The following is a 113,889-nucleotide window of genomic DNA, read 5'->3' as shown; positions in this document are numbered from 1 at the left end:
GACCCGGCAGCGCCGACGGCACCACCGGCCCGACCAGCGGGTCCGGCACCGGCCCGACCGGCGGCACCGGACCGACGGACGGCACGGGCACCAGCGGCGACGGGACCCCCGGCAGCGCACTGCCCGGTGGAGGCCCGAGCAGCCACGCCGGCGGCCCCGACTGGACGGGTCCCGCCGGTGACTGGACCGTCGCGACCGGGTACGACCACGCCGTCCCCACCATCCAGTCCGCGTTCTCGTGGCGCACCCTCGCCATCGCCGGCGGGGTCGCCGCCGCGTTCCTCGTGCTCGTCGCCGGCCCGGGGCGGGTCCTCGCCGGTGCCCTGCACGGACGGATCCCGTTCGGTGCCGCCCGCTTCACCGGCCGGAACCGCACCCGCTCGGAACGCCGCCGCGGTGACGACGCCGTGGCGAGCTGGGTCACCGTCACGATCGGGATCGCCGTCGCCGGTCTGCTCGCCCTCCTCGGCACCGGCATCGCCCTCGAGGCCCGCTACGTCCGTCTCGCGATCGGCGTCGTCGCGGGCGTCGCGGTGCTCAGCGCCGGCGTCGTCCTCGCCACCCGCTGGACCGCGGGCGAGGACCGCCACACCGTCACCTACCGGCTCTCCCCCGGCCTGCTCCTCGCCGCGGTCCTGGCGAGCGGGCTGACCCGTGCCGCCGACCTCTCCCCCGCCCTCGTCGTCGGGGTCCTGCTGGTGCCGGTGGCCCGGACCGACCTCGACACCGCCGCCCTGCACCTCGGCCGGAGCGTCGCCGCCTGCGCGCGGAGCGCCACCTGGCGATCGGTCGCGCTGCTCGTCCTCGCGGTCGTCGGATGGGTCCTGCACAGCGTCACCCCGTCCGTCGGCTTCGCCGGATCGCTCGTCTCCGAGTTCGCCAGCACCCTCTGCGTCGGTGGCCTCGGCTCGCTGGTCGTCACGCTGCTGCCCCTCCGCGGGACGGCGGGCGCCGCACTCGCCTCGGTTTCCAGGCCCCGGTACGCGGCCCTCGCGGCGGTGGGTGTCGGTCTCGCCGCCGCGGTCTACTCCGGTGCGGCCGGCACGCACGTCCCGGTCGCCGCGATGGCGACCGGTGTCGGCGTGGTCCTGGTCGCGGCAGCTGCTGCCTGGGCATGGCTCCGGTTCGACGGGGCCGCCGTCCGGTCCTGACCCGGGTCCGGCGCGGGCGGTGGACCGGGCGGTCCGACCAGCCGGGAGGCTCGACGCGGCCCCGCCACGGGCCTCCCGTCCGTCGTCGGCACCGTCACCGATCCGTGTCCGGCGACCGGAGCGTGGCGGAGTGCGACGGACCGCCGTCGGCCGAGGCCCGGCCCGGCCCGGCCGTCAGTGCGTCCGCGCGCCGATGCGTCAGTGCGTCGGGGCCGAGCGGGCGAAGAGGCCGGGCAGGAGGCCGCCGATCTTCGTGCCGACGCAGAGGCTGATGAACGTCGCGAGCGGCGTCGCGAGGGCCCCGGCATCGAAGGTCGAGAGCGCGACGAGCCCGACCGTGCCCGGGACGAGCAGCAGGAACGCCGGACGGAAGGACACCGTCGCCGGGATGACGGGCACGATCCGCTCCAGTACGCGCGTGGCGACGAAGAGCAGTGCGGCGGCCAGCCCGGTCGCGACGACGCTGCCGCTGAACGGGGTCAGCCACGAGACGACCGCGTAGGCGGTGACCATCACGACGACCGAGGCCGCGGTGAGCCGCCAGCCCGAGCCGAAGACCAGGCTGATGCCGGTCGCCAGGACCACGACGGCGACCCACGAGGCCCACAGTGGTGGCACCGCCTCCCACCCGGCGCGGTCCGTGCCGATGCCGGCGACCTCTCCGACCAGGGCCGCCGAGGTCGGGTCGACGTGCAGACCCGTGACGGCACTGCCGGCCGCGATGCCCGCCGCCATGAAGCCGAGCATGATGAGGCCCTGCATCAGCCGGGCCGAACCGGTGACGATGTCCGCCGCGGTGAGCTCGAGCAACGCGTTGGTGATGAGCGCTCCCGGCACGAACACCGCGACCGGGGCGCAGACGGCGTAGAGGGGGACGTGGTCGAACCCGGTGCTCGCGGCCACGAGCCCGACGACCGCGGTCGCACAGAACGCCGCGAGGAACGGGACGACGGCGATGGCCTCCCGGAAGCGCCGGAGCAGCAGACCGATCACACCGACGAGGGCGCCGACCGCCAGCGCGACCAGGACCGCCCACCACGGGCAGCGGAACACGACCGCCAGGCCGGCCGACGTCAGCGCGTTGCCGAGCACCCAGGGCAGCGGCGCCGGCGGACGGGTGCCCTGCCGGATGCTGCGGACCCGTGCGGGGATCTCGGCCAGGGCGATCGCGCCCCGTTCGAGTCCGAGGACCAGGCGGTTCGCCCGGGCGGACTGCCGGAACGACAGCTCGATGCCCTCGGCGTTCACGATGGTGGCGGCACCGGTGGCCGCCTCGCTGACGATCACCAGCGCCGGCAGGACGCCGATCGCCAGGCCGTCGACCCCGGCGGCGTCGCGGGTCTTCTCGAGGGCCGAGCGGACGTCGGTGACCGAGCTGCCGGCGTCCAGCAGCAGGGCGCCGAGCGTGCCGAGGAGCATGCCGATCGGGACGGTCTCGCCGTCGATGACCTCGACGTGGGCCTCGGGGCGCCGGAGGGCGTCCCGGAGGTTCGTCAGCGCGCTCCCGATCCCGACCACAGGGTCAGCGTAACGAGTCCGGCAGCCCGTCCGGTTCGGGTGCCCGTCGGGTGCCCGCCCGGTTCTCGTACCCCCGGTGGGACTCGAACCCACAACTCAGCGATTTTAAGTCGCGTGCCTCTACCGATTGGGCCACGGGGGCGCACGACCGCTGCCGGTCGGGCCCGATCAGCCTACCGACGCGGGAGCGGGCGGCCACCCATGGGGTGACCGCCCGCTCCCGGACGTGCTCGAGCTCTCCGCTCGGCCTGCTTACTCGGTCTTCGCCGACTCACCGGCGCCGACGGGCGCGGCTTCCTTCGAGACGTCCTCGGCGGGCGTCGCGTACGCGGGACCCGCTGCGTCGGCAGGCTGGCCGGCGGCCGGGGACTCCGCTTCCGGAGCGGCCTCGACGGCCGGCTTCGGGCGGGAGGCCCAGGCCTCGAACGCGGCACGCGGGGTCTCGCGGTCGTCGAGGGACGCGATGTCGCGGCCCAGGAAGAAGTTGCCGACCCAGTCGCCGACGACGCGGATCTTGCGCTCCCACGACGGCATGGCCAGACCGTGGTAGCCGCGGTGGGCACCCCAGGCGAGGAAGCCCTTCATGGCGAACTTGCCGGACTGGAACACACCGATGCCGAGACCGAGGCCCGCGACGGCGCCGAGGTTCTCGTGCTTGTAGTCGACCGTCGCTTCGCCGCGGATGGTGGCGACGAGGTTCTTGGCGAGCTGCTTGGCCTGACGGACCGCGTGCTGGGCGTTCGGGACGCACATGCCGCCGACGCCGCCGCCGGTGAGGTCCGGGACGGCTGCGACGTCGCCGCAGGCCCAGGCGTCGGTGATGACGGTGTCCTCGTCGACGATGCGGAGGTCGGGCTGCACGGTGATGCGGCCGCGGGGCTCGAGCGGGAAGTCGGTGCCCTTGACCATCGGGTTCGCCATGACACCGGCGGTCCAGATGATCAGGTCGGACTCGATGACCTCGATCGACTCGTCCTTGGCCTTGAGCTGGCAGACGCCGCCCACGGCCGAGGCCAGCTGCGTCTCGAGGTGCACCGTGGCACCGCGCTCGGCGAGGTTCTTGAGCACCCAGTGCGAGGTCTCGAGCGAGACCTCGGGCATGATGCGGCCCATCGCCTCGACCAGGTGGAAGTGCGTGTCCTCGAAGGCGATCTGCGGGTAGCTGCTGAGCAGGTCGGACACGAAGGAGCGGAGCTCGGCGAACACCTCGATACCGGCGAAGCCACCACCGACGACGACGACCGTGAGCAGACGCTGCCGCTCGGGGCTGGCCGGCATGTTGGCGGCCTTGGCGAAGTTGGTGAGGATCTTGTCGCGGATCGCGGCGGCCTCTTCGATGGTCTTCAGGCCGATGGCCTCGTCCGCGACGCCCGGGATCGGGAACGTGCGGGACACGGCGCCGGCCGTCATGACGATCTGGTCGTAGGACTCTTCCCACGGCTCGCCGAGCTCGGGGGTGATCGTCGCGGTGCGGTTCGCGTGGTCGACCTTGGTGACCTTCGCGGTGACGACGCGCGTCGACTTGAGGTGACGGCGGTGCGAGACCACGGCGTGACGCGGCTCGATGGAGCCGGCGGCAACCTCGGGCAGGAACGGCTGGTACGTCATGTACGGCAGCGGGTCCACCATGACGACGTCGGCTTCGCCCTTGCGAAGGTGCTTCTCGAGCTTCCAGGCGGTGTAGAAGCCGGCGTAACCGCCGCCGACGACGAGGATCTTGGGCACGGTTCGTGTTCTCCTTGGGGTGGGGTGAGCTGCTGGGAGGCTGGTCAGTTCTCGCCGCCACCCGCCCCGACTCCGGCGTCTGCATCCTCATCATATGCCCGGCATTCACACCGGGAGGGCGACCAGTCCGCGCGCTCCAGCGCGAGGTCGCCGATGGGGTTGACGCCGGGGCCGGCGGCGAGGGCGTGACCGACGAGCGCGTGCAGGCACTTGACGCGGGTGGGCATGCCGCCCGCGCTGATGCCCACGATCTCCTCGACGTGCTCGATCGACTCGCGGTCGTCGAGGTACGCCTGGTGTGCGCGGCGGTACTGCTCAGAGGTGTCGGGGTCCTCGAGGAGGGCGGCCAGTTCGGGCATGACCTGGTTCGCCTCGAGGGTGCTCACCGCCGCGGTGGCAGCGGGGTGGCACAGGTAGTACAGCGTCGGGAACGGGGTGCCGTTGCCCAGGCGGGGCTTCGTGGACACGACCGTCGGGTTGCCGCAGACGCAGCGCGCCGCGATGCCGATGACGTCACGAGCGGGACGTCCGAGCTGGGCGGACACCACCCGGACGTCGTGGGCGGTCGGCGGGTCGAACGGAGGGGTCGTCACGGGGACGTGAGCCTACCGGAATCCGGGCTTCTGCCCTACTTCGATGACGGGCCGCTGTCGGTGCTGTCCGTGCTGCCGCTGCGCTCGAGTTCGCTGCGGGTCTCGTCGGACAGGCCGGCCTGCAGGACCGAGGACAGCATCGACTGCACCCAGTCCACCTTCGGGGTCTGCACGCTCGAGCTGACCGGGGTGCCGGAGTCGGTGGTCGGAGCCGGCGTCGCCGTGGTGCCCTTCTCGGCACCCATCACGAGGTAGCTCTCCTCGCCGGGGTACACGTAGAGCAGCCGGTCGCGGGCCTGCGCCTCGATGTAGGCGGGGTCGTCCCAGCGCGCCAGGTCGTGCTTCTTCTGCGCCACGTCGGCCTTCTGCGCCGCCACCTGTCGCTGCATGCCGGTGATCTGCTCCTGCTGCTGCACCAGGGTGCGGAGCGAGGGCGCCAGGACCACGACGAAGAGCACGATGATGGCGAGCATCAGCAGGCTGAAGCCGGAGAAGTGCAGCGAGCGGTACCAGGGCTGCTCGGCGGCGGCTCCCTCGGGCATCGCCACGGGGACGCGGCGGACACGGGGCTTCTGGCTGGGCACGTCTCGACGATAACGCGGCGCCGGGGTTCCGCCACCTGCGGCACGCGCGTGTGCCGGACCCTCTCAGGGACGGCAGCCGGTCTGGAGGCGCGCCACGGGCCTCCCGGCTGGCTCGCCTCACCGAAACACCGCGAAGTCCGCGAGACGCCGCGAAGTTCGCAAGACACCGCCGGGATCCGCGGCGTCTCACCCAGAGCGCGGCGCCATCCGCAGACGGGGGCGTCTCGGCCGGGAGGCCCGCCGCGCCTCCCCGGGTACGCCTCGGCCCGTGGACATGGCAGAACGCCGCCCTCCCCAGCGGGGAGGACGGCGTTCCGGGGGTGCTGGTTACAGCGAGGCCGAGCGCGGGAACGCCGAGCGGCCCGCGTAGACCGCGGCGTCGCCGAGCTCTTCCTCGATGCGGAGGAGCTGGTTGTACTTCGCGACACGGTCCGAGCGGGCCGGCGCACCGGTCTTGATCTGGCCGCCGTCGACCGCGACCGCGATGTCGGCGATGGTGGTGTCCTCGGTCTCACCGGAGCGGTGGGAGAGGATCGCCGTCATGCCGTGGCGCTGGGCGAGCGAGACCGCGTCGAGGGTCTCGGTCAGCGTGCCGATCTGGTTCACCTTGACCAGGATCGAGTTGCCGGCCTTCTCGTCGATGCCGCGCTGCAGGCGCTTCGGGTTCGTGACGTAGAGGTCGTCGCCGACGATCTGCAGCTTCGAGCCGAGCTCGGCGGTCAGGTGGGTCCAGCCCTCCCAGTCGTCCTCGGCCAGCGGGTCCTCGATCGTGGCGAGCGGGTAGTCGCGCGCCAGGTCGACGAAGTACTGGGTGAACTCCTGGCTGGAGAGCTGCTTGCCCTCGAACGCGTACTTGCCGTCGTGGAAGAACTCGGTGCTGGCGACGTCGAGGCCCAGCGCGATGTCCTTGCCCGGGGTGAAGCCGGCCTTCTCGATGGCGGCGAGCAGGAAGTCGAGCGCTGCACGGTTCGAGGCGAGCTCCGGAGCGAAGCCGCCCTCGTCGCCGAGGCCGGTCGCCAGACCCTGCTTCTTCAGCTCACCCTTGAGCGCGTGGTAGGTCTCGACGCCCCAGCGGAGCGCTTCCGAGAAGGACTCGGCGCCGTAGGGCACCAGGAAGAACTCCTGGATGTCGACGTTGGTGTCCGCGTGGGCACCGCCGTTGACGACGTTCATGAGCGGGACCGGCAGCGTGTGCGCGTTCGGGCCACCGAGGTAGCGGAACAGCGGCAGGTCGACCGAGTCGGCCGCGGCACGGGCGACGGCGAGCGAGGCGCCGAGGATCGCGTTCGCGCCGAGGCGGGACTTGTTCTCGGTGCCGTCGAGCTCGATGAGCGCGGCGTCGACGAGGCGCTGGTCGGTGGCGTCGAAGCCCTCGAGCGCCGGGCCGATCTCATCGAGCACGGCTTCGACGGCCTTGAGGACGCCCTTGCCGCCGTAGCGCGAGTCGTCGCCGTCACGCAGTTCGTACGCTTCGAAGGCGCCGGTGGAGGCACCGGAGGGGACGAGCGCGCGCGAGACGACGCCGTCATCCAGGAGGACCTCGACCTCGACCGTCGGGTTGCCTCGGGAATCGAGGACTTCGCGTGCGCCTACGGCATCGATCACTGCCACTGGGTACTCCCTGTCGTTGGGTTGTTGTGGTTCACGGTCGATCCTAGCGACGCCGGTCGTCGCCGACGGCGGCCTGTGGATGACCGGTGGCGTCGCTCAGGCGAGCGGCCGGAACGCGACGCCGTCGAGCGTCGTCGTGTCCGAGTCCACCGTCGCGAACGACCCGAAGCCCTGCTCCACCAGGCCGGCGAGCAGGTTCTTCATGTTCTTCGTGCGCTTCTCGAGGCGCACCCGGTGGTGCGACCCGAGGGCCTCGGTCTTGAGTGCAGCGAGGCGCACCGGGTCGATGTCCTTGTCGTACACGAGCACGACGGCGTCGTCCGCGTCGGCGTCCGGCAGCGTGACCAGGTCGACGAGCCGCTCGAACCCGAGCGAGAACCCGACCGCCGGCACGTCCTGGCCGAGGAAGCGGCCGATCATGCCGTCGTAGCGGCCGCCGCCACCCAGGCTGTAGCCGAAGTCCGGGTGGGCCACCTCGAAGATCGTCCCGGTGTAGTACCCCATGCCGCGCACGAGCGTCGGGTCGAAGCGCAGGTCCACACCCGGCAGCGCGGCCCGCAGGCGCTCGAGGTCCGCGAAGGCTTCGGCGTCCAACCACGTGGCGCCGCGGACGCTGTCCCAGTCGGCGGACTCGAGCGCGCGGATCGTGTCGGCGAGCCCGGCGCCGTCGATCTCCAGCGTCTCGCCGAGCTCCTTCGCGACGCCGTCCGGTCCGATCTTGTCGAGCTTGTCGACCGTGATGAGCGCGCGGTCGGCGGCCGTCTGCTCGGCGATCCCCCACGAGGCGAGGAGCGCGAGCAGGATCCGGCGGTCGTTGATGCGGATCGAGGTGCCGGCGATGCCCAGGGCGTCGAGCGCGGCCGTGGTCGCACGGATCAGTTCGATCTCGGCCAGCTGCCCGGGCTCGCCGAGGATGTCGATGTCGCACTGCACGAACTGGCGGTAGCGGCCCTTCTGCGGTCGCTCGGCACGCCAGACCGGCGCGATCTGCACGGCACGGAAGACGGTGGGCAGCTCGGCGCGGTGGGACGCGTAGAAGCGGGCGAGCGGCACGGTCAGGTCGAACCGGAGGCCGAGGTCGGCGAGCTCCAGCGGAGCCTCGGCCCGGTGCAGGTCGTCCACGCCCAGGCCACGCTTCATGACGGCGAACGCGAGCTTCTCGTTGTCGCCGCCGAGTCCCGAGTGCAGGCGAGCAGCGTCCTCGAGCACGGGGGTCTCGATCTCGTCGAACCCGTGGCGCGCGTAGACGCCCCGGATGACCCCGAGCACGTGCTCGCGCCGCGCCTTGTCGGCCGGGAGGTGGTCTCGCATGCCCCGGGGGGCCGTCACGGTCGTCGCCATGTGGTCGATTCTCGCAGAGCACCGGGGGCGGTTGCAGACCACTGGTGTCCGCTGATATGCTTCATCCAGAACCTCGGCCGGTGGGTGCCTGATCCACGCATCGGTCGTCAGCGAGGGCAAGTGCTGCAAACGCCCACGCGGTTCGAGCGGGATCCCCTGACGACGTTGCTCCCTGGTGGCGTCTTCTCCCGCTCGCGGGCGTCCTCCTTTTTCGGGTTAGGAGGACGCCCGCTCTTCGTCTCTGTGCGCGCGCTCCGGCGCCGAGTCCAGCACCGCTACGGCGCCCTACTCCGCTGCGGGGTCCGGTGCCGTGGTGTCCGGTGCCACCGCCGACTCCTCCTCCGCCTGGCGCGCTGCCGCCTCCAGCAGCGTCACCGCCGCCCGCAGGCTGGCCACCGGGTCGATCCCCTGCTCGTGCACCACCGCCACCTCGGCGAGCATCCCCGCTCCCCAGGCGACGTCGACACGACTGCCGAACGGCTGCTGGACCATCCCGTCCGCGACCGGACCAGCGCTCCCGACGTCCAGCCCGACGTCCACCCCGACCTGCTCCACGACACTGCCGTCCGCGACCGACGCGACCGCTGCGTGCAGGTCCCCACGCTCCTCCAGCCGTTCGAACAGCTTCACCGCACGCTCGAGCGGCGGCATCGCCCGCGGCACGCCGGCGTACACGCTGCTGCGTCCCGCCTTCTCGGCGGCCTTCGCGACACGCCAGACCCGGACGACGTCCTCGACGGTGTGCGCTTCCTCGTCCCCGAACACGTGCGGGTGGCGGCGCTGCATCTTCTCGCGGACACCGTCGGCGACGTCGTCCAGGTCGAACCGCCCCTGGCGCGCGGCGATCCCGGCGTGCAACACCACCTGGTAGAGCACGTCGCCGAGTTCTTCACGCAGTTCGTCGGTGTCGTCGCCGTCGATGGCGTCGACCAGTTCGTAGGTCTCCTCGACGGCGTAGCGGGCGAGGCTCGCATGGGTCTGCTCGCGGTTCCAGACGCATCCGTGCTCGGGGTCGAGCAGGCGGTCCACGACGGCGACGAGTTCGTCAACGGAGGTCATGCCGCCATGCTGCCACCGTCGGCTCCGCGCCGATCGGACCCGTCGGGCGCCGATCGGACAGCGGGTGCAGCCGGTAGGATGGTCGAGGCGTGTCGGGAAGTCTGGTCGACGATCCGTTCCCCGTACCCGAAACGCCCCCGGAGCCGCATGCCCTCCTTCATCCGTTCCCCCCGGTTCAGCGCCATCGCGCTGCTGTCCGCCGCCGTCCTCGGCCTGGTCATCGCGAACACCGCGCTCGGCCCGGGCCTCGAGCGCGGCCTCGACTGGCACACCCCGTGGGGAGCGCTCGGGCTGGACCTGTCGATCGCGCACTGGGTGAGCGACGGACTGCTGGCGGTGTTCTTCCTGCTCGTCGCCGTGGAGCTGAAGCACGAGCTCGTCGCCGGCGAACTCGCGAACCCCAAGACCGCCGTGGTCCCCGCCATCGCAGCGGTCGGTGGTGTGGTCGTCCCGGCGCTGGTCTACCTGCTCGTCACGTCCGGCACCCCGTACACGCACGGCTGGCCAATCCCGACGGCGACGGACATCGCGTTCGCACTCGGGGTCCTGGCGATGTTCGGTCGCGGCCTGCCCTCCACGATCCGGGTGTTCCTGCTGGCGCTGGCCGTCCTCGACGACCTCATCGCGATCGTCATCATCGCGGTGGTCTTCGCGCACGGCACCGACTTCCTGGCGCTCGGCGGTGCCGCGGTCCTGCTCGTGGTCTTCGCCGTCCTCGGCCGACGGCTGCGCCCCGGCAGCCGGGCGCAGCCGTTCCTCATCGTCGCGATGGTCGTCATCGGCCTGGTCACCTGGTGGCTCGTGTACCACTCGGGGGTGCACGCGACGATCGCCGGTGTCGCGCTCGGCCTGGTGCTCCCCCGCCGTCCGGGCGGCACGCTCCACGAGCAGGTCGAGCCGTACTCGAACGCCATCGTCCTGCCGGTCTTCGCCTTCGTCTCCGCCGCGGTCGTCATCCCCGCGGTCGGGATCGCTGAGCTCTCGCCGACGTTCTGGGGCGTCGTCCTCGCGCTGCCGGTCGGCAAGGTCATCGGCATCACCCTGTTCGGCACGATCGCGGGTCGGCTCTTCCGCGGACCCGGCCGGTCGACGCTGTCGTTCGGTTCGGTGATGACCGTCGGAGTGCTCGGCGGCATCGGGTTCACCGTGTCGCTGCTCATGAACGAGCTGGCGTTCGCCGCGAACGAGGAGATCGTCGACGAGGGCGTCCTCGCCGTGCTCGTCGGTTCCGGCATCGCGATGGTCGCCTCCGCCGTGGTCGTGTCGGTCCGCGCCCGCCGCTACCGGCAGCGTCGCGAGCTCTCCGAAGCCGAGGCGACCGAGTAGCGACCGTCTGACGGACGGGAGGCCCGTGGCGGATCCGCCACGGGCCTCCCGTCCGTCAGGTGCGAGCGACGAGCACGTCGGGTCGTCGGTCAGACCGTCGACGCCTCTTCGCGCGCCGGCGCGCCGTAGACGGCGGTGAGGATGCTCTCCACCCAGCCGATGAGCGCGTCGTCGGGCAGGGTCTCGCCGTGCGGCTTCGGCACTGGGATGCTCGCCGCGTCCTGCTGCGGGAACCAGCGCGCCCCCGGGAACATCCGCTTCAGTCGGACCTGCGCCGAATCGGCCAGTTCCTTGCCGGCGACGCGGAGGTTCGACCCCATCACGACGACGTCGGACAGGCCGACCTGCTGCGCCATCCGGCGGAGGCGGGAGACCTCGATGAGGGTGAGGACGGCCTGCGGCGGGGTGCCGTAGCGGTCGGTGAGCTCGTCGAGGACCATGTCGATCGCCTCGGCCTGCGCGGCCGGGGCCGAGGCAGCCGAGAGCTTCTGGTACGCCTCGAGACGCAGCCGCTCGGACTCGACGTAGTCGTCCGGGATGTGCGCGTCGACGGGGATCTCGAGCCGGAGCTCGGTCTGCCCCTCGGCGACGTCACCGCGGAACTGCGACACCGCCTCGCCGATCATGCGGAGGTAGAGGTCGAAGCCGACGCCCGCGATGTGCCCGGACTGCTCACCACCGAGCAGGTTGCCCGCGCCGCGGATCTCGAGGTCCTTCATCGCGACCTGCATGCCGGCGCCCAGCTCGTTGTTGGCGGCGATCGTCTCGAGGCGGTCCTGCGCGGTCTCGGACAGCGGCTTCTCGGCGTCGTACAGGAAGTACGCGTAGCCGCGCTCCCGGCCACGACCGACCCGGCCGCGCAGCTGGTGCAGCTGTGACAGCCCGTACTTGTCGGCCTTGTCGATGATCAGCGTGTTGGCGTTGGCGATGTCCAGGCCCGTCTCGATGATCGTCGTCGACACCAGGACGTCGAACCGGCGCTCCCAGAAGTCGACCATGACCTGCTCGAGCGTGCCCTCCGCCATCTGCCCGTGCGCGACGCCGATGCGGGCGTCCGGCACGATCTCGGCCAGGTGCGACGCGACCGACTGGATGTCCTTGACGCGGTTGTGCACGTAGAACACCTGCCCCTCGCGGAGCATCTCGCGCTTGATCGCCGCGGCGACCTGCAGGTCGGACTGCGGCCCGACGAAGGTGAGGATCGGGTGCCGGTCCTCCGGCGGGGTCGCGAGGGTCGACATCTCACGGATGCCGGTGACCGCCATCTCGAGCGAGCGCGGGATCGGCGTCGCGGACATCGCCAGGACGTCGACGTTGGTCTTGAGCTTCTTCAGCTGGTCCTTGTGCTCGACGCCGAACCGCTGCTCCTCGTCGATGATGACGAGCCCGACGTCCTTGAACTGCACGTTCTGCGACAGGATCCGGTGCGTGCCGATGACGATGTCGACCGTGCCGTCGGCCAGGCCCGCGAGCGTCTCCTTCGACTCCTTCTCGGTCTGGAACCGGCTGAGGGCGCGGAGGTTCACCGGGAACCCGGCGAACCGCTCCTGGAACGTCTCCATGTGCTGACGGACCAGCAGCGTGGTCGGCACGAGGACCGCGACCTGCTTGCCGTCCTGCACGGCCTTGAACGCCGCACGGATCGCGACCTCGGTCTTGCCGTAGCCGACGTCGCCGGACAGCAGCCGGTCCATCGGGATCGGGCTCTCCATGTCGCGCTTGATCTCGTCGATGGTGGTCAGCTGGTCGGCGGTCTCCGCGAACGGGAACGCCTCTTCCAGCTCGCGCTGCCACGGGGTGTCCGGGCCGAACGCGTGCCCCTTCGACGCCATCCGCGCCGAGTACAGCTTCACCAGGTCGACGGCGATGTCGCGGACGGCCTTGCGCGCCTTGGACTTCGCCGCGGACCAGTCCGAGCCGCCCATCTTCGACAGGGTCGGGTTCTCGCCACCGACGTACCGCGACAGCTGGTCGAGCTGGTCGGTCGGCACGAACAGCTTGTCGCCCGGGTAGTTCCGCTTCGACGGCGCGTACTCGAGCACCAGGTACTCACGCTGCTGCTTCACGGCGTTCCGGCCGCCGCTCGAGACCTCGCGACTGACGAGCTCGACGAACTTGCCGATGCCGTGGGTCGCGTGCACGACGACGTCGCCCGGCTTGAGCTGCAGCGGGTCGACGACGTTCTTCCGGCGGCTCGCCAGCTTCTTGACCGTCCGGGCGCCCTGCTGGACGCTCCGGCCGTAGAACTCGGCCTCGCTGAAGAGCGCGATGCGCGGGTCGGCGACGGCGAACCCGTGCTCGACGCTGGCGGTCGTGACGATGGCGACACCCGGTTCGGGAGGCCCGTCCAACGCCCCGGCGCGCGCGGCCACCCCGGCGTCGGCCAGCACCTGCACCGCCCGTTCGACGAGCCCCTGGCCCTGCGCGGTCACCACGACCGCCCATTTGTCGGCGGTGAGCTCCTTGACGTGGGCGACCGCTCCGTCGGCGCTGCCCGCGAAGCTCGGGATCGACTCACCCGGCACACGGATGTACTCCCCCGCCTCGGCCACGGCGTCGGAGTCGGTGATCGGCTCGTCGGCACCGGAGTCGAACGGCGACACCGTCCACCACGTGCGCTGCCCGCGGGTGTTCTTGAGCTGCTGCACCGTCATGAAGTTGCCGGCGTCGAGGTCGATCGGAGCCTGCGCCCCGGCGACCGCGGCGCTCCAGGCGGCCTGCAGGAACTCCTGGTTGGTCTCGGCCAGGCTGTGCGCGCGACCGCTGACCCGCTCGGGCGAGAACACCGCGATCGTCGCGGCCTCGGGCAGGTAGTCGGTGACCGGCACGAGCTTGCGGACCAGTGCGGGTGCGAGGGACTCCATGCCCTCGACCGGGATCCCCTCGGCGACCTTGGCCAGCATCTGGGACAGGTTCGGGAACTCGTGCAGCATCTCTCGCGCCCGCTGCCGGACGTCGTCGCTGAGGAGCAGTTCGCGGGAGGCCGTCAGCTCGACCGAGCCCAGGTCGTCCTCCGTCGAACGCTGGTCGGCGACGGAGAACGCCTTGACGCCGTCGATCTCGTCGCCGAAGAAGTCGACACGGACCGGGTGGTCGGCGGTCGGCGGGAAGACGTCGAGGATGCCACCGCGGACGGCGAACTCGCCACGACGGGTGACCAGGTCGACGCGGGCGTAGGCCAGGTCGACGAGCTGGGAGGCGAGCCGGCTGAGGTCGTTGCCACGGGACCCGGTGTGCAGCACGACCGGCGCGAGTTCGGTCAGGTTGTCCGCGATCGGCTGCAGGGCCGCACGGACACTGGCCACGACGACGGTCGTGCGACGCTCGTCCACCGGGGTGTCCTGCCAGCGCTGCAGCGCACGGAGTGTGGCGATGCGGGTGCCGACCGTCTGCGGGCTCGGGCTGAGGCGCTCGTGCGGCAGGGTCTCCCACGCCGGGAACTCGAGCACGTCGGCGTCCGGGATCGTGCAGCTCAGGGCGTCGCGGACCGCCTCGGCTTCACGACCGGTGGCGGTGATGACGAAGGCGCACTGGGGGCCGGTCCGGGCGGCCAGGAGCGCGGCGAACAGCGGGACGCGGAGCCCGTCGACGACCGAGAAGTCGGCGTCACGAGGAGCGGCACGGAGCGCACGATCGAAGGAGGAGGCGCGCGACAGCGCAGGGATGAGGCCCGAGATCGTCACTCACACGATGGTACCGGCGTCCCCCGACAGCGGTTGCCCCGTGCGCGACGGGCGAACAGGAGGCGCGTGGCGGGGCCGGGACGTGCCTCCCGTCCGGTCCGCGTTCAGGACCTGCGGTCAGGCGGGCGCGTGGAAACGCTGCTGCGCGGCGAGCAGGCCGTCGGTCACGATCGCCTCGACCGCGTCGGCGGCGTCGGCCAGCAGGTTCGGCAGCAGCTTCTTCTCGGCTGCGGCGAAGTCACGCAGCACGTAGTCGGCCGGGTCCTGGCGACCGGGCGGACGGCCGATGCCGACCCGCACCCGGGCGAACTCGTTCGTGTTCGTCGCCTTGATGACGTCACGGATGCCGTTGTGGCCGCCGTGCCCGCCGTTGCCCTTGAGGCGCACGGTGTCGAACGGCAGGTCGAGCTCGTCGTGGACCAGGATCAGGTCCTCCGGCGACGCGGAGTAGAACCCGAGGACGGCCGAGACCGGTCCCCCGGAGGTGTTCATGAACGACCCGGGCTTCGCGAGGACGAGCTTCGGGCCACCCGGCACCAGGCGCCCCTCGGCGACCTGGTTCGGGGTCTTGTGCTTCTTGAACGTGGCACCCATGCGGGCGGCCAGTTCGTCGAGGACCATCTGGCCGACGTTGTGGCGGTTGCCCGAGTAGTCGGGCCCGGGGTTCCCGAGCCCGACCACGACGAACGAACGATCTGCCATCAGCGTCGACCAGATGTCTCTACGGGGTGTTGCTTACTCGGAGTCGACCGGAGCGGAGCCGCCCTCGGCACCGGCTTCGGCGCCCGCCTCGGCGGAGGCCTCGTCAGCGGCCTCGTCGTCAGCGGTGCCACGCGGGGTGACGATCTGCACGACGAGCGCCTCGGGGTCGGTCTCGAGCTCGGCGCCCTCGGGGAGGGTCAGCTCGGAGGCGACGATCTGCTTGCCGTCCTCGAGGCCCTCGACGTCGACGACGACGTGCTCGGGGATGTCCGTCGCCAGCACGAGCAGCGAGACGGTGTTGAGGTCCTGCACGTGGATCGTGCCGGAGAAGGACTCGCCCTCGATGACCACGGGGACGTCGACGGTGACCTTCTCGCCACGACGGAGGACGACGAGGTCGATGTGCTCGATGATCTGGCGCACCGGGTCACGCTGGACGTCCTTGACGAGGGCGAGCTGGGCCGCACCCTCGATGTCGAGGTCGACGACCGCGTTGGCGGTACGGACGAGCAGCATGGTCTCGTGGCCCGGCAGGCTGATGTGCTTCGGCTCGGTGCCGTGGCCGTAGACGACGGCGGGGATCTTGTCGGCAGCGCGGAGCTTGCGCGCCGCACCCTTGCCGAACTTGGTGCGGACTTCCGCCGCGAGCTTGGTGTAGTCAGCCATGATGCCTCCTGGTGTCGGGGACGACGCCGGAGTGCCGGCATCGGGGGTCTGTGGTGTTGCAACTCGAACGCGTGCACGCGTGAGGAACGGTCCCAGAGTCTGGCCGGGTCTCCCACTGCGTCGATCACGGCCGCGCGTACGCGGCCCTCGCCGAAGTCGTGGGAAAGCCTACCAGTACCGGCCCGGGCGTGTCGGACCACGTCGTCCGTCCGGGCACAGACCGGACGGGAGGCTCGTGGCGGCGCCGCCACGAGCCTCCCGTCCGTCAGCGGGTTCAGTCGACGTCGGCCGGCGCCTCCGGCGCGAGGCGCTCGATCGTCCGGTCGAGCCGTCGGTCGACGGCCAGCTGCTGCGGCTCCGCCGCCCCGAGCGCGGCGGCGTCGGTCGCGGTGACGTGCAGGAGCCGGTGCCACTCGGCGTCGTACAGTGCCCGCCGGTAGCCCGAGGACGCCTGGCAGGCGACGTCGCGCTCAGCGACCGCGACCTCGGCGTCCTGGACGGGCGTCGATCCGATGTCCGTGCCGAACTGTCGCCGCACGGACTCCGACGGCATCTCGGCGGGGGACGCTGGCAGGTCCCGCACGCCCGACGGTGCCATGCAGCTGCGCCACCGGGCGGCGGCGGCCACGACGGCGTCGTCCTGCCGAGCGGCCGTCGCCGCGACGTACGTCAGGCGCTTGGCGGTCATCGACGCGGTCTGCGCGGTGCCGTCCTCGTCGTCCAGGCCGAGGGTCCGGTAGCCCTCGTGGAAGCACCGGCTCACCGCCGGCTGCGATGCGTCCGCGAACGCGGCGTTCCGCTCCGGGTCCTGACCCCACTCGCGGATGCCGTCCTCGTTCGCTCCGGCGGCCGAGGGGCCGTGGTAGCCCCGCGTCCGTGCGAGGTCGGCGTCGAGCGGCCTCGTCCACGAGAGCGCCGGCGAGGGGTTGCCCCGCTCGGGCGTCTCATCGGCGTCAGAGGCCGCTTCGAGCCCGGCCGAGGTGGCCCACGGCACCGGGAAGTCGATGCCCGCGTGGCGGAGGCACGGCTGGACGGCGAGGTTCTCCGCGTAGTCCTGCTTGCCGCCGGCCGGCTGGGCCCACCCGTCGAGCGGCATCCTCCACGCGGCCTGGTCCCGCTCGACCGACGGCCTGACCGCGACGTCGGCGGGCTCGGGCAGGCCGTGGACCAAGCCCGCGACGAGGCCGAGGACGACGAGGCCGAGCGTCCCGGTCTTCGCGACCCGTGTGGTGATCTGCATGGTTCCCCCTAGGCGCGGACGAGGCCGCGTTCGTGTGCGGTGATGACGACCTGGATGCGGTTCCGGAGCCCGAGCTTCATGAGCACCGAGCGGACGTGGCTCTTCACGGTGGCCTCGCTGAGGAACACCGACGCCGCGATCTCGGCGTTGGTGAGGCCCTTCGCCACGAGGAGGAAGACCTCGCGTTCGCGGGCGGTGAGGGCGTCGAGCACCGCGTCACGACGGTCCACCCCGACCGGGGTGCCCTGCGCGCGGAGCAGTTCCAGCGCCTCGGCCTCGGTCGGTGCCGGGCGTCCCTCGTGCACGTCGCGGATCGTGGCCGTGACGACCTCGGGCAGCGCGTCCTTCGTCAGGAACGCGGCGGCCCCGGCACGCAGTGCGGCGAGGACGGCGTCGTCCCGACGGATGGTCGTCAGGGCGATCACGCGCGGGCGGTCCCCGTCCCGCTCCCCCAGCCGCGCGAGCGTCTCGATGCCGTTCAGCACCGGCATCCGGAGGTCGAGCAGCAGGACGTCCGGGTGCGCGACGTCGCAGAGCTCGAGGGCGGCGGCACCGTCGCCGGCCGTCCCCACGCAGGTCATGTCGTCCTGGGCGTCGACGAGCATCCGCATGCCGGAGGCGAACAGCCGCTGGTCGTCGACGACCGCGACCCGGATCGCGGTCACCGTGCGACCTCGAGTTCGGCCGCTGCGGTCGGTGCTGTCGGTGCGACCGGTCCACCCGCGGGCACCCACGCGGTCACGACGAACTCGTGCTCCTCGTCCCCGGAGCCGGCGCGGAGCCAGCCACCCGCCAGCCGCGCCCGTTCCTGCATCCCCACGATGCCCGTCCCCACCCCGTCGAGTACGACGAGGGGTGCGGCGCCGCGCGACGACACCACGACGCCGAGGCCCGGTCCGCGCCAGTCGAGGACCACCCGAGCGCTCGCGGTCCGGCCCTGGTGCTTGAGGACGTTCGTCAGGCTCTCCTGGACGATCCGGTGCACTGCGGCGGCCACGCCGGGGAGCAGCTCCGCCGGATCGCCGTGCTGCTCGAACGTGGCGTCCATGCCGAGCTCCCGCATGTCCGCGACGAGCGGTGGGACGTCCGCCAACCCGTACCGGGCGTCGTCGCCCGCGCCCTGGATGCGCTCGACGAGCGCGCGGACGTCCCCGAGCGCCGACCGGCTGACCTCGGCGATGTCGCGGAGTGCGGTTGCCGCGTGCTCGTCCCGCACGGCGATCGCCGCGGCACCCTGCGCCTGGGAGACCACGACCGCGAGCGAGTGCGCCAGCGAGTCGTGCACGTCGCGGGCGATCCGCGCACGCTCCTGCTCGGCGTGCAGCTCGACCGTCGTCACCTGGGTCTCCCGCTCGGCCTCGACCACCCGGACCCTGGCCAGGCCGATGCGCCACGTCGCGCCGATCGCCACCCCGATCGCCCAGCCGATGCCGCTCGCTCCCGCCAGGGACAGCGCGATGAGCACGAGGTTCGTCCGGGTCCCGGCCACGGAGGCGACCCAGTTCGCCCACACGTCCTGGTCGGCGACCGTCGGCACCACCATCGCCCAGGCCGCCGCGGCGCTGGCGACCGCCAGCACGGGGACGGCGAGCCACCGGAGCAGGTCCGAGCGCCCGGCCCCCACGATGCCGACGACGATCACGATCGCCAGGTACTCCGGCCAGGTCGTGTCGGTGGGGCGGTGCAGCAGTCGGAGCGCCTGCAGCAGCGGGACGACGACGATCAGCCCGAGGGCGGTCGAGGGCATCCAGGCAGCCAGACCGATGGCCACCGCGAAGGCGGACACCACGACGACGTGGTCGGCGAGTCCGGCCCTGCCGGCCTCGGCGACGATCCAGAGCACGAGGTAGACGACGCCGGTGGCGGGTGCCAGCAGGTGTCGGAACCGTCGGAGGAAGGTGGTCATGCCGCCGAGCGTATGGGGACGCTCCGGCGGTCAGCGAGCCGTGCGCGCGGTTTTCATCCGAGGTGATGAAGGGGGTGGTCAGCGGCCGAGGGATCGGCGGTGCTCCTGCGCGGCCGCGAGGAGGTCCCGCTCGCGGTCGCTGGCAGTCTCGGCGTCGTCGCGGGAGCGTTCGAGCCGCTCGACCTCGGCGGTGGCACGCTCGAGCTCGCGCGCGAGTCCGGCGCGGCGGTCCTCGGCGGCGCCGAGTTCACGCTCCGCTTCGTCGAGAGCCGCGTCGGCCTCGCGGGACTCCGTCCGCGCCGCGGTCTCGGCCTGGCGGGCGGCGCGGCGCTCGGCGGCGGGGTCGGGCGTCGGCTCCGGTTCGGGATCCGGGGCGCGGTTCTGCTGGTCCTGCTCGGCCGGTTCGTCCTGTTCGTCCTGTTCGGCCTGTTTCTCCGGCCTGGAGGCTCTGGTGGACCTCCGAGCGCGCCGCCCCTCCTCGATGTCGATGGGCGGGGCACCGCTGCCCGACCAGGCGTCGGGGACCGCGTCCGGCACGGCGAGGGCGCCGTCGAGGTCGACGTCCTCGAAGCCGACGCTCTCCAGGGGCTGCACGAGGAGCCCCGAGCGGACGGCGGCTCCGGCGTGCGGGTCGGCCATCGCGGCCTCGATCGTGGAGCGGACCTGCTCGAGGACCGCCGGCGTGGCAGGGTGGCCGGCATCCGTGGCCAGGTCTGCCCCGGCCCGTGCCAGTGCATCCACCACGCTCGTGCGCTGGCGACGGAGCGCGCTGATCTCCTGCGGGTCCGCTTTCGCCTGGGCCTCACGCAGGGACGGGCCGAGGTCGACCGCCTCGTCGAGGGCCTGCTCGTGCGCCAGCAGGTCGACCACCCAGGCGGCCGGAGTCGGTTTCCGGAGCTTCCCGATCGCCGCGGCCGTGTCGCGGTCGTCAGCGCGCATCGCCCGCTGCCGGGCGGTCCGCTCGGCGACGAAGTCCGCCGGCGCGACGAGCAGGAGCTCACGGGCGGCCGCAGCGAGCGTGTCGATGTCCACGCTCGCCGAGGGTACCCGCGAGGCCTCACCAGTCGTGGACGGTGCCGTCGGCCAGGCGGTTGAACGGCAGGTATGCCTGTTCGTACGGGTACTTGCCCGCCTCGTCGACGTCGAGCGACACACCGAGGCCGGGCTCGTCGCCCGGGTGCAGGAAGCCGTCGGTGAACGTGAACGACTGGCGGAACACCTGGTTCGTCCGGGGCCCGTGCTGCATGTACTCCTGGATGCCGAAGTTGTGGATCGCGAGTCCGACGTGCATCTGGGCGGCGAGCCCCACCGGCGAGATGTCGGTCGGCCCGTGGAACCCGGACTTGACCTGGTACAGCGCGGCGTACTCCATCGTCTTCTTCAACGGGGTGACCCCGCCCATGTGCGTCACGGCGCCGCGGACGTAGTCGATCAGCTGGTCGCGGATGATGTCCTTGAAGTCCCAGATGGTGTTGAAGACCTCACCGATCGCGAGCGGCGTCGTGGTGTGCTGGCGGACGAGCTTCAGGGCCTCCTGGTTCTCGGCGGGGGTGCAGTCCTCGAGCCAGAAGAGGTCGTACGGCTCCAGGGACTTGCCGAGCTGCGCGGCCTGCATCGGGGTCATCCGGTGGTGGCCGTCGTGCAGGAGCGGCAGCTCGGGGCCGAACTCGTTGCGGACGGCCTCGAACACGGCGGGCACGTGACGCATGTAGGCGCGGGTGTCCCAGTCCTCCATGGCCGGGAAGGCCCCGCGTTGTGCGGGCTCGAAGTCGTACCGCACCCCCTCGTTGCCGGACGTGGTGGTGTTCGACGCGATGCCGTAGATGGACTGCAGGCCCGGTACACCGGTCTGGACGCGGATCGAACGGTAGCCCTCGGCCTGGTGCGCGCGGATGGAGTCGAACAGCTCGGGCAGCTCCTTGCCCGAGGCGTGGCCGTACGCCATCAGCCCGGTGCGGGAGGCGCCGCCGAGCAGCTGGTAGAGCGGCATGCCGGCGACCTTGGCCTTGATGTCCCAGAGCGCCATGTCGACGGCGGCGATCGCGGCCATCGTCACCGGGCCGCGGCGCCAGTACGACGAGCGGTACAGGAACTGCCAGGCGTCCTCGATGCGGCTTGCGTCGCGCCCGATCAGCAGCGGGACGACGTGCTCGGAGAGGTACGCGGCGGCGGCGAGCTCCCGCCCGTTCAGGGTCGCGTCCCCGAGGCCGGTCACGCCGTCGGCGGTCGTGATCTTCAGCGTGACGAAGTTGCGGTCCGGGCTGGTCACGATGACCTCGGCCCGGTCGATCAGCTGGCGGCGGTCGGCGCTGGCCCACGTGTCGGGTCGACCGGCGGTGGCCTCCCCGCTGCGGTCGTCCGTCGCGCCGGGCACAGGGGCGGCCGGGTTCGTCGTGCCAGCCGGGTCGGTCGGGGCGGGGGTGGCGTCGGTCATGCTGGGACTCCTTCGTCGGAGGGCTGGCGGGCTGCTGCCGCGGCGGTGCGGATGCGGTCGGCCGCGGCGGTGACGGCCGCGACCACGGGGGTGGTGTCCAGGTCGGGTGCGACGACGGCCAGGACGTCGTGCACGTCCGAGCCTGCACCGGGTGCGCCCGGGTCGTCCACCAGGTCCGGCTGCGTGGTCACGTGCAGCCACCACGCCGCGAGGAGGGTCGCCGCGCCGGGGCCGATGCCGGCCGCCGGGTCACGGTCGAGGCGGTGCCGGACGACGTCGACCACGCGCACGGGCAGCTTCTGGGACCCGCCGGAAGCGATCTGCACCAGGGTGTGCCGGATGCGGGGGTTGGCGAAGCGCTCCACCAGGGCAGCTCGTGCTCTCGCGATCTCGGCCATGGGCAGCGGCAGCTCCTGCGCTGCCTCGTCCCAGAGCTGTTCCACGGCGGCCCGGCAGACCGGGTCGGCCATGGCCTGCGCGACGGTCTCGTGCCCGAGGAGCAGTCCGAGGGAGGCGAGCAGGGAGTGCGATCCGTTGAGGAGCCACAGCTTCCGCTGTTCGTACGGGGTGACGTCGTCCACCACGCGGGCGCCGGCGGTCTCCCACGCGGGGCGCTCCCCCGCGAAGGCGTCCTCCACCACCCACTCGGTGAAGGGCTCCGTGACGACGGGCACCCGGTCGCCGTCGAGGGCCCCGGGCAGGCCGGCGAGCGCCGCGACGTCGTCCTCGGTCGTCGCCGGGGTGATCCGGTCGACCATCGAGCTCGGGAACGTCACGGTGGCGTCGATCCAGGCCTGGAGGCCCGGGTCGGTCACGGCGTCGCGCACGGCCTGGCGGAGGACCTCGCCGTTGTGGGTGAGGTTGTCGAGGCTCAGGAGCGTCACCGGGCCGGCGTCCGCGCGCCGGCGGGCGTCGAGTCCGGCCACCAGCCGCACCGGGACGTCGGAGCCCGGGCGGTACCCCTGCTCGGTGACGGTCAGCGTGACCACGGCGGTGTCCGGTGACGCGAGTGCCGCCGTCCACGCGGTGTCGTCGCTGCCCGGGTGCGCGGCGACGACGACGTCGACCACCTCGGCGGTGTCGCCGTCTGCGGTCCGGGTGACGAGCGTGTAGCGACCGTCCTGCGCGGTGAGCGCCTCGGCCATGTCCGGGGAACGCCCGGTGAACGCGGTGATGCCCCAGGGCTGCCCCGTCGCGTGCTGTGTGTACCAGGCGAGGTGGGCGCGAGCGAAGGCACCGACCCCGACGTGGACGATGCCGGGTCGACGGCTCACGCGGTCACCGGGGCCAGGGAGCGCAGGTAGGCCAGGTTGTCGGCCGTCCGTTCGGCCAGGGGTAGGTCAGTGGAGAAGTCCTCGATCGTCACCCAGCCGTCGTACCCGAACGTGCGCAGGTCGTCGAGGTACGCCGACACCGAGGCCTGACCGGAGCGCAGCGGCGCCCACTCGTGCTGCCAGGTGCTGCTGCCGTCGGCCCGGGTGGAGCCGGTGTCGACCCAGCGGGCGTTCTTCACGTGCACGTGCGCCAGGTACGGGCCGAGGAGCTCGAACGCGGCGAGGTGGTCCTCCTGTCCCTCGATGACGAGGTTGCCGAGGTCGTGGATGACCCCGACGTGCTCCGGGTCGAGCCCCTCGACGAGCCGCAGGGCTGCCGAGGCCGAGGGCGTGATGGTCATGTGGTGCAGCTCGACCAGGGCCTTGACGCCGAGGTCCGCCGCGCGGGACACCGCCCACTCGAGGTCTGCGCGGGTGCGGTCGAACAGCTGCGGGTAGGTCTCACCGGTGCGCGCCTTCTCCTGCCGGTAGACGGGCATGCTGATCCGCACCTGCCCGGCGCCGAGCTCGCTCGTCACGCGGAGCATCGTCTCGACGCCGTCGTGGTCCGACGCCTGCTGGTAGCCGCCGATGCCCGAGTACGCGAGCCCGGCGCCGGCAGTGATCCGGGCGATCTCCCCGACCTGGTCGGTGATGCCTGTGTACTGCCACGTCGACCGGTTGCCGGCCCAGAAGGCTCGTTCGGCGGGGACGGTGGTGCCGTCGGCGGGGCGGTCGTCGACGATCCGCCACTCGATGCCGTCCCAGCCCTGGGCGGCGAGCGTCTCCGCGGCCTGCGACGGGGTCCAGTCGGGGGTGGACGCGGTGAACACGGAGAACTTCATCGGGTGGCTCCTCCTGCTGCTGCTGCTGCTGCGACGACCGGGACGACGTCGTCGTACCGGCCGTCGATGACGTCGTCGATGCGCACGGGCTGCCCCAGCGTCGCACTGACGTAGAGACCGCGGACCGTGGCGAGGGACACGAGGGCGTCGTCGACGGTCACGCCCGGGTCGCGACCGGTGCGGATCGCGTCGACGATGTCGTCGTACTGCCGGCCGTGCCCGGCGAGGAAGTGCTCGGCCTCCGGCGGTCCACCGACGACGTGCTCGGTGGGGACGACGTCGGACTTCTGGTCGACGGCGTCGGCGACCGCGGTGGCGTTCGCCGTGGTGGCGGCCGACTGGAGCGTGTCGGCGTCCGGCGCGACGTGGAAGTAGGCGAGTCGGTCGTCGTCGACGACGGCCGATCCCTGCGTGCCGTAGACGGCGTAGCGGGCGGACAGGCCCGGGTACGCGGCCGTGGTGCAGTGGATGACCCCGAGCGCGCCCGTGTCGAAGCGGACGGTGGCGACGGCGGTGTCCTCGACCTCGATCCGGTCGTGGGCGAGCAGCCCGATCTGCGCGGAGATCTCCACCGGACGTCCGAGGCTCCAGACGAGCAGGTCGACGGTGTGCACCCCCTGGTTCATCACCGCGCCGCCGCCGTCGAGCTCCCAGGTGCCGCGCCAGTCGCCGGAGTCGTAGTAGCCCTGCGAGCGGTACCACGCCACGCTCGCGACACCCGAGGTCACCCGGCCGAAGCCGCCCCCGTGTGCGGCTCTCGCGACCGCGACGGACGCCGGGTCGAAGCGGTGCTGGCTGATCACGCTGACGACGAGCCCGCGCTGCCGGGCGGCCGCGGCGAGCGCCGCGATCTGCCGGGCGCGGGGCATCGTGGTGTCGAGCGGCTTCTCGATCACGACGTGCTTGCCCGCGTCGAGCGCCGCCTCGGCCAGCTGGACGTGCATGCCGGACGGGGAACAGATCGCGACGACGTCGATGTCGATCTGGGCGATGGCGTCCTCGATGGTGGCGGTCGTGAGCGGGCGGGGTGCCCCCGAGGCCTCGATCTCGTCGGCGGCGCCGGTGGCCGCGGCCGGGACCGCGTCGACGAGGGCGACGACGACGAGACCGTCGTTCGCGAGGGCGACGCGGGCGTGGTGGCGGCCGATGACGCCCGCGCCGACGACGGCCAGGCGGAGCGGTGCGGTGGGGCTGGTGGTGTCTGCGGTCATCGCAGGGTCACTCCGATCTGGTCGGTGAGGGTGCGGAAGGCCCGGCCGGCGCGGCCGAACGCCGCCGGGCCGGAGAACCCGCCGAGGGCGGTGAAGTCGCTGAGGTGGGGTTCGAGCGAGGCGTACCCGGAGTGCCCGGCGTCGCGCAGCGCGGTGAGCGTGAGCAGGAGCTCGCCGTCGCCCTCGCCGGCGGGGACGACGGACGAGTCGGCGGCGAGGGCGTCCTTCACCTGCAGGTAGTCGACGTAGGGGGCGAGCTGCGCCCAGCCGTCGGTGAAGGGCCGCACGCCGCACTGGACGTAGTTGGCGTTGTCCCACGCGAGCCGGAGCGACGAGGACCCGACGCTCTCGACGAGGTCGAGCACCCGGGAGGGCACGTCGCCGTAGATGTCCTTCTCGTTCTCGTGCAGCAGGGTCACGCCCTCGCGTGACGCCACGTCGGCGAGTGCCCGCATCCGGACGAGGACGTCGTCGCGGACGCTCTCGGGGGTGCGGCCCGCGAAGTAGAACGAGAAGATGCGGATGTTCGTCGTGCCGAGTGCGTGCGCGGCGGCGATCGCGCGCCGGAGCCGGACGAGCTCGTGCTCGACGGGTTCGTCGACCGGGACCTTGCCGATCGGCGACGCGATGGCGGACACGGTCTGGCCGCGCTCGTCGAAGAGGCGGTGCAGCCCGGCGAGCTGCTCGTCGTCGAGGTCGAGGACGTTGACGCCCCAGGCACTGCGGACCTCGATCGCGCGCGCGCCGAGGGCCTGCAGCACCGCGACCTGGACGACGGGGTCGGCGTCGATCTCGTCGCCGAAGCCGGACAGTTCCCAAGTGGGTCGATCGCTGGTGGGCTGGGTCATTGCGTTCCTTTCATGAGGACCAGGGTGACCGGCGGGGCGGACGCGCGCCGGGCCTCCAGTCCGATCTGTGGACGAATCGCTACTTCACACTCCCGGCGGTCAGCCCGCCGACGAGGTAGCGCTGGAAGACCAGGTACAGGGCGACGACCGGCAGCGCGCAGACGATCGAGGCGGCCATCATCTGGCCGTAGATCGGGACCGCGCCGCCCTCCTGGGTGGTGCCGAGCACCTGCAGGACCACGGCGACCGTCCGGGTGTTCGGGGTCGTCATGATCGTGGAGAACAGGACGTCGTTCCAGCCGAGCAGGAAGGCGAAGATCGCGGACACGACGATCCCCGGCCAGGACAGCGGCAGGACGATCTTCATGAGGATCCCCGTCGAGGACGCGCCGTCGATGCGGGCCGCTTCCTCGAGTTCCTTCGGCAGCCCGCGGAGGTACGTGACCATCACCCAGGTGGAGAACGGCAGGGCGAACGTCAGGTAGGTGACGAACAGGCCCCAGCGGGTGCCGATGATCTGCACACCCGTGGCGCTCGCGATGTTGGCGAAGACGACGAACACCGGCAGCAGCAGGAGCGTGCCGGGGATCGACTGCAGTGCGAGCAGCCCGCGGAGGAACGTCAGGCGGCCGAGGAACCGGAATCGGACGAGCACGTAGGCCGTCGACACGGCGAGTGCGGCACTGCAGACGGCGACCGCGCCGGCGGTCAGGATGCTGTTGACGAGTCCCTGTCCGAGGGCGACCGTCGACCAGATGTCGGTGTAGTTGGCGAGGGTGAACTCGGACGGGAAGTACTCGCCGCGGGCGACCGCGACGTCCGAGTTGACCGAGCCGAAGACGATGTAGAGCACCGGGACGGCGATGAACGCGACGATGACGGCGATCACGGTGACGAGCAGCCAGCGCGGCAGCAGCCGGGTGACGTCGGTGTCGTAGGGGCGCTTCGGTCGGCGACCACCGCCCGGGGCCGTGATGCTCTCGGTGAGCGTGGCGGTCGGACGGGTCCTGGTGGTGCTGTACCCGCTCATGCGCGTGCTCCCTCGACGTCGGCGGCGGCCGGGGCGGCCAGCACGGCGCGGTCGGCGCGGCGCTGCTTCCGGTTCGGGCCCGCGTCGTCGCCGGTGTCGAGCTGGACGGCCCGCAGGTAGACGAAGAGCGGGATGGCGACGATCACGAGCGAGCAGATCGCCATCGCAGCGGAGAGACCGAAGCGGAACGACTGGAAGCTCGCGATGTACGTCAGGACGGGCATGACCTCGACGCTCGAGGGCAGCGGGATGCCGAACAGGACGAACGGCAGCGTGAAGTTGTTGATGTTGTGCAGGATCGCGATGATCACCGCCAGGCTCAGCGGACCGCGCAGGTACGGGAACACGACGTCGCGGAGCTTGATCCACCAGGTCGCGCCGTCGAGCGACGCGGCCTCGTGCACCTCCAGGTCCACGGCCTGGAGGCCCGCCAGGCTCAGCAGGTACACGAACGGCCACGACGTCCAGACCATGACACCGGCGAGCGCCCAGTAGGACGCCGAACCGTTCAGCCAGAGCACGTCGGTGTGCAGGACCGAGTTGACGACGCCCTGCGGCTGGAGCATGGTGCGGAAGAACGTGCCGACGACGAACGCCGGGAGCACGTACGGGATCAGGTAGACCGACCGGACGAGTCCGCGACCGCGGAACCGGTTCTGCGTCGAGATGGCGGCGGCGACCCCGATCGGGACGGTGACGGCGGTGACGAGCACCGCGAGCGACACCGAGATCCAGATGGAGTGCAGCAGCGGCGAGTTCGTGACGGCCTCGGTGAAGTTCGCGAAGCCGACGAACGGAGCGCTGAACCACTGCCGGAGCGTGTACTGGTCGAGGTCGAGCATCGCGATGAAGAACCCGACGAGCAGCGGGACCACGATGATCGCGAGCATGAGGAGGCCGCCGGGGAGCAGCATCCAGAGCGGACGCTCCCGCTTGTACAGCGGGGTCGTGCCGTGCGGGCGGACGGGGTGCTGTCCGTCGGGTCGCCGCGTGGTGGGCTTGGTCTGCGTGGTGGTCATCACAGACCTCCGTTCTTCTGCCGGTCGAGCGTGGCCTGGGCGTCCCGCTGCGCGTCCTGCAGACGCCCGCGGAGCTGGTCGTCGGTGACCTCGCCGCGCTTGAGCGACGGGATCGACTGCACGACGACGTCGACGAGCGCGAGCTGGATGTCCGACCAGGCGCCGGTGAAGGCGGTGGGCTTGGACAGGCGGCCGGCGTCGATGATGGGCTTGAGCTGGGGGTTCTCCGCGGCGAGCTGCGCGGCGGCGTCCACGTTGGTGGGCAGGTTGCCGAACAGGTCGTAGTACTCGAGCTGCGCCTTCTTGGTGCTCAGCTGCTTGATGAACTCGAACGACAGGTCTTGCTTGGTGCCGTAGTCGGCGACGACGAAGTTGTCGCCGGACAGGATGCTGGCGGCCTCGATGCCACCAGCCGGGCGTTCGGTCGCGCCGGGCGGCACGGTCGGCAGCAGGGCGAACGCGTACTTGCCGTCGACCTTCGTGTCCTTGAACGAGTTGATGGCGGTGGTGGTCGTCATCGGGAAGAACGCGGCCTTGCCGTCGGTGAACTGCGCGAGGGCCTGCGCGTTGTTCCACCCGATCGCGGCGGGGTCGACCACGCCGTCCTTCGTGACCCAGTCGAAGTACGTCCGGTAGGCGTTCTGCACGGCGTCCGCGTCGAGCTCGGCCTTCGTGCCGTCGACGATGGTGTTTCCGGCGTTCTCGGACATCCCCCAGATGAACTTCCACGGATCGAACCCGTCGGCGTAGGCGATCGCCATGCCGTGCCGGTCACCGGTCGTGGTGGCCTTCGCGTCCGCCGTGAGCTGGTCCCAGGTGGTCGGCATCTCGGTGATGCCGGCCTGGGCGAGCAGGTCCGTGTTGACCGCCATCACGAACGGGCGGCTGGCGAACGGGATACCGATCTGCTTCGACTTGCTCGGCCCCGAGATGCCGAACGACGCCGGGTCGAACTGGTCCTTGCCGCCGATGGCGTCCCACTGCTGCTCGCCCATGCGGACGAAGGCGCCGGTGGCGTAGGCGGTGGGGGTGAAGGTGGTGCCGATCGCGTACACGTCCGGGCCCTGGCCCGAGATGACGCTCGTCTGGATGGCGGTCAGTTCCTCCTGGCCGGAGGAGTACGTCTCCCACTGGATGTCCGCACCGGTGGTGCGCTTGAACTCGGCGGCGGTGTCCCGCTGCCACTGCTTGCGTTGGTCGGGGTAGGTCGTGTCCGCGCCCATCATGACGCGGAGTGTGTTGGGGTCGTCGCCACTGCCGTTGACGATCGCGCATCCCTGCAGGGACAGCGTCGCGAGGGCGACCACGACCACGGAACCGATCAAGGTCCGTGTCTTCATGGGGGTTTCCTCCTCGAAGCCTCCACCCGAGCGGCGCTGCTCGGGGTGTCGCCGGGGCGAGCCGGCTGACGACCACTGTCGCGCGGGTGGCAACAGGCGGCAACCGGTTGCCACTTGTTGCCAGACCGGCCTAGCGTTCGGGACGTGCCGCACAGGACAGGGAGGTTCGCGTGACCGAGACCGACTCGTCCCGCCGCGTCACGATCCGCGACGTCGCCGCCGCCACCGGGGTCGCACCGTCGACGGTGTCCCGTGCCCTGTCGCTCCCCGACCGTGTGAACCCCGCCACGCAGCAGCGCATCCAGCAGGCCGCCCGCGAGCTCGGCTACGTCGCGAACTCGCAGGCGCGTGCGCTGACGTCCGGCCGGACCCGGGCGGTCGCGGTCCTGGTGTCCGACATCACCAACCCCTTCTACTTCGACGTCATCCGGGGCACGCAGCACCAGCTCGCCGCCGCCGGGTGGACGCAGCTGCTCGTCGACACCGAGGAGTCCGCGGACGCCGAGATGGCCGCCCTCAGCGCGGTGTCCACGAAGGCCGACGGCGTCGTGCTCACCGCGTCGCGCCTGTCCGACGCGCAGATCGCGAAGTTCGCCGAGCGCACGCCGCTCGTGGTCGTGAACCGCCGACCGGCCGGGGTGCCGTCCGTGCTCATCGACACCCCCGGCGGTGTCGAGCAGGCCGTGCAGCACCTCGCGTCGCTCGGGCACCGTGACGTCCTGTACGTCGCGGGACCGGACAGCTCGTGGTCGAACGAACGTCGCTGGCGTGCCCTGGTGCGCGTCGCGAAGCGCCTCGACGTCCGCGTCGCCCGCATCGGTCCGCACGCCCCGTTCGTGGACTCGGGTGCCGCCGCGGCCGACGCAGCCGTCAACGCGGGAGCGACGGCGTGCATCGCCTTCAACGACCTCATCGCGATCGGCATGCTCGGCCGGCTCCGGGAGCGCGGCGTCCGCGTGCCCGAGGACATCAGCATCGTCGGCTGCGACGACATCTTCGGCGCCGACTTCTGCAACCCGCCGCTCACCACGATGACGTCACCGATCGAGCGGGCCGGCCGCGTCGCGATCCGGATGCTCCTCGGTCGGCTCGGTGCCGTCCCAGCCGACGAGCTCCCCGGCGAGCACATGAGCGGTGCCGTCGCCCTGCCCACACACCTCACCGTCCGCGAGTCGACCGGCCCCGTGCCGGCCACCCACCACCGTCCGTCCTGAAGGAGCCGACGATGCCCCGTACCGACAACGCCACCCCGCTGGCGCCGCACCCCGACCGCCTGTTCGCCGCCGACCCGGGAGCGCGTGCGGTCGCGCGCACCCTGTACGACGCCGTCGCGCACGCGCCGATCATCTCCCCGCACGGGCACGTCGACGCGGCCCTGATCGCGGACGACCAGCCGTTCGCCGACCCCGCCGCGCTGCTGATCACGCCGGACCACTACGTCCTGCGGCTCCTGCACGCGAACGGTGTCGGACTGGAGGCGCTGGGTCGCGCCGACCTGTCGGGAACCGGCACCGTGCCTCCCGGCCGACAGATCTGGCGGACACTGGCGGAGCACTGGGACGACTTCCTCGGCACCCCCGTCCGGTACTGGTTCGAGACGGAGCTGCACGACGTCTTCGGGCTGACGGAGCAGCCGTCGGCCGCGAACGCGGACGTGCAGTACGACCACATCGCCGCGCTGCTGCAGCAGCCGCAGATGCGGCCGCGCGCACTGTTCGACGCCTTCGGCATCGAGGTCCTCGCCACCACCGACGCCCCGGACGCCGACCTCGCCGCGCACGCGCAGCTCGCCGCCGACCCCACCTTCCGCGGCCGGGTGGTCCCCACCTTCCGCGCGGACGCCGTCTTCGACCCGTCCCGACCGGACTGGAGGCTCGTGGTCGCGTCCGTCGGCCAGGCCGCGGGTATCGACACGGGCACCCACGACGGGCTGCTCGCCGCACTCCGCGCCCGTCGGCAGTACTTCATCGAGCACGGGGCGACCGCGACCGACACCGGGGTGCTCGACGCCGGGTCGACCCCGCTGTCGCCGTCGGAGCGCGCACGGATCCACGCGGCTTCGCTGCAGGGGCCGTCCGGGGTGACCGCGGCCGAGGCGGTGGCCTACCGGCACGACATGCTCTTCCGGTGGGCGGAGATGAGCGTCGACGACGGTCTGGTGATGCAGCTGCACCCGGGGGTCGTCCGGAACCACCACACGCCGACCCTCGAGCGCTTCGGGCCGGACACCGGGCACGACCTGCCCGCGGTCGGCGCGTTCACCGAGCCGCTGCGGCCCCTGCTCGAGTCCTTCGGCACCGCGCCCGGGTTCCACCTGGTGCTGTTCACCGTCGACGAGACCGTGTTCTCACGGGAGATCGGACCGCTCGCCGGGTTCTACCCCGCCGTGTACGCCGGGGCGCCGTGGTGGTTCATCGACACCCCCGCGGCGATCGGACGCTACCGGTCGGCGATCACCGACTCGACGTCGTTCACGAAGACGTCCGGGTTCATCGACGACACCCGGGCGTACTGCTCCATCCCCGCGCGGCACGACATGGCGCGGCGGGCGGATGCGGCCTACCTGGCGTCGCTCGTCGTGACGCACCAGCTCTCCGAGGAGGACGCTGTCCGGACCGCACGGCGGATCGTGTCCGACATCCCGCGGGCGACCTTCAAACTCTGAGGGCGACGGATCGGACCGGGGCGGCGTGCGAGCTGTCCGTCAGGGCAGGATCGCGAGGATGGCCGCGACGGTCTCGTCCACCGATCCGCGGATCGGGACCGCCGCCGATGCCTCGTCGGACCCGGGACGCTCGAGCGTCTCGAACTGCGAGTCGAGCAGCGAGTTCGGCATGTACTCGTGGTGCCGGTGGCTCTGCCGCTCGGCGATGAGTTCGCGCGACCCGTCGAGGAACGCGATGAACAGGTCGGGGGCGTCCTCACGCAGACGGTCGCGGTAGGCGCGCTTCAGCGCCGAGTTCGCCATCACGCACCGGGCGCCGGACCGCTGCACCTCGGCGATCCGTGCCGAGCAGGCGTCGAGCCACGGGCGCCGGTCCTCGTCCGTCAGGGGGACGCCGTCGTGTATCTTGTCCTTGTTCGCCTGCGGGTGCAGTCCGTCCGCGTCGACGAACTCGGCTGCCTGTCCCCGTTCGTCGAGGGCACGCGTCAGCGCTTCACCCACCGTCGACTTGCCGGATCCGGAGACCCCCATCACGAGCACGGGCGGGAGGACGGTCGCATCGGCCATTCCTCCACAGTACGAACCGGGGGCCTCGTGGTCCACAGGATGCGGAAGACCTGGGTGGTCACACGGGCGGCTGCATAGATTGGCGGTGGCCGTCCAGACACGAAGGAGTCGACGTGGCAGAGAACAACGACAAGGCGAACATCGGGGTCATCGGCCTCGCGGTGATGGGCTCGAACCTGGCGCGGAACCTCGCGTCGCGTGAGGGCAACACCGTCGCGGTCTACAACCGCACCTACGCCCGCACCGAAGAGCTCATGAACGAGCACGGCGACATGGGCTTCATCGCGTCCGAGGACATCGACGGGTTCGTGGCGTCCCTGTCGAAGCCGCGCACCGCGATCATCATGGTCCAGGCCGGCAAGGGCACCGACGCGGTGATCTCGCAGCTCGCCGACCGGTTCGAGGAAGGCGACATCATCGTCGACGGCGGCAACGCCAACTTCCACGACACCATCCGTCGCGAGCACGACCTCAAGGAGAAGGGCCTGAACTTCGTCGGCACCGGTATCTCCGGCGGCGAAGAGGGCGCCCTGCACGGGCCGTCGATCATGCCCGGCGGATCTGACGAGGCGTGGGAGACGCTGGGCCCGATCCTGAGGTCGATCGCGGCCGTGGCCGAGGGCGAGCCGTGCGTGACCCACGTCGGTACCGACGGTGCCGGCCACTTCGTGAAGATGGTCCACAACGGCATCGAGTACGCCGACATGCAGCTCATCGCCGAGTCGTACGACCTGCTCCGCCGCGTCGGTGGCTACAGCGTCGACCAGCTCGTGCAGGTGTTCGACGAATGGAACAAGGGCGACCTCGAGTCCTACCTGATCGAGATCACCGGCGAAGTCCTCAAGCAGCAGGACGCCGACACCGGCAAGCCCCTCGTCGACCTGATCCGCGACGAAGCGGGCTCGAAGGGCACCGGCGTCTGGACCGTGCAGAACGCCGTCGGCCTGGGCATCCCGGTGTCCGGCATCGGCGAGGCGGTGTTCGCCCGTGCGGTGTCGTCCAAGCCGACGCAGCGCGAAGCGGTCCGGAAGTCCGTCACGAAGCGCCCCGACATCGCCGAGGTGCCGGACACCTTCGCCGACGACGTCCGCGCCGCGCTCTACGCCTCGAAGGTCGTCGCGTACGCGCAGGGCTTCGACCTCATCATCGCCGGGGCCAAGGAGTACGACTGGGACATCGCCCTCGGGGACATGGCGAAGATCTGGCGCGGTGGCTGCATCATCCGCGCCCAGTTCCTCAACCGCATTGTCGAGGCGTACGACAAGGACCCGGAGCTCGCGTCCCTGCTCGTCGACCCGTACTTCGCGAACGCCGTCGCCGAGGGTGAAGCAGCCTGGCGGCGCATCGTCGGCATCGCGGCTGCGTCGGGGATCCCGGCGCCCGGGTTCTCGTCGGCGCTGTCGTACTTCGACTCGCTGGCGTCCGAGCGACTGCCCGCCGCCCTGATCCAGGGGCAGCGCGACTTCTTCGGTGCGCACACCTACCAGCGCACGGACAAGGACGGCACGTTCCACACGCTGTGGTCCGACGAGGGGCGTCCCGAGGTCGAGCAGGAGCCGTCGACGCACTGATCCCCACCGTTCCGACCCGAGGGCCTCGTCGTCGACGGGGCCCTCGGTGCGTGCTGCGGCCGCGGGGTGCGGATCCTGGGGCGGGGGTCGCGTGCGGCGTGCGGGCCGCGGCGTGCGGTCCGGTCAGGTCGGGTCGTCTGTCTCAGGCGACGATTCGCTCGCGGGCCAGCCGGGCCAGGAGTTCGTCCAGCCGGTCACCGCGGCCGAGCAGGCGGTCCGAACCGGGTGCCGCACGCACGAAGAACGTCGCGACCGCGGTGGTGTCGTCGGGCCGCACGTAGTGCACAACGATCGCGGGCGCGGTCCGTCGTCCGGCCCCGGGCACCAGGACGTCCTCGACGCCCACGTGCACCACGCGGCTCCACCGGATGACGAGCAACCGGGTGGCCCGACGTTCGTCGAGTTCCCACAGCGACGCTTCGGTCGCACCGAACGCCCAGGTCACGTGCCGTGCGAGCGGCACCTCGGGGCGCACCGCTTCCAGCGTCCCGCGGAGCTCCGGAGTCGCCGAGGCCGGGACGAGCCAGACGGTCGGGTCGACCCGACGGACGGCCGTGGCGAGCAGGTCGTCCGCTCGGCGTCGGCTGATGGACCGGGCACGGAGGACGGCGATCACGATGACCGTCACCCCGATGACGACGGCGGCGACTTCGGCGATGCCGAACGCGGTCAGGTCGGCGTCCGGATCGGCGTTCACGACGAGGATCCGTGCCGTCACCAGAGCGGCCCAGAGCCCGACGATCGCCCACCGGAGCGCGAGGAGTCGGCGGTACGGCGACCAGCGCTGCCGGTCCCCGCGGGCACGACCAGGACCCGGAACACGGATCGGTCGCCTCGGCACGGTGACGATCCTGCCACGACGACGGCGTCCACCGGCACGACCGGGGATGAACGCTCCCCCAACCCGTTCCGCGCAGCGGACCGCCCGTTCCCAGCGGCGCTGACTTACCATCCGTGGGTGACCGAGCCTGACCCGCGCCTCCTCCCGCACCGTCGCTGGGCCGCCGCGCTCGTCGGGGTGATCGCCATGCTCGCGTTCCTCGCCGTCGCGGAGCTCGGTGCGCTGCTGCTCGGCGGCGCCGGCAGCCCGCTCGTCGCCGTCGGTTCCGCGGTCATCGACCTCGCGCCCCGAGGCGCGAAGGACCTCATGGTGTCGCTGTTCGGCACCGGCGACAAGGTGGCCTTGTTCGCACTGATGACGGTCCTGCTCGTGGTCATCACGGCCGGTGCCGGCATCCTCGAACGTCGCCGGCCGCCGTGGGGCGCGCTGGTGTTCGCCGCCGGTGGGGTGCTCGCGCTGCTCGCCGTCACCACCCGTTCCGGCAGCGGCACCTTCGACGGCGCCCCGACCGTGCTCGGTGTGGCCGCGTCGATCATCGTGCTCCGGCTCCTGCTGCAGCGCCTCCGCCGGTGGGAGGACGCCCGCGCGGTGCCCACCGCCGACGCCGAGCGCGCTGGCGGCGTGCAGCGCCGCTCGTTCATCGGTTGGGCAGTGACCACCGCAGCGGTCGCGGCGGTGGTGGGCAGCGCCTCCCGGCTGGGGTCGGCGTCCCTGCAGGCCGCAGCCGCGGTCCGCCGGGCCGTGCGACTGCCGACGCCGGCGACCACCGCGCCGCCGGTGCCGGCCGGTGCGAGCCTGGACGTGACGGGCATCACGCCCTACGTCACCCCCAACGCCGACTTCTACCGGATCGACACGGCTCTGCGCGTGCCGTCGATCGACCCCGCCGACTGGTCGCTGAAGATCCACGGCGAGGTCGAGGAGACCATCGAGATCACCTGGGCGGAGTTGCTGGCCCTCCCCCTCGAAGAGCACATGGCGACGCTGAGCTGCGTCTCGAACGAGGTCGGCGGCAACCTCATCGGCAACGCGCTCTGGCTCGGCTACCCGATCCGGACGCTCCTCGCCCGCGCCCGGCCGAAGTCCGGCGCGGACATGGTCCTGTCGCGAAGCATCGACGGGTTCACCGCCGGCACCCCCCTCGACGTGCTGCAGGACGAGGGCACGCAGGCGCTCGTGGCGGTCGGCATGAACGGCTCGCCGTTGCCCGCCGAACACGGGTTCCCGGCGCGGCTGGTCGTCCCGGGGCTGTTCGGGTACGTCTCCGCGACGAAGTGGGTCACCGAGCTCGAGGTCACCCGGTTCGCGAAGGCGCAGGGCTACTGGACACCGCGCGGCTGGTCCGAGCGTGGCCCGGTGAAGCTCGAGTCGCGGATCGACACTCCCGGCGACGGCACCTCCGTCAAGGTCGGTGACCGCGTGCCGATCGCGGGCGTCGCCTGGCAGCCGCACGTCGGCGTGAAGGCCGTGCAGGTGAAGGTCGGCTCCGCCGGATGGCAGGACGCCGAGCTCGCCGACTCGGTCTCGGCCGACACGTGGCGGCAGTGGGTGTACCGGTGGACGGCCGTCGCCGGGCAGCACGAGGTGCAGGTCCGCGCGGTCAGCGCCGACGGCGAGGTGCAGACGAGCGTGCAGCGTCCGCCGGCTCCGAACGGTGCGACCGGCTGGCACGGGGTCACCATCTCCGCGTCCTGACGGGAGGCGCGGGTCACCGCCCACGGGTCCGTCCCACCGGCGAGACGCCCCCGTCTGCACTCGGCGCCGCCGAAGTGGTCGGACGCCGCCGAGTTCTGCGGCGTCTCGGTGGCTCCGCGGCGTCTCGGCAACTCCGCGGCGTCTCGGGCGAACGACGGGGCCTCGGCGGCCGGGTCTCGGCTCGCAGGGGTCGAGCGGGCAGGGGTCAGGCGTCCGGCGGGGAGGCCTCAGGCGGGGAGCGTGGCGACGACACAGGTGCCGTCGACCTCATCGTCGCGGGCGAGTTCCACCACGAAGCCGGCCGCGCGGAAGAGCCCGGCCGACACCGGCGCCTGGACGCCTGAGACCTCGATCACGACGGCGCCGCCGGGCCGGAGCCACTCGGCCGCTCCGGCAGCGATCCGCCGGTGCACGTCCAGGCCGTCCGCGCCGCCGTCGAGGGCCACCCGGTGCTCGTGGTCGCGGGCCTCGGTCGGCATCGAGCCGATGGCGTCCGTCGGCACGTAGGGGGCGTTCACGGTGAGGACGTCGACCTGCCCGCGCAACCGGGTCGGCAGCGGCGCGAACAGGTCGCCCGTGACGACGATCCCCCGGTCCCCGAGGTTCTCGGCCGCCACCTCGGTGGCGTCCGGGTCGATGTCGGCCGCGACGAGGTCGAGCGCACCGATCCGTTCGAGCAGCGCCATCCCGATCGCTCCGGCACCGCAGCACAGGTCGACGACCCGGTCGTAGCGGTGCAGGCGTCGAGCGGCCTCGACGACGACGATCCGGGTCCGGGCCCGCGGCACGAAGACCCCGGGGGTCACGCGCACCCGGTGTCCGTCGAAGGCCGCCCAACCGAGGACGTACTCGAGCGGCTCCCCCGCCAGACGGCGCCGCAGCAGCCCGCGGAGGCGCGTCGGGTCGCCGTCACCGGCAGCGAGCAGCAGGTCGGCTTCGTCCTCGGCGAAGACGCTCCCGCCCGCCCGGAGCCGGGCGGCGAGAGCGTCTCGCGGAGTCAGGGCCACGCCGGTGTCCGAAGACTCAGGCGGCGCCGTCGAACATCGACGTCACCGAACCGTCGTCGAACACCTCGTGGATGGCGCGGGCGATGAGCGGTGCGATCGGCAGGACCTCGAGCTTGTCCCAGCGCTTCTCGTGCGGGACCGGCAGGGTGTCGGTGACGACGACGCGGTCGATGAACTCGCTCTGCAGCAGCTCGGTCGCCGGGTCGGAGAACACGGCGTGGGTGGCGGCGACGACGACGCCCTTGGCGCCGCTGGCCTTGAGCGCTTCGGCTGCCTTGGCGATCGTGCGGCCGGTGTCGATGAGGTCGTCGACGAGCAGGCACCAGCGGCCGGAGACGTCGCCCACGATCTCGTGCACCGAGACCTGGTTCGGGATGAGCGGGTCGCGGCGCTTGTGGATGATCGCCAGCGGTGCACCGAGCTTCTCGGACCAGATGTCGGCGACGCGCACGCGGCCCATGTCGGGCGACACGACGGTCAGGGTCGCGGGGTCGAGCATCTCGCGGAAGCGCTCGAGCAGCACCGGCATCGCGAACAGGTGGTCGACCGGGCCGTCGAAGAAGCCCTGGATCTGCGGGGCGTGCAGGTCGACGCTCATGATGCGGTGGGCGCCGGCGGCCTTGAACAGGTCGGCGACCAGGCGGGCCGAGATCGGCTCGCGGCCGCGGCCCTTCTTGTCCTGCCGGGCGTACGGGTAGAACGGGGCGACGACGGTGATGCGCTTGGCCGAGGCGCGCTTCAGGGCGTCGACCATGATGAGCTGCTCCATGAGCCACTCGTTGATCGGGGCGGTGTGCGACTGGATGACGAAGGCGTCGCACCCGCGCACCGACTCGTCGAAGCGGGCGTAGAGCTCACCGTTGGCGAAGGTCCGGGCGTCGGTCGGGACGAGGTCGACACCGAGCTCTTCCGCGATCGCCTTCGACAGTTCCGGGTGCGCTCGCCCTGCGACCAGGACGAGTCGCTTCTGGCCGGTTGTCTTGATTCCGGACACGTGTGGTGCTCACTCCCTGACCCCGTGAAGGGGTCGATCTGACCCGCCGGGGCCGATGTCCTGGGCTCCGGTCGGGGCCCACCGCTGACGGCCACGGGGACCGTCGAAGGTGTCATTCGCCTCGCGCGCGCCGAGCTGCCTCGGCCGCCGGGGTACCAGGTCGGTTCTCCTCGACCCATCCCTCGGAGTTGCGCTGTGGGGCGTAGCTGATCGCGAGCGACCCGGCCGGCACGTCCTTGCGGACGGTCGTGCCTGCACCGGTGTACGCCCCGTCGCCAATCCTAACCGGGGCGACGAACACGTTGTGCGATCCGGTCCGGACGTCGGAGCCGATGACGGTGCGGTGCTTGTGGACGCCGTCGTAGTTCGCGGTGATGGTGTTCGCACCGATGTTGGAGTCCTCGCCGACCTCGGTGTCGCCGATGTACGACAGGTGCGGGACCTTGCTGCCGCGGCCGATCACGGCGTTCTTGGTCTCGACGAAGGTGCCGATCTTGCCGCGCTCGCCCAAGATCGTGCCCGGACGCAGGTAGGCGAAGGGACCGACCGAGGCGCCGTCACCGATGACCGCCAGGGTCGCGTCGACGCGGTTCACGGTGGCGCCGGCGCCGACCTCGGTGTCGCGCAGGGTCGTGCCCGGCCCGACGACGGCACCGCTGGCGATCGCCGTCGCGCCGATCAGCTGCGTGTCCGGCAGCAGTTCGGCGTCGCGTTCGATCGTGACGTCGAGGTCGATCCAGGTCGAGCCCGGGTCCTGCACGGTGACGCCGGACAGCTGGTGACGACGGACGATCCGGGCGTTGAGCTCTCGGGCTGCGTCGGACAGCTGCGCCCGGTCGTTGATGCCGACGACGAGCCACGGATCGGTCAGCGTGACGACGTCGACCCGACCACCGCGGGCTGCGACGAGGGCCGGGACGTCGGTGATGTACTTCTCGCCCTGGGCGTTCTCGGTGGTCAGCGAGGGCAGCACCGCACGGAGGTGGGTGACGTCGAACGCGTAGATGCCGGCGTTGGCCTCGGTGATCTGCAGCTGCTCCGGGGTGGCGTCCTTGTGTTCGACGACCCCGGCGAACGCTCCGTCGGCGTCGCGCACGATGCGCCCGAGCCCGGTCGGGTCGGGAGCGATGGCGCTGACGAACGTGGCGCCGTGTCCGCCGTCGCCGTGCGCGGTCACGAGGGTGCGGAGGCTCGGCGCGTCGAGCAGCGGCACGTCGCCGGAGAGCACCACGACGACACCGTCGAAGTCGGCCGGCAGCGCGTCCACTGCGACCTCCACCGCACGTCCGGTGCCCGGGACGTCGTCCTGGTCGACGACCAGGGCGTCGGGAGCACGCTCGGTGATCTCGGCGGCGACGCGGTCACGTTCGTGCCGGACGACCACGACGACGTGGTCCGGCGACAGTGACTCGGCGGTCCGGAGCACGTGGGCGATCAGGGGCAGGCCGGCGAGCCGGTGCAGCACCTTGGGGAGCGAGGACTTCATGCGTGTGCCCTGCCCGGCGGCGAGGACGACGACGGCGATCCGCTGGTCGGTCATGCGTCCCATCCTGGCCCACCGTCCCCGCCTCGGACGACCGTGGGGCCGACGTGTGGGGAACTCCGCGGAGAACCGCATCGGTGCAGGAGAAGCCGCACCGTCCGTCGCGGCGTGCCCGACTGGAGGCCCGGTGCCGGCCCGTGGGACCGGCACCGGGCCTCCAGGCCGACACCGCGTGGCGCGCAGCGCCGGCCCGGTCAACCGGCCCGGTCAGGCGGTCAGCTCCGTCAGCTCCGTCAGCTCGACCTTGACCCAGCCGGGTTCGCGGCGGTCGAAGGCCTCGTAGGCCTCGATCGCGGAGCCGATCCCCTCGTGTTCGGTGATCAGCGCCGTCGGGTCGAACTGCCCGGCCGCGACCATGTCGATGAGCGGCGGGGTGACCGAGTGGTGGTCGCAGTTGCCCATCCGGATCGTGAGGTTCTTGTTCATCGCCTCGCCGATCGGGTACGACTGCGCGGTCGGCCCGTACACGCCGATGATCCCGATCCGGCCGTACTTCGCGACCGAGGCGACCGCCCACTGGGCGACCTGCGAGGGCCCGTCACCCGGCTTCCACTGCTGCTGCTCGCCGAACCCGTCGGGCGACGCGTCGGGCGCGACCTGCTGCACCTCGGCGTCGAAGGCGGCGGCCTGTTCGTCGGACACCGCCGCGGGGCCGCGCTTCGGGCGCTCCGCGTCGACGCCGACCGCGTCGATGACGGCGTCCGCACCGATGCCGTTGGTGAGGTCCAGGATCGCCTGGACCGGGTCCTCGTCGTTGTAGTCGACGACCTCGCAGTGCTGCGCGAGGGCCGCGGCGAGCCGGGTCTCGTGCCCGTCGACGACGATGACGCGTCCGGCACCCTGCTTGTAGGCCGAGGCGGCCGCGAACTGGCCGACGATCCCCGCGCCGAACACCACGACGACGTCGCCGCGGCGGACCCCGGCGAGCTCGGCGCCGAACCAGCCGGTCGGGAAGATGTCGGAGAGCAGGATCGCCTGCTCGTCGCTGACGTTCTCGGGCAGCGGGTGCATGGTGTTCTGCGCCCACGGCACCCGGACGTACTCGGCCTGCAGGCCGTCCACCGGGCCGGTCGACTGCGGGCCGCCGAAGAAGCTCGTGCCCGCCCGGGGTCCGTTCGGGTTCGCCACGTCGCACTGCGCGGTCTGGCCCATGCGGCAGTACCGGCAGGCGCCGCACGAGATGGTCGAGTTGATGACGACGCGGTCGCCCGGGCTGAACCCGCGGACGGCGTCGCCGACTTGGGAGACGACGCCGACCGCCTCGTGGCCGAGGATCGTGCCCTCGACCATCGGTGCCATCGTGCCGCGGACGAAGTGCAGGTCGGTGCCGCAGATCGCGGAGCGGGTGATGTGCACGATCGCGTCGTGCGGGTCCTGGATGGTGGGCTCCGGGACCTCGTCGAGCCGGATGTCGCCGATGCCGTGCCAGACAACTGCCTTCATGGGGTTCCTCCTCGTGGGTCGTCCGGGCGGACGCTACGCGCGGGGGTCTCGGTGGCTGCGGAGGGCGGGCGGGATGCGGACAGGGGGTCCCGGCGCGCGCGGGTGCCGGGTGCCGAGTGGTCACGAAGTGTCGCTCCGAGCGCGCGAGACTGACGCTTCGTGACCGCTCGGCGGAGGTGAGCGGGGTGTCGTGACCGCTCGACGGACGGGAGGCACACCCCACGTCCGGCACCGAGCCTCCCGCCCGGCCCGCGGCCGCGACACCCCCGGGTGCCGGGCGCCGAGGGGTCACGAACTGTCGCTCCGAGCGCGCGGGAGCGACGCTTCGTGACCGCTCGGCGGAGGTGAGCGGGGTGTCGTGACCGGTCGGGGCAGGCGCCGGACGTCAGGCGGCAGGCGGCAGGCGTCAGGCGCCCGGGGCGCCCGGGGCGCCGGACCCGCCGGACCCGCCCGGCGCCGCCGCCGGCTCGTCGCGGACGAACGCCATCAGCACCAGCCCCGCGATCAGGACCACGACGACGCCGAGGATCCCGTACCGCGTCGACCCACCGATCGTCACCGCGACCCCGAACAGCGCCGGCGCGATGAACGACGCCGCCCGCCCGGTGGTGGCGTAGAGGCCGAAGAGCTCGCCCTCGCGGCCGGGCGTCGCGAGCTTCGCCAGGTACGCCCGGGAGGACGACTGCACCGGCCCGACGAACATGCAGAGCCCGAGCCCGAGCACCCAGAACGACGCCTGCGCGGACCCGGCGAAGAGCACCGCGGTGCCGAACACCGACAGACCGACCAGGGACACCATGATGAGCGGGCGGGACCCGAACCGGTCGTCGAGCCGGCCGGACACGACGGTGGAGATGCCGGCGACGACGTTCGCCACGATCGCGAACATGATGACGCCGGACGGGCTGAAGCCGAACACCTGCGCGGCGATGATCCCGCCGAAGGTGAACACGGCGCCGACGCCGTCGCGGAACACGGCGCTGGCGAGCAGGAAGGCCAGGACGTTCCGGCGGGTGCGCCAGAGCCGCGCGATGTCCCGTCCGAGGTCGGCGTAGGCGGACCAGAGGGACCCGCGGCGGCTGGGGTCGGCGGGCGCCTCGGGCACGACGACGAACAGCGGGATCGAGCTGACGGCGAGCCAGACCGCGGCGATGCCGATGGCGACCCGCACGTCCCACTGCCCGGAGGCGACCGTCGCGGGCAGCTGCAGGAGGCCGCCCTTGCCCTCGACGCCGAAGTCCTGGATGCAGAGCACGAGCAGGACGATGAGCAGCACGATGCCGCCGAAGTACCCGGCGGCCCAGCCGATCGCGGACACCCGCCCGGTCTTCGGCCCGGTGGCGACCTGGCCGAGCATGGCGTTGTAGCCGACGCAGGCGATCTCGTAGGCGACCGTGCCGATGCCGATGAGGGCGGCGCCGAGCACCAGGTACGGCTGCTCAGGGGCGACGAAGACCATGCCGACGATCGACAGGACGATGCCGATCGTGGCGATGAACACCGAGCGCTTCCGGTGGCCGGACGTGTCCGCCAGCCGGCCGATCGCGGGCGCGACGAGGGCGACGACGAGGCCGGCGATGGTCAGCGCGGTGGAGACCGTCGCGGCGTTGTGGGCGAGTTCGCGCTCGACGGCGGCAGCTGCGGTGGCCGAGGAGCCTTCGTCCCGGACGAGGGCCGGGTCGACGAACGCCCGGCTCGCCAGGTAGGTGCTGAACACGAACGTGGTGACGACGGCGTTGAACGCGGCGGAGCCCCAGTCCCACAGTGCCCAGGACAGCAGTGCCCGACGCCGGACGGGGGTCGGCGGTGCCTCGGCGGTCGTCGGCGTACCGGTCATGGCGGAACCGTAGCGCCTCCGGGTGTCCGCCGAGGTGTCCGCCGCGACGGACACCGCAGCGTCCCCCGGCACGGACGGGAGGCCCGGCTCACCGCCGCAACGTCTGTTTCGGGTACTCGCCGAACCGCTCCGCGTACGCCCCCGAGAACCGGCCCAGGTGCGCGAACCCCCAGTGCGTGGCGACCTGCCCGACCGAGACCGTCCGGGAGTCGCGGGCCAGCAGCTCCTCGTGCACCCGGTCCAGGCGCACCTGCCGCAGGTAGTTCAGCGGCGACAGGCCGAACGTGCGCCGGAACGCCTCCTGCACGCTGCGGACGCTGAGCCCGGCGACCTGCGCCAGGTCGGTGATCGTGATCGGGTCGTCGGCGTGCGCGTGGATGTGCTCGACCGCGGCACGGAGTTTCGCCTGTCGTGGGTGCAGCAGCTCCGCGGGCAACTGGTCGAGCTGCGGCGGGACGACCCGGAGGAAGGCGTCGACCGCCTGCCGCTTGGCCTCGTGCCAGACGAGCGAGCCGGTGCCGCCCTCCCGGAGTGCGCGGGCGAGGGCACCGAGGGAGTCGCGCCACTGCCGGACGGCCAGGGCGTCCGCGGGCCGCAGGTGGTCGAAGCGCATCTCACGGGCGCCGACGTCGAAGCGTTCGGCAGCGACGTCCCGGACGAATCCGCGGTCCAGGTGGACGAGCTGCTGGTCGTAGTCGGTGGCCACGAACACGACGTCGCGGTGGGCCGGGAACAGTGTCGGCTGTCCGATATGCAGCGGGATCCGGTCGCGCAGGGTGTCCGGGGTGCCGGACCCCGCGGTGAGCCAGCTCATCACCAGGTCCTCGCTCGGGCCGGATGCTCCGCGGAGGAAGCCGTTCATGGTGGACCGGCGCATCGAGACGTCGGAGTCGCCTACCGCCGTGTAGCGGTACGAGAACTCCCCCTCGGTCCGCCGGGACAGCCAGTGCTTGCCGGAGTAGATGCCGGCGAGGTCACGGACGGCGGCGTCGGGGTCGGTGCCGGCTACCTCGAACCGCACGGGGACCGCGATGTCGGCGAGCGCCTCCCGTCCGGTGGCTTCCCGGGTCTCCTCGGGCTCGGGGGCCAGCGACTCGCTCACGGGGTCACCGCACTGGGTCGGGAACCAGCGGTATCTGGATATCCTTGCCGCGAGCGTGCCGGTCCCCACTCCGGCATGCCGTGACGCACGGAGGAGGGCATCCGGTGAGCGACCTCGACGTGATGGGTGCCTTGACCCGTCTGGAGCAGGCCTCGACCGCGCTGCGGAACCGGTTGCGTGACCGGACCGGGGTGTCCGGCACGGACCTGTCGGTGCTGCAGTACGTGTGGCGTGCGAAGTCGGGCGAGCGCTCGGTCCGGGTGAAGGACCTGACGTCGCACCTCGGCCTGACCGGCCCCGCGGTGACCGGCATCATCGATCGGCTGGAACGGCAGGGCATCCTGCAGCGCGTGCCGAACCCGGAGGACGGTCGGAGCCGGTTCATCGAGCTGACGCCCGGCCAGGAGCAGGTGTTCGCAGCGGCGCTGGACAGCACCAACGAGCAGTTGCACGAACTCCTGTCCTCCTTCTCGGAACGAGAGCGCCGACGCCTCGTCCGCATCGTCGACCGCATCGTCGTGGCGCTCGACGGCGGGGTGCCGCCCACGTCGTAAGGCAGGTTAGGGGCCTCTCGGTTCGTGGGCGAAGGAATTGTCCACGCAGCGCGGATGGGTAACTTCTCTACCTACTTGCGCGGGCGTGGCTCCGAACGCGGCCGTACCGTCGGAATCGACCGGGACTCCCCTCGCACGGGGGTCACCGCCGACGGGAAGGGACACCATGGGCCTGTACGAGACCGAACCGGGCGTCGATCCGGTGCGCATCACCACCATCCGCCGCCTGCGCCGTCGCTGGAAGCACGGCGAGCAGCCCACCGAAGACCAGGGACTGTTCGACGACCTCTTCGTGGCGACGACGAAGCAGCGCTGACACTGCACCTCGGACGCAGCCGCGTCCACACCGACGGGAGGCCCGTGGCGGGATCGCCACGGGCCTCCCGTCCGTCGTCGTGCCGAGCCGCGCCCGTGCCCGCCGAACGGGGGCTGCATGCGGAGCCCCCGCGCTGGGTAGCGTCGACAGCGCGGACGCACCCGACGACCGCGCGGGTGTCGTCCCACCAGCGACCCCACCGAGGGCGACGATGCCCGTACCGACGAAGAGGGGCACGATGTCCACCACCACCGGACTGGGAACACTGAACGTCGCCACGATCGTGGCCGAGGGCGCCCGACGGCACCACACCAAGACCGCCGTCGTCACCGCGCTGCCCGACGGCGTCCACGAGTTGACGTACGGCGACCTGTGGGAGCGGGTCCGGCAGACCGCCGGGGGCCTGCGCGCCCGCGGCGTCGAGCGCGGCGACCGGGTGGCGGTGATGCTGCCGAACGTGCCCGAGTTCCTGGTGGCCTACTTCGCCGTCCTCGCGATGGGCGCCGTGGTCGTGCCGATCCACCTGCTGTTCAAGCGTGAGGAGATCACCCACGTCCTCAGCAGCTCGGGCGCACGCGTGCTCATCGCCGCCGGGTCGGTGCTCGGCGAGGCCGGACCCGCAGCGGCCGACACCGGGGCACTCGTCGTCGGCGTGGCTGCCGGCGAGGACGTCCTCTCGCTGACCGCGCTGGCGTCGGAGGGCGAGCCGCTCGACGCCGTCGTCGCGACGAACCCCCTCGACCCCGCCACCATCCTGTTCACCAGCGGCACGACCGGGCAGCCCAAGGGCGCGGTCGGGTCGCACTTCGCGCTCGTCGAGCAGGTCAACGTCTGCATCATCGACGTGTTCGACCTGCGCGAGGAGGACGTCGTGTTCGGCGGCCTGCCGCTGTTCCACACGTTCGGCCAGACCGTCGTGATGAACACGACGCTCCGCCGGGGCGCGACGATCGTGCTGCTCCCCCGCTTCGACGCGGCCACCGCGCTGCAGCTCTGCGCGGAGCAGCAGGTCACGGCGTTCCTCGGGGTCCCGACGATGTTCATCGCACTCCTCGGAGCGGCCGACCAGCACGACGCCCGACCGCCGTTCCGCTGGTGCGTCTCCGGCGGCGCCGCGCTGCCCGCCGCCGTGCTGGAGCGTTTCGAGTCGACCTTCCAGGCGCCGATCCAGGAGGGCTACGGCCTGACCGAGACCTCCCCCGTCGTCTCGGTGATCCCCCGCGGCGACCCGGGTCGCGCCGGCAGCGTCGGCCCCGCGGTCTGGGGCGTCGACGTCGTCGTGGCGGACGCCGAGGTCGAGGGGCGCATCGTGCCGATGCCGGTCGGGGAGCCCGGCGAGATCGTCGTCCGGGGGCACAACCTGTTCCTCGGCTACCTCGACGACCCGGAGTCGACGGCGGCCGCGATGGCCGACGGGTACCTCCGCACCGGCGACATCGGCGTGCTCAGCGAGGACGGGTACGTCAGCATCGTCGACCGCAAGAAGGACCTGATCCTGCGGAACGGCTACAACGTGTACCCGTCCGAGGTCGAGGCGGTGCTGCACCGGCACGAGGACGTCGCCTCGGCCGCGGTGTTCGGCGTCGACCACCCGGTGCACGGGCAGGAGGTGCATGCGGCCGTCGTCCTCCGCGACGGCGCGACCGGATCCGACGGGGTCGACGCGTTCGTCCGCGAGCGGATCGCCTCGTTCAAGTACCCGCGGGTCTACCACGTGGTCGAGGCACTGCCGCTCGGGCCGAGCGGGAAGGTGCTGCGGCGGGAGCTGACCCGGCAGTACGGCGACTGAGCGCCGGGACCGGTGCAGGACCGGACCACACGACGGACGGGAGGCTCGTCACCAGCTGGTGACGGGCCTCCCGTCCGTGTCGGGGCCGGGCCGGTGCCGGACTGCTACCGGTCGTCAGCTGCTGGCGGTCGCCAGCCGCTGCCGGGTGTCAGCGCGGGATGACCGAGAACAGGAACTTCCGCCGGATCATGTACCAGCTGAGCAGGATCAGCGCGGTGTGCACGGCGGTGCCGATCCAGACGTTGCCGTAGTCGAGGGGCAGCGACGCGATCACGAGCGCGAAGAAGACCTGCCAGACGAACACGTAGAGGCTGGCCTGGCCGAGCGGGATCCACAGCCACCCGATCGCGGCGTTCACGGGCTTCCAGAACACGGTGAGGATGGCGTACGACACGATCGCGAAGAAGGCGATGTCGATCAGACGGCCCCACTGCAGGTCCACGCGCTGGTACGCGGTGTTGTAGAGGTCCTGGTACATCGTCGCCGGGAACGGCGTCGGCGTGAAGTCGAAGCGGTCGCCGGCCCAGACGTAGACCAGGAAGGCTGCGTACCCGCAGATCAGCACGCCGATCAGGACCTTGCCGAGCCGGCCGGTCAGCGCCCGGGTGATCTGGCGTCGGTAGTACCCGAGGACCAGTCCATGCGTGAAGACCACCTGCCAGGTCAGCAGCGGGAACACCGCGTCGAACTGCGAGTTCAGCGGTTTGAAGTCGGGGTTCACCGCCTGGAAGACGTAGAGCGCCCAGCTGACGACGAGCAGCGCCCACCAGTAGCCGCGTCGGATCACCCACATGAACACCGGGATGAACAGGCTGAGCACCACGAACAGGCCCATGATGTTGAACGGCCAGGGGCCCATCTCGAGCAGCAGGAACTGCCGGATCGCGTACCAGGGCGGCGGGTACGCCAACAGCTGCATCGCGTTCGGGTACAGGTCGTAGACGCGACCCTCGGCCTGCACGCCGTCGAGACCCGTGCCCCGGTCGGTGAAGGTCGTGATCGCGTCCGTGTTCAACAGCGGGACGAAGCTCAGCGCGAAGACGATGAGGATCACCGCGAGCGTGACGAGGTACTGCTTCCGGGCACGCTTCCACGCCCCGATCGCGGACGCCCACTCGCCGAACCGGGCGATGCCGAGCGGGTAGACCATGCCGAGCACCATGCCGGAGAGGAACACGAACATCTCGGCACCGGTGATCGCGCCGACCGCGTGCAGCGTCAGGTACGAGTACGGGCCGGAGACCTCGATGTGGGTGATCACCACGGCGAGGATGATGAACCCGCGGAACAGGTCGAGTCGCAGATCGCGCCCCGGCTTGCCGTCGTCCGGGTAGCGCCAGCTGGGCACGAGCCGTCCGACCAGCCCGCTGACCACGAACACGAGCGCCAGGCCCGCCGCCAGCCAGACGATCCACGCCATCTGGTCGCCACCGGTGTCGAGCTGCTGGTTCGTCGCGGCGGCGCCCTGCTGCGGGGTGACCCGGTCGGTGACCGGCCCGAACACGAACTGGTCGGCGTCCTGCAGGTCCGTGCGGAACGACCCGGCGATCCCCGGAGCCTTCGCGAAACGCCAGTCGGCCACGCGGTTGCCGGCCTCGGGTTCCCGACGGTTCGCCTCGATGTACGTCACCCCGCGGATCTCGGGGGTCTCCCGCACCTCGGCGAACACCTGCCGCCACCAGCTCTGCTTCACCTGCAGCTCGCCGGCACCACCGAGGGAGTGGTCGTAGAGCGCGCCCGTGTCGAGCAGCATCGGGCGGTCGCGGTCGACGGCGAACCGGTCGACGAAGGACCGGGGCTGCTGCTGGTCGTAGCCCCAGCGTTCGGCGAAGCGCTGTGCGACCTCGTCCGACGCCGGGACGTCGTTGCGCGTCAGCGGGACGTCACGGCCGGCTGCCTCGGTGGCCTTGCCCTTGCCGAAGAAGAACATCGACAGGCCGACCCAGTCGACGGACGACGCCCCGGGCCAGTACGGCTCGTAGGGGTCGTCGGCGGCGGTGAGCCGGCCGTCGCCGTTGGTGTCGAGCTTCTCGGTGTCGGTCGCCGACAGGTCCGCCAGACGGCCCGCGGACGAACCGAACGGGTAGCCGGCGCCGTAGGAAGGCGACCACACCATGCGGGCATCCGAGTCCCCGGCGTGCACCTGCTTCGCGACCGTCCGGAAGGCCCGCACGAACTGCGTCGGCTGCTGTCCCCAACGCACCCACGTGCCGTTCATCTGCGGGGCGAAGCGGACCAGGAGCTGGGTGTCGTACTGCCGGTGGGCCCGCTCGAACAGGGTGTTCGCGTGACGGGCATCGGCCGGCGTCAGGGACCCGAGGGACTGGTCGGGCACCAGGCTGACGACCAGCACGGCACCCTGTGCGGCGGCGGCCCGGGTGGAGCGGAGGAACTGCTGCTCGGCCCGCCCGTCGACGGGGTAGGCGATCTCGACGCCGTACATCGAGGGGGTCGCACCGAGGCGGCCCTCGTAGCCGTCCGGAGCGTCGGAGCCCCAGTCGAGGTCCGGGCCGAACCAGGTCCGGCCGGTCGGCGGGTCGACGGCGCCGGTCGGAGCCGTGCTCGGGGCCTTGGTCGGAGTGCTCGTCGCGGCGGCCGTCGGGGTGCTCGTCGCGGCGTTCGCCGGCAGGGCTCCGCCGAGCAGGAGCACGCCGATGACCATGAGGAAGGCGACGACCCGCGCCCCGAGCTGTGTCACCGGTCGCACACCAGCACCCAGACGTTCCGCCCACCCTCGTGGTGGTGTTCAAGGCGGTCGAGCGCCGCGATCGCCAGGGCCAGGCCGCGCCCGCCCTCGTCCTCCGGGTCGGCCATCGTCACGGCGCTGAGGTCGATGTCCACGGGCATGCCGTTGTCCGACAGCACCGCGACGAGCTCGGTGTCGTGGGCGGTCAGGTCGAGGACGAACCGACGCCCCTCGTGCGGGTCCGACCGGCGGGTGTGCTCGATGACGTTCGCGGCGACCTCCACCAGGGCGGTCTCCAGTCGGAACCGCAAGGTCGGGTCGTCGATCCCCTGGCCGTCCCACCACGCGGCGAAGGTGTCCTGCACGGTGTCGAGCGACGCCGGGACCGCGGGGACGTCGATGCTCGCGTGCGTGCTCACAGAGGTCCTCCGACCGTCGTGGACTCGTGTTCCAGGGCCACCGGGGCGTCAGGGCCCTTGTAGCGGACCGCCCGGATCACGATGCTGAAGATGAAGAGGTCGAAGACGACCCACGCGGTGTTCACCAGGGGCGCGATCCCCTCCGCCTGACCGGTCAGGTACCGGATGCCGATCATCACCAGAGCCGCGGCGAGCGCCGCCATCGCGATGAGCTGCGGCTTCACGAGGTCCCAGCGCGGCTTGGCGGCACTGGCGTCGCGGACCTTCGGCGTCACGCGGAAGCCGAGCGGCCGGCCGCGGAAGACGTTCTCGAACGCGCTGGTGACCGACTCGATCCACACCGGGAAGAGCGCCAGCGAGTACTGCTGCCCGCGCCACGTCGGTCTGCCCGCGGCGACCACCCAGAACAGCAGCTGGTTGAGCACCAGGAACGGGATGAGCCGGGCGAAGAAGTCGGTGCTGTAGGCCTGGACCGGCACGACGCCGAACGACAGGCAGAGCACCGGGGCGGCGATGTACACCACGGCGGCGAAGCCGGACAGGTAGCTCCACATCGTCGAGAAGTACATCAGGCGCTGCCCGAACGACAGGCCCTTCTGCACCAGGGGGTTCTCGCGGAAGAAGACCTGCATGGTGCCCTGTGCCCAGCGGAGCCGCTGCACGAGCATCGTCTCGAGGTCCTCCGGCGCGAGCCCCTTCGCCAGGATCTCGTCGTGGTAGGCCGAGCGCCAGCCGAGGCCGTGCAGACGCATCGCGGTCGCCATGTCCTCGGTCACCGAGATCGTGGCCAGGGGCATGATCGCCTGCGCCTCGTCGTCGCGGTTCACGTCGAGCGCCCGGGCGAGCACCGCGATCGACTCGATCGCGGCCACCGGCGACGCACCCCGCTGCCCGAGGACGTCGAGGGCGGCGTCGTCGAGGCCGGCGAACGTGTTCGCGTCGGTCGACATCGCCGCGAGCTCCTGGAGGTCCGCGCGCACCGACTCGAGGTCGGCGGCGGCGAACCGGAACGCGATCGCGTCGATGCCGCGCTGGAAGCGGTAGGTCACGTCACCGAGCGGCTCCCCGGACGCGATCTCGTCCCGTGCCCGGTCGACGACGCCCTCGGCGTCGTCGAGGGCGACCAGGACACGCTCGTCCGTCTCGGTCTCGCGTGCCCGCCCCAGGAGCTTCTTCGCGGTCTTGATGGTGCGCTGGACGCTCGTCTCGACCTCCCGCACGTAGCGCGTGATGCCGAGCTGCATCAGCGCCTCGCGCCGGAGGATCGCGTTCGAGCCGCAGAAGAACGCGGCGTTCCAGCCGTCCTTCGACTGCTGGATCGGTCCGTAGAACAGCGGCGCCTGGCTGCCGAGCGGGTCCGAGTCGGGCACGTTCTCGAACCACTGCGGGGTCTGCACGAGCGCCATCCGCTCGTCCTTGAAGTAGCCGAGGGTGCGGTCGAGGATCGAGGGTTCCGGCACTTGGTCGGCGTCGAGGATGAGCAGGAACTCCCCCTGCGTGGCGAGCAGGGCGTTGTTGAGGTTGCCGGCCTTGGCGTGCCGCGGACGGTCCACCCAGTCCTTGCCGCGGGTGATCACGCCGAGCCCCGCGGCCTCGGCCGCCGCACGCATCTCGGGGCGGTTGCCGTCGTCGAGCACCCAGGTCGTGTGCGGGTGCGTGATCGCCTTCGCCGCGAGTGCGGTGCGCATCACCAGGTCGATCGGTTCGTTGTACGTGGTGATGAAGACGTCGACCGTGACGTCGGTGCTCGGCTTCGTCGGGGGTTCGCCGCGCTCGCGGAGCCTCCATGCCCCGAACGCGAAGAGCACCGAGTCGATCACGCTGTACGTCTCGGCGAGGATCAGCGGCACGGCGATCCACCACGAGTGCCAGTTCACCGAGGCGATCCAGCGCCAGCCGATGTAGTTCAGGCCGGACACCGCCGCGAGCACGGCGACGGTCCGGACGGCCAGGAGTCGGCGGCGGGGCGTGCCGACGGTCAGTCGACGATGGTCGCGTCGACCGACGTCCAGCGCCGTCATCGGCGCACCCCTGCTGAACCGTCGCTGCGGTGCACGGCGTCCCCTCCTGATCCCCGAATTCCCGCGCACGCGGTTGCCGCGCACGGGTGTCCCATCCGGTGCCGTCGATGGATCCAGGGTCCACGGGCGGCGCCGTCCGCTCGGCGTCGTTCGGGTCGACTCCGGCGTGCTGTCTTGTCTACCGCAGCGGGGCGACACCTGTCAGCAGGATGCCCCGATCTGGGGACGCCGGAGGTGCTGCTCGACGATGTGCAGGACGGGCGGTCAGAACGGCAGGTGCCGGAGCCACCAGGCCTGCGAGCGGATCCGCGCGACCAGCTCGGTGAACGTCCGCGACCGCTCGAGGTCGGGTCGGCCGTCGTCGTGCACCAGGTAGCGATCGGAGAGCCGTCCGGACCCGGCCCCGAGCCGGGCCTCGAGATCTCGGAGGGCCGCGTTCCGATCCGCTCGGTCGAGTGGGACGTTCCGCAACCGGTCCGCGGCGGCCTGGAAGCGCTCGGCGTTGCGGCCGCCGACGTCGTCGACCTCCCGCACGAGCGGCACGATCGCGTCGACCGCATCCGCCAGTCGTTCCACTCGCCCCCGCACACCGCGAGCCTAGACTCGCCCCATGTTCGGACGAGCACGACGTGACGCGGAACCGGTCGACCTCAGCACGCTGGCACCCTGGCAGTCGGACGGCGTCTCGGCGCAGTGCGTGCCGCTGCCGATCGGCTTCAAGGGCAAGACCATCCCGGACGTCATGGTCTTCGACGGGACGGTCTCACCGGTGTTCGCGGTGCGCGAGGTCCAGCAGCTCGTCGACCACGACCTCAACACCGTCGAGAACGTCAACCAGCCGCCGATCGCCTTCCTCATGTGGCCGGACGACGCCGCGGACGACTCCATCGCAGGGCACTGGCTCCGCGGGGCGCCGGCGGACAGCCTGACCCTGCTCGTCGAGCCACTGGAGCTGGCGCCGACGGTGCAGCTGCTGGGACCGGCACTGCAGTCATTTCGCGAGTGGGTGCACACGCTCCCCCGCTGACCTCAGGTCAGGCGCGGCGACGTTCGAGCATCCACCGCAGGTGCGCACCGAAGACCGACCCCGCAAAACTGCTGGTGATCCACGGCAGCAGGGCCACATCCCACCCGTCGACGACACGGGTGAAGAGGACCATCGCGCCGAAGATGCCCACGACGAGGAGCAACGACGCAGTCACCGGTCGGAGCAGTGCGAACACACTCCCTGCCCAGACGAGTCCGGCGACGAAACCCACCGCCAGGTACGGGGCGAGAACGTCGGCGTGCCCGCCCGCGATACCGATCGGTACGGCCACGCCCACCACCAGCAGGCATCCCGCCCCGATCAGGTTGACGGGGTGCTGACGCTGTCCGCGCCACGGCCGCGCCTTGTTCACTCCGGCCACGGTTCCACCCCCACAGACGACAGCAGCCCGGTCCGTCGAACTTGTCGACGGCCCGGGCGCTGCGCGAACGGCTGCTTACGCGCCGCCACCCGCGGTGAAGATGTCCTGCGAGATCTTGTCGAGCTGCGTGCGGAGCTGCTCGAGTTCGGTCTTCGCCTTGTCCAGCGCAGCCTTCGTCTCGGGCCAGGTCGACCCACGGAAGTTCGACGCCAGCGGGCCGTCCCACACGTTCGAGTCGGACAGCACGCGCCCCTGGGCGTCGAGCTGCGAGATCTGGTCCGTGAAGCCACCGTTCACGATGGACTGGATCTGGCGGATGGCGGTCTTCGCCTGTTCGGTCGAAAGCACACGCGACATGGTGAACCCCTCATTCTCTTCGTACCTGCACCCCCGCGCAGAAGATCCCCCGGAGGCTCTGACGTCGTCAACCATACCGGGTCACCGGGCCGACGGGCCAGGTTCTCCACAGACATGTCAGGAGGCCCGACACCAGCTGGTGTCGGGCCTCCTGTCAGACCGGTTCGCGCGTCACCACGCGACCGGCTCGGACGTCACCGCGTCAGTCGCGCGTGTGGCGCGGCTTGCGGTCGTCGCCGTAGCCACCGCGGTCGTCACGCGAGCCGCGGTCGTCGCGCTCGCCGTAGCGGGCGCCGTCACGACGGGTGCCGGTCTCGCGACGCACACCGCCCCGGCTGTCCGCGCGGATCTCGATGAGCTTGCCGCTGATGCGGGTGTCGCGCAGACGGTCGAGGACGCCGGAGTCCATGTCGGCCGGCAGCTCCACGACGGAGAAGTCCGGACGGATCTGGATCGCCCCGAAGTCGTCGCGGCGCAGGCCCCCCTCGTTGGCGAGCGCACCGACGATCTGGCGCGGCTCGACGCGGTGGCGACGGCCGACCTCGATGCGGTACGCGGTCATCGGCACCGAGCGGCGGCGGCGGTCGCCACCACCGCTGTCGCCGTCACGGTCACGGTCACGGTCACGGGCCGGACGGTCGTCGCGGCTGCGACGCTCGTCGCGCTCGATCTGCTGGCGCGCGCGGTCGTCGGCGGGGTCGAGGAGCAGCGGGGTGTCCCCCTGCGCCACGACGGCGAGCGCTGCAGCGACGTCCGACTCCGGCACGTCGTGGTGCTCGACGTAGTGGGCGATGATGTCGCGGAACGCGCTGACGCGGGACTCCTGCCCGAGGGCGGCGGTGATCGCGTCGTCGAAGCGGGTCAGACGGGTCGAGTTGACGTCCTCGACGCTCGGCAGCTGCATCTGGGTGAGCGGCTGACGGGTGGCCTTCTCGATCGCGGTGAGCAGACGACGCTCACGCGGGGTGACGAAGCTGATCGCCGCACCCGAGCGGCCGGCACGACCCGTGCGGCCGATGCGGTGCACGTACGACTCGGTGTCGATCGGGATGTCGAAGTTCACCACGTGGGTGATGCGGTCGACGTCGAGCCCGCGGGCGGCGACGTCGGTGGCGACCAGGATGTCGAGCTTGCCGGACTTCAGCTGGTTGACGGTCCGCTCACGCTGGGCCTGGGCGACGTCACCGCTGATGGCGGCGGCGGCGTACCCACGGGCGCGGAGCTTCTCAGCCAGGGTCTCGGTCTCGCTCTTCGTGCGGACGAAGACGATCATGCCCTCGAAGTCCTCGACCTCGAGGATGCGGGTCAGGGCGTCGACCTTCTGCGGGTACGACACGACCAGGTAGCGCTGCGTCGTGTTCGCCGACGTGGTGGTCTTCGCCTTGACCGTGATCTCGGCCGGGTCGTTGAGGTACTGCTTCGAGATGCGACGGATCTGCGCGGGCATCGTCGCCGAGAAGAGCGCGACCTGCTTCGTGTCCGGCGTCTCGGCGAGGATCGTCTCGACGTCCTCGGCGAAGCCCATCTTGAGCATCTCGTCGGCCTCGTCGAGCACCAGGTACTTCAGCTCGGACAGGTCGAGGGTGCCCTTGGCGATGTGGTCCATGATGCGACCGGGGGTGCCCACGACGACGTCGACGCCGCGACGGAGGGCGGACAGCTGCACGCCGTACGCCTGGCCGCCGTAGACCGGCAGGACGTGGACGTGCTTCATGTGGGCGGCGTACTGCTCGAACGCCTCGCAGACCTGGAGGGCGAGCTCACGGGTCGGGGACAGGACGAGTGCCTGCGGCAGCTTCGAGCCGGCTTCCATGCGGGACAGCACGGGCAGCGCGAACGCGGCGGTCTTGCCGGTACCGGTCTGGGCGAGGCCGACGACGTCGCGGCCCTCGAGCAGGATCGGGATGGTGGCGGCCTGGATCGCGGAGGGGGTCTCGTACCCGATGTCCTTGACGGCCTTGAGGACGGGGTCGCTGAGCCCGAGGTCGGCGAAGGTGATCACGGGCTCCTCGTCGACGGCTTCGGCGGGGGTGGTGTTCTCGGTGCTCATGGGGAGAACGGTATCCCGTTTTCGGGCTGGACCCCAGACGGACGGGAGGCGCGTGGCGGCGTCACCACGTGCCTCCCGTCCGTCACGGGGTCAGGTCGGGACCCCTCCACCCGCTCCGGCGTCCTCGCCGCCGGCGCCGAGCACCTCCGCCGCACGGTCGTTGAACCGGGCCAGGAGCCGGGCGAGGTCGCGCAGTTCCTGCCCGTCGAACACGCTCGTGACGTCGTCGAACACCGCGTCCCCCTGCGCGTCGAGGCCGTCCAACAGGGCACGTCCGGCGGGGGCCAGTGCGAGCAGGGCCGCGCGACCGTCGTCCGGGTCCGGGGTGGTGCGGACGTAGCCGGCGTCGACGAGCCCCGCGATCCGCCGGCTGACCACCGGTCGCGACAGGCCGGTGCGCTCGGCGACGGCGGTCGAGCGAACCGCACCCAGGCGCTCGACGGCCCGCAGGATCACCCGGGCGGTCGGGTCGAGGCCGCCGGACTGCTCGATGAGCACCGTGCGCAGCGTCTGGCGCACCCAGAGCCGGTCGAGCTGCCGACGGAGCAGCCGCTCGGCCTCGGGCCGGTCGTCGTCCGGGCGGACGTCGTCGTCAGGGCGCTGGTCCTCGGGCACGGCGCCATCGTACGACGCGCCAACTAGTTGCTTGCAGAACGCAATGGATGTAAAGTTGCGGAGCCTGCAAGGTTTCAGGTTGCGCAGCGGCCCCTCGGTGGCCCCCGCACCCGCCTCGCCTCCGCCCGACGACGCACTCGCCGTCCGGCACGTCGAACCAGAAGGACCCGCATTGTCAACAGCCACCGCACAGACGCCGGTGTCGGGCCGGAGCGCCACCACCGGTGCGCCCGGTCAGCAACCCCTGATGACCCACCGTCAGATCCTGCTCGTCATCTACGGGCTGATGGCGGGCATGTTCCTGTCGTCCCTCGGACAGACGGTCTTCGGCACCGCGATCCGCACCATCGGCGACGACCTGCACGGGCTCGACCAGCAGGCGTGGGTCACCACCGCCTACCTGATCACGTCGACGATCGCGACGCCGATCTACGGCAAGCTCTCCGACATCTTCGGCCGTCGCCCGCTCTACATCTTCGGCATCGTGGTCTTCATCCTCGGCGCCGTCCTGTCGTCGATGTCCACGTCGATGCTCATGCTCGCCGCCTTCCGCGCCGTGCAGGGCATCGGTGCGGGTGCGCTGATGTCGCTGCCGCTCGCGATCATGGGCGACATCCTCGCCCCGCGTGAGCGCGCCAAGTACCAGGGCTACTTCCTGGCCGTCTTCGGCATCTCCTCGGTCATCGGCCCGCTCATCGGCGGCCTGCTCGCCGGCGCCTCCGAGATCCTCTTCATCACCGGCTGGCGCTGGGTGCTCCTCATCAACGTGCCGATCGGCATCGCCGCGCTCGTCATGGTGATCGTCTTCCTGCACCTGCCGAAGGTGCACGACAAGAAGGACAAGCCGGTCGTCGACTGGTGGGGCGCGACCTCGGTCATCGTCACCCTCGTCCCGCTGCTGCTGGTCGCCGAGCAGGGCCGCACGTGGGGCTGGGGCTCCCCCGCGGCACTCGCCTGCTACATCATCGGCGCGGTCGGCCTGGTCGCCCTGCTCGTCATCGAGTCGAAGATGGGCGACGCGGCGATCATCCCGCTCAAGCTCTTCCGCTCCGGCACGTTCTCGATGGCCACGGTCATCGGCTTCCTGGTCGGCTTCGCGATGTTCGGCGCCATGCTGACCATCCCGCTCTACCTGCAGATCGTCGTCGGCCTCAGCCCGACCGAGTCCGGCTTCGCCACGCTGCCCCTGGTCGGTGGCCTGATGATCGCCTCGATCACCTCGGGTCAGATCGTCGCCCGCGTCGGCCGCTACCGGGTCTTCCCGGTCATCGGCACCGCCCTGGTCTCCGCCGGCTACGTCGTCCTGACCTTCATGTCGATCGACAAGCCGCTCTGGTTCCTGATGATCGGCATGTTCCTCATCGGTCTCGGACTCGGTTCGGTCATGCAGTCCCTGACGCTCGCGTCGCAGGGCTCGGTCGAGGCGAAGGACATGGGCGTCGCGACCAGCTCGGCGACCTTCTTCCGCCAGATCGGTGGAACGCTCGGCACGGCCGTGCTGCTCTCGATCCTGTTCTCGGTGATGCCCGCCAACATCGTGCACGCCACGGCCGACAAGGCCGACCTGACCGACGCCCTCGACGCCGCACTGAACCCGACCGTCGCCAGCGCGAAGGCGAACCAGGGCGTCATGGACCAGATCTGGGACCCGATCGTCGGCCCGATCCAGGACAGCATCGACTCCGGGCTCGACCGCGGCACCACCGCCGCGAAGCAGGCCGCCGACCAGGCCGTCACCCAGCAGGTCAACGCTGCCGTCCAGGCACAGGTCGCCGCCGGCACGATCCCGGCCGCCGCCGCCGAGACCGTGATCGCCCAGCAGGCCGCCGACGCCACCCCGCAGGCCGAGACCACCGCCCTCGCGACGGCCGCCGACCAGGCGCACGCCAGCGTCGTCGACGGACAGCTCGCGGTCGACTGGAAGGACGCCGGACAGCGCGGCTACTGGGTCGACCAGGTCGTCCCGGACCTCGTCAAGCAGATCGACAAGGGTGCGAACGACGACTCGAGCGCCTCGGCCACGAACGACACCTCGTTCCTGACCGGTGCCGACCCGCGCCTGACCCGTCCGTTCATGGCCGGCTTCAACGCCTCGTCCGTCACGATCTACTGGGTCGGACTCGCCGTGATCCTGCTCGCCTTCGTGCTGACCTGGTTCTTCAAGGTGCCGCCGCTGCGCCAGCGCTCGGCCCTGCAGGAGCAGGCGGACATGTCCGCCGAGGCACAGCTCGAAGCCGAGGCCGGCATGGCCGCGGCCGAGGCAGGCTCCTTCACCGGTCCGATGACCGGTTCCACGCCGACCCAGCGTCGGTGACCACCCGGGCCGCCCGCACGTCCGCCGACCACCGTCGGCAGCGTGCGGGCGGCCCGCTCCGCCACTCCCCCACCGGAGGTCGCCCGTGACCACCACGGCAGCACCCGCACCCGACAGCGCCGTCGGCAGCACCGAGCCCTGCACGCTCCGCGAACGGAAGAAGCAGCAGACCCGGCAGGCGATCCACCACGCCGCGCTGACCCGCATCACCGACCACGGCCTGGACGGCGTCACGGTCGAGCAGATCTGCGCCGATGCCGACGTCTCCCCGCGCACGTTCTTCAACTACTTCTCGTCGAAGGCCCACGCGGCCATCGGCCTGGACACCGTCGAGGTGCCCGACGCCGTCCGTGACCGGTTCGCCACCGCCGGTGGGCCGCTCATCGACGACGTCTGCGACCTGGTCGCCCACACCGTGCCGCTCTCCTCGGACCGCGCCCGCGCGAAGGAGCTGCTCGTCCGCCGCCCGGAGATGACGTCGATGGTGATGCGGTGGATGGCCGAGTCCCGGCAGTCCCTCATCGCCGCCGTCAGCACCCGCACCGACGAGGACACCGCCCGCACGGCGGTCGCCCTGGTGATGTCGGCCCTGACCGAGGCGGCCCACCGTTTCAGCGTGCAGGACCAGGCGGACCTGGCCACGCGCCTCCGCGCCGTCGTCGCCGAGATGGTCGCGCTCGTCACCGACCGCTGACCGATCGGCCACTGACCGGTGGGCCGCTGACCGGTGGGCCGCTGACCGGCCGAGGCGCCCAGCGGGTCACGGGACGGGAGGCACGTCCCCCGTCATGACCACCCGTCCGGCCGCGTCGTCCCAGCGGTAGGTCGCGTCGGCGCGACCGCTCGCCTCGGCGTTCGACTCCCCGTCGCGCGGGTACCGGTACGTGACCGACACGGCAGAGTCGGACGTGCGCGTGACCTCCGGCGTGAAGGGGTACTGCACCTTCGTCGCCGTGCCGAGGTACGTGCCGTCGTGGAACAGCAGGATCGCCGACGGCGAGCTGCCGGTCGAGTCGGTCGGGCGCAACACGACCCACGACAGGGCCGCGCACGGGTCGTACCCGCCGCGAGCGGCCCCGGCGGTGTCCCACTTCGCCCCCGCGATGCCGGCCGGTGCGCCGAGTCGGGCGGCCGCCTGCTGGATCGCGCTGGTCGGGTCCTCGCTGCCACACGTCGGGGTGGCTGTCGGCTGCGGCGTCTGCACCGGTGCCGGCGTCGCGGTCGGGGTCCCCGTCGACTCCGCCGACGGTGCGACCGTCTGCGTCACCGTCTGCGTCGGTGCCGGGTCACCCGACCCGGTCGAACACCCGGTGAGGGCGATCGAGACGAGCCCGAGCGGGACGAGGCCGCGCAGCACGGCGGGACGGAGTCGCGAACTGGTTCCCATGCTGAACATCCTGCCGGGCGCGTCCGACGCATCCACAGAGGACGTTGAGGTCGGCAGACCACCCAGCCGGGAGGCCCGTGGCGGGCCGGATCCGCGCCTCCCGTCCGGCCGTTGACCACGTGGCGGACCACCGCTGACGAGATGTCAGGAGCGGTCGCCGGACCGCCGCAGCGCACGCAGGTCGCGGAGGAAGGCCGTGGGCGTCGTGCCCCGCTCCTCCTTGAAGAGCTGCTGGAGTCGCCGGGGCCGGAGACCGGCGGCCGCGGCGATGTCCGCGACGGTGCAGACCTCGTCGAGGTGCGTCTCGATGTAGGCGACCGCCTGACGGATCCGCCAGGAGGACCGGCCGTCGGGCCGCTGCGAGGTGGCCGCACGCAGCGTCGCCGAGGGGTCCTCGCCGAACCGGGCGCGGTACGCGGTGGCGAAGCGGCTTGGGTTGGTGAAGCGCCAGCGGCGAGCGACCTCGAGCACGCTGTTCGGCGACTCCCCCCGGAGCAGTTCGCGCCGGACCTCGTCCAGGCGCTGGTCGCGGAGGAAGCCGTTCGGCGTGACACCGAGCGTGCGGGCGAAGACCTCCTGCAAGCCGCGCTCGCTGAGTCCGGCGGCGGCGGCGATGGCAGGCACCGAGGGGCGGTCACGCGCGTGCTCCTCGACGAAGGCGATCGCGTCACGCAGTCGGCTGGCGGTCGGGACGTCGTCCCCGCGGTCGCGGAGCGGGAAGGTGTCGAGCACGACCGTCGCCAGGCGGCGGTTCAGCGCCGTCCGCATCGCACCGCGCACCCGGTCGTCCATCAGGGTGGGGCTGACCTCGCCGAGCAGACGACGGAGCGGCTCGCGCCGGGCGATCCGCTCGTCCTGCTGGTCGAACAGGACGGGCCCGTCGGGCATCGGGTAGCCGAGCTCCCCGGCGGTCTTGCGGAGGAACGCGTCCGAGATGTGCACGCCGTTGTAGACGGTCTCTTCGGACTCGAAGCGGTACGCCTCGGACGCCGAGGCGATGTACGGACTGCCGGGCTCGATCACGCGGGACCGGTCCGCGAAGTGCATCTCGAGTCGACCGTGCTGCAGCCAGAACACCACGTGGTCGTCCCTGGGGCCGATCACCCCGCCCCGTCGACCGCCGCGGGCGTTCATGGTCCGCAGCGTCAGGTCGTCGTCGCCGATGACGAAGTACTCGTACCGGGTGCCCTGACTGGCGAAGGTGTCGGTGGCGGTGGTGGTGTCCCGGCGGAGGTCCTGCCCGGAGTACTCGGTGCGGAAGATCGCGGTGTAGTCCGAGCCGCCCGCGTCGGTGAACCGCTGCTTGCGGAACCCGTTGTCGTGGTGGATCGGTGGCACGCGGCCATCTTCTCATCCACAGAACGCGGAAGTCCGAGGTTCACCCGGACTGGGGTGAGGTCCGCTCAGTTGCGGATGAGGGGTGCCCAGAACGCATCCGGGCCGTCCTGCTGCACCGCGTCGCCCTCGAACCGCCAGCCGTACCCGCCCGCGAAGTCCTGCGCGGCGGTGAGCTCGTCGACCCCGTCGTCCTCCGAGCGGTCGAACAGGTGCACGCCGTGGCCGATCGCGACACCGCTGTCGCTGATGAGCGTGAGGTCCCAGCGGCCCTCTTCGGAGCGTTCGATGCGGACGACGGCGGCCTGGTCTGCGGAGAAGTCGGACATGCCGTCGAGCCTACGCACGCCGCGGTGGGGCGGTGCCGGGGACGGTTGCGCGGCACCGGGCGGTGCCGGGCGGCCGGCTGCCGCGCGCGGTCCTCCGCGCTCAGACGACGGTGAAGAAGTCGGCGTAGGTGGGTTCGGCGGGCGTGGACCCGGCCGTGCGACGGGAGACCATCGCGTCGATCTCGTCCGGGTGGCTGAGGCCGCGGCGGTGCCATTCGTCGGCCTGCAGCCGGAGTTCGTGGAGGGAGGGTCGGATGCGCTCGTTCACGGTGCGCTCTTCCTGCTGGTGCGCCCGACCCGAGGGGTTCGGAGGCGCATGACCAGCATCCCCCGCGGACTGCGCGGGGCCAAGCCCGGCCGAACCTCGAGTACGTCCGTTGGACACGGTGTCCGGTGCGCGCACCGGCACGCGGTCGGGTCGGACGCGTGGCTGTCGCGGACCACCGGATATCCCCGGCACGGAGCGGGCCGCGGCGGGCTGCGGGATGGTCAGGAGCGCCCCGGCGACGGCAGCAGGCCGGGCCGACGGGAGGCCCGTCACGCGCTCCGTCGACGGCGGAGCGTCACCGACGGCGGCTCCCCGAAGGTCGCCGCGTAGGTACCGGAGAACCGCCCGAGGTGACCGACACCCCAGCCGACCGCGATCTGCGCCACCGTGGAGGTGTCCGGGTCGGCCGCGCTCAGTTCGGCGCGCACCCGGTGCAGGCGGACCTGCCGGAGGAAGTGCATCGGGGACGATCCGGTGTGCCGGCGGAAGGACGCCTGCAACGACCGCACGGCGACCCCCGCGGCGACGCTGACGTCCGTGATCGTGATCGGCCGACGGGCGTTCGCCACCATCCACTCCTGCGCGAGCCGCATGGTCGCCGGGCCGTCGCTGAGCAGGCCGGTCGGCGGCACGGGCCGGGCGTCGAACGTGGCGGCGACCGCTTCGGCCACGGTCGTGTTGAGGGCGGAGCGCCGGTCGCGGTCGGTCGCCGGGTCGAGCAGCGCCCCGGCCGCCGTGGCGATGACGGCACGGAGCTGCCGGAGCGCATCGGGGTCCGGTTGCCGGGCGAACTGCAGCGGCGCCGGCAGGTCGCCCTGGCGAGCCGCGGCGACGGACTCGAGGAACGACCGGTCGAAGCGGATCAGGTGCTGCACGGTGGGAGCCGCGCTGAACGTGAAGTCGCGCCCCGCCGGGTACATCACCGGGACCCCGGGCAGCATGTCGACGGGCGCGGACGACCCGGTGTCGAGGCGGATGCCCGGCGCGGAGGCCCAGGCCAGCACGTAGTCGTCACCGGGGTCGATCGTGCCCCAACGCCGTGCGGCCACGGACGAGGTCCCGACCGTGACGTCGCCGTCGCCGACCGCCCGGTACCGCCACGAGAACCCCTCGGTCGCAGCGTCCCCGATGTGGATGTCCTGGCTGCCGTAGACGTGCTCGTAGAACGCGACCGCTTCGTCGACGGCGGTGCCGTGACGGTCGACGTGCTGGAGGGGTTGTTCGACGGAGTCCATGCACTCCGAGTCTCACGCGGACCACCGACAATCCGTACCCCGGATCGACCGGTCCCCTCCGCACCGACCCGCCAGCACCCCACCGCGACTGATCACCCCGCCCGGGTCGCCGCAGTCACGCGGCCCGGGCCGGGATCGCGAGGCCGGACGGGAGACCCGGGAACACGGAAGAGCCCCGCACCAGTCGGTGCGGGGCTCTTCCGTGTTCCCGACGTCGGACGCCGGTGGGGTTCGGTCAGGCGCGGGCGCCGCGACGACCGGTGATCGCACCCCAGATGAGGAGGACGATGATCGCGCCGACGATCGCGATGATCCACGACTGGATGCTGAAGAAGCCGTCGTAGCCGACGTTGAAGATGAGGCCGCCGAGCCAGCCGCCGATGAGGGCGCCGATGACACCGAGGACGAGCGTGGCGATCCAGCCGCCACCCTGGCGACCGGGGAGGATCAGCTTGGCGATGGCGCCGGCGATGAGGCCGAGGAGGATGAAGCCGAGGAAGCTCATGGGAGTGCCTTTCAGGACGGGCACCGCGAGGTGCCGTTGTGGAGCAGGTGTGCCGCCCCGAGGGGCGGCGGAGCGGTCGAGATCGACGCTCCCGGATGGGCGGTACCGGTCAGGAACCGACCGGCTGTGCCGATCAGATGCTGTCGAGCAGACCGTCACGCGACTGCTCTGCGAACAGAGCGGTCATGTCGATGGCTTCGGTCGGGGTGTCCCCGTCCACGAATGCGTTGTTCGCGGGCGTCGAGTGCATCTGACCGGTCCTTCCGAGGTGCTGCATGTACCGCTCCACTGTGCCCGCCGAAAAGTAGTTAGGCACACTACACAGTCGATGTTGCGCTATGCGGACAATCCTGAGGGAGGTCAGCCGACGAACCGCGTCCACAGGCCGGAGATGACGGGCCAGACGTCACCCGCCCGGTCTGCCGACCCGATCGCGACGGCGACGAGCGGGAAGACCGTGACGCCGACGGTGACGAGGAGTGCGAGCACGACGGCGGTCCACGCGGTCGCTCCGTGTCGCCGCGTCACCGCGAGGAGCAGGAGCGCCAGGACGACGACCGCGCCGACGAGGGTCACGAGCGTCACGCGGAGGAACGGGAACGGGACGAGTCCCGCCGTCGTCCCCGTGATGCCGGCGAGGAAGCCGACGAGCGGCAGGAACGCGCCGAACGCCAGCAACAGGACGGCGACCAGTCCGATGCCGCTCGCGACCCAGACGCTGCGCGACCTGGGCCGGGAGGCGGCCACCTGGCGGCGGATCCGCCGCTCGGCCCAGGCGCTCACGGTCGGTCCGTGGCGGTGTCGTCGGCCGCGCTGCCGCGGACGGCCTCGGCGGCGCGGCGCACGTCGTCCGCCGCGTCCTCGAGTGCGTCGGCCGCGGCCTCCGAGCCGGAGACGGTGGAGGCGTGGACAGCCGGCTCGGCGGCGCCCGACAGAGCGGCCTCACCGGCCGCGTCCTCCGCGTCGGCCCGGTGTCGCGCCTCCGCCACGCCGTCCGCGACGTCGTCGCCGACCTGCTCGGCTGCAGCGGTCGCCGCCTCCTGTGCAGCGTCGGCCGCATCACCCGCACGGTCTGCGACGTCCGACGCGGTCTTCCGCGCCGACGCCACCGCGTCGGAGGTCGCCGCACCGGCAGCGTCGGCCGCGTCCGAGATCGCGTCGCGGGCGTGTCCAGCAGCGTCGCGTGCCGAGGCTGCAGCGTCCGAGGCGGTCGCCGACGCCGCGGCCAGGGCGTCCGACGCGACGGACCCTGCCGTGTCCGCCACCGATCGCGCGCCGTCCACTGCGGACTCCGCCGCGTCGGAGACGGTGTCCGCCGCGGTCGCGGCAGCGCCTCGGACGGAGTCGACGGCCTCGTCGAGCTTCGAGGGCTCGTCGTCGAACGGGCCGTGCACGTCGAGGACCCGGACGTCGACCTCGACGTGGTCGGGCAACTCGGCGAGTTGGTGGAGGGCGGCTCCGACCTGCGAGCGGACCTCGGCGGCGACCTCCATCACGGGGTGCGGGTAGCTGACGACGACGGCGACCGCGACGTCGAGCGTGCCGTCGGTGTCGTCGACGCGGACGCCGAGGGCGCTGCCGCTTCGACCGAGTCGGCTGCGGACCTGGTCGGCCGCCCGTTCGGCGAGCCCGCCGAGGTGGTGGACCCCGTCGACACCGAGGGCGGTGACCGCTGCGGTGCGGGCGGCGACGGTGACGGCCGCGGCGTCCTCGGGGAGCGGGTCGGTCAGGGACGCCGGCAGGTCAACGGGGGTGAGCTGCGTGTGCGCGTGCGTGTCGTGCTGCACCTGCGTGTCGGTCTGGGTGTCGTGCTGCATGGTTTCCTCCTCGGTCGAGCGTGCCGTGAGCGCACGACGGGGCACCGCGCTCGAACGCGCGCGTGCCCCGTCGTGTCTGCTGGTCGCTACTTGCGGAAGACGTCCTTGACGTCCTCGCCGGTCTGCTTCGCGCTCGCGGCGGCCTGGTCCTTCTTGCCCTCGGCGACCTTGGAGTCGTCGTTGGTCGCGTTGCCGAAGGCCTCCTTGGCCTTGCCGGCGATGTCCTGTGCAGCGTTCTTGATCTTGTCGTCGAGTCCCATGACGGGCTCCTTCCGGTCGTGCGGACGAGGGTTCGACCGCGGTCGTGTGGTGTGGGTCGTGCTGGTGGTGCTGGGTGGTGCCGCCGGCCGGGAGGCCCGTGGCACGTCCGTCAGGCGACGCGCTTGGCCTTCGAGAGGGCCGAGCGGGTGCCGCCGGTGAGGTGGACCAGGACCGGCACCTCGCGACCGAGGGTCCGGTCGAGGGTGGCGATCGCCGAGTCCACGGCGTCGAGGACCGTGACGGCGTCCCCGCCGCGGCGGACCGCGACACGGAGCCGTGCCGCACGGTGCTTGCGCACCGTGTACATGTCGACCTTCGACGAGACGACGTCGTGCACGCCGGCCAGTTCGTGGTCGATGACGTCACGGACGAGGGCCACGTTCACGGTGACCTCGTCGTCGCCCTGGGCTTCCCGGACGGCGACGGCGGTGCCGCCACGGCCACGTGTGAAGACCCAGACGAGCGCGAGGACGACCACGACGAGGCAGACCGCCGCGACGATCCACAGCGAGGTCGCGGGGACCTCGACGCGGTCGGGGAACGTCAGGTACGGCTTGAGTGCGTCACGGACGGCCGGCAGGACACCGGCACCCATGGCGAGGCCGACCACGACGGCGACGAGGCCGAGCACGAACAGGATGATCCGGTTCAGGGTGCGGTTGCTCGAGGTCATGACAGGGTGCCCTTCTCGCTGACGCGGACGGTGACGTGGCGGCCGAACCGGTCGTCCAGACGGCCGAGACGTTCGGCGACGGCGTGCTCGACGGCTGCCGAGTCCACCGGGACGCCGGACATCGGGACGACGTGCACCTCGGTGCGGGCGCCACGGGCACTCGCGGTGGTGTGCGCGTCCGGGACTCCGGCGGCCAGGCCGGCGGCGTTCCGGGCGGTCGAGGCGATGATCGACGAGTCGATCACCACGGCACCGCGGTCGTGCGGCACCACGGAGCGGTGCTGCCGACCGGGCTTGAGGGCCAGGACGACGAGGACCACACCGGCGATGACGAGCACCGCCGCGATGACCTCGACCAGGGTGACGAAGGTTGCGTCCGGCTTGAGTGCGGCGTCCACCGCGGTCTGCGGGTCGGCCAGCAGTGGCGCCGCACCGACCGCACGGAGGACCGACTCGGTGCCGATCCACGCCGCGACCAGCACGAGCACCACCAACGCCACGGACACTGCCGTGGACCGGGAACGGTGCACGCTGCGGCGACGCAGCCGGCGTTCGACGGAACTGCTGCTCATGGTGTTCTCCTCCTACCGGACCCGGGTGTCGCGCTCGCGCACGATCCCGGTCAACTCGATGCGTGCCGATCCGACACGACGTCCCGTGAGGGCGCTGACACGGCTGCGGACCTCGGCCGCTGCGGTGGTCGCCGCCTGGACCAGGTCGGTGCCGGCGGCGACCGGGCCGGTGATCTCCAGGGCCAACGCCCCGCGGGCGTCGCCGAGCTCCACCCGAACCCGCTTCGCGGGCGCTCCGAGCCGCTCAGCGGCGACGGCGCGCGCGCACGAGGTCAGGGCACGGGTGGTGATCTCGACACGGCCCGGAACGGTGCCCGGGCCGCCGGTCACCGGGAGCTCCGGCGCCCGGTCAGCACGTCGGTCAGGGCGTTCCGGTCGATGCGACCGGTGACGAGGGCCGCGACGAGTGCTCCGATCGCGGCGAACACGACGACCAGGACGAAGCCCCAGAAGCCGAACTGCAGTGCGACGACTGCCAGGATGGCGCCGATCAGGGCGCCGCTCAGTGTGGTGCTCATGCGACTCGCGACTCCTTCTTGTCGTCGCCCTCGTCGTCGTCGCCCGGGATGAAGACGTCCTGGACGGTGACGTTGACCTCGGCGACCTCCATGCCGACGATCTGCTCCAGCGCACGGGAAACCGACGAGCGGACGCCCTCGGCGACCTGCTGCAGCGGCACCGGGTACTCGGCGACGATGGTGATGTCGGCGGCGACCTGCTTCTCGCCGACCTCGACCTTGACGCCCTGGCCGTGGTCGCGCTGGCCGATGGCGTCACGGATCGCGCCGATGGCACGGGCTGCGCCGTTGCCGAGCGAGTGCACGCCGTTGACCTCGCGGGCGGCGATGCCGGCGACCTTCGAGACGACGGTGTCGTCGATGACGGTCTTGCCGGTGGCGGCGTGGGTGCCGGTGTTCGCCCCGGACTTGCTGGTGGCGAGGGTGTTGGGGGTGGTCGTGGTGTCGGCCATGGTGTCTCCTTCCGAGTGACCCGCCGGGCGTTCCCAGCGGGTGCTGTTCACGGATGAGACGGGCTGGAGAGGACGATCGTCACGGCCGTGTCACGACTTCCAGCAGCGTTCCAGGAAGTGCGTCAACCGGCTGGCTCCTTGTCCCCCGGTGCCCGGACCGAGCCGTCCGGACCTTCGGGAAGCGGCTCCCGCTCTTCGCCGACCGACGCGACCGAATGGGGTCAGAGCGCGCTGAGGTCGTGGCCGTCCAGGGCGTCGTTCCAGGTGGTCCGCCCTTGCTGCTCCGTGGCGACGTGGAGCCCGCCGTGCCCCTGCTGCAGCGCGCAGTGCCAGCGGTCGAAGCGGCTCGGGCAGCACTCGTCGTCGTGCGGTGCCGGGCCTCCATGGGGTGGTTCGTGGGGCGTGGCGTCGGTCGAGCGGTCGTGCATCGTCTGCTTCCTGTCGTGCGGTCCTCCAGTAGGACGAGTCGAGCGGCCGTTCCGTCACGAACCCGGTGCACGCAGGCGCGTCGGGGGATGACGGTGCATGCTCGGATGCGGCCGTCGACCCGCAACGGACGCGGCCTGAGGACCTCGGATGGTCCCGGAGACCGGAAGGTGAGGATGACCGACGACGACCCGCTCGGCCGCGCCGACGACTCGACGCTCGTCGTCCGTGCCGCCGACGGCGACGTGCCCGCGTTCGCGGTGCTCGCCCGCCGACACGGGCCGCTGATGCGTGTCTACGCCGAGCAGATGCTCGGGTCGAACGTCGAGTCCGACGACGTCGTGCAGGAGTCGTTCCTCACCGGGTGGCGTCGGCTGTCCGACCTCGACACACCCGCCCACTTCCGGCCGTGGATGATGCAGATCGTCACCCGCAAGGCCATCGACCGCCTCCGCCGACGTCGGCACCACGACGACGTCGACGACCTGCAGCAGCCCGCCGACCCGGCACAGAGCCCGGAGCGTATCGTCGAGGCGCGGCTGCAGCTCGACGCGATGTGGGCTGCGCTGGACCGGCTCCCTGCCGACCAGCGTCGCTGCTGGCTGTTGCGGGAGACAGCCGGGTACAGCTACCAGGAGATCAGCGAGGCGCTCGAGCTGCCGGTCTCGACGGTCCGAGGGCTTCTCGCTCGGGCGCGGCAGTTCCTGCTCCGGGAGATGGAGGCGTGGCGATGAGCGACGACGACCAGACCCTGCCCGCTGACGCCATGCCCGCCGACGCCGACCTCGACGGCCACACCTTCGACGAGCTCGCCGACTACCTGGACCGCGGTCGGACCCCGCGTGACCCCGACATCGAGTCCTCGGCCGCCTGCCGTCTGGCGCTGTCCAACATGCAGCGCCTCCGCGAGCTGTCGATCGGCGCCATGCAGCGACGCGGCGACACCGACCCCGATCCCGACCGTGAGAACCGCTGGATCGACGGCCTGCTCGCCACCATCCGGGCCGAGATCACCTCCGGCCGCGACGTCCCCGTCAGCCACCCGGACCCCCGGCTGCGGCTCACCCTCACCGAGGCGGCCGTCCGCAACCTGGTCCGTCGCGCCGGCGACACCACCGGCGGCATCGTGATGGGACGCTGCACCCTGACCGGTGACGTCTCGACCCCGGGTTCGCCGGTCACGGTCGAACTGACCGCGGCGATCGCGTACGGGCAGGTCGCCGACGAGACGGCCGAGCGACTCCGCCGACGGGTCGCGGACGTGCTCGCCCGGCACACCGAACTCGTCATCGAGCAGATCGACGTCACCTTCGACGACGTCTACGTCCCCTAGGAGCACCCGTGTCCGACGACCGCGAGCTGTCCCGCCGCCTGACCGACCTCGCCCGTGCGACCGACGGTGTCAGCCACGTGTTCCCGGCGCAGTCGCTCGTGCAGGTCGCGGCCGACGCCGTCGCCGCCCAGCTGGAGATCCGCGACCCGGGCACGATGGTGGACGTGCACCGCGGCGGCGGTGCGGTGCGGATCACCGCCGAGGTCGCGGTCGACGGCGCCCGTCCGGCGACGGAGACCGTCCGCGAGGTCGGCGAACGCATCCGTTCCGTCGTGGACGCCGAGCCCGGCCCCCGCCCGGACACCATCACGGTCGTCGTGCGGCTCGTCGAGGACACCGTCGGGATCACGGCGGACGACGTCGCGGCCGACCTGGTCTGACGGCGGGCGCTGCTGCTGGACCGGTCGCGGCCGAGACCCACGGCTCGCTAGGGTCGGGCGCATGAGCATGGACCACGTCGATGTCGACTGGGAGCACGCCCGCGACACGAACCGCGCCAACTGGGACGACCGCGTGCCGATCCACGAGGGCGCCTACGGGCTCGACGCCTTCGCCGACCCGGCACACCGCTCGGACGTCGTCCGCCAGGACCTGCCCGTGCTCGCCGAGTGGCTGCCGGACGGGTCACTCGCCGGACTCGACCTCTGCCACCTGCAGTGCCACATCGGCACCGACACCGTCTCGCTCGCCCGGGAGGGTGCCCGCGTCACCGGCGTCGACTTCTCGCACCCGGCGCTGGTGTCCGCCGCCGCCCTGGCCGAGCGAGCCGGCGTCGACGTCACCTGGGTGGAGACCGACGTCCTCGACGCCCGGGCCGCGGTCGCCGGGGACTTCGACGTCGTCTACACGAGCATCGGCACGATCTGCTGGCTGGCGGACCTCGACCGGTGGGCGGCGCAGGTCGCCGGACTGCTCCGACCCGGCGGCGTCTTCTTCATCCGCGACGGCCACCCGGCCCTGTTCGCGCTCGACGAGGACGCCGACGAGCTGGTCACCCGGCACCGGTACTTCCCGGACGGCACCGCCCAGCAGTGGGACGACGCCAGCACCTACGCGGGCGAGGGCACGGTCGCGCGGACCCGGACCTACGAGTGGCCGCACCCGCTGTCCGAGATCGTGAACGCCCTGCTCGACGCCGGCCTGCGCCTCCGCCGACTCGACGAAGGCCGCACGCTGCCGTGGCGGTTCAGCCCGCGGATGGAGCAGGCGGCGGACGGCGACTGGGTCTGGCCCGCTGCGGACCGAGACCGCATCCCGACCACCTTCACCATCGTCGCCACCCGCGACTGAGCTGCCGGCAGGACCGCCCACCAGGCCACCCGCGGGCGCGACCCGTCCCACGAAAGTTTTCCGATCCTCCCGTCCGGCTTGTCCGGGCCACCCGCCCGTCCGTAGCGTCGACGGCGGACGCACGATGCGAGGGAGCATGCGATGACGGATGACCGGTTGCGGGTCGCGATGGTGGGCCACGGCTTCATGGGAGCCGCCCACTCACAGGCCTGGCGGGTCGCGCCGCGGTTCTTCCCGCTCGACCGCGAACCCGAGATGACCGTCGTCGTCGGACGCGACCCCGAGCGCACCGAGGCCGCCCGCGCCCGCTTCGGGTGGCAGCGTGCCGAGACCGACTGGCGCCGCGTCGTCGAGGACCCGGACATCGACGTCGTCGACGTCTGCTCGCCCGGCTCCTCGCACGTCGAGGTCGCGATCGCGGCCCTGGAGGCCGGCAAACACGTCCTCTGCGAGAAGCCGCTCGCCAACACCGTCGCCGAGGCGGAGGCCATGGTCGCCGCCGCCGAGTCGGCCGCCGCGCGCGGGATCCGCTCGATGGTCGGCTTCAGCTACCGGCGCGTCCCGGCCCTGGCGTTCGCCCGCCAGCTCGTGCAGGCCGGCCGGATCGGCGAGGTCCGTCACGCCCGCGCGCTCTACCTGCAGGACTGGCTCACCGACGCCGACGGTCCGATGACGTGGCGGTTGGACGCCTCGCTCGCCGGGTCCGGCTCACTCGGCGACATCGGCGCGCACGCCGTGGACCTGGTCGAACACATCACCGGCGCCACGCTCGCCTCCGTCAGCGGCACGCTCGAGACGTTCGTGCACGAGCGCCCGCTGCTCGCCGACGGTGTCGGCCTGTCCGGCACCGCCTCGGACCAGCGCGGACAGGTCACCGTCGACGACGCCGCCTGGTTCACGGGTCGACTGACGGGAGGCGCGGCTCGGCCGGGCGGGACCGTCGCCACGTTCGAGGCCACCCGGTACGCGACCGGGCGGAAGAACGGTCTGACGATCGAGATCAGCGGGTCGACCGGGGCGATCGCCTTCGACCTCGAGGCGATGAACGAACTCCGCGTGTACGACGCGACCGCGCCGGCGGGGGAGCAGGGGTTCCGCCGGATCCTCGTCACCGAGCCGGAGCACCCGTACATGGCGAACTGGTGGCCGACCGGGCACCCTATCGGCTACGAGCACACCTTCGTCCACGAGGTCGTCGACTTCGTCACCGCGATCACCGGCGGGCAACAGCCCGAGCCGTCCTTCGCCGTGGGGCTGCACGTGCAGGACGTCCTGGACGCCGTGCAGCGGAGCGCGGCCGACGGCAGCGCCTGGACCCCGATCCCCACCCGATGACCTTCCCTTCCCCCGATCCGCAAGGAGCACCTCCCGTGCAACGCCAGGCACTCGTCGTCCGCGGCGGTTGGGACGGGCACATGCCCGTCGAGACCACCGAGCTGTTCATCCCCTTCCTCCGCGAGCACGGGTTCGACGTCCGCGTCGAGGAGGGCACCGCCGTCTACGCCGACCAGTCCGTGATGGACACGATCGACCTCGTCGTGCAGGTGAACACCATGTCGACCATCGCGAAGGAGGAGTTCGACGGCCTGCAGCGCGCCGTCCTCGCCGGCACGGGAATGGCCGGCTGGCACGGCGGCATCGCGGACTCGTACCGGGACAACGCCGACTACCTCCACATGATCGGCGGCCAGTTCGCCCACCACGCGGGCAAACACCCGGACGAGCGGGTGGGCGAGCAGTCCGACAACTACATCCCCTACACGGTGCACGTCACCGACCTCGGCCGCGAGCACCCGATCATGCAGGGCATCGACGACTTCGACCTGGTCAGCGAGCAGTACTGGGTGCTCAGCGACGAGTACGACGACGTCCTCGCCACCACCACCCAGGAGGCCCGTGCCTGGGACGCGTGGAACCGTCCCGTGACCTCGCCCGCGATCTGGACCCGGCAGTGGGGCCAGGGGCGCATCTTCGTCTCGGCGCCCGGGCACCGGATCGAGATCGTCGAGTCGCAGCCGGTCCGCACCATCATCGAGCGCGGCCTGCTGTGGGCAGCCCGATGAGCGCCGGAGTCGAGGGTGTTGCCGCTGCTCGTGCCACCGCACCGCTGCGGGTCGGGATGGTCGGGGTCGGCAACATCAGCAAGCAGTACCTCGAGCAGTTCCCGTCGCTGCCGGACCTGCGGCTCACCGCGGTCGCCGACCTCGACACCGCCCGGGCAGCAGCCGTCGCCGACGAACAGGGTGTCCAGGCGCTCGGCGTCGACGAGCTGCTGGCGTCCCCGGACGTCGACGTCGTCCTCAACCTGACGATCCCCGCCGCCCACGCCGACGTCGCCACCCGGGCACTCGCCGCGGGCAAGCACGTCTACGGCGAGAAGCCGCTGGCCCTGACCACCGCCGAGGCCGAGCCGGTCCTCGCCGCCGCCCACGCGGCGGGCCTGCGGGTCGGCAGCGCCCCCGACACCGTGCTCGGCACCGGCATCCAGACCGCCCGCGCCGCGATCGACGCCGGCCGCATCGGCACCCCGGTCGCCGCCGCGGTGTCCTGGAGTGCTCCGGGCCACGAACTCTGGCACCCCGCACCCGGCTTCTACTACCAGCCGGGCGGCGGCCCGCTGCTCGACATGGGCCCGTACTACCTGACGAGCCTCGTCACGTTCTTCGGCTCCGTGGTGCGGGTCAGCGGCAGCACGACCCGGTCGACGCGGCAGCGGACGGTCGCCACCGGGCCGAACGCCGGGCAGGTCCTGCCGGTCGACGTGGACACGCACGTCGTCGCGGTCCTGGAACACGAGGACGGCGTCGTCTCCACGGTCACGCTGTCCTTCGAGGTGTGGGCGACCGAGTCCCCGCTGTTCGAGGTGCACGGCACCGCCGGATCGCTGTCGGTCGCCGACCCGAACCGGTTCTCGGACCCGACCCGCATCGCCACCGCCCAGGACCGGACCTTCCAGGAGCTCCCCGTCCTCGCCGGTCACCGCGACGCCGGGCGCGGGGTGGGCCTGGCCGACATGGCACGGGCGATCGCCTCGGGGGAGCCGCACCGGGCCTCCGGCGAGCTGGCGTTCCACGTGCTCGACGTCATGGAGTCGATCGCGACCGCGGGGCGGGAGCGAACCGTCGTCGAGGTGGCGAGTCGGGCCTCCCGGCCGGCGGCGGTACCGCTCGGGTAGCCGGCGCGCGGACTCGTGCGCGCCGCCGGCGGAGAGCACGGGCATGGTCAGCGAACGAGTCGGCGGAACGTGGCGGCCGCCGCTCGCCACCGATGACCCGTGCTGCTCGGCCCGCCGGATGTGGAGTCGGCCGTGCCTCCGTCGACCCGCGGAATGATCACGTAGCGTCCGGCGGCGTCTCGACTCAGCTGACGGTCCGTACCCTCCAACTTCTTCGCCATCTTCGCGGCGAGCTCGTGTGCGAGCCGCTTGGTCTCCTCGCTGTACTGGGTCATGGTCGTGAGCCCTCCCGTGGTGTCCCTGCCGATCCGTCGGACGCACCGACGTCGGTGATCAGGTTGATGGTCGTCACTGTCATGTCATCATCTCCCATACGAGTCCATCCCGCGTCGATCAGCCCGGTCAGAACGGCCATGCCCGTTCTGGACACGCTCTCCTCCTCGCTCACTGCCCGGTCGCACGCCCAGGCGAACCGGTCCCACCACCGCGCGAGTTCGTCCGCCCCGCACTTCTGCTCGCGGTCACGTGTCGAGTTGTGCAGAGCCACACCTGCTGCAGCGCCGGCCCCGATGACCGCCAGGCTGCCGCCGAACTCCGCAGCGGTGAGGAACGCGCCCCACCAGGTCGCGTCCGGGTGCCACGGTGGGATCGCCCGTGCCGTGCAGAAGCTGGCGACGACGGAGAGGCCTGTTGCCACCCACCATGCGGGACCGGTCCGGCAGGCCGTTGGCGCAGCGTCGTCGCGCGCTGCTGGGGCCGAGTGGGATCTCATCACCGACGAAGCTTCCCGCCGATGCGTTCTGGTCCACCCGTCGGGGCGCTGATCTGTGGACGGAGCGGCGAACTCCACAACTCGAGGTGCTCGCGTCCCCCGGCGGAGGCGCGGGAGCGACCGTCCCGATCAGGGTCGCGCCACGCGCCACGCGCCACGCGCCACGGGCCTCGCGCCACGGGCCTCGACCGCGCCTCGCGGGTCAGGAGAGGGACGTCGTCTCCGGCAGGAGCGTCCTCGCCGGCGCTCCGTGCTGCGGACGGAGCACGGCGTCGACCTGCTCGCGATCGAGGGCACCCTGCCACCGGGCCACGACGAGTGCCGCGACGCAGTTGCCGAGCAGGTTCACACTCACGCGCATCGAGTCCATGATCCGGTCCGCGCCGAGCAGCAACGCGACGCCGGCGACCGGGAAGAGCCCGAGGCTCGTCGCGGTGGCCGACAGGGCCAGGAAGGACGACCCCGGCACGCCCGCCATGCCCTTCGAGGTCAGCAGGAGCACCCCGAGGGCCGCGACCTGCTGCTCGAGGGTGAGCGGCACCCCGAACGCCTGGGTCAGGAAGAGCAGCGCGATCGACAGGTAGATCGCCGCGCCATCGAGGTTGAACGAGTAGCCGGTCGGGACCACGAGCCCGGCGACACTGCGGGAGACGCCGACGTCGGTGAGGCGCGTGATCATCCGCGGCAGCACGGCCTCGGTCGACGCGGTCCCGAGCGCCAGCCCGAACTCGGCACGCGTGTGCCAGACGAACCGCCAGACGGGGACGCCGGACAGGAGCTGCCCGACCACGAGGAGCAGCACGATGAACACCGCCGCAGCGGCGTAGCAGGCAGCGATCAACAGCCCGTACGAGCCGAGCGTCGCGACGCCGTACTGCCCGACCACGAACGCCATCGCACCGAAGGCGCCCAGCGGGGACAGCCGCATCACCCAGCCCAGGATCCGGTAGACGACCTCGAGGCACAGATCGAGTCCGCGCACCAACGGGCGGGTCCGCTCCGGCCCGATCGCCGCGATCGCGGCGCCGACGAACACCGCGAAGACGAGCACCTGCAGGATGTCGTTCGTCGCGAACGCGTTGACGACGCTGGACGGGATGAGGTCGAGGATGAACGTGCCGGCGTCCGGGATCTCCCCGCCGGCCGTCTTCGCCGTGACCGCAGAGGCGTCCAACGACGACGGGTCGATCCGGAGGTCTGCGCCCGGCCGGACCAGGTTCCCGACCAGCAGCCCGAACACGAGCGCGCACGTGGACGCGAGGACGAAGTACGTCATCGCCTTGCCCGCGATGCGTCCCACGGACCGCAGGTCACCGACGTGGACGATGCCGGTGACCACGACGATGAAGACCAGCGGTGCGATCACCATCTCGATCAGCCGGATGAACCCCTGACCGACGACGTTCAGCGCGGGCGCGGCGGACGGCGCGGTCACCCCGACGACGATGCCGAGGACCACCCCGATCGCGATCTGCACGAAGAGCGAGCGGTACCAGCGAGCGGGGGCACGTTCCGGTGTGGTGAGGTCCATGCCTCCACCCCAGCGTGGGCCCGTTTCGCCCGCGTTACGTCCGTGTTCCCACTCCGGGAACGGCACCGGCGACGGAACGGTGCCGGCGACGGAACGGCGCCGTCGGCGGAGCGGCGCCTCGGTCCGGTCGGGAGGCCCCGGGGCAGTGGGCGCGCTGGGACGGCCCGCTCGTCAGGTCGTCGCGCGCCTGATCAGGGTCTGCTGAACAGGTTCACGACGTTGCCGTCGGGGTCGCGCACCAGTGCGGAGCGGTTGCCCCACGGCATCGTGGTCGGCTCGAGGACGACGTCCTGGCTCCCGAGCTGCAGGTCGGCGAAGTCACGGTCGACGTCGGCGACCTCGAACTCGATGAACACCGATCGGTTGGTCGCCGGCACCAGGGCGCCGCCCAGCATCGCGACGGTCGCGGTGCTGGCGATGGCGAGGTGCGCGCCCGGCCCGCTGAACTGGGCGAAGACCGGCGCGGGACGCTCGGCCTGCTGTCCGGTGACGCGCTCGTAGAAGGCGACGAGGCCGTCGAGGTCGTCGGTGACGACGCGGATGGATGCGAACGACATGTGGTTCCTCCGGTGGTGCTGGTGCAGTGGGAGCATCAGCTTCACCGGGCGTCGCGACACCGTCCTGTCGGGGTTTCCCGGAACGTCCCCGGTGACGGATCGGTCGTCGGCGATCGATCAGCCGTCCGTGACGGATCAGTCGTCCATGACCGACCGGAGCCGTCCGTACGGGATCGCGAGCTCCTCTGGTCGGAGGGAGCGCTTCGGGGGTCGTTCGTCGGTGACCTCGACGGAGCGCATCCGGTCTCCCCGGAACGCCCGCACTCCGTCACGCAGCCGACACCAGGCGACCAGGTACCACTGTCCGTCCTTCTCGATGGACCCCAGCGGCTCGACGTCCCGGACGGACTCCGCCCCGCCGGCGTCCTGGTACCGCAACCGCACGACCCGGTCCGACCGGAGGGCCGCCGCGAACGCGGTCGGGACGACGGCGTCGTCGTCGCTCTCGAGGAAGTGCACCCGGGACGCGAGCGCACTGGCCCGCGCAGCATCGCCGTCGGGCATGACCGCGAGCACCTTCCGGGCAGCCGTGCGGGCCGACTGCCGGAACGGGCTGTGCTGGAGCCCGCCCAGTCCGATCAGCACCGCGAGCGCCTCGTCCAGCGTGAACCCCGCTGGGCCGAGCGTTGCCGAAGCGTCGATGACGTACCCGCCGGTGCGGCCGGGTTCCGCCCAGATCGGCAGGCCCGACTGCTGCAACGCGGCGAGGTCCCGCTCGATGGTCCGGACCGACACCTCGAACCGTTCCGCAAGGCGTCGAGCGCTCCGCGGACGCGGCGAGACCGCGCGCAACTCCTCGACGAGGCCGTACAGGCGGTCGGTCCGGTTCACCGGTCCATCATCCGACGGGTCGTCCTCGCCGCCGGCCGCGGCGCGGTTCGCGCTCAGCGACATGGCTCGGGCCGGCGAGGCCGCGTTCTGTCGCTGGGCGCGAAATCGGCGGGCGAGCGGGCGGGCGGCAGGCTGGCCGCGGGGGCCGGACAGCCGGGAGGCCCGTGGCGCGCTCCATTTGTTGGCATCTCAGACAAATGGTTGCGCGAAGCGCTTCGACGCTGTTAGCGTCGCCGTCGCGAGCCGATCGAAGCGCTTCACGAGCGCCGAGGATCGGCACGGAGGACACGACGGAGACGAGCACGAGGAGGTGCACACATGGTGACGATCCACGAGGTGGCGAAGGCCGCAGGCGTGTCGATCTCGACCGTCTCGTACGCCCTCTCCGGCAAGCGCAGCATCTCCGCCACGACCCGCGCGCGCATCGACCAGGCCGTCGCGGAGCTCGACTACCGGCCGAACGCCGGTGCACGCATGCTCGCCGGCGCCCGCACGAACATCCTCGCCCTGTCCGCCCCGATCCGGCAGGACGCGCACCTGCCGACGCACATGCGCTTCGTCACCGCGGTGGTCGAGGCGGCACGGGCCCACGACGACGACGTCTTGCTCCTGGCCCGCGACGACGAGGTCACCGGCATCCGCCGCGTGGTGGACAGCTCGCTGGTCGACGGGGTGGTCGTGCTCGGGGTCTCGACCGACGACGAGCGCGCCGAGGTCGTCCGTCGCTCGGGTGCCGCGGCCGCGTTCGTCGGCGTGCCGGGTGACACCACGGGCCTGAGCTGCATCGACCTGGACTTCGCCGAGGCCGGTCGTGCCTCGGTCCGTGCACTCGCCGCCGCCGGACACCGCAGCATCGGTGTGATCGGCCACCCCGCCACCTACGTCGAGCGGCACACCGGCTTCATCCGCCGTTTCGCCGACGCGTTCGAGGACGAGTGTCGGGCAGCCGGCATCGCCACCCTGGCGCTGTACCCGTCCCTCGACCGCGCCGACCAGCGTGCGGCGGCGGACGAGCTGCTCGCCGGGCTGCCGGACATGACCGCGCTCGTGTTCCACTGCAACGAGCCCGTCGTCGAGGCCGTCCTCGCGCACCTGGTGGCGCGGGGTGTCCGTGTCCCCGAGGACGTGTCCGTCGTGGCCGCCTGCGCGAGCTACGACACCGACCGGCTCGAGGTCCCCCTGTCCACCATCCCCCTCCCGCTCGAGGAGATGTGTCGCGGCGCCGTGGAGGACGCCGTCCGTCAGGTCGACGGTGCCCGCGAACCGGGCGTCACCCTCCTCCGACCGCGGTTCATCGACCGCGGGTCCATCCGACCGGTGCACTGACCGGCTTCGAACGGTCGACGGACACATCGGCCCGGCGTCTTCGTCGCTGCATTGTCGAAGCGCTTCGATTGTCCTGACCCAGCCCCATCACCCCCGACAAGCCATCACCACCGACAAGCCATCACCACCGACAAGCCAACCCCCCCCTACAAGGAAGTAGCGACATGAAGAAGTCACGCCTGCTCGGCGCACTCGCCGGGCTCGCCGCGACCGCCGTCGTCCTCACCGGCTGCTCGGCCGGCGGGAGCGCCGACGACCGCAGCAACGAGGACGGCAAGACGCTGAAGCTCTGGCACTTCGAGTCCGAGGACTCCGCCATGGGCAAGGCCTGGAAGGAGTCCATCAAGGTCTTCGAGAAGGAGACCGGCGCGAAGGTCGAGTTCCAGGAGAAGAGCTTCGAGCAGATCCGGAAGACGGCCAGCCAGTCGCTCAACTCCGACCAGGCCCCGGACCTCATCGAGTACAACAAGGGCAACGCGACCGCCGGCCTGCTCGCCAGCCAGGGCCTCCTCAGCCCGCTCGACGACGTCGTCAAGAAGTACGGATGGGACGACAAGCTCGCCAAGTCCCTGCAGACCACGGCCCGCTACGACGACAAGGGCGTGATGGGCTCCGGCTCCTGGTACGGCGTGCCCGACTACGGCGAGTACGTCGAGTTCTACTACAACAAGGAGCTGTTCCAGAAGTACGGCGTCCAGGTCCCGAAGACCCAGGCCGACCTCGAGCAGGCCATGGCCACGTTCGAGTCGAAGGGCGTCACCCCGCTCGCCGAGTCCGCCGCGGAGTACCCGCTCGGACAGCTCTGGTACCAGCTCGCCCTGTCGAAGGCGGACCGCGGCTGGGTCGACGACTACCAGCTCTACAAGAACCCGGTCGACTTCTCCGACAAGGAGATCTCGTACGCCACGAAGACGATCAAGGACTGGACGGACAAGGGCTACATCTCGTCCGACGCCACCGGCATGAAGGCCGAGGACGCGGGCACCGCCTTCATCAGCGGCAAGTACCCGATGTTCTTCTCCGGCTCGTGGTGGTACGGCCGCTTCACCACCGAGATGAAGCAGGACTGGGGAACCTTCCTGTACCCGGGCGCCGAGATGTCGCCGGGCTCCTCGGGCAACCTCTGGGTCGTCCCGACCAAGGCGAAGAACAAGACCCTCGCCGAGAAGTTCATCGACATCACCCTCCGTCCCGACATGCAGGCGATCATCGGCAACAACGGTGGCGTGCCGGTCGCGGCGAAGGAGTCGGACATCACGGACGCGAAGAGCAAGGAGCTCATCGCGAACTTCAACACCCTGACCGAGCGTGACGGTCTCGGGTACTACCCCGACTGGCCCACGTCGACGTTCTACGACCAGCTGAACGCCGGTCTGCAGAGCGTCCTCAACGGCAGCAGCTCGCCGAAGCAGGTCAACGAGGAACTCGGCCAGCAGTACGCCGACGGCGTCAAGGCCGTCACCGGCTGACCCCGGCTCACCGGCCCCGGACGCCGACGTGGTCGACGCGGTCGACCCGACAGACCCGGCCATCCCGGGCGCGCCCCGCTCAGCAATGACGCGAAGCGTCATGCGGGGCGCGCCGACCGAGCCTGCGAGGGAGGACGGTGCGCGTCCGACCCGCACCGCGCCTCCCGGCCCCCTCACCCGCTCCACCCCACTCCCCGGAAGGGAAGCCCGACGATGGCGTCCAGTCCTCCGATCGCGCCGCTCCGCGGCCGCGTCCCCCGCCCCCGCCGCCGCGACGACGGCGCGATCATGCCCGCCTCCGGCCGCGGCAGCTACTGGTTCTACCTGCTCCCCGGCTTCGTCCTGCTGGCCGCGATCATCCTCGTGCCGCTCGGCTGGAACGTGTACCTGTCGTTCACGAACTACCGCGGGATCCTGCCGCCGCAGTTCACCGGGCTGGACAACTGGCGCCGGCTGATGGCGGACGGGCAGTTCTGGATCTCGTTCCGGAACAGCATCGTGATGATCCTGGCGATGGTGATCGTGCCGACCAGCCTGGGCCTCGTCCTGGCCGCCGCGCTGTTCGACGTGATCGGCAAGAAGTTCGGCGGCAAGCTCGCCAGCTTCCTCCGCGCCACGTACTACCTGCCGCAGATCCTGCCCGCGGTGATCGCCGCGATCGTCATCGGGTGGATCCTCCGCCCGGAGAACGGTGCGCTCAACGCGGTGCTCGGCGCGGTCGGGCTCGACGGTCTGCAGCACAACTGGCTCGGCAGCCCGGACACCGCCCTGCTCTCCGTCGCGGTCGTGCTCGTCTGGGTGCAGATCGGCTACCCGGTCGTCGTGTTCATGGCGGCCCTGCAGCGCGTCGACCCGGAGCTGTACGAAGCGGCCGAGCTCGACGGCGCGAACTGGTTCCAGCGTTTCCGTTCCATCACGGTGCACATCATCCGGCCGGAGATCTTCGTCGTCGTGCTCACCTGCACGATCGCCGCGCTCAAGGTGTTCGGCCCCGTGTACGCCCTCACCGGCGGCGGCCCCGGCAACGCGACCATCGTGCCGAGCTACTACTCGTACAGCCAGTTCTTCCAGGCGCAGCAGGTCGGGTACGGCGCGACCATCGCCACCGCGCTGACCGTCGTGATCGTCATCGTCGCCATCGGCTTCATCGCCGCCCAGACCCGGGCCGAACGCAAGGAGGAGGCACGATGACCGTGTCCGCACCCGACACCAGGGCGACCGTCACGGCGGACGCGGGGCGGGCCTCCCGTCCGACGGCGAAGCCGCGCAAGCGCCCCGGCGAGGGCGGGCGCAAGCGGCCGTCCGACTGGGTCGTGCTCGCCGGCGGGATCGTCATCGCGGTGCTCATCGCCGCGCCGTTCCTGCTCATCCTGCTCAACTCGTTCAAGACGCCCGCGGACTACGCGGCCGGCGGCCCGCTCGCCTGGCCGACGCAGCTGTCGTTCGACGGCATCACCACGTTCTGGAACCGGGTCGACTTCCCGCTGAAGCTCTGGAACAGCGTGTTCATCAGCGGGATGGTGGCGCTGCTCGCGGTGCTCATCTCGATCCTCAACGCCTTCGCGATCGGCATCGGCCGGGTCCGCTACCGCACCTGGATCGTGGTGCTGTTCATGCTCGCGAACATGCTGCCGCAGGAGGTCCTGCTCTACCCGCTCTACATGATGTTCAAGGGCATCGGGCTGTACGACAACGTGTGGAGCGTCATCATCGTCTTCACGGTGATCCAGTCCGCGTTCGGCACCTACCTGCTGTCGAGCGTCTACGGCACCTTCCCGAAGGAGATCCTGGAGGCCGCCGCCCTCGACGGCGCCGGACGCTGGCGGGTGCTCTGGCGGGTCATCGTGCCGATCAGCCGCCCGACCCTGTCGGTCCTGCTCATCTTCTTCTTCATCTGGACGTGGAACGAGTTCCTCATCCCGCTGACCTTCCTGGTCAGCAACGACAACCAGACGGTCCCCGTCGCGATCTCCCTGCTGCAGGGCGACCGGCTGATGGACGTCACCACCACGAGCGCGTCGGCCCTGCTCGGCCTCATCCCGACGCTCGTGTTCTTCCTCATCTTCCAGCGCACCCTCGCGCGCGGCATCACGGCAGGAGCGGTCAAGTAATGAAGTTCACCGACGGGTTCTGGCAGCTCAGGCCCGGAGTCCACCCCGTGTACGCCGCGGAGGCGTACGACATCGACGCGCGGACCTCGCCGGAGGGTGACCGTCTGGTCGTCACCGCCCCGACGAAGGTCATCGCGTCGCGGGGCGACACCCTCAACCGTCCGACGCTCACCGTCTCGCTGTCGAGCCCGATGGAGGGCGTGGTGACGGTCCGCGTCGAGCACTTCCGAGCACCCCGCCCGGAGCTGTCGTTCGACCTGGTCGGGAAGGAGGCCGGGCACGGGTCCGCCACGGTCGCCGACGGTGTCGGGACCCTCACCTCCGGCGACCTGTCGGCCGTCGTCACGCCCGGGGCGCCGTGGGACCTGCGGTTCGTGGCGACCGACGCGGGCGGCACCGAGCGCGTGCTCACCGGCTCCGGACACAAGTCGCTCGGGTACGTCACCCTCGACCCCGGCGCCGAGGTGTCCCGCGGTGTCGTCGGCAACGCCCGCGTCCAGGGCGCGGATGCTCCGACGTCCGACCGGTTCGTGCACGCGCAGCTCGACCTGGGCGTCGGGGAGCTCGTGTACGGCCTCGGCGAACGGTTCGGGCCGCTCGTGAAGAACGGGCAGGCCGTCGACATCTGGAACGCCGACGGTGGCACGTCGAGCGAGCAGGCGTACAAGAACGTGCCCTTCTACCTGACGAACCGCGGGTACGGCGTGCTCGTCGACCACCCCGGACACGTCTCGTTCGAGGTCGGGTCCGAGACCGTCGAGCGGGTGCAGTTCTCGGTGCCGGGGGAGTCCCTGGTGTTCCACGTCATCGGCGGTGGCAGCCCGGCGGCGGTCCTCGAGCGCTACACCGCCCTGACCGGCCGTCCGGCGCAGGTGCCGGCGTGGTCGTACGGACTGTGGCTGTCGACCTCGTTCACCACGGACTACGACGAGGCCACCGTGACCTCGTTCGTCGACGAGATGGCCGCCCGTCGGCTGCCGGTCTCGGTGTTCCACTTCGACTGCTTCTGGATGCGGGAGTTCACCTGGTGTGACTTCGAGTGGGACCCCCGGGTGTTCCCGGACCCCACCGGCATGCTCGGACGGCTGCACGACAAGGACCTGCGGGTCTGCGTCTGGATCAACCCGTACATCGGGCAGGCGTCGACGCTGTTCGACGAGGCCGCCGAGGCCGGGTACCTGGTCCGGAACCCCGACGGCACGGTCTGGCAGTGGGACCTCTGGCAGGCCGGCATGGGGCTCGTCGACTTCACCAACCCGGATGCGACCGCCTGGTACCAGTCGAAGCTCCGCGCACTCGTCGACCAGGGCGTCGACTGCTTCAAGACCGACTTCGGCGAACGGATCCCGCTCGACGTCGTCTACGCCGACGGCAGCGACCCCGAGCGGATGCACAACTGGTACACGCAGCTGTACAACCAGGCCGTGTTCGGGGTGCTGCAGGAGACCAAGGGTCCGGGTGACGCCGTCGTCTTCGCGCGCTCGGCGACCGCCGGCGGTCAGCAGATGCCGGTGCACTGGGGCGGGGACAACACCTCGTCGTTCCCGTCGATGGCGGAGACCCTGCGCGGCGGCCTGTCCCTCGCACTGTCCGGCTTCGGTTTCTGGTCGCACGACATCGGCGGTTTCGAGGGCACCCCGGACCCCGCGGTGTTCAAGCGCTGGGTGCAGTTCGGTCTGCTGTCGTCGCACAGCCGGTTCCACGGCAGCAGCTCCTACCGGGTGCCGTGGGCCTTCGACGAGGAAGCGGTCGACGTCACCCGGGCGTTCACCGAACTGAAGCTCCGACTCATGCCGTACCTGTACGCGGCCGGGCTCGAGGCATCGGCGCGGGGCCTGCCGGTGATGCGCCCGATGCCGCTGGCGTTCCCCGACGACCCGACCGCCGCGTACTGCGACCGGCAGTACCTGCTCGGCCCGGACCTGCTCGTCGCGCCGGTGTTCAGCGAGTCCGGCGACGTCGAGTACTGGCTGCCCGCTGGATCGTGGACGAACTGGTTCACCGGCGAGGTCGTCACCGGCGGGGTCTGGCGGCGCGAGCGGCACGGGTTCGACACCCTGCCGCTCTGGGTCCGCGAGGGCGCGGTCCTGCCGCTGTCCACCCGCACCGACCGGCCGGACCACGACTACCACGAGGCGCTCGAGTTCCGGGCGTTCCCGGGTGCCGGGGGAGCGGGCTCGCGGGAGGTCGTCGTGACGTCCCCGGACGGCCGCGCGGTCACGTACCCGGTGTCGTTCGCGGCGGACGGCACGGTCACCTCCGCCTGACGCGCGTTCGCCCGTTCGCCCGTTCGCGCTGAGCGACAGCCCTCGCGGCCTGGACCACGAGCGCTGTCGCTCAGCGCGAACCGCGCGGACAGCCCGCGCCACCCGCCAGCGCGGGCCGCACTACGCTGGCGGGACGGACGATCGGAGCGGACATGTCGGAGGCGAGCGCTGCCTCCCGTCCGGTGCGCACCACGGACGTCGTCCGCCGCCGCAACCTGGCCCGGGTCCTGCGCCTCGTCCACGAGCGCGGGCCGATGCCCCGCTCGGCGCTCACCCGCGAGACCGGCCTGAACCGCTCGACGGTCGCCGCCCTGGTCGGTGAGCTCGTCGACCTCGGCCTCGTCGTCGAGGGGGACGCCCCACCCGCGACCGGCGTCGGCCGCCCGAGCGCCACCGTGTCCGCGTCCGCCCAGGTCGTCGCACTCGGCATCGTGCCCGAGATCGACGCCGTGACCCTGGCGGTCATCGGCCTCGACGGCACCGAGCACGAACGCCGGACCGTCCGCACCACCTCGGTCTCGACGCCCGGCGAGGCCCTCGCCATCGCCACCGACCTCGTCGCCGCGGCCACCGATCAGCAGCGGGACGCGGGCCGTCGGGTCGTCGGCATCGCGGTGTCCGTCCCCGGGATCGTCCGCGTCGGCGACGGCGTCGTCCGGTACGCCCCGCACCTGGCCTGGCGCGACGAGGCCTTCGCCGCACCCCTCGCCGAGCGCACCGGCCTGCCCGTCCGCGCCGCGAACGACGCGAACCTCGGCGTCACGGCCGAGTTCCTCTACGGCGCCGGCCGCGGCGCCACGGACGTCGTCTACGTCAACGGCGGCGCGAGCGGCATCGGTGGCGGGATCATCACCGGCGGGCGGCCCCTCGCCGGTGCCGCCGGGTACGCGGGGGAGCTCGGCCACACCTTCGTCGCCGCGAACGGCATCCGCTGCCACTGCGGTGCCGTCGGGTGCCTGGAGACCGAAGCCTCGCAGGCCGCACTGCTCGACGCGGCGGGGCTCGGGATCGACGAGGCCGACCGACTCGGCGACGTCCTGGCCGACGGGCCCGCACCGGCTCTCGCCGCGGTCGTCGACCGGCAGGTCACCGCGCTCGCCGTCGCGATCCGCAACGTCGTGCACACCGTGAACCCGGACGTCGTCGTCCTGGGCGGGTTCCTCGGCACGCTGCTCCGGCACGTCGGGACCCGGCTCGAGGACGCGGTCCGCGCGCAGACGATGACGGCGATGGGCGAGGACCTGCGGATCGTGCCGGCGGAACTCGTCGGCAGCGTGCTGTTCCGCGGTGCGGCCGAGCTGGCGTTCGCGTCGGTCCTGGCCGACCCCACGGCTGGCTGAGGCCGCCGGCGCCGGTCGCCGGTCGCGGCGGACGGGAGGCTCGGCACCGGACCGCGGGGGAGCCTCCAGGCCGGTGGGTGGCCGGGTGGGATCGCGGACGCCCGCCGCCGTTCGGGTCAGGGGCGGGCGTCCACGGCCTGCGCGTGCCTCCGGGAGTGGCAGGCGCGTGTCGTCGCTCCACGAGGTCAGGGTCCCTCGCGTGCCCTTCGGCAGGGCGACTGGATGGACGCTACGCCGTCCGTCCGGACTGTGTACAGACAGCGCCGAACGGATCCTCCGGTTGGCTGGTCCGCCGGCGTGCAGCGGTGTCCCTCAGCCGGCGCGACGTCGGCGCGGTGCAGCGGATCGGGGTGGTGCTTCGCGGAGCCGCGTCCCCACCTGTCCGAGGATCCGCGCGAGTGACTCGGTGTCGTCATCGGACAGGGACGCGAAGAGGAGCTCCCGCACCAGGGCGATGTGACCCGGGAACACGGCGGACAGGACCTCGCGGCCGGCGTCGGTGATCGTGACCACGACCCGTCGTTCGTCCTCGGGGGACGGCGCCCGTGAGACGAGTCCGCGTTGGTCGAGCAACTGCGCCTGGTACGTCAGACCGCTCCGGCTGTAGACGACGCCGTCGGCGAGGTCGGTCATGCTCCGGCTGCCGCTCGGGTCGTCGCCGAGGCGGGCGAGCAGTTGGAACTGCACGTAGCTGAGCGCGCCGACGTCCTTGAGCTGTTTCTCGACCGCCGGACGGAGGAGGGCGCTGACCTCGGTGAAGGACAGGTAGGCCGACAGTTGGGCGGCAGTCAGGGCGGAAGGCACAGATCGATCCTACCTGTTGCTTCGACTTCGAAGCAGTGGTACGTTCTCCAACAAGTGCTTCGAACTCGAAGCAACCGGCATCACCAACGGAAAGGAAACGATCATGCGTGCAGTCCAGTTCTCCGAGGTCGGCGGACCCGAGGTGCTCCGTGCCGTCGACGTCGAGCAGCCCGTGCCGGCCGCCGGTCAGGTGCGGATCCACGTCGCCGCGTCGGCGTTCAACGCGGCCGACAACGGGATGCGGGCCGGCTTCCTGCCGATCCCCGTCGTCCTGCCGCACGTCCCCGGCTACGACGTCTCCGGCACGGTCGACGCCGTGGGGGCCCGGGTCGACGGCCTCGCCGTGGGTGACCAGGTCATCGGGTTCCTGCCGATGGAACGCGACGGTGGCGCCGCCGAGTACGTGGTCGCCCCCGCGGAGGCCCTCGTCGCCGCCCCGACGAGCATCCCGCTCGCCGACGCCGCCGCGCTGCCCTCGGTGGCGCTCACCGCATGGCAGGCGCTGGTGGACGACGGTGGACTCGCGGCGGGTCAGCGACTGCTGGTCGTCGGCGCGGGTGGTGTCGTCGGGAAGTGCGCCGTGCAGCTCGCGAAGCAGATCGGCGCGCACGTCATCGCGACCGCCAGCCCCAGCAGCGCCGACGCCGTCCGGGCTGCCGGCGCGGACCAGGTCATCGACCACACCACGACGGACCTGCTCGATGCCGTCGGTGAGCCCGTCGACCTCCTCCTCAACCTGGCGCCGATCGACCCCGAGGAGTTCACGCGCTTGGTCACCCTCGTCCGTGACGGTGGCGCCGTCGTGAGCACCACGGCGTGGATGGCAGCCCCGGACGATGCTGCCCGCGGAGTCCGGTCGGCCGTCGTCTTCGTCCTGCCGAACCGCGATCGCCTGGCGCGACTCGTGTCGATGGTGGACGCGGGCGCGCTGCACGTCGAGGTCACCCGGCGGATCCCCCTCGCCGAGCTGCCGGCACTGCACGCCGAGGCGAGTGCCGGTCGGGTCGCCGGCAAGGTCATCGTCCTGCCCTGAGCCCGCCCGCCCACGGTGCTGGCCCCGGTGTCGAGGCTGCGGTCAGCGGCCGCGCCACCACGCATGCGTGCGCCCGCGGTTCCGCCAGTCCGTCCGCAGCCGGCGGGCCCACCGCCGCGGCGGCGAGCCCCGCCGGCCGTTCACCCGGAACGTGTGGAACGCACGCCGGGCACGTCGGACGGCGGACGGGAGGCTCGCGAACGGTCGCGCGGACACCCGCACCGTGAGTGCGGGGTCGGCGATCACCCGCCACTCCGGGTCGAACTGCATGCTCAGGTCGATGTCGTCGTGCACCTCGGGGTCATCGCGGTGCACCCGGTCGCGGACCGCGAGCCACGTCGACCGGCGGAGGGCCATCGCGGACCCGAACAGCGGCGGGCGGGAGAGAGCGCCGCGCATGAGCACGAAGTACGGCCGCATGTAGAGGACCGGCCAGACGACCCGTACGAGTGCGCCGGCGTCGGACGGCCGGCCGGGCCCGGTGACGGCGACGACGTCCGGGTCCTCGAGCAGGTCGAGGGCGGTGGCGATCCAGTGCGGCGGTGGCACGGAGTCCGCGTCGAGCCGGACGATGACGTCACCCTGGGCGGTGTCGTACCCGCGGGACGAGGCCCGGGCGATCCCGCGGACCGGTTCGGTGCAGACGACGGCGCCGGCTGCCCGGGCCACGGTCACGCTGTCGTCGGAGCTGCCGTTGTCGACGACGACCACCTCGTCAGCGGGCCGGGTCTGTGCCTCCAGGGCTGACAGACAGCGGCGGAGGTGCGCGGCGTCGTCCAGCACGGGGACCACGACGGACACGGACGGCATGGCTCGAGCCAACCCGAGCGCCGCTGTGAGGGGTGTCCGTTTCGCTCCTGCTCTGGCGTTCCGGGGAGGGTGCGCACGGGATCCGCGCAGATCGGCGTTCCTGGAACCCGTCCCAGAGGTCCCCGCGCAGGTTCAGGTCCAACGCAGCGGGTGCACCGCCCGCCGCGACGAGAAGACCGGAAGGCCGACCATGACCACGAACCCACCCGGGAACGACTCCGGGACGCCCATCCACGACGCCACGGCTGCCGCCGAGGGTCACGAGACCCACCCCGGCGTCACGGTCCCGTCCTACGCGAGCGGCACGCCCGTCGAGCGCCCCACCGGATTCGACGACCTCGAGCCGTTGGACGCCATCCCCGCCGACGAGCAGCTGCCCGCCGGCACCGTCCCCGCCGGCAGCCTGACCGCGACCGGCAGCGGCACCAGCAGCGCGTCCGGCAGCAGCGACCCCGCCGACTCCGGTTCCGGCAGCACCGACTCCGGCAGCTCGGGCGGCGGCAAGGCCGACGCCGCCAAGAGCGCCGCATCGGACGTCGCCGGCGATGCCAAGGAGCAGGCGGCGAACGTCGCCGGCACCGCCAAGGAGCAGGCTGCGAACGTCGCCTCCGAGGTGTCGGACCACGCACGACAGCTCTTCGGCCAGGCGTCCGGCACGCTCAAGGACCAGGCCGCCGACCAGCAGCAGAAGGCCGCCAGTGGTCTCCGCACGATCGGCGACCACCTCGGCAAGATGGCCGACAACGACGACGAGCAGGGCCTGGCGGCGAAGGTCGTCCGCGACCTGTCGAACCGTGCCGGGTCCGTCGCCGGGTACCTCGAGGGCCGCGACCCGGGCTCCCTCGTCGACGAGGTGAAGTCGTTCGCCGCACGTCGTCCAGGCACCTTCATCGCGATCGCCGCCGGCGCGGGCATCTTCGCCGGTCGTCTCGCGAAGGCGCTGACGACGGAGATCAAGCACGAGAAGGAAGCCGAGGCGACCGGCACGACCGGCACCGGCACCGGCGCGACCGGCACCGGCACCGGCACGACCGGCACCACCGGGACGGGGCCGCTCGTATGACCGATCCGTTCCCCGGTGCGACCGGTCGGACGGTGCCCGGGCAGCCGAGCGCCGAGGAGCGCGCGGCGTCGACGCCCCTCGGCGAGCTCCTCTCCGAGGTGTCCCGTGACCTCTCCACCCTCTTCCGGCAGGAGGTCGCGCTCGCCAAGGCCGAGCTGACCGACTCCGCGAAGAAGGCGGGCAAGGGCGCGGGCGTGTTCGGCGGCGCCGGCGTCGCGGGGCTCTTCGCCCTGCTGTTCCTGTCGATCGCCGCCTGGTGGGGGCTCGGGTACCTCATCGGCAACGCGTGGTCCGCCGTGGTCATCGCCGTGGTCTACGCCGTCGTCGCCGCGATCCTCGCGATGCGCGGACGCAAGGAGATCAAGCAGATCGACGGCGCCCCCCAGACGGTCGCGACCGTCAAGGAAGTCCCCGAGACACTCAAGCCCAACACCGGGAGGAACTGATGAGCACCCCAGACGAGATCCGCGCCGACATCGAGCGCACCCGTGGAGAACTCGGTTCGGACGTCGACGCCCTCGCCGACAAGGTGAACCCGTCCGCCATCGCCCACCGCCAGACCGAGAAGGTCAAGGGCCGCTTCCAGGACGTCCGCGAGTCCGTGATGGGCGCCGCCGGCAGCGCCCGCGACTCCGTGATGGGCGCCGCCGACTCGGCACGCTCGAGCGTCTCGGGCTCGGGATCGAGCGCCGCGGGCTCCGTGAAGGACACCGCGTCGCGCGGCGTCGAGAAGGCGAAGGGCAACCCGCTCGCCGTCGGCCTCATCGCCTTCGGTGTCGGCTGGCTCGCGTCGTCGCTCCTGCCCTCCTCCACGAAGGAGGAGGAGCTCGCCGGTGAGCTGAAGGACAAGGCCGCTCCGCTCGTCGACAAGGCGAAGGAGCAGGCGAAGGACGCCGGCGCCCCGCTCCTCGACGCCGCCAAGGAGCACGCGCAGGACCTCACGGGCACCGCGCGGGACGCGGCGCAGACGGTCAAGGACGAGGCGCAGGGCGCCGCGTTCGACGTGCAGGACAACGCGCGGTCGTCCGCGGACGACGTCCGCAACGCCTGAACACGTCGGCACTGACGTCAGCACCTGACGGACGGGAGGCCCGGGACCAGCTGGTCCCGGGCCTCCCGTCCGTCTCGTGCACCGTCCACCGCGCCCTCCGGCGCACCTGAGGCGCCGGTCGTCGCCCACGGAGCAGGGTGGAGCCATGTCCGACACCCCAACCACCGCCGTCCTGTTCGACATCGACGGCACCCTGGCCGACTCGAACTACGCCCACATCGACGCCTGGTGGCGGGCCTTCCGCGCGGCGGGGGAGTCCGTCGACGCCTGGCGCATCCACCGGGCGATCGGCATGGACTCGTCGAAGCTGCTCGAGTCGCTGCTGCCGGACGCCTCCGAGGAGACCCGGGACACCGCGAAGCAGTTCCACACCGCCTTCTACTCCGAGCACATGCCGCAGCTGCGCCTGCTGCCGGGTGCGCGCGACCTGCTCGAGGCGGTCGCCGGCCGCGGGCACGCCGTGGTCCTGGCGACCAGTGCCCCGCAGAACGAGCTCGACCGGCTGCTCGAACTCCTCGACGCCGAGCAGTGGATCGCCGCCGTCACGAGCAGCGAGGACGTCGAGCAGGCGAAGCCGGACCCCGGGATCATCGAGGTCGCGCTGCAGAAGGCCGGGGTCGACGCGGACCACGCCGTGATGGTCGGCGACGCGATGTGGGACGTCGAGTCGGCGGAGCGCGTCGGCGTGACGTGCATCGGCGTGATGACCGGCGGGATCGGCGGCGACGAGCTGCGCGGTGCGGGTGCCGCGGCGGTCTATGACGACGCGGCGGCGCTGCTCGAGGACATCGACGGCAGCCCGATCGGTCCGCTCGGCTGACGCTGCCCGTCCCACGGCGCCGTGTCGGCCGGAGCGCGCACCGGCGTGTGGGCGCCGTCGTCGGTCCGTGTCAGGATGGACGACCGTGATCACCATCGAGCGCGTGCCCTGGGAAGACCCGCGCGGAGTCGCACTCCGCGCGACCATGGACGAGGAGATGCACGAGCGCTACGGCGACGGGAACCCCGGTGAAGCCCCCGAGGTCTCGGCCGAGCGCAGCCGCGTGCTGTCCGTCGACCCGAGCACCGTCGTGACGTCCCTGCTCGCCGTCGACGAGGACGGGACGGTCCTCGGCCACATCGCCGTCCGACGGCTCGGGGACGAGATCGAGCTGAAGCGCCTCATCGTCCTGGCCGCCGCCCGGGGCAAGGGCGCCGCCACCGCGCTCCTGGACGAGTGCGCCCGGGTCGGCCGCGAGCAGGGGGCCAGCCGTCTGATCCTGCAGACCGGTGACAAGCAGCCCGAGGCCGTGGCACTGTACGAGAAGACCGGGTGGGACCGCATCGACGTGTACGAGCCGTACGCCGAGACGATGCCGTGGTCGTACTGCTTCGCGAAGGGGATCTGACTCAGACGTCACTGGGAGTTCACCACCGGTGAATTGCACTCTTGCAGAAGGAGTGCAAGTATCACCCGGTGACCACCGCTGAACGCACCCGTGCCCTCCGGCGCAGCATGGTGTCCGAAGCGCGCCGCGCGGTCGTCGACGGCGGGCTGCAGGGCTTCACCATCGAGCAGCTCTGCGAGCGCGTCGGCGTCTCCCGCCGCACCTTCTTCAACCACTTCGCGTCGAAGGAGGACGTGGTCCTCGGCATCGAGCTCAACGCCGACACCGCACTGCTCGCCGCGTACGCCGAGGGCACCGTCGTCCCGACGACCCTGGCTCCGCTGCCGTCCGTCATCGCGCTCATCATCGAGCAGCTGCACGTCGCCGGCATCGACCGCGCCGACGAAGCCCTGGTGCGCCACGTCTTCGAGCGTGAGCCGGCGCTGACCGCCCGGTTCCTCTCCGCCACGGACACGCAGATCCAGAAGGTCGCCGACGCCGTCCGCCAGCGCTTTGCCTGGCACGACCCCGACGACCCGCGCGCCCGGCTGGTGGCCGAGGCCGCCGTCGGGGTCATCCGGGTCAGCGCCGGCACCTACTTCGCCGACGACTTCGACGAGGCGTCCGGACCCCGGTTCGACGAGCTCCTCGACACCAACCTCCGTCTCATGACGGAAGCCATCACCATCCCCGCCCAGGAAGGCACCTCATGAGCGCATCCGCGCCGAGCACCACCCGCCGGGGTCGCCAGCAGGCCGACGGGCCGCTGCTCCTGACCCAGCGCCGCATCTGGATCATCTTCTCGGCGCTCATCGCCGGGATGCTGCTGTCCAGCCTCGACCAGACCATCGTCTCGACCGCCATGCCCACGATCGTCGGCGAGCTCGGCGGCGTCGCACACCAGGCGTGGATCACGACCGGGTACCTGCTTGCGTCGACGATCGTGATGCCGATCTACGGCAAGTTCGGTGACGTCATCGGTCGCCGCAACCTGTTCCTCGTCGCCATCGCCCTGTTCACGCTGGCGTCCCTCGGCTGTGCACTGTCGACCGACTTCTGGCAGTTCGTGGTCTTCCGCGCCCTGCAGGGCCTGGGCGGCGGCGGGCTCATGATCCTGTCGCAGGCGATCATCGCCGACATCGTGCCGGCCTCGCAGCGCGGCAAGTACCTCGGCCCGCTCGGTGCGATCTTCGGCCTGTCCGCGGTCGGTGGCCCGCTGCTCGGCGGGTTCTTCGTCGACCACATGACCTGGAACTGGGCGTTCTGGATCAACATCCCGGTCGGCATCGCGGCCTTCGCCGTCGCGTGGTTCGCCCTGACGCTGCCGAGCAAGAAGGCGACGAAGCGGATCGACGTGCTGGGTGTCGCCCTGCTGTCCGCCACCACCGCGTGCCTGGTGTTCTTCACCGAGTTCGGCGGCAACCGCCAGCACGGCTGGGGTGCGCCCGAGACGTGGGCGTGGGGTGCCGGCTTCCTCGTCGCGGCCGCGTCGTTCGTGCTCGTCGAGTCGCGGGCGCAGGACCCGATCATCCCGCTGTCGTTCTTCCGCAACCGCACGTTCGTCATCGCGACCGCCATCGGCTTCGTGCTCGGTCTCGGCATGTTCGCCGCGATCGGCTTCGTGCCGACGTTCCTGCAGATGGCCTCGGGCACGTCCGCCGCGGTCTCCGGGCTGCTGATGCTGCCGATGATGGTCGGCCTGATCGGCACCTCGATCCTGTCCGGCACGCTCATCACGAAGACCGGCCGGTACCGCGCGTTCCCGATCATCGGCACGATCGTGGTCGGCATCGCGATGCTCGGCATGACCTCGCTGGCCGCGAGCACCCCGATCTGGCTGATCTGCGTCTACCTGTTCGTGTTCGGCGCCGGCCTGGGCCTGATCATGCAGGTCGTGGTCCTGGTCGCGCAGAACGCCGTACCGCCCGAGCAGGTCGGTACCGCCACCTCGACGAACAACTACTTCCGCGAGGTCGGCGCCTCCCTCGGCGTCGCCGTCTTCGGTGCGCTCTTCACGTCCCGGCTGACCGATGCGCTGACCGACGTCTTCCGCGGTGCCGGGGGCAGCGCGACCGACGCGGCCAGTGCCAGCTCGAGCATCGACCCGACCTCGCTGTCGAAGCTGCCGCAGGCGGTGCAGGACGGCATCGTGAACGCGTACGCCGACTCGCTGTCGCCGGTGTTCTGGTACCTGCTGCCGTTCATCGCTGCCGCGCTCGTGCTCGCGCTCTTCATCCCGCAGATGCAGCTGGCTGACGTCGCCGGCATGGTCGCCCGTGGTGAGGCGGTCGGTGGCGACGAGGCCGACGCGCTCGAGCGGGCACGACGGGACGGCACGGCTCCGGCCGCGGCCCAGCCTGACGCGACGCAGCCCGAGGCCCGCCAGCCGGACGCACCCGCGCCGGTGGGCTCGCCGACGGGATCGGTGTCGACCACCCGGCACGACGAGTAGTCGCGACCAGGTGACGGACGGGAGGCGCGGTGCCAGCGGGTGCCGCGCCTCCCGTCCATCATGTGGGTCGGGTCAGGCGCCCGTGCTCGCGCGGGGGACCAGGCGGGTGGGCAGGGCCGGGTCCGGCGCGTCGACGCCGTCGAGCGTCGCGAGGAGCCGGAGTGCCGCTGCGCGTCCGAGGGCGGCACCGGGGAGGGCGACACTCGTCAGGCTCGGTGCCGTGACCGAGGACGAGGGCAGGTCGTCGAAACCGGCGACGGCCAGGGACGCCGGCACCGCGATGCCCCGCTCGGCGGCGACCCGGAGCACCCCGTAGGCCAGGGTGTCGGCGGCCGCGACGACGGCGGTGACCCGGTCCGTGAGCCAGGCGTCGACGACCTGCCCGACCGCGCTCGCGGCGGCGTCGATCGTCAGGTCGGCCTGCGCCTGGACGGGCGACACCGTGATGCCGGCCGCGGTGCACGCCTGCCCGAACAGCGTGCGGCGGACCGCGAACGTCGTCGCACGTGACGTCCCGTCGAGGTAGGCGACCCGACGGTGTCCGGCGGTGGCGAGGTGGGCGACCAGCGCCTCCACCCCGGCGGTCAGGTCGTAGTTGACCGCTCCCGGGCCGCCGGGGGCGTCGAGCAGGACGACGGGGACGCTCGCGGCCATCGACGCGTGCTCGGCCGGGGCGTCCACCAGGATGCCGGCCGGACGGAGTCGCTCGAAGCGGCGGACATCGGCGTCCACCGGCTGCTCGCCGCGCTCGGTGACGGACAGCACGAGCTGGAAGCGGTCGCCGATGGTGTCGCGGACGCCGCGGATGACCTCGGCGAAGAACGGGTTCGACAGGTCGGGGGCGATGAGCACGACGAGGTCGCCGCTGCCCCGTGCCAGGGAGCTCGCCGCGTGGTCGACGACGTAGCCGAGCTGCTCGACGGCGTCGCGGACCCGGTCGGCGATGGGCGTCGAGACCCGTCCGCGGTCCTTGCCGTTCACGACGAGGGAGACCGTGGCGATGCTCGTACCGGCGCGTTCGGCGACCATCGCGGCGGTCACCCGACCGGACGGAGCGGGGCGACTGCGCGGGCTCGTGGGCACGGGTCGATGCTAGCGACGGCCGTGCATGCAGAATCCCGACGACTTGACGTCAAGCGCTTGATGCTGTGTGATGTCAAACGCTTGACGCGGCGTGCATGGCGCGTCAAGCCCTGACCTCCTGCCGGCCGCCCGCACCCCGGGCACCCGGCTCCCCGACGAAGTGGAGCACCCCGTGTCCGACGCCCCGCGCACCCCCGCGAAGATCATCCTCGACTGCGACCCCGGCCACGACGACGCCGTCGCGATGCTGCTCGCCCACGGCAACCCGGACATCGAGCTCCTCGCCGTCACCACCGTCGTCGGCAACCAGACCCTGCCGAAGGTCACCCGGAACGCGCTCGCCGTCGCCCGCATCGCCGGGATCACCGGCGTGCCCTTCGCCGCCGGTGCCGCCCGACCGCTGCTCCGCCAGGTCGAGGTCGCCCCCGAGATCCACGGCGAGAGCGGCCTGGACGGTCCCGTCCTGCCGGAGCCGTCGTTCGACCTCGACGAGCGCCACGCGGTCGACCTGATCATCGACACCGTGATGGCGCACGAGCCCGGCACCGTCACGATCGTGCCGACCGCCGGCCTGACCAACATCGCGCTCGCCGTCCGGAAGGAGCCCCGCATCGTCGAGCGCGTGAAGCAGGTCGTCCTGATGGGCGGCGGCGTCCACGTCGGCAACTGGAGCCCGGTCGCCGAGTTCAACATCGTCATCGACCCCGAAGCCGCGTCGATCGTGTTCGACGCCGGCTGGGACGTCGTCATGGTCGGACTCGACCTCACCCACCAGGCGCTCGCCACCCCCGAGGTCGCCGCCCGCATCGCCGCCGTCGGCACCGGGCCCGCCGCCTTCGTCGGGGAGCTCCTCGACTTCTTCGGCACGGCGTACCAGGACGTGCAGGGCTTCGACGCCCCGCCGGTGCACGACCCCTGTGCCGTGGCGTACGTCATCGACCCGACGATCGTCCGTGCCGTGAAGGTCCCGATCCGCGTCGAGACCCAGGGGACCCTGACGCTCGGCATGACCGTCGCCGACTTCCGCTCCCCGGCGCCCGCGGACTGCCGGACGAGCGCCGCCATGGAACTCGACCACGGCCGGTTCTGGGACCTGGTCGTCGATGCCCTCGAGCGCATCGGCGAGACACCCGACAGCGGCTGGACGCCCCGCGCCGCCGCCGACGGCATCGACGCCGGGCTGACCACGCAGCCGACCGCCGCGACGGAGGCCTGAGCGCCGTGAAGTCGATCGGTGCGCTCACCGCAGCGCTGCTGGCCGCGTGCATCGCGTTCCAGCTCAACGCCAGCATGCTCAGCCCCGCCCTCGTCACGATGGCGCGCGAACTGAAGACGGACGACGCCACGATCGGCCTGTCGCAGACGCTGTACTTCACGCTCGCCGCGCTGTTCTCGCTGTTCCTGCCCCGGCTGTCGGACATCGTCGGCCGCAAGCGGGTGCTCGTCGCCATGCTCGCCGTGATGTTCGTCGGCAGCGTCGTCGCCGCCCTCGCGGTGAACGTCCCGATGCTGTTCACCGGCCGCATCATCCAGGGCGTCACCGGCCCGGTCGTCCCGATCAGCCTGCTCGTCCTGCGGAACGAGATCAGCGACCCGAAGCGCTACGGCGCCGCCCTCGGGCTGCTCACCGCGGTGAACGGCGGCATCGCCGGCATCGACGCCCTCGCCGGTGGGTGGATCGCGACCCACTTCGGCTTCCGCGGGATCTTCTGGGTGATCGCCGTCGTCACGGTCATCGCCCTCGCACTCGTCGCGAAGTGGGGCGTCGAGTCCCGCCCGTCCGCCGGCACCCGGATGGACTGGGTCGGCGTCGTGCCGCTCGTCGTCTCGGTCGGTGCCCTGCTCACGGCCTTCAACGAGGCCGGCAAGCTCGGCGACGCGGACCCCGTGCTCGTGGTCGGAGGGGTGGTCGTCGCACTCGCCGCCTTCGCCGTGTTCTGGGCCGTCGAGTCGCGTGTCCGCGAACCGCTCGTCGAGACCCGGTTCCTCAAGCGCCGGGCCACCTGGGCACTGCTCGCCACGACGTTCCTCACGATGACCGGGGTGTTCGCCGTCGTCAACGGGCTCGTCACCTCGCTCGCCCAGAACGGCGACGCGGGCTTCGGGATGGAGGCCGACCTCGCCTCCCTCGTGTTCCTCACGCCGTACGCACTGGTCGGCTGGGTCGTCGGACCGTTCGCCGGCCGGCTCGCGCCGACCCTCGGCTACCGCGCCGTCCTGCGCGTCGGCCTGGTCGGCAGCATCGTCGCCACCGTCCTGATGGCGCTCGTCGGGGTGCACTCGCTGCCGGTGCTCGTCACCGCCACGGTGCTGATCGGCATCACCTACGCCGGCATCGCGAACATCATCCTCAACGGCCTGGGCATCGTGCTGTCCCCGGACTCGAACCCCGGCTTCCTGCCCGGACTCAACGCCGGCGCGTTCAACCTCGGCGCGGGCGTCAGCTTCGCCGTGCTGCCGGCGCTGCAGATCGCGCTCGGGGTCGGCGGGTCCTCGGGGACGGCCGGGTACTCCGGTGGGATGCTGCTCGGTGCCGTGATCACCACCGCTGCCCTGGCGACCTCGTTCCTCATCCCCCGCCCGGAGAGCGCCGAGACCGGTGCCGCCCGGCCCGGTACCGCCCAGCCCGGTACCGCCGTCCCGCAGAAGGAGTCCCTCCGATGACCGACACGATCGTGATCGTCGGGTCGCTGAACGCGGACCTCGTCGTCCGCACCGAGCGCTTCCCGCAGCCGGGGGAGACCCTGCACGGCTCCGACCTGGCGACCCTGCCCGGCGGCAAGTCCGCCAACCAGGCCGTCGCGGCCGGGCGGCTCGGGGGCACCGTCCGCATGGTCGGCGCGGTCGGCGACGACGGCAACGGCACGCTGCTCCGCGACTCCGTCGCGGCCTCCGGCGCGGACACCACCCACGTCGTGGTCCGGCCCGACACCGCCACCGGCACGGCCGTCATCACCGTCGACGGCCGCGGCGAGAACACCATCGTCATCTCCGGCGGCGCCAACGCCACGCTCTCGCCCGACGACCTGCCCACCGACGTCTTCCACGACGCCGCCGTGCTCGGGCTCTGCCTCGAGGTCCCGATGGACGCGGTGCTCGCCGCCGCCCGGGCCGCACACGCCGCCGGGGCAACGGTGCTGACGAACCTGTCCCCGTTCGGTGCCGTCCCGCCGGAGCTCCTCGAGCTGACCGACGTCCTGCTCGTCAACGAGCACGAGGCCGCCGCGCTCGGGGACCACGGCGTCCGACGCTCGATCGTCACCCGGGGCGGGAACGGCTCGGTCGTGCACGACGGGGACGCCCGGCCGGTCGAGGTCCCCGCCGTGCCCGTCGAGGCGGTCGACACCACGGGGTGCGGGGACGCCTTCATGGGAGCGGTCGCACTGCGGCTCGCCGCGGGGGACTCGTTGGTCGAGGCTGCGCGGTTCGCCGCCGGGGTCGGCGCCTACGCGGCGACGGGTGAGGGCGCACAGGCGTCGTACCCGACCACCGCGCAGCTGGAGGCGTTCCTCGGGACGTGATCCGGGCCTCCCGTCCGACCGCTACCGTGGGCGCATGCGCGTCGGAGTCCTCGACATCGGTTCGAACACCGGTCACCTGCTCGTCGTCGACGCCCACGGGGGTGCTGCCCCGCTGCCCGCGTCGTCGTTCAAGCGGCCGCTCCGGCTCGCTGAACACCTGGACGACCGGGGCGCGGTGACGCAGGTCGGCATCGACGCACTGACCGACTTCGTGGCGGAGTCCGTCCGCGTCGCCGAGGACCGCGGCTGCGAGGACATGCTCGGGTTCGCGACGTCCGCCGTCCGCGACGCCGTGAACTCCGACGCCGTCCTCGCCCACGTGCAGGAGCAGACCGGGGTGGAGCTCGCCGTGCTCTCCGGGTCGGACGAGGCCCGGCTGACCTTCCTGGCCGTGCGCCGCTGGTTCGGCTGGTCCGCCGGACGACTCGCGGTGTTCGACATCGGCGGGGGCTCGCTCGAGATCGCCGGCGGTGCGGACGAGGCACCCGACGTCGCCTGGTCCATGCCGATCGGAGCCGCACGGCTGGCCCGCACCTACTTCGCGGCCGGCACCCCCAGCCCGGACGAGCTGCGCCGGGTCCGGCACGAGGTCCGCGTCGAGATCGCCCGCGAAGCCGGACGGCTGCTGCGGGCCGGAGCGCCGGACCGCGCCGTGGCCACCTCGAAGACGTTCCGCTCCATCGCCCGGATCTGCGGCGCAGCGCCCTCGGCCGCGGGGCCGCTCGTGCCGCGCGTGCTCGACGGGGCGGCGCTCCGGGACCGGCTGCCGGCGCTGCTGACCATGTCGGTCGACGAGCTCGGCACGCTGCCCGGGGTCTCGCCGAGCCGGGCGCACCAGGTCGTGCCGGGGGCGCTCGTCGCCGAGGCGTGCCTGGACATCTTCGATCTGCCCGCGCTGGAGATCTGCCCGTGGGCGCTCCGCGAGGGCGTGATCCTCGAGCGGCTGGACCAGCTGTCGGTCCTCGGCTGACCCTGTCGAGGAGTCCCGTCGGCAGCAACGTCGGAAGGACGACAACCGCGCGGTGTCATGCTGGATTCTTCTGACGGGTATGAGCAATACGATCGTCTCGCCGACCGCTACGGTGGCTTCCGACGGCAGTCGAAGCGCGGGTGTCGAGGCCTCCACGGCCGGAAGGGACCCCCGATGACCGACCTCCTCATCGCACTCTGTGTCGCCGCGTTCTTCGGAGCGGCCTGGTCGGCCGGCAGGTACCTGCCGAAGGCCGTTGCCGCCTGCTTCCCGGTTGCGGTCCTGACGGCCGTCGTCGTCGTCGCGGCAGTCGGCGGTCTGGGTGCGGTCCGCGACTGGTTGATGGCGGGCGTAGTGATCTGCATCACCGCGATCATCACCCTGGCCGGCCGTGGCTCGCGGCGGCGACGCAACGGCCCGGCAGCCCGGTCTTGACGGCGCGCTCGCTGAGCAAGTCCTCGTGCCACGTCGACCACCGTCCCAGACCGGTGCACCACGATCGAGCGACAGCCCAGCCACCGAGAGGACCACGATGACCGGACTCGCCCCCACGACCACCCTGCTCGCCACCGTCGACGGACCGGACGGCAGCACCTACGAGGTCCGGCACGCGGTGTTCCCGCCGGGGTCCACGACCGGGTGGCACCGGCACGACGCCCGCCAGACGGGTCTCGTGGTCCGCGGCGAGCTGACGCACGCCAGCCCGGAAGCGACGCATGCCGTCGGCCCGGGTCACGCGCTCGTCGAGGAGCCGCGCATCGTGCACGAGGGCCGGGCCACCGGGACGGACGACACCGAGCTCCTGTACGTCGCACACCGCCTGCCCGGGACCGAGATCGCGACGCCGACCGACCCGCCGTCCGCAGTCGGCCCGATGCGCGGCTCGCACGTCACCGTCGCCCTCGGACTGCCGGTGTTCGTGCACGCACTGCGCTACACCGCCATGTACGGCCCGAAGCCGTTCGCCGAAGCGCTGCTGGTCTACCGCGACAACGGGACGTACACGATCCTCTCGCCGGGAGAGGACCACCACGGCTGCTACGTCTCGGCCACCGCCATCGACGCGGTCATTCCGCCGCGCCACGTCGCCTTCATGTCGTGGCCGTCCGCGGACTGGGACAGCAACGTCGCCGCGCACACCCTGACCTTCGCCGCGGACACCGGTGCCTTCACGCAGGAGCTCCGGCTGCCCGGGGACGCCGTCCCCCGAGCACAGCACGGGTTCGCGGCGCCGGTCGCGGGTCAGGAGTCGATCGACGTGACCGCGGGCTGGACTGCCCTGCGGCAGACCCACGACGACACGTTCGCCGGGCTCTCCGCCCGCGCTGCCGCCTCCGGCACGGCGAGCTGACCCGCCACCTCGATCAGGGGCGGCGGGGCGGGGCCGATCAGGGGCGGCGGGGCGGGGCCAGCAACCAGGGGCGGATCAGCTTCGTCACGAACGGCAGCACCCAGAACGTCATGATCGGCGTGAGCACCAGCGTCGTGATGAGCACCCGGGGCAGCGCCGCCAGGTGCGCGAAGGACGGCAGCAGCCATCCGACCAGGACAGTGAAGACCAGGTTGACGGGGAAGAACCCGAGCCAGATGCTCACCGCCTGCTTCCAGCGTGGCGGGGCGCTCGAGGCCGGGGCGTCCTGCGGGACGTCGAACCACCCCTCGATGCCGGTCCGCTTCTCGACGCGGGACTCCACGACGAGGTCCCGCCCCAGGTCGAGCCAACGCAGCCGGTCGTCGGAGTTCTCCCACGTGGACAGGGAGTCGTGGTCGGCGAAGCGGTAGAGCATGTGCCACTCGCGGGACCGGGCGGTGGAGCGGACCCACCCGGATCCGAGGAACCCGGGGAAGCGGTTGGCGAGGTTCACGCCGGACTGCACCCAGCGGGTGACCTCGGGGATCCGTTCGGGTTCGACCAGGCGGGTGATGGACACGGTGACGGGTGGGCCGGCGATCTCGGGTGATGATGGGGACAGGCTGCCAGGCTCTTGTGGAGTCATCCGACAAGTGTCGCGCTCAACGTGTTACACGCGCATGACGGCCGGACGGCGAGCGCAACGGCAACCGTGACGGGAGGCCCTCAGCTCGCCTTCTTCTTGGCGGGAGCCCGCTTCGCCGCAGGTTCCTTCTTCGCGGGAGCCTTCTTCGCCGGTGCCTTCTTCGCGGGCGCCTTCGCCGCAGTCCGCTTCGCCGCCGGCTTCCGGTCGCCGGAACCGTCCGCGTCGTCGCCCGAGCTGCCCGCGTCCTCGTGGGAGCCGGCCGCGCGCGATCGCGAGCCGCCCGAGGAACGCGACCCCGAGCCTCCCGACCGGGACCCACCGCCACGGTTCTTGTCCACCGACGCGCGCAGGGCGGCCATCAGGTCGATGACGTCACCGCCCGCGTCGTCGTCGTCCGACGATGCCTGCTCGCCGAACGTCTCGGCGGTGTCGACGTCGTCGCCCGCCTCGAGCTTGGCGTCGATGAGCTGCTGCAGCTCCTCCTGGTACTCGTCCGTGTAGCGGTCCGGGTCGAAGTCGGTGGACATGCTCTCGACGAGCGAGGACGACATCTTCAGCTCGTTCGCGCTGACCTTCACCGAGGTGTCGAGCGCCGAGAAGTCGGCGGCGCGCACCTCGTCGCCCCACAGCAGCCCCTGCAGCAGCAGCACGTCGTCGTGCACCCGCAGCACACCGAGCCGGGTCTTCTGGCGGAGGGTGAACTGCACGATCGCCAGCCGGTCGGTCTGCTCGAGCGTCTTCCGGAGCAGCACGTACGCCTTCGGGGAGCGGGAGTCCGGCTCCAGGTAGTACGTCTTCTCGAACATCATCGGGTCGACCTGGTCGACGGGGACGAACTCCAGGACCTCGATCTCGTGCGACTGCTCCTGCGGCAGCTGCTTGAAGTCGTCAGGGGTCAGGACGACGGTCTTCTCACCGTCGTCGTAGGCGCGCTGGATGTCGCCGTACTCGACCTCGTGCCCGAGCTCGCAGACCCGCTTGTAGCGGATGCGGGCTTTGTCCTCGTCGTGGATCTGGTGCAGGGAGACGTCGTGCGTCTCGGTCGCCGCGTAGACCTTGATGGGCACGTTGACGAGCCCGAACGCGATGGAGCCCTTCCAGATCGACCTCATGCGCTCATGATGCTCGCACGCGCGCGAGGCGACCCCCAGTTCTGAGCGGATCGGCAGGTGCGGTGGGGAGCAGGCGGGCGTATCGTCCCGCCTCATGACGGGGGAACGCAGTGTGCCGGAGCAGGCGACAGCACAGCAGACGGTGCAGACGTCGCCAACGACGGGGGATCGACTGGACGCAGCCGGGTGTGCGTTGCTCGCGTTCGGTGCGGCGGTCGGGCTGGCGATCGGTGTCGGGGCGGGCCTGACGGCCGACGGGCCCTTCCCCTGGGTGACGGTCATCGTCATCGGCGTGGCGCTCGCCGTGGCCATCCCCGTGGCCATGCTGCGCGCGTGGTGGGCTCGTGGCGGCCGGACCACTCTCCTCGAGACGCGAGCCTGGGTCCGGTCCGGCCGCGTGCCGGACGAGGTCCCCGACACCGTGTGGCGTCCGCGGGTCCGCCAGCTGCTCGGCGACTCCTCACGGCAGCTGTTCGGCGCGTGGGCCGCCGCGGTGGTCGCGTGCCTGTGGGCCGCCCTCGCGATCTCTGGAGAGACACGCGACTGGGCGTTCGCCGCGGTGTGGGCGGTCCTGGCGGCGGTCCAGTTCGTGCAGGTGCGCAAAGTGCGCCCGTCGGCGCGACGCCTGCTCGACGCACCGGCGCGCGTGGTCGCGTCCGTCTGACGTCGGCCGGTCCTCTCCTGCACAGCCGGGAGGCCCGCCCCGCGTTCTCCACGGACCTCACCGCTCCTGTGTCGCCGGTCCGGTACCGCGAGCACGATGGGGCCATGAGCCAGCTCGACAAGCAGGACCCGCGCGACCAGTACGCGCGGCCGCCGTTCCCCGCGCAGACGCAGCAGGGGTCCGGACGGGCGGCGGACCTCGACCCGCCGGCCGACCACGGCGAGACGACCTACCAGGGGACCGGCCGGATGCGCGGCTACCGCGTCCTGGTCACCGGGGCGGATTCCGGCATCGGTCGGGCGGCCGCGATCGCGATGGCCAAGGAAGGGGCCGATGTCGCCCTGAACGCCCTGCCGGAAGAGCTCGACGACCTGACCGAGGTCCGCGACGTCATCGCCGACGTGGGGCGGAAGGCGGTCATGCTGCCGGGGGACCTGACGGACGAGTCGTTCTGCACCGAACTCGTGCGCACCGCCGTCGACCTGCTCGGCGGACTCGACGCCCTGGTCCTGGTCGCAGGCCACCAGCAGGTGCACGCCGACATCACCGAGCAGAGCACCGAGGACTTCGACCGCACCATGAAGGTCAACCTGTACTCGCTGTTCTGGCTCACCCGCGCCGCGGTCCCGCACCTGGCCCCGGGCAGCGCGATCGTCACCACGAGCTCGGTGTCGGCGTACGAGCCACAGGACCGGATGATCGACTACGCCGCCACGAAGGCCGCCATCATCACCTACACGAACGGACTCGCACGGCAGCTCGCGCCGAAGGGCATCCGGGCGAACACCGTGGTCCCCGGTCCGGTGTGGACCCCGCTGCAGCCGATCAGCTACCCGGGTGACGAGATCGCGGCGTACGGCCAGGACACCCCGTTCGGCCGGCCGGCGCAGCCCGTCGAACTCGCCAGCGCCTACGTCCACCTGGCCGGACCCGAGTCGTCCTACACGTCGGGCACCACGCTCACGGTCGGCGGTGCCACGGGGGGTCGCACTGTGAGCCCGGTCGCGAAGAAGACCACCGTGCAGGTGGGGGACCGGCGGCTGGCGCTGACGAACCTCGACAAGGTGCTCTACCCGCAGACCGGCACGACGAAGGGGCAGGTGGTCGCCTACTACGAGCGGATCGCCCCGTGGATGATCCCGCACGTCACCGGCCGCCCGATGACCCGGAAGCGCTGGGCGAACGGCGTCGACGGCAAGGTCTTCTTCGAGAAGAACCTGCCCGACTCCGCGCCCGAGTGGATCCGGCACCACACCATCCACCACGAGCACCACGACGTCGAGTACCCGGTGGTCGACGACCTGCCGACCCTGGTGTGGATGGCGCAGCAGGCGTCGCTCGAGCTGCACGTGCCGCAGTGGCGCTTCGGGCCGCGCGGGGGACACCAGAACCCGGACCGGCTCGTGCTCGACCTGGACCCGGGCGACGGCGTCGGGCTGCCCGAGTGCGTCGAGGTGGCGGTGGCGGCCCGCTCGGTGCTGCAGGGGATGGGACTCGAGCCGTACCCGGTGACCTCCGGGTCGAAGGGCATCCACCTGTACGCGGCCCTCGACGGCACCGCGACGGCGCAGCAGGTGTCCGACGTCGCCCACGAGCTGGCGAAGGCGCTCGAACAGGACATGCCGGACCTGGTGCTCTCGTCGATGAGCCGTGCCGAGCGAGCTGGCAAGGTGTTCGTCGACTGGTCGCAGAACAACGGCAACAAGACCACGATCGCGCCGTACTCGTTGCGTGGCCGGTCGCACCCGACGGTCGCGGCACCTCGGACGTGGAAGGAGCTGACCGAGCCCGGGTTGACCCACCTGACCCTTGACCAGGTGCTCGAGCGGATGCCGGACCTCGGCGACCTGCTGCACCCCGTCGCCGCGGCGTCGCTCGGTGTCGGGCGTGCGGACGCCGGGCACTGGGACGGGGCGCGGACCGAAGCGGTGAACGAGCGCGAACGCCAGGAACGACAGGAGCTGCAGGACCGCCTGACGACCTACCGCGCCAAGCGGGACGCGTCGAAGACCCCGGAACCCGTCCCGCAGGGCTCCCCGACGGTGCGGACCGACGGCACACCGACGTTCGTCATCCAAGAACACCACGCCACCCGCAACCACTACGACTTCCGTCTTGAGCACGATGGGGTCCTGGTGAGCTGGGCGCTGCCGAAGGGCGAACCGACCGACCCCGGGGCGAACCACCTGGCCGTCCACACCGAGGACCACCCGCTGGAGTACGGCGGTTTCGAGGGGATCATCCCCGCGGGCGAGTACGGCGGCGGCACCGTGACGATCTGGGACGACGGCACGTACGAGCTCGAGAAGTGGCGCGAGGACGAAGAGGTCATCGTCACCCTGCACGGCCGGACCAACGGTGTCCGACGGCTCGCGCTCCTGCACACCCGCGGTCACGGCCGTGGACGAACCGGGGACGAGAAGAGCTGGCTCATCCACCGGACGAAGGACCAGCCCGATGCCGGCGGCGACGGCAGCGGTGCCGGGAGCGGTGCCGGTGCCGGTTCCCGTACCGGCCAGCGTGACGGGCACGGCGGCGGCCGTGCGCACACCGCCGCGCGGATCGAGCACGCCGCCGAGTCGGACACCGCGCCGGAGCAGCGCCACACCATGCAGGCCTCCCTGCGCGAGGGCGAACCCGCGCTGGACCCGGAGCAGTGGGCGTTCGAGATGAAGTGGGACGGCGTCCGCGCCCTCGCCACCGTCCACGACGGCACGGTCCGACTCCGCAGCCGGAACGGGAACGACCTGACCGACCAGTACCCCGAGCTGCAGACGCTCGCCGAGCACGCCGGCGTGGACGGGGTCTTCGACGGCGAGGTCGTCGCGCTCGACGAACACGGCCGGCCGTCGTTCCAGCTGCTGCAGAACCGGATGGGGCTGACGAAGCCGCGCGAGGTCAGCGCTGCCCAGGCCACCACCCCCGTGCACCTGCTGCTGTTCGACGTGCTCGAGGCCGACGGGCACGAACTCACCCGGCTCGGGTACACCGCGCGGCGTGAGGCCCTGCTGACGGTCGTCGAACCCGGCGGTCCGATCGAGGTCCCACCGGAGTTCGACGGTGACCTCGCCGCCGCGATGACCGAGTCCCGGAAGCGCGGGCTCGAGGGGATCGTCGCGAAGAAGCGGTCCTCCCGGTACGCCGAGGGCCGTCGCTCGGAGTCCTGGCTCAAGCTCAAGCACCACGCCACACAAGAGGTCGTCGTCGGCGGCTGGAAGCCCGGTGCCGGTCGACGCGAGGGCGGGATCGGATCGCTGCTGCTCGGGATCCCGGGGGACGACGGGCTGGAGTACGTCGGCAAGGTCGGCACCGGGTTCCGTGACCGGGACCTCGACGAGATCGGAGCGCTGCTCGGCGATCTCGAGCAGGACGGCTCCCCGTTCGTCGACGTGCCACGGCCGGACGCCCGCGACGCGCACTGGGTCCGTCCGGAACGCGTGGGCGAGGTGCAGTTCGCCGAGTGGACCGGCGACGGACGACTGCGGCAGCCCTCGTGGCGGGGGTGGCGCATCGACAAGGAGCCCGACCAGGTCGTCCGAGAATGATGCGTCCGGCGTCAGCGTGATGCGGGCTCCGGAATCCGCATGCGTGAGCATGAGGTCCGCCCGGGGCGAACTTCCGTCCCCCGTTGTCGGCCCGGGCGGGGGACGAATCCGGTCGTGACCGTCGTCGCGCAAGGGCTGGCTGTTACGTTCCTCGGGACGGAAGGACGCGACATGGACGCGAGCAAGTACCTCCCGCCGTTCGCTCAGGGGCAGCGTGGGGACGCGACCGCAGACCAGCGGGACGACCAGGACGGCTCGACGGGATCAGGCCCGGACGACCGGACCGGCAGTGGACGGACGGGCGATCGCCAGATGGTGGGTGCGGGCGCCGAGCACGAAGCGACCTACGCCGACTTCCTCGGCGACCAGGTCGACGACGACTGACCCATCGCCTGGCGAGCCCGGCGGCCTGATCGAGACGCTCAGGCCGCGGGTGCCGGACCGTCCGCCGGCGCCCCGCCGGACTCCAGGGGCAGTTCCTCCTCGGCCGCAGCGCGCTCGTCCGCGTGCCCGGCGTCAGCGGCAGCCGCCTTCGCCTCGTCGATGGCCTCCTGCGAAGCCTGCAGTGCGTCGTCGTTGCCGGGGTGTGCCTGATCAGTCATGGCCGCCACGCTACGCGGACGTCGCTGGATCGGCTCGACGGGCTCCCGACCCGCTGGCGGTCCCCGGCCCGTCGTAGTCCACGGCCGAGGTCGGCGCGGCCGAGGTCGGCATCGCCGGCGCCGGCGGTTCGTCGTGTGCATCGGCAGCGTCGAGCACCGCCCGGGTCGCCGCAGCCGCCACCCGGAGCGCGTCCGGGAGCGGCATCGCCCGGAGCGCCGGGGTGCGGGTCTCCACACCCCAGGGCTCGTCGAAGCCCAGGCCGCGGACGGTGCGGACGAACCCGGGCAGGTCCCACGCTCCGGTGCCGGGCAGGTAGCGCCCGTTCCGGGACTCGTCCGCCAGCGTCATGCCGTTCGGGACGTGCAGCAGCCCGTCGCTGAGCTCGACCGCGGCGAGGGCGGACGGGACGACGCCCTGTCCGATCGAGGCCAGGGTGGAGCCGCCGCGGAGCGCGTGCATCGTGTCGAGGAGCAGCCCGCCGTTCGGGTGTCCGGCGGCGACGAACCGCGAGGCACGTTCCACGGTCGCCAGGTTCGTCCACGGTTCGGGTTCCAGGACGAGCCGCGCCCCGACGCCCTCGGCCTGCTCGGCGAGCTGGTCCCACGCTGCCGCCATCGCGCCGAGCGGTACGGCCGGTACGGAGTGGTCGGCGCGGACGACGACCTGCCACGCGCTGAGGCTGGCGGCGGCCTCGAGCACCACCCCGCGGTCGGCGTCGTGTTCGGCGCCGGCGGCCCACCAGTCGCCGAGCGTGCCGACCTGGACCCAGACCACGCCGGCGTCGTCGAGCATCCGTCGGAGCAGGGCGAACCCGATGGTGGAGCGGACCTCGTGCAGGTCGTCGACCGAGAGGCCGAGCCCGGCGAACCCGGCTCGTCCGACGGCGCGGATGCGCTCGCCGACGGGCTCGTCGCCGGACCACGTCCACGACGTGGCGAGCAGGTCGTGTTCCTCCACCGGATCACCTCCATGATCCGGACGTGCTCGACTGCGTCGTTGCAGTTGCCGCACACCCTGGCTGCTGACACCGCCGGGCCGGGCCCCGTTCCCCGTGCGCCCCACAGCGTCAGGCACGGTTCTACGCCCGCTGGCTCCGAGGACTCCCAGCCCGCCGGGTCAGACGATGCGGGTCTCGACCGTGCCGACGCCGTCGATCGTCCCGAGCAGCACCGAGCCGCGGGACACCGGTCCGACGCCGTCCGGGGTCCCGGTGAAGAGCAGGTCGCCGGCCTCCAGGCGGACGGCACGGGACAGCGCAGCGATGGTCTCGGCGACGGACCAGATCTGGTCGGCGAGGTCCCCGGACTGGCGCAGTTCCCCGTCGACGTGCAGCGTGATGCCACCGGTGGTCGGGTCGACGGAGCCCGCAGGGACGATCGTGCCGATCGGCGCCGAGTGGTCGAACCCCTTGGCCAGGTCCCACGGCCGGCCGAGCCGTTTCGCCTCGGCCTGCAGGTCGCGCCGGGTGAGGTCGATGCCCACCGCGTAGCCCCAGACCAGGTCGAGCGCGTCGGCGACGGCGACGTCCTGGCCGCCGGCTCCGAGCGCGACGACGAGTTCGACCTCGTACTCGAGCTGCTCGGTCAGGGTCGGGTACCCGGTGTCGCGACCGTCGGTGACGATCGCGTCGGCCGGCTTGCCGAAGAAGAAGGGCGGCTCGCGGTCGGGGTCGTGGCCCATCTCGCGCGCGTGCGCCGCGTAGTTGCGGCCGACGCAGTGGATGCGTCGGACCGGGAACCGACCGCGGGTGGCGGTGGGCACGGTCGGGAGGCCCGGGGCCGGGACGACGAGGTCGGTCACGCGTCCAGGGTGGCCGGCTCAGCGGGCTGTGTCTGCTGGGCCGGGAACACGAAGCGGTTCATCGCCCAGTAGCGGAAGCCCATCGCGATGAGCGTGCCGATGACGGGCCCGCTGATGAAGTCGGCGAGTTCCTGGCCGGCGAGCGACACGTTCGGGACCTCGAGGCCGAAGACGTACCGGGAGATCCAGAGCGGTGCGGAGTTCAGCGCGACGCCGATCAGGCTGACGACGAGGAACAGCAGCAGCTCGTGTCCGGTGCGGAGTTCACCGCGGTCGCCGAAGGACCACTTCTTGTTGAGGAAGTAGGAGAACACCGTCGCGACGATGATGCCGATCGACAGCGCGGTCACCGGGTGCTGCGGCATGACGAAGAACTTCAACCCGTAGTTGATGCCCATCGTGATGACGAAGCCGAGACCACCCACGACCAGGAACCGGAGGGCCGGGTGTTCGACGAGCGACCGGACGGAGAACGACTGCACCGGCCAACCCTAGACCGGCGTCGCCGGAAGTCCGCTGACCGGCACGCCTTCCGGACCGGCAGTCCGTTCAGCCGGACGGCCAGTTGCCGTGTGCTCAGGCACCGGGTGCCGCGCCCTCGGTCTCGCCGCGTCCCGGGTCGCCGCCCGTCCCGCCGTCGGACGGCTCGTCCTGCGGCCAGCCGGTGAACTCCCACCCGGAGACGGCCTGGTGGTCCTCGCCGTTCGTGTAGGCGAAGGTCCGGGCTGCCGTGCGGGCGTCGGTCAGAGCGGTGAGCAGGTCGGCGAACCGGTCGGATCCGTCCGCGACGCGGGTGAGCGCGTCGTGGGCCAGGGCGTATCGGTCCATCTCGTTGCGGATGAGCATGTCGAACGGCGACGTGGTGGTGCCCTGCTCGAGGAAGCCGTGCACGTGCAGGTCGTCGTGCCCGTGCCGGCGGTAGGTGAGCTGGTGGACGAGCGTCGGGTACCCGTGGAAGGCGAACACCGCGGGGGTGCCGGGCAGGAACAGCTCGTCGTAGCGGTCGTCGCTGATCGGGTGCTCGTGCTTCCGCGGGTCCCCGATGGCGAGCAGGTCGACCACGTTGACGACGCGCACGCCGACGTCGGGGGCGTGCTTCCGGATGATGTCCGCGGCGGCGACGGTCTCGACGGTGGGGACGTCACCGGCGCTGACGAGCACGACGTCGACATGGCCGACCTCCTGCTCGGTGCCGGCCCAGTCCCAGGTCCCGACGCCGGCGTCGGCGTGCGCGACGGCGTCCTCGAGGGACAGGAACACCGGTTCGGGGTGCTTGCCGGCGACGATCACCTCGATGCGGTCCGTGGTCTCCAACGCGTGCGCGGCGACGGCGAGGAGCGTGTTGGCGTCCGCGGGCAGCTTGATGCGGACGAGGTCCTGCTGCTTCGACGCGACGACGTCCAGGAACCCGGGGTCCTGGTGCGAGAAGCCGTTGTGGTCCTGGCGCCAGACGTGCGACGACAGCAGGATCGTCAGGTTCGACACCGGTGCGCGCCAGTCGATGGCGGTCGAGGACTCGAGCCACTTGGCGTACTGGCCGACCATCGAGTCGATGATGTGGGCGAACGCCTCGTACGTGTTGAGGACGCCGTGGCGACCGCTCAGCACGTAGCCCTCGAGCATGCCCTCGAGCAGGTGTTCGGAGAGCACCTCGATGACCCGCCCGCGTGCGGACAGGTGCTCGTCGCCCTCGGCCCGTCGGGCACGCCAGACGCGGTTCGTGACGTCGAAGACCGCGTCGAGCTTGTTCGAGATCGTCTCGTCCGGGCCGAACAGCCGGAAGTCCTGCGGGTTCCGCTGGATGAGTTCGGCCATCCAGGGGCCGAGCGTGCCGGTGGCCGAGGCCGGCTCGCCCACCGGCACCCCGAAGCGCTCGAGTCCGGGCCGGTCGAGGGCGGTGCGGATCCGGCCGCCGTTCGCGTGCGGTGTGGCGCTCATCCGGGTGTCCCCGGTCGGCCGGATGGTGTCGAGGATGCCGATCGGACGGGCGTCCTCGTCGAACAGCTCCTCCGGACGGTAGGAGCGCATCCACTCCTCGAGCTGCCGGCGGTGGCCCTCGTCCTCGCGGACGTTCGGCAGCGGGACCTGGTGGGCGCGGAAGGTGCCCTCGACCTGCTGGCCGTCGACGACCTTCGGCCCGGTCCAGCCCTTCGGGGTCCGGAGCACGATCATCGGCCAGCGCGGGCGGAGGTCGGCGGCACCGGCCATCTCGCCGGCGGCGGCGCGGGCTGCCTGCGCGCGGGCGGCGGCCTGGATGTCGTCGATGGTCGCCAGGGCCCGACGGAGCGCTCCGTCGAACAAGGCGTGCACGGCGAAGGGGTCGTGGTCGACGCGACCGGAGTCGACGACGATCGGCTCGTACCCCAGGCCGCGGAAGTAGGCCTGGAGGTCCTCGTCCGGGATGCGCGCGAGGACCGTCGGGTTCGCGATCTTCCACCCGTTGAGGTTGAGGATCGGCAGCACCGCCCCGTCCGACACCGGGTCGAGGAACGTGTGCGCCTGCCACGACGCCGAGAGCGGTCCGGTTTCGGCCTCGCCGTCCCCGACGACGCACGCGACGACGAGGTCCGGGTTGTCGAGGGCCGCGCCGTACGCGTGGGCGAGGGAGTAACCGAGCTCGCCGCCCTCGTTGATCGACCCGGGGGTCTGCGGGGCCGCGTGCGAGGGGATGCCACCGGGGAACGAGAACTGTCGGAAGAAGCGCTGCAGTCCGGCCGTGTCCCGCGTGATCTCCGGGTAGAGCTCGTTCCAGGTGCCCTCGAGCCAGGCGTTCGCGTTCATCGCGGGACCGCCGTGCCCGGGGCCGCAGATGTACATGACGTCGCGGCCGGTCTCGCTGATCACGGCGTTGAGGTGCGCGTACACGAGGTTCAGCGCGGGTGAGGTGCCCCAGTGCCCGAGGAGCCGCGGCTTGATGTCGGAGGGCTCGAGCGGCCGCTCGAGCAGCGGGTCGTCGAGCAGGTAGATCTGCCCGACGGTGAGGTAGTTCGCGGCGCGCCACCAGGCGTCGATCGCGCGGATGCGGTCGGTGGAGGAGTGCGTCGAGGACATGCTCCACAGGCTACGAGGACGCCGATCCGGGGAATCCAGAAATCTCTCCAATCCGATCCGTGGACGGCCCCGAATCACTGTCACAAGCCGGGAAACACCCGCAAGCGCTCACCAGCAGCTCACCGCTGGTTCTCCACCCCCACCGCCGGGGTGTGTTCGGCGCGCTGTCACCAACCGCGCCGAGCGCGTTCAAGCAAAGGAATGAAGACATGCGCAAGTCCCTGAAGAACACGATCACCCTCG

The 113,889-nt window shown here is 71.7% G+C and carries 111 protein-coding genes and 1 tRNA gene (1 of these 112 only partly in view); 43 read left to right on the top strand and 69 right to left on the bottom strand.

Translation table 11 applies throughout. The annotated features are described in order from the left end of the window. Positions 1-1,151, top strand: partial view of an Ig-like domain-containing protein gene (locus SOM35_RS00560; protein ID WP_320513887.1) — the final stretch only. 1,318 nt of this gene lie to the left of the window's left edge; the window shows 1,151 of its 2,469 coding nt (coding positions 1,319-2,469); its start codon lies beyond the left edge, outside the window; its stop codon occupies positions 1,149-1,151. Positions 1,152-1,349: 198 nt separating this feature from the next. Here SOM35_RS00560 and SOM35_RS00555 read toward each other — a convergent pair whose 3' ends face one another. The 8 genes from SOM35_RS00555 to SOM35_RS00520 form a co-directional block, all read right to left on the bottom strand. After that, positions 1,350-2,669, bottom strand: coding sequence for a threonine/serine exporter family protein (locus SOM35_RS00555; RefSeq protein WP_181439377.1), 1,320 nt, complete (start codon positions 2,667-2,669; stop codon positions 1,350-1,352). A gap of 68 nt (positions 2,670-2,737) precedes the next feature. Further along, a tRNA-Leu gene (locus SOM35_RS00550) sits at positions 2,738-2,811 on the bottom strand. A gap of 110 nt (positions 2,812-2,921) precedes the next feature. Continuing rightward, positions 2,922-4,394, bottom strand: coding sequence for an NAD(P)/FAD-dependent oxidoreductase (locus tag SOM35_RS00545; protein ID WP_320513885.1), 1,473 nt, complete (start codon positions 4,392-4,394; stop codon positions 2,922-2,924). A gap of 44 nt (positions 4,395-4,438) precedes the next feature. Further along, positions 4,439-4,987: a DUF501 domain-containing protein gene (locus tag SOM35_RS00540; protein ID WP_320513884.1), complete on the bottom strand. Its 549-nt coding sequence runs from the start codon at positions 4,985-4,987 to the stop codon at positions 4,439-4,441. Between the two features lie 35 nt (positions 4,988-5,022). After that, positions 5,023-5,571, bottom strand: coding sequence for an FtsB family cell division protein (locus SOM35_RS00535; protein WP_320513882.1), 549 nt, complete (start codon positions 5,569-5,571; stop codon positions 5,023-5,025). A gap of 327 nt (positions 5,572-5,898) precedes the next feature. Beyond that, on the bottom strand, positions 5,899-7,182 hold the full coding sequence (eno, locus tag SOM35_RS00530; RefSeq protein ID WP_111076424.1) for a phosphopyruvate hydratase: 1,284 nt from the start codon (positions 7,180-7,182) through the stop codon (positions 5,899-5,901). 96 nt (positions 7,183-7,278) lie between these two features. Continuing rightward, positions 7,279-8,523 (bottom strand): histidine--tRNA ligase, encoded by a 1,245-nt coding sequence (hisS, locus tag SOM35_RS00525; protein WP_320513878.1) that lies wholly within the window; start codon positions 8,521-8,523, stop codon positions 7,279-7,281. A gap of 285 nt (positions 8,524-8,808) precedes the next feature. Further along, entirely contained in the window at positions 8,809-9,582 is a 774-nt protein-coding gene (locus tag SOM35_RS00520) for a MazG family protein (protein WP_320513877.1), read from the bottom strand. Between the two features lie 147 nt (positions 9,583-9,729). Between SOM35_RS00520 and nhaA the strand changes: the two genes are divergently transcribed. Beyond that, the gene (gene nhaA / locus SOM35_RS00515) at positions 9,730-10,908 is read left to right on the top strand and encodes a Na+/H+ antiporter NhaA (protein ID WP_320513876.1); all 1,179 of its coding nucleotides are present in this window, start codon (positions 9,730-9,732) and stop codon (positions 10,906-10,908) included. 89 nt (positions 10,909-10,997) lie between these two features. Here nhaA and mfd read toward each other — a convergent pair whose 3' ends face one another. The 15 genes from mfd to SOM35_RS00440 form a co-directional block, all read right to left on the bottom strand. Further along, positions 10,998-14,591, bottom strand: a complete 3,594-nt coding sequence (gene mfd, locus SOM35_RS00510) for a transcription-repair coupling factor (protein ID WP_320513875.1) — start codon at positions 14,589-14,591, stop codon at positions 10,998-11,000. Between the two features lie 117 nt (positions 14,592-14,708). Further along, on the bottom strand, positions 14,709-15,293 hold the full coding sequence (gene pth, locus SOM35_RS00505; protein ID WP_111076429.1) for an aminoacyl-tRNA hydrolase: 585 nt from the start codon (positions 15,291-15,293) through the stop codon (positions 14,709-14,711). Between the two features lie 33 nt (positions 15,294-15,326). Further along, positions 15,327-15,959: a 50S ribosomal protein L25/general stress protein Ctc gene (locus tag SOM35_RS00500; protein WP_320513872.1), complete on the bottom strand. Its 633-nt coding sequence runs from the start codon at positions 15,957-15,959 to the stop codon at positions 15,327-15,329. 274 nt (positions 15,960-16,233) lie between these two features. Then, positions 16,234-17,199 (bottom strand): hypothetical protein, encoded by a 966-nt coding sequence (locus tag SOM35_RS00495; RefSeq protein WP_320513871.1) that lies wholly within the window; start codon positions 17,197-17,199, stop codon positions 16,234-16,236. 8 nt (positions 17,200-17,207) lie between these two features. Next, a complete protein-coding gene (locus tag SOM35_RS00490) occupies positions 17,208-17,864 on the bottom strand; it encodes a response regulator transcription factor (protein ID WP_320513869.1) in 657 nt (218 codons plus the stop codon). Continuing rightward, positions 17,861-19,105 (bottom strand): sensor histidine kinase, encoded by a 1,245-nt coding sequence (locus SOM35_RS00485; protein WP_320513868.1) that lies wholly within the window; start codon positions 19,103-19,105, stop codon positions 17,861-17,863. Before SOM35_RS00485 ends, SOM35_RS00490 begins: the two co-directional genes overlap by 4 nt. A gap of 78 nt (positions 19,106-19,183) precedes the next feature. Then, a complete protein-coding gene (locus tag SOM35_RS00480; protein ID WP_320513867.1) occupies positions 19,184-20,137 on the bottom strand; it encodes a hypothetical protein in 954 nt (317 codons plus the stop codon). Between the two features lie 25 nt (positions 20,138-20,162). Next, positions 20,163-21,539 carry a D-mannonate dehydratase ManD gene (gene manD / locus SOM35_RS00475; protein WP_320513866.1) on the bottom strand — a complete coding sequence of 459 codons (1,377 nt, stop codon included), beginning with the start codon at positions 21,537-21,539 and terminating at the stop codon, positions 20,163-20,165. Continuing rightward, positions 21,536-22,813 carry a mannitol dehydrogenase family protein gene (locus tag SOM35_RS00470; RefSeq protein WP_320513864.1) on the bottom strand — a complete coding sequence of 426 codons (1,278 nt, stop codon included), beginning with the start codon at positions 22,811-22,813 and terminating at the stop codon, positions 21,536-21,538. The genes manD and SOM35_RS00470 overlap by 4 nt, the downstream gene beginning before the upstream one ends. Continuing rightward, positions 22,810-23,697: a sugar phosphate isomerase/epimerase family protein gene (locus tag SOM35_RS00465; RefSeq protein ID WP_320513863.1), complete on the bottom strand. Its 888-nt coding sequence runs from the start codon at positions 23,695-23,697 to the stop codon at positions 22,810-22,812. Before SOM35_RS00465 ends, SOM35_RS00470 begins: the two co-directional genes overlap by 4 nt. After that, positions 23,694-24,908: a Gfo/Idh/MocA family protein gene (locus tag SOM35_RS00460; RefSeq protein WP_320513862.1), complete on the bottom strand. Its 1,215-nt coding sequence runs from the start codon at positions 24,906-24,908 to the stop codon at positions 23,694-23,696. The genes SOM35_RS00465 and SOM35_RS00460 overlap by 4 nt, the downstream gene beginning before the upstream one ends. Then, complete coding sequence (locus SOM35_RS00455) at positions 24,905-25,756, bottom strand: sugar phosphate isomerase/epimerase family protein (RefSeq protein WP_320513861.1); 852 nt, start codon at positions 25,754-25,756, stop codon at positions 24,905-24,907. Before SOM35_RS00455 ends, SOM35_RS00460 begins: the two co-directional genes overlap by 4 nt. Before the next feature lie 79 nt (positions 25,757-25,835). Further along, positions 25,836-26,786 (bottom strand): carbohydrate ABC transporter permease, encoded by a 951-nt coding sequence (locus SOM35_RS00450; protein WP_221849422.1) that lies wholly within the window; start codon positions 26,784-26,786, stop codon positions 25,836-25,838. Then, entirely contained in the window at positions 26,783-27,805 is a 1,023-nt protein-coding gene (locus SOM35_RS00445) for a carbohydrate ABC transporter permease (RefSeq protein ID WP_320513860.1), read from the bottom strand. Before SOM35_RS00445 ends, SOM35_RS00450 begins: the two co-directional genes overlap by 4 nt. Then, entirely contained in the window at positions 27,805-29,145 is a 1,341-nt protein-coding gene (locus tag SOM35_RS00440; protein ID WP_320513859.1) for an ABC transporter substrate-binding protein, read from the bottom strand. Before SOM35_RS00440 ends, SOM35_RS00445 begins: the two co-directional genes overlap by 1 nt. A gap of 170 nt (positions 29,146-29,315) precedes the next feature. Between SOM35_RS00440 and SOM35_RS00435 the strand changes: the two genes are divergently transcribed. Together SOM35_RS00435 and uxaC are read left to right on the top strand one after the other, a co-directional pair. Further along, the gene (locus SOM35_RS00435) at positions 29,316-30,359 is read left to right on the top strand and encodes a LacI family DNA-binding transcriptional regulator (protein ID WP_320513858.1); all 1,044 of its coding nucleotides are present in this window, start codon (positions 29,316-29,318) and stop codon (positions 30,357-30,359) included. A gap of 11 nt (positions 30,360-30,370) precedes the next feature. Continuing rightward, positions 30,371-31,810 carry a glucuronate isomerase gene (gene uxaC / locus SOM35_RS00430; RefSeq protein ID WP_320513857.1) on the top strand — a complete coding sequence of 480 codons (1,440 nt, stop codon included), beginning with the start codon at positions 30,371-30,373 and terminating at the stop codon, positions 31,808-31,810. Positions 31,811-31,849: 39 nt separating this feature from the next. On the opposite strand, the gene SOM35_RS00425 is transcribed toward uxaC, so the two are convergent. Further along, a complete protein-coding gene (locus SOM35_RS00425) occupies positions 31,850-32,377 on the bottom strand; it encodes a gluconokinase (protein ID WP_320513856.1) in 528 nt (175 codons plus the stop codon). A gap of 113 nt (positions 32,378-32,490) precedes the next feature. Here SOM35_RS00425 and gndA point away from each other — a divergent pair, with 113 nt between their 5' ends. Beyond that, the gene (gene gndA / locus SOM35_RS00420) at positions 32,491-33,948 is read left to right on the top strand and encodes an NADP-dependent phosphogluconate dehydrogenase (RefSeq protein ID WP_320513855.1); all 1,458 of its coding nucleotides are present in this window, start codon (positions 32,491-32,493) and stop codon (positions 33,946-33,948) included. Between the two features lie 142 nt (positions 33,949-34,090). Here the strand turns inward: gndA and SOM35_RS00415 are convergent, their stop codons facing one another. Beyond that, positions 34,091-34,789: a hypothetical protein gene (locus tag SOM35_RS00415; protein ID WP_221849429.1), complete on the bottom strand. Its 699-nt coding sequence runs from the start codon at positions 34,787-34,789 to the stop codon at positions 34,091-34,093. Between the two features lie 186 nt (positions 34,790-34,975). Here SOM35_RS00415 and SOM35_RS00410 point away from each other — a divergent pair, with 186 nt between their 5' ends. Beyond that, the gene (locus SOM35_RS00410) at positions 34,976-36,484 is read left to right on the top strand and encodes a molybdopterin-dependent oxidoreductase (protein WP_414648544.1); all 1,509 of its coding nucleotides are present in this window, start codon (positions 34,976-34,978) and stop codon (positions 36,482-36,484) included. Positions 36,485-36,711: 227 nt separating this feature from the next. On the opposite strand, the gene SOM35_RS00405 is transcribed toward SOM35_RS00410, so the two are convergent. The 6 genes from SOM35_RS00405 to SOM35_RS00380 form a co-directional block, all read right to left on the bottom strand. Next, positions 36,712-37,491, bottom strand: a complete 780-nt coding sequence (locus tag SOM35_RS00405; protein ID WP_320513851.1) for a putative protein N(5)-glutamine methyltransferase — start codon at positions 37,489-37,491, stop codon at positions 36,712-36,714. Positions 37,492-37,507: 16 nt separating this feature from the next. Beyond that, on the bottom strand, positions 37,508-38,485 hold the full coding sequence (locus SOM35_RS00400; protein ID WP_111076488.1) for a ribose-phosphate diphosphokinase: 978 nt from the start codon (positions 38,483-38,485) through the stop codon (positions 37,508-37,510). A gap of 112 nt (positions 38,486-38,597) precedes the next feature. Further along, positions 38,598-40,025, bottom strand: coding sequence for a bifunctional UDP-N-acetylglucosamine diphosphorylase/glucosamine-1-phosphate N-acetyltransferase GlmU (gene glmU / locus SOM35_RS00395; RefSeq protein WP_320513849.1), 1,428 nt, complete (start codon positions 40,023-40,025; stop codon positions 38,598-38,600). Between the two features lie 210 nt (positions 40,026-40,235). Next, complete coding sequence (locus SOM35_RS00390; RefSeq protein ID WP_320513847.1) at positions 40,236-41,471, bottom strand: alcohol dehydrogenase catalytic domain-containing protein; 1,236 nt, start codon at positions 41,469-41,471, stop codon at positions 40,236-40,238. 406 nt (positions 41,472-41,877) lie between these two features. After that, positions 41,878-43,308, bottom strand: a complete 1,431-nt coding sequence (locus SOM35_RS00385; RefSeq protein WP_320513846.1) for an MFS transporter — start codon at positions 43,306-43,308, stop codon at positions 41,878-41,880. 88 nt (positions 43,309-43,396) lie between these two features. After that, positions 43,397-44,410 (bottom strand): helix-turn-helix transcriptional regulator, encoded by a 1,014-nt coding sequence (locus SOM35_RS00380; RefSeq protein WP_320513844.1) that lies wholly within the window; start codon positions 44,408-44,410, stop codon positions 43,397-43,399. 104 nt (positions 44,411-44,514) lie between these two features. Here SOM35_RS00380 and SOM35_RS00375 point away from each other — a divergent pair, with 104 nt between their 5' ends. The 3 genes from SOM35_RS00375 to SOM35_RS00365 all read left to right on the top strand — a co-directional run bounded on the left by SOM35_RS00375 (position 44,515) and on the right by SOM35_RS00365 (position 47,069). Then, positions 44,515-44,964 (top strand): MarR family winged helix-turn-helix transcriptional regulator, encoded by a 450-nt coding sequence (locus SOM35_RS00375; RefSeq protein ID WP_111075823.1) that lies wholly within the window; start codon positions 44,515-44,517, stop codon positions 44,962-44,964. A gap of 166 nt (positions 44,965-45,130) precedes the next feature. Further along, complete coding sequence (locus tag SOM35_RS00370; protein WP_181421545.1) at positions 45,131-45,280, top strand: hypothetical protein; 150 nt, start codon at positions 45,131-45,133, stop codon at positions 45,278-45,280. A 238-nt stretch (positions 45,281-45,518) separates the two neighbouring features. Beyond that, positions 45,519-47,069, top strand: coding sequence for an AMP-binding protein (locus SOM35_RS00365; RefSeq protein WP_320513842.1), 1,551 nt, complete (start codon positions 45,519-45,521; stop codon positions 47,067-47,069). A 148-nt stretch (positions 47,070-47,217) separates the two neighbouring features. Here SOM35_RS00365 and SOM35_RS00360 read toward each other — a convergent pair whose 3' ends face one another. The 4 genes from SOM35_RS00360 to SOM35_RS00345 form a co-directional block, all read right to left on the bottom strand. Beyond that, positions 47,218-49,767: an OpgC family protein gene (locus SOM35_RS00360; protein WP_320513841.1), complete on the bottom strand. Its 2,550-nt coding sequence runs from the start codon at positions 49,765-49,767 to the stop codon at positions 47,218-47,220. Next, the gene (locus tag SOM35_RS00355; protein WP_111075821.1) at positions 49,764-50,174 is read right to left on the bottom strand and encodes an ATP-binding protein; all 411 of its coding nucleotides are present in this window, start codon (positions 50,172-50,174) and stop codon (positions 49,764-49,766) included. Before SOM35_RS00355 ends, SOM35_RS00360 begins: the two co-directional genes overlap by 4 nt. After that, positions 50,171-52,195 carry a glycosyltransferase gene (locus SOM35_RS00350; RefSeq protein ID WP_320513839.1) on the bottom strand — a complete coding sequence of 675 codons (2,025 nt, stop codon included), beginning with the start codon at positions 52,193-52,195 and terminating at the stop codon, positions 50,171-50,173. The genes SOM35_RS00355 and SOM35_RS00350 overlap by 4 nt, the downstream gene beginning before the upstream one ends. Positions 52,196-52,459: 264 nt before the next feature. Beyond that, on the bottom strand, positions 52,460-52,783 hold the full coding sequence (locus SOM35_RS00345; RefSeq protein ID WP_320513838.1) for a hypothetical protein: 324 nt from the start codon (positions 52,781-52,783) through the stop codon (positions 52,460-52,462). Between the two features lie 22 nt (positions 52,784-52,805). Between SOM35_RS00345 and SOM35_RS00340 the strand changes: the two genes are divergently transcribed. After that, positions 52,806-53,222, top strand: coding sequence for a hypothetical protein (locus SOM35_RS00340; protein WP_320513837.1), 417 nt, complete (start codon positions 52,806-52,808; stop codon positions 53,220-53,222). Between the two features lie 7 nt (positions 53,223-53,229). Here SOM35_RS00340 and SOM35_RS00335 read toward each other — a convergent pair whose 3' ends face one another. From SOM35_RS00335 to SOM35_RS00320, 4 genes are all read right to left on the bottom strand, one after another. Beyond that, positions 53,230-53,514 (bottom strand): hypothetical protein, encoded by a 285-nt coding sequence (locus SOM35_RS00335; RefSeq protein ID WP_320513836.1) that lies wholly within the window; start codon positions 53,512-53,514, stop codon positions 53,230-53,232. A gap of 165 nt (positions 53,515-53,679) precedes the next feature. Beyond that, positions 53,680-53,961 carry a pyrophosphorylase gene (locus SOM35_RS00330; protein ID WP_111075815.1) on the bottom strand — a complete coding sequence of 94 codons (282 nt, stop codon included), beginning with the start codon at positions 53,959-53,961 and terminating at the stop codon, positions 53,680-53,682. A 202-nt stretch (positions 53,962-54,163) separates the two neighbouring features. Continuing rightward, a complete protein-coding gene (locus SOM35_RS00325; RefSeq protein WP_320513835.1) occupies positions 54,164-56,011 on the bottom strand; it encodes a DEAD/DEAH box helicase in 1,848 nt (615 codons plus the stop codon). A gap of 90 nt (positions 56,012-56,101) precedes the next feature. After that, a complete protein-coding gene (locus SOM35_RS00320; protein ID WP_320513833.1) occupies positions 56,102-56,626 on the bottom strand; it encodes a MarR family transcriptional regulator in 525 nt (174 codons plus the stop codon). Between the two features lie 247 nt (positions 56,627-56,873). Between SOM35_RS00320 and SOM35_RS00315 the strand changes: the two genes are divergently transcribed. Beyond that, positions 56,874-58,940 carry an MDR family MFS transporter gene (locus tag SOM35_RS00315; protein ID WP_320513832.1) on the top strand — a complete coding sequence of 689 codons (2,067 nt, stop codon included), beginning with the start codon at positions 56,874-56,876 and terminating at the stop codon, positions 58,938-58,940. 85 nt (positions 58,941-59,025) lie between these two features. After that, positions 59,026-59,634, top strand: a complete 609-nt coding sequence (locus tag SOM35_RS00310; RefSeq protein WP_320513830.1) for a TetR/AcrR family transcriptional regulator — start codon at positions 59,026-59,028, stop codon at positions 59,632-59,634. A 66-nt stretch (positions 59,635-59,700) separates the two neighbouring features. Here the strand turns inward: SOM35_RS00310 and SOM35_RS00305 are convergent, their stop codons facing one another. The 15 genes from SOM35_RS00305 to SOM35_RS00235 all read right to left on the bottom strand — a co-directional run bounded on the left by SOM35_RS00305 (position 59,701) and on the right by SOM35_RS00235 (position 68,720). Continuing rightward, on the bottom strand, positions 59,701-60,327 hold the full coding sequence (locus SOM35_RS00305; protein WP_320513829.1) for an LppP/LprE family lipoprotein: 627 nt from the start codon (positions 60,325-60,327) through the stop codon (positions 59,701-59,703). Between the two features lie 144 nt (positions 60,328-60,471). After that, positions 60,472-61,665 (bottom strand): helix-turn-helix domain-containing protein, encoded by a 1,194-nt coding sequence (locus SOM35_RS00300; protein ID WP_111075809.1) that lies wholly within the window; start codon positions 61,663-61,665, stop codon positions 60,472-60,474. A gap of 65 nt (positions 61,666-61,730) precedes the next feature. Further along, positions 61,731-61,991, bottom strand: a complete 261-nt coding sequence (locus tag SOM35_RS00295) for a hypothetical protein (RefSeq protein WP_111075808.1) — start codon at positions 61,989-61,991, stop codon at positions 61,731-61,733. A 100-nt stretch (positions 61,992-62,091) separates the two neighbouring features. Then, a complete protein-coding gene (locus tag SOM35_RS00290; protein ID WP_166779762.1) occupies positions 62,092-62,259 on the bottom strand; it encodes a hypothetical protein in 168 nt (55 codons plus the stop codon). Between the two features lie 269 nt (positions 62,260-62,528). After that, positions 62,529-63,494 carry an AraC family transcriptional regulator gene (locus tag SOM35_RS00285; protein ID WP_320513826.1) on the bottom strand — a complete coding sequence of 322 codons (966 nt, stop codon included), beginning with the start codon at positions 63,492-63,494 and terminating at the stop codon, positions 62,529-62,531. A 235-nt stretch (positions 63,495-63,729) separates the two neighbouring features. Continuing rightward, entirely contained in the window at positions 63,730-63,999 is a 270-nt protein-coding gene (locus SOM35_RS00280) for a GlsB/YeaQ/YmgE family stress response membrane protein (RefSeq protein WP_111075805.1), read from the bottom strand. A gap of 360 nt (positions 64,000-64,359) precedes the next feature. After that, positions 64,360-64,782, bottom strand: coding sequence for an MFS transporter permease (locus SOM35_RS00275; protein WP_253467488.1), 423 nt, complete (start codon positions 64,780-64,782; stop codon positions 64,360-64,362). Then, positions 64,779-65,816, bottom strand: a complete 1,038-nt coding sequence (locus SOM35_RS00270) for an Asp23/Gls24 family envelope stress response protein (RefSeq protein ID WP_320513820.1) — start codon at positions 65,814-65,816, stop codon at positions 64,779-64,781. Before SOM35_RS00270 ends, SOM35_RS00275 begins: the two co-directional genes overlap by 4 nt. An 86-nt stretch (positions 65,817-65,902) precedes the next feature. Beyond that, positions 65,903-66,076 carry a CsbD family protein gene (locus tag SOM35_RS00265; protein WP_111075803.1) on the bottom strand — a complete coding sequence of 58 codons (174 nt, stop codon included), beginning with the start codon at positions 66,074-66,076 and terminating at the stop codon, positions 65,903-65,905. Positions 66,077-66,186: 110 nt separating this feature from the next. Continuing rightward, positions 66,187-66,750 carry a hypothetical protein gene (locus SOM35_RS00260; RefSeq protein WP_111075802.1) on the bottom strand — a complete coding sequence of 188 codons (564 nt, stop codon included), beginning with the start codon at positions 66,748-66,750 and terminating at the stop codon, positions 66,187-66,189. Next, positions 66,747-67,322, bottom strand: a complete 576-nt coding sequence (locus tag SOM35_RS00255; protein ID WP_204609206.1) for an Asp23/Gls24 family envelope stress response protein — start codon at positions 67,320-67,322, stop codon at positions 66,747-66,749. Before SOM35_RS00255 ends, SOM35_RS00260 begins: the two co-directional genes overlap by 4 nt. A 12-nt stretch (positions 67,323-67,334) precedes the next feature. Further along, positions 67,335-67,652, bottom strand: coding sequence for a hypothetical protein (locus tag SOM35_RS00250; protein ID WP_111075800.1), 318 nt, complete (start codon positions 67,650-67,652; stop codon positions 67,335-67,337). After that, on the bottom strand, positions 67,649-67,840 hold the full coding sequence (locus SOM35_RS00245; protein ID WP_111075799.1) for a DUF2273 domain-containing protein: 192 nt from the start codon (positions 67,838-67,840) through the stop codon (positions 67,649-67,651). The genes SOM35_RS00250 and SOM35_RS00245 overlap by 4 nt, the downstream gene beginning before the upstream one ends. Next, complete coding sequence (locus tag SOM35_RS00240) at positions 67,837-68,292, bottom strand: Asp23/Gls24 family envelope stress response protein (protein WP_320513816.1); 456 nt, start codon at positions 68,290-68,292, stop codon at positions 67,837-67,839. Before SOM35_RS00240 ends, SOM35_RS00245 begins: the two co-directional genes overlap by 4 nt. A gap of 221 nt (positions 68,293-68,513) precedes the next feature. Continuing rightward, a complete protein-coding gene (locus SOM35_RS00235) occupies positions 68,514-68,720 on the bottom strand; it encodes a hypothetical protein (RefSeq protein ID WP_320513815.1) in 207 nt (68 codons plus the stop codon). A 174-nt stretch (positions 68,721-68,894) separates the two neighbouring features. Here SOM35_RS00235 and SOM35_RS00230 point away from each other — a divergent pair, with 174 nt between their 5' ends. From SOM35_RS00230 to SOM35_RS00200, 7 genes are all read left to right on the top strand, one after another. Beyond that, entirely contained in the window at positions 68,895-69,452 is a 558-nt protein-coding gene (locus tag SOM35_RS00230) for an RNA polymerase sigma factor (RefSeq protein WP_320513813.1), read from the top strand. Then, positions 69,449-70,051 carry an Asp23/Gls24 family envelope stress response protein gene (locus SOM35_RS00225; RefSeq protein ID WP_221851086.1) on the top strand — a complete coding sequence of 201 codons (603 nt, stop codon included), beginning with the start codon at positions 69,449-69,451 and terminating at the stop codon, positions 70,049-70,051. Before SOM35_RS00230 ends, SOM35_RS00225 begins: the two co-directional genes overlap by 4 nt. 8 nt (positions 70,052-70,059) lie before the next feature. Next, positions 70,060-70,431: a hypothetical protein gene (locus tag SOM35_RS00220; RefSeq protein ID WP_320513810.1), complete on the top strand. Its 372-nt coding sequence runs from the start codon at positions 70,060-70,062 to the stop codon at positions 70,429-70,431. A 61-nt stretch (positions 70,432-70,492) separates the two neighbouring features. Continuing rightward, positions 70,493-71,341: a class I SAM-dependent methyltransferase gene (locus SOM35_RS00215; RefSeq protein WP_320513809.1), complete on the top strand. Its 849-nt coding sequence runs from the start codon at positions 70,493-70,495 to the stop codon at positions 71,339-71,341. Positions 71,342-71,482: 141 nt separating this feature from the next. Then, on the top strand, positions 71,483-72,676 hold the full coding sequence (locus SOM35_RS00210; protein WP_320513808.1) for a Gfo/Idh/MocA family protein: 1,194 nt from the start codon (positions 71,483-71,485) through the stop codon (positions 72,674-72,676). Further along, positions 72,673-73,404, top strand: a complete 732-nt coding sequence (locus SOM35_RS00205) for a ThuA domain-containing protein (protein ID WP_111075115.1) — start codon at positions 72,673-72,675, stop codon at positions 73,402-73,404. Before SOM35_RS00210 ends, SOM35_RS00205 begins: the two co-directional genes overlap by 4 nt. After that, the gene (locus tag SOM35_RS00200) at positions 73,401-74,516 is read left to right on the top strand and encodes a Gfo/Idh/MocA family protein (RefSeq protein ID WP_320513806.1); all 1,116 of its coding nucleotides are present in this window, start codon (positions 73,401-73,403) and stop codon (positions 74,514-74,516) included. Before SOM35_RS00205 ends, SOM35_RS00200 begins: the two co-directional genes overlap by 4 nt. Before the next feature lie 47 nt (positions 74,517-74,563). On the opposite strand, the gene SOM35_RS00195 is transcribed toward SOM35_RS00200, so the two are convergent. The 5 genes from SOM35_RS00195 to SOM35_RS00175 all read right to left on the bottom strand — a co-directional run bounded on the left by SOM35_RS00195 (position 74,564) and on the right by SOM35_RS00175 (position 78,207). Beyond that, positions 74,564-74,791, bottom strand: a complete 228-nt coding sequence (locus SOM35_RS00195; RefSeq protein WP_320513804.1) for a hypothetical protein — start codon at positions 74,789-74,791, stop codon at positions 74,564-74,566. Next, entirely contained in the window at positions 74,788-75,213 is a 426-nt protein-coding gene (locus SOM35_RS00190; RefSeq protein WP_320513803.1) for a hypothetical protein, read from the bottom strand. Before SOM35_RS00190 ends, SOM35_RS00195 begins: the two co-directional genes overlap by 4 nt. Before the next feature lie 277 nt (positions 75,214-75,490). Further along, positions 75,491-76,819: a cation:dicarboxylate symporter family transporter gene (locus tag SOM35_RS00185; RefSeq protein WP_320513802.1), complete on the bottom strand. Its 1,329-nt coding sequence runs from the start codon at positions 76,817-76,819 to the stop codon at positions 75,491-75,493. A 191-nt stretch (positions 76,820-77,010) separates the two neighbouring features. After that, entirely contained in the window at positions 77,011-77,376 is a 366-nt protein-coding gene (locus tag SOM35_RS00180; RefSeq protein WP_320513801.1) for a VOC family protein, read from the bottom strand. 135 nt (positions 77,377-77,511) lie between these two features. Further along, complete coding sequence (locus SOM35_RS00175) at positions 77,512-78,207, bottom strand: helix-turn-helix transcriptional regulator (RefSeq protein ID WP_320513800.1); 696 nt, start codon at positions 78,205-78,207, stop codon at positions 77,512-77,514. Positions 78,208-78,525: 318 nt separating this feature from the next. Between SOM35_RS00175 and SOM35_RS00170 the strand changes: the two genes are divergently transcribed. The 6 genes from SOM35_RS00170 to SOM35_RS00145 all read left to right on the top strand — a co-directional run bounded on the left by SOM35_RS00170 (position 78,526) and on the right by SOM35_RS00145 (position 86,720). Further along, entirely contained in the window at positions 78,526-79,533 is a 1,008-nt protein-coding gene (locus SOM35_RS00170) for a LacI family DNA-binding transcriptional regulator (protein WP_111076341.1), read from the top strand. Positions 79,534-79,697: 164 nt separating this feature from the next. Beyond that, positions 79,698-81,002, top strand: a complete 1,305-nt coding sequence (locus tag SOM35_RS00165) for an ABC transporter substrate-binding protein (RefSeq protein ID WP_320513799.1) — start codon at positions 79,698-79,700, stop codon at positions 81,000-81,002. A gap of 288 nt (positions 81,003-81,290) precedes the next feature. Continuing rightward, positions 81,291-82,193, top strand: a complete 903-nt coding sequence (locus SOM35_RS00160; RefSeq protein ID WP_181439372.1) for a carbohydrate ABC transporter permease — start codon at positions 81,291-81,293, stop codon at positions 82,191-82,193. Beyond that, positions 82,190-83,113, top strand: a complete 924-nt coding sequence (locus SOM35_RS00155; protein ID WP_111076344.1) for a carbohydrate ABC transporter permease — start codon at positions 82,190-82,192, stop codon at positions 83,111-83,113. The genes SOM35_RS00160 and SOM35_RS00155 overlap by 4 nt, the downstream gene beginning before the upstream one ends. Further along, positions 83,113-85,380: an alpha-xylosidase gene (gene yicI / locus SOM35_RS00150; protein WP_320513794.1), complete on the top strand. Its 2,268-nt coding sequence runs from the start codon at positions 83,113-83,115 to the stop codon at positions 85,378-85,380. Before SOM35_RS00155 ends, yicI begins: the two co-directional genes overlap by 1 nt. 152 nt (positions 85,381-85,532) lie before the next feature. Continuing rightward, positions 85,533-86,720: an ROK family transcriptional regulator gene (locus SOM35_RS00145; RefSeq protein WP_320513793.1), complete on the top strand. Its 1,188-nt coding sequence runs from the start codon at positions 85,533-85,535 to the stop codon at positions 86,718-86,720. A 312-nt stretch (positions 86,721-87,032) separates the two neighbouring features. On the opposite strand, the gene SOM35_RS00140 is transcribed toward SOM35_RS00145, so the two are convergent. Continuing rightward, positions 87,033-87,524: a MarR family winged helix-turn-helix transcriptional regulator gene (locus SOM35_RS00140; protein ID WP_320513792.1), complete on the bottom strand. Its 492-nt coding sequence runs from the start codon at positions 87,522-87,524 to the stop codon at positions 87,033-87,035. 103 nt (positions 87,525-87,627) lie between these two features. On the opposite strand from SOM35_RS00140, the gene SOM35_RS00135 reads away from it, so the two are divergent. Next, a complete protein-coding gene (locus SOM35_RS00135; RefSeq protein WP_320513791.1) occupies positions 87,628-88,557 on the top strand; it encodes an NADP-dependent oxidoreductase in 930 nt (309 codons plus the stop codon). A 42-nt stretch (positions 88,558-88,599) separates the two neighbouring features. Here the strand turns inward: SOM35_RS00135 and SOM35_RS00130 are convergent, their stop codons facing one another. Next, positions 88,600-89,367, bottom strand: a complete 768-nt coding sequence (locus SOM35_RS00130) for a glycosyltransferase family 2 protein (RefSeq protein WP_320513790.1) — start codon at positions 89,365-89,367, stop codon at positions 88,600-88,602. 190 nt (positions 89,368-89,557) lie between these two features. On the opposite strand from SOM35_RS00130, the gene SOM35_RS00125 reads away from it, so the two are divergent. The 7 genes from SOM35_RS00125 (at position 89,558) to SOM35_RS00095 (ending at position 95,300) form a co-directional block, all read left to right on the top strand. Then, positions 89,558-90,430 carry a hypothetical protein gene (locus SOM35_RS00125; RefSeq protein ID WP_320513789.1) on the top strand — a complete coding sequence of 291 codons (873 nt, stop codon included), beginning with the start codon at positions 89,558-89,560 and terminating at the stop codon, positions 90,428-90,430. Continuing rightward, a complete protein-coding gene (locus tag SOM35_RS00120) occupies positions 90,427-90,876 on the top strand; it encodes a phage holin family protein (protein WP_320513788.1) in 450 nt (149 codons plus the stop codon). Before SOM35_RS00125 ends, SOM35_RS00120 begins: the two co-directional genes overlap by 4 nt. Continuing rightward, positions 90,876-91,481: a DUF3618 domain-containing protein gene (locus SOM35_RS00115; protein WP_320513787.1), complete on the top strand. Its 606-nt coding sequence runs from the start codon at positions 90,876-90,878 to the stop codon at positions 91,479-91,481. Before SOM35_RS00120 ends, SOM35_RS00115 begins: the two co-directional genes overlap by 1 nt. Positions 91,482-91,626: 145 nt before the next feature. Continuing rightward, entirely contained in the window at positions 91,627-92,301 is a 675-nt protein-coding gene (locus SOM35_RS00110; RefSeq protein ID WP_320513786.1) for an HAD family hydrolase, read from the top strand. Between the two features lie 85 nt (positions 92,302-92,386). Then, complete coding sequence (locus SOM35_RS00105) at positions 92,387-92,869, top strand: GNAT family N-acetyltransferase (RefSeq protein ID WP_253466549.1); 483 nt, start codon at positions 92,387-92,389, stop codon at positions 92,867-92,869. Between the two features lie 68 nt (positions 92,870-92,937). Continuing rightward, positions 92,938-93,561, top strand: coding sequence for a TetR/AcrR family transcriptional regulator (locus tag SOM35_RS00100; protein WP_320513784.1), 624 nt, complete (start codon positions 92,938-92,940; stop codon positions 93,559-93,561). Next, positions 93,558-95,300, top strand: coding sequence for an MDR family MFS transporter (locus SOM35_RS00095; protein WP_320513783.1), 1,743 nt, complete (start codon positions 93,558-93,560; stop codon positions 95,298-95,300). Before SOM35_RS00100 ends, SOM35_RS00095 begins: the two co-directional genes overlap by 4 nt. Positions 95,301-95,372: 72 nt before the next feature. On the opposite strand, the gene SOM35_RS00090 is transcribed toward SOM35_RS00095, so the two are convergent. Beyond that, positions 95,373-96,383 carry a LacI family DNA-binding transcriptional regulator gene (locus SOM35_RS00090; RefSeq protein WP_320513782.1) on the bottom strand — a complete coding sequence of 337 codons (1,011 nt, stop codon included), beginning with the start codon at positions 96,381-96,383 and terminating at the stop codon, positions 95,373-95,375. A gap of 244 nt (positions 96,384-96,627) precedes the next feature. On the opposite strand from SOM35_RS00090, the gene uriH reads away from it, so the two are divergent. The 6 genes from uriH (at position 96,628) to SOM35_RS00060 (ending at position 102,225) form a co-directional block, all read left to right on the top strand. Further along, positions 96,628-97,599, top strand: coding sequence for a uridine-preferring nucleoside hydrolase UriH (uriH, locus tag SOM35_RS00085; RefSeq protein WP_414648543.1), 972 nt, complete (start codon positions 96,628-96,630; stop codon positions 97,597-97,599). Between the two features lie 5 nt (positions 97,600-97,604). Further along, positions 97,605-99,047 (top strand): uridine transporter UriT, encoded by a 1,443-nt coding sequence (uriT, locus tag SOM35_RS00080; protein WP_320513778.1) that lies wholly within the window; start codon positions 97,605-97,607, stop codon positions 99,045-99,047. Continuing rightward, the gene (locus SOM35_RS00075; RefSeq protein WP_320513776.1) at positions 99,044-99,904 is read left to right on the top strand and encodes a ribokinase; all 861 of its coding nucleotides are present in this window, start codon (positions 99,044-99,046) and stop codon (positions 99,902-99,904) included. The genes uriT and SOM35_RS00075 overlap by 4 nt, the downstream gene beginning before the upstream one ends. A gap of 34 nt (positions 99,905-99,938) precedes the next feature. After that, positions 99,939-100,874: a Ppx/GppA family phosphatase gene (locus SOM35_RS00070; RefSeq protein ID WP_320513774.1), complete on the top strand. Its 936-nt coding sequence runs from the start codon at positions 99,939-99,941 to the stop codon at positions 100,872-100,874. Between the two features lie 174 nt (positions 100,875-101,048). After that, a complete protein-coding gene (locus SOM35_RS00065; protein WP_320513772.1) occupies positions 101,049-101,309 on the top strand; it encodes a hypothetical protein in 261 nt (86 codons plus the stop codon). A 97-nt stretch (positions 101,310-101,406) separates the two neighbouring features. Continuing rightward, on the top strand, positions 101,407-102,225 hold the full coding sequence (locus tag SOM35_RS00060) for a cupin domain-containing protein (protein ID WP_320513771.1): 819 nt from the start codon (positions 101,407-101,409) through the stop codon (positions 102,223-102,225). Positions 102,226-102,262: 37 nt separating this feature from the next. Here SOM35_RS00060 and SOM35_RS00055 read toward each other — a convergent pair whose 3' ends face one another. Continuing rightward, on the bottom strand, positions 102,263-102,871 hold the full coding sequence (locus SOM35_RS00055; protein ID WP_320513770.1) for an antibiotic biosynthesis monooxygenase: 609 nt from the start codon (positions 102,869-102,871) through the stop codon (positions 102,263-102,265). Between the two features lie 80 nt (positions 102,872-102,951). Beyond that, positions 102,952-103,983, bottom strand: a complete 1,032-nt coding sequence (gene ku, locus SOM35_RS00050) for a non-homologous end joining protein Ku (RefSeq protein ID WP_320513769.1) — start codon at positions 103,981-103,983, stop codon at positions 102,952-102,954. Between the two features lie 94 nt (positions 103,984-104,077). Here ku and SOM35_RS00045 point away from each other — a divergent pair, with 94 nt between their 5' ends. From SOM35_RS00045 to SOM35_RS00035, 3 genes are all read left to right on the top strand, one after another. Next, positions 104,078-104,647: a hypothetical protein gene (locus SOM35_RS00045; protein ID WP_320513768.1), complete on the top strand. Its 570-nt coding sequence runs from the start codon at positions 104,078-104,080 to the stop codon at positions 104,645-104,647. A gap of 104 nt (positions 104,648-104,751) precedes the next feature. Further along, positions 104,752-108,192 (top strand): ATP-dependent DNA ligase, encoded by a 3,441-nt coding sequence (locus tag SOM35_RS00040; RefSeq protein WP_320513767.1) that lies wholly within the window; start codon positions 104,752-104,754, stop codon positions 108,190-108,192. A 171-nt stretch (positions 108,193-108,363) separates the two neighbouring features. Beyond that, a complete protein-coding gene (locus SOM35_RS00035; RefSeq protein ID WP_320513766.1) occupies positions 108,364-108,576 on the top strand; it encodes a hypothetical protein in 213 nt (70 codons plus the stop codon). A 38-nt stretch (positions 108,577-108,614) separates the two neighbouring features. Here SOM35_RS00035 and SOM35_RS00030 read toward each other — a convergent pair whose 3' ends face one another. The 5 genes from SOM35_RS00030 to SOM35_RS00010 form a co-directional block, all read right to left on the bottom strand. Beyond that, a complete protein-coding gene (locus SOM35_RS00030) occupies positions 108,615-108,794 on the bottom strand; it encodes a hypothetical protein (protein WP_146248252.1) in 180 nt (59 codons plus the stop codon). A gap of 10 nt (positions 108,795-108,804) precedes the next feature. Further along, the gene (locus tag SOM35_RS00025) at positions 108,805-109,752 is read right to left on the bottom strand and encodes a sugar phosphate isomerase/epimerase family protein (protein ID WP_320513763.1); all 948 of its coding nucleotides are present in this window, start codon (positions 109,750-109,752) and stop codon (positions 108,805-108,807) included. Between the two features lie 159 nt (positions 109,753-109,911). Further along, positions 109,912-110,595: a fumarylacetoacetate hydrolase family protein gene (locus SOM35_RS00020; protein ID WP_320513761.1), complete on the bottom strand. Its 684-nt coding sequence runs from the start codon at positions 110,593-110,595 to the stop codon at positions 109,912-109,914. Next, a complete protein-coding gene (locus tag SOM35_RS00015) occupies positions 110,592-111,077 on the bottom strand; it encodes a GtrA family protein (protein WP_320513760.1) in 486 nt (161 codons plus the stop codon). Before SOM35_RS00015 ends, SOM35_RS00020 begins: the two co-directional genes overlap by 4 nt. A 94-nt stretch (positions 111,078-111,171) precedes the next feature. Then, on the bottom strand, positions 111,172-113,646 hold the full coding sequence (locus SOM35_RS00010; protein ID WP_320513759.1) for a phosphoketolase family protein: 2,475 nt from the start codon (positions 113,644-113,646) through the stop codon (positions 111,172-111,174). A gap of 59 nt (positions 113,647-113,705) precedes the next feature. Between SOM35_RS00010 and SOM35_RS00005 the strand changes: the two genes are divergently transcribed. Then, on the top strand, positions 113,706-113,889 hold a 184-nt coding region (locus SOM35_RS00005), incomplete at its 3' end, for a hypothetical protein (protein ID WP_320513757.1).

Source organism: Curtobacterium sp. CFBP9011, from assembly GCF_034045095.1.
In the GTDB taxonomy this organism is placed as follows: domain Bacteria; phylum Actinomycetota; class Actinomycetes; order Actinomycetales; family Microbacteriaceae; genus Curtobacterium.
Note: the sequence above shows the minus strand (reverse complement) of the source record. Positions and strands in the feature narration are given on the sequence as shown.

Coding starts and splice junctions, on each gene's coding strand:
- hisS (WP_320513878.1), bottom strand. CDS start 8,523: ATGGCGACGACCGTGACGGCCCCCCGGGGCATGCGAGACCACCTCCCG.
- SOM35_RS00520 (WP_320513877.1), bottom strand. CDS start 9,582: ATGACCTCCGTTGACGAACTCGTCGCCGTCGTGGACCGCCTGCTCGAC.
- nhaA (WP_320513876.1), top strand. CDS start 9,730: ATGCCCTCCTTCATCCGTTCCCCCCGGTTCAGCGCCATCGCGCTGCTG.
- pth (WP_111076429.1), bottom strand. CDS start 15,293: ATGGCAGATCGTTCGTTCGTCGTGGTCGGGCTCGGGAACCCCGGGCCC.
- SOM35_RS00500 (WP_320513872.1), bottom strand. CDS start 15,959: ATGGCTGACTACACCAAGCTCGCGGCGGAAGTCCGCACCAAGTTCGGC.
- SOM35_RS00495 (WP_320513871.1), bottom strand. CDS start 17,199: ATGCAGATCACCACACGGGTCGCGAAGACCGGGACGCTCGGCCTCGTC.
- SOM35_RS00485 (WP_320513868.1), bottom strand. CDS start 19,105: ATGACCACCTTCCTCCGACGGTTCCGACACCTGCTGGCACCCGCCACC.
- manD (WP_320513866.1), bottom strand. CDS start 21,539: ATGACCGACGCCACCCCCGCCCCGACCGACCCGGCTGGCACGACGAAC.
- SOM35_RS00465 (WP_320513863.1), bottom strand. CDS start 23,697: ATGAAGTTCTCCGTGTTCACCGCGTCCACCCCCGACTGGACCCCGTCG.
- SOM35_RS00460 (WP_320513862.1), bottom strand. CDS start 24,908: ATGACCGCAGACACCACCAGCCCCACCGCACCGCTCCGCCTGGCCGTC.
- SOM35_RS00455 (WP_320513861.1), bottom strand. CDS start 25,756: ATGACCCAGCCCACCAGCGATCGACCCACTTGGGAACTGTCCGGCTTC.
- SOM35_RS00450 (WP_221849422.1), bottom strand. CDS start 26,786: ATGAGCGGGTACAGCACCACCAGGACCCGTCCGACCGCCACGCTCACC.
- SOM35_RS00445 (WP_320513860.1), bottom strand. CDS start 27,805: ATGACCACCACGCAGACCAAGCCCACCACGCGGCGACCCGACGGACAG.
- SOM35_RS00440 (WP_320513859.1), bottom strand. CDS start 29,145: ATGAAGACACGGACCTTGATCGGTTCCGTGGTCGTGGTCGCCCTCGCG.
- uxaC (WP_320513857.1), top strand. CDS start 30,371: ATGCCCCGTACCGACAACGCCACCCCGCTGGCGCCGCACCCCGACCGC.
- SOM35_RS00425 (WP_320513856.1), bottom strand. CDS start 32,377: ATGGCCGATGCGACCGTCCTCCCGCCCGTGCTCGTGATGGGGGTCTCC.
- SOM35_RS00410 (WP_414648544.1), top strand. CDS start 34,976: ATGCTCGCGTTCCTCGCCGTCGCGGAGCTCGGTGCGCTGCTGCTCGGC.
- glmU (WP_320513849.1), bottom strand. CDS start 40,025: ATGACCGACCAGCGGATCGCCGTCGTCGTCCTCGCCGCCGGGCAGGGC.
- SOM35_RS00390 (WP_320513847.1), bottom strand. CDS start 41,471: ATGAAGGCAGTTGTCTGGCACGGCATCGGCGACATCCGGCTCGACGAG.
- SOM35_RS00385 (WP_320513846.1), bottom strand. CDS start 43,308: ATGACCGGTACGCCGACGACCGCCGAGGCACCGCCGACCCCCGTCCGG.
- SOM35_RS00370 (WP_181421545.1), top strand. CDS start 45,131: ATGGGCCTGTACGAGACCGAACCGGGCGTCGATCCGGTGCGCATCACC.
- SOM35_RS00365 (WP_320513842.1), top strand. CDS start 45,519: ATGTCCACCACCACCGGACTGGGAACACTGAACGTCGCCACGATCGTG.
- SOM35_RS00350 (WP_320513839.1), bottom strand. CDS start 52,195: ATGACGGCGCTGGACGTCGGTCGACGCGACCATCGTCGACTGACCGTC.
- SOM35_RS00340 (WP_320513837.1), top strand. CDS start 52,806: ATGTTCGGACGAGCACGACGTGACGCGGAACCGGTCGACCTCAGCACG.
- SOM35_RS00330 (WP_111075815.1), bottom strand. CDS start 53,961: ATGTCGCGTGTGCTTTCGACCGAACAGGCGAAGACCGCCATCCGCCAG.
- SOM35_RS00325 (WP_320513835.1), bottom strand. CDS start 56,011: ATGAGCACCGAGAACACCACCCCCGCCGAAGCCGTCGACGAGGAGCCC.
- SOM35_RS00315 (WP_320513832.1), top strand. CDS start 56,874: ATGACCCACCGTCAGATCCTGCTCGTCATCTACGGGCTGATGGCGGGC.
- SOM35_RS00305 (WP_320513829.1), bottom strand. CDS start 60,327: ATGGGAACCAGTTCGCGACTCCGTCCCGCCGTGCTGCGCGGCCTCGTC.
- SOM35_RS00295 (WP_111075808.1), bottom strand. CDS start 61,991: ATGTCCGACTTCTCCGCAGACCAGGCCGCCGTCGTCCGCATCGAACGC.
- SOM35_RS00285 (WP_320513826.1), bottom strand. CDS start 63,494: ATGGACTCCGTCGAACAACCCCTCCAGCACGTCGACCGTCACGGCACC.
- SOM35_RS00280 (WP_111075805.1), bottom strand. CDS start 63,999: ATGAGCTTCCTCGGCTTCATCCTCCTCGGCCTCATCGCCGGCGCCATC.
- SOM35_RS00270 (WP_320513820.1), bottom strand. CDS start 65,816: ATGCAGCACGACACCCAGACCGACACGCAGGTGCAGCACGACACGCAC.
- SOM35_RS00265 (WP_111075803.1), bottom strand. CDS start 66,076: ATGGGACTCGACGACAAGATCAAGAACGCTGCACAGGACATCGCCGGC.
- SOM35_RS00260 (WP_111075802.1), bottom strand. CDS start 66,750: ATGACCTCGAGCAACCGCACCCTGAACCGGATCATCCTGTTCGTGCTC.
- SOM35_RS00255 (WP_204609206.1), bottom strand. CDS start 67,322: ATGAGCAGCAGTTCCGTCGAACGCCGGCTGCGTCGCCGCAGCGTGCAC.
- SOM35_RS00245 (WP_111075799.1), bottom strand. CDS start 67,840: ATGAGCACCACACTGAGCGGCGCCCTGATCGGCGCCATCCTGGCAGTC.
- SOM35_RS00240 (WP_320513816.1), bottom strand. CDS start 68,292: ATGGCCGACACCACGACCACCCCCAACACCCTCGCCACCAGCAAGTCC.
- SOM35_RS00235 (WP_320513815.1), bottom strand. CDS start 68,720: ATGCACGACCGCTCGACCGACGCCACGCCCCACGAACCACCCCATGGA.
- SOM35_RS00230 (WP_320513813.1), top strand. CDS start 68,895: ATGACCGACGACGACCCGCTCGGCCGCGCCGACGACTCGACGCTCGTC.
- SOM35_RS00225 (WP_221851086.1), top strand. CDS start 69,449: ATGAGCGACGACGACCAGACCCTGCCCGCTGACGCCATGCCCGCCGAC.
- SOM35_RS00215 (WP_320513809.1), top strand. CDS start 70,493: ATGAGCATGGACCACGTCGATGTCGACTGGGAGCACGCCCGCGACACG.
- SOM35_RS00210 (WP_320513808.1), top strand. CDS start 71,483: ATGACGGATGACCGGTTGCGGGTCGCGATGGTGGGCCACGGCTTCATG.
- SOM35_RS00205 (WP_111075115.1), top strand. CDS start 72,673: ATGACCTTCCCTTCCCCCGATCCGCAAGGAGCACCTCCCGTGCAACGC.
- SOM35_RS00200 (WP_320513806.1), top strand. CDS start 73,401: ATGAGCGCCGGAGTCGAGGGTGTTGCCGCTGCTCGTGCCACCGCACCG.
- SOM35_RS00195 (WP_320513804.1), bottom strand. CDS start 74,791: ATGACCCAGTACAGCGAGGAGACCAAGCGGCTCGCACACGAGCTCGCC.
- SOM35_RS00185 (WP_320513802.1), bottom strand. CDS start 76,819: ATGGACCTCACCACACCGGAACGTGCCCCCGCTCGCTGGTACCGCTCG.
- SOM35_RS00180 (WP_320513801.1), bottom strand. CDS start 77,376: ATGTCGTTCGCATCCATCCGCGTCGTCACCGACGACCTCGACGGCCTC.
- SOM35_RS00170 (WP_111076341.1), top strand. CDS start 78,526: ATGGTGACGATCCACGAGGTGGCGAAGGCCGCAGGCGTGTCGATCTCG.
- SOM35_RS00165 (WP_320513799.1), top strand. CDS start 79,698: ATGAAGAAGTCACGCCTGCTCGGCGCACTCGCCGGGCTCGCCGCGACC.
- SOM35_RS00160 (WP_181439372.1), top strand. CDS start 81,291: ATGCCCGCCTCCGGCCGCGGCAGCTACTGGTTCTACCTGCTCCCCGGC.
- SOM35_RS00155 (WP_111076344.1), top strand. CDS start 82,190: ATGACCGTGTCCGCACCCGACACCAGGGCGACCGTCACGGCGGACGCG.
- yicI (WP_320513794.1), top strand. CDS start 83,113: ATGAAGTTCACCGACGGGTTCTGGCAGCTCAGGCCCGGAGTCCACCCC.
- SOM35_RS00145 (WP_320513793.1), top strand. CDS start 85,533: ATGTCGGAGGCGAGCGCTGCCTCCCGTCCGGTGCGCACCACGGACGTC.
- SOM35_RS00135 (WP_320513791.1), top strand. CDS start 87,628: ATGCGTGCAGTCCAGTTCTCCGAGGTCGGCGGACCCGAGGTGCTCCGT.
- SOM35_RS00130 (WP_320513790.1), bottom strand. CDS start 89,367: ATGCCGTCCGTGTCCGTCGTGGTCCCCGTGCTGGACGACGCCGCGCAC.
- SOM35_RS00125 (WP_320513789.1), top strand. CDS start 89,558: ATGACCACGAACCCACCCGGGAACGACTCCGGGACGCCCATCCACGAC.
- SOM35_RS00120 (WP_320513788.1), top strand. CDS start 90,427: ATGACCGATCCGTTCCCCGGTGCGACCGGTCGGACGGTGCCCGGGCAG.
- SOM35_RS00115 (WP_320513787.1), top strand. CDS start 90,876: ATGAGCACCCCAGACGAGATCCGCGCCGACATCGAGCGCACCCGTGGA.
- SOM35_RS00110 (WP_320513786.1), top strand. CDS start 91,627: ATGTCCGACACCCCAACCACCGCCGTCCTGTTCGACATCGACGGCACC.
- SOM35_RS00095 (WP_320513783.1), top strand. CDS start 93,558: ATGAGCGCATCCGCGCCGAGCACCACCCGCCGGGGTCGCCAGCAGGCC.
- uriH (WP_414648543.1), top strand. CDS start 96,628: ATGCTGCTCGCCCACGGCAACCCGGACATCGAGCTCCTCGCCGTCACC.
- SOM35_RS00075 (WP_320513776.1), top strand. CDS start 99,044: ATGACCGACACGATCGTGATCGTCGGGTCGCTGAACGCGGACCTCGTC.
- SOM35_RS00070 (WP_320513774.1), top strand. CDS start 99,939: ATGCGCGTCGGAGTCCTCGACATCGGTTCGAACACCGGTCACCTGCTC.
- SOM35_RS00065 (WP_320513772.1), top strand. CDS start 101,049: ATGACCGACCTCCTCATCGCACTCTGTGTCGCCGCGTTCTTCGGAGCG.
- SOM35_RS00060 (WP_320513771.1), top strand. CDS start 101,407: ATGACCGGACTCGCCCCCACGACCACCCTGCTCGCCACCGTCGACGGA.
- SOM35_RS00055 (WP_320513770.1), bottom strand. CDS start 102,871: ATGACTCCACAAGAGCCTGGCAGCCTGTCCCCATCATCACCCGAGATC.
- ku (WP_320513769.1), bottom strand. CDS start 103,983: ATGAGGTCGATCTGGAAGGGCTCCATCGCGTTCGGGCTCGTCAACGTG.
- SOM35_RS00045 (WP_320513768.1), top strand. CDS start 104,078: ATGACGGGGGAACGCAGTGTGCCGGAGCAGGCGACAGCACAGCAGACG.
- SOM35_RS00040 (WP_320513767.1), top strand. CDS start 104,752: ATGAGCCAGCTCGACAAGCAGGACCCGCGCGACCAGTACGCGCGGCCG.
- SOM35_RS00035 (WP_320513766.1), top strand. CDS start 108,364: ATGGACGCGAGCAAGTACCTCCCGCCGTTCGCTCAGGGGCAGCGTGGG.
- SOM35_RS00030 (WP_146248252.1), bottom strand. CDS start 108,794: ATGACTGATCAGGCACACCCCGGCAACGACGACGCACTGCAGGCTTCG.
- SOM35_RS00010 (WP_320513759.1), bottom strand. CDS start 113,646: ATGTCCTCGACGCACTCCTCCACCGACCGCATCCGCGCGATCGACGCC.